This is a genomic window from Cupriavidus pinatubonensis (genome assembly GCF_019602855.1).
Lineage (GTDB): Bacteria > Pseudomonadota > Gammaproteobacteria > Burkholderiales > Burkholderiaceae > Cupriavidus > Cupriavidus pinatubonensis.
Map to the genome: position 1 here is coordinate 2,612,439 of NZ_CP080766.1, position 110,027 is coordinate 2,722,465.

Genomic DNA, 110,027 nt, shown 5'->3' on the forward strand with positions numbered 1-110,027 from the left:
ACACTACGCGTCCGTCGGCCGGATGCATGCGCGGCCCGTAGGTGTTGAAAATGCGTGCAATACGCACATCGACGCCGTGCTGGCGGTGGTAATCCATGAACAGCGTTTCGGCGCAGCGCTTGCCCTCGTCGTAGCAGGCGCGCCGCCCGACCGGGTTGACATGGCCCCAGTAGCTTTCGCGCTGCGGATGGTTGTCCGGGTCGCCGTAGACCTCGCTGGTGGATGCCTGCAGGATGCGCGCTTTCACCCGCTTGGCCAGTCCGAGCATGTTGATCGCGCCATGCACGCTGGTCTTGGTGGTCTGCACCGGATCGCTCTGGTAGTGGACGGGCGATGCCGGGCACGCGAGGTTGTAGATCTGGTCCACCTCGACATACAGCGGGAACGTCACGTCGTGGCGCAGCAGCTCGAAATTGTAGAGAGGCAGCAGGTGGGAAATGTTCTCCTTCGAGCCCGTGTAGAAATTATCAACACAAAGTACATCGTGGCCGAGTTCGACCAGGCGCTCGCACAGGTGCGAACCCAGAAACCCGGCACCTCCGGTTACCAGGACGCGCTTGCGATCGGCTTCCCGCATGGCTGGCTCCTTGTTGTTACGTTCAGGCCGCGACCCGGCGTGCCGGGCGCCCGGCACGCATGACGCGCGCGTAGACCTGTTCCATGGTTCGCGCGACGCTCATCCACGTGTAGTTCGCATGCGCGCGCTGCAGGCCGGCCGCACCCATGCGGCGGGCCAGTGCCCTGTCCCGGGCGAGCCGGGCAAGGCGGTCCGCCAGGGCTTCGGGCGCGTGCGGCGGTACCAGGTAGCCGGTTTCGCCATCCACCACGGTGGAGCGGATGCCACCTACATCCGCGCCGACGACCGGCACGCCGCAGGCCATTGCCTCGACCGGCGTGATCCCGAACGGCTCGTACCAGGGCGTGGTAACGAAGACATCCGATGCGCTATAGAAGTGGCAGAGCTGCGAGCGCCTGCGCCGGCCCACGAAGGTGACGCAGTCCGACACGCCGGCCTCGTCGGCAACGCCCTGCAGGCGCCCGATCTCGGGCGTGGCTTCCACGCTGGGCTGTTCGGCATTGCCGCCGACGACATACAAACGGGCCGGGATACGAAAGTCGCGCCGCAGGTGGCCGATCGCGCGGATGACGTTGTCGATACCCTTGCGCGGCACCAGCCTGCCCAGCTGAAGCACCGTGAAGACATCGGCATCCCAGTCCAGCGCGCGACGCGCCTCGGCGCGGTCGAGCGGCGCGAATTCTTCTTCATCGAACCCGCACGGGACGATGTCGATACGCTCCGGGTCGCCACCGTACAGCGTGGCCAGGTCGTCCAGGTCCTGCGGGCACTCAGCCACCACGCGGTCGGCATGGCGCACGAGTTCGTCTTCGATCTCGAAGCGGTTATCCGGAAAGCCGTCGGCGCTGCCCTGATGCAGCCGGCGCACCTTGCCGAGCGCATGGAACGTCATGACCAGCGGGATATCGAGCACCTCGCGCGCGCGCATGGCGGCCACGCCCGACATGAAGAAGTTGGCGTGCAGCACGTCATACCCGATCGCGTCGCGCCGCATGAAGTCGACCATGAAGTCGCCGAACGCCGGCATGAAGGGCAGCAACTGCTCCTTCGGCACGAATACCGCAGGCCCGGCCGGCACATGCACGACGCGCACATTGGGCGCGAACGCCACAACGTCCGGCAGCAGGGCCTTATCACGGCGCGTGAACACGTCCACCAGATAGCCGCTCTTGCCGAGTTGCCGCGCCAGGTGCGCGACGTAGACGTTCTGTCCACCGCTGTCGACGCTTCCGACGCTCGCCAGTGGCGAGGCATGTTCACTGATCATGGCAATGCGCTGCATGGCGGGCTCCCGTCGGGTATGGCTCGGTAGCCCGCTTCTGCAGCATGCATGCCAGAGGTGGCGCCATGTCGCAGCGGAGTTTTTTTTCAGCCGCCACGGAACCGATGGACAAGCGTTATAGCGATTCTCGCGTTCCCGGCCCTGCCGTCGGCATGCAGGGGCGCCCCCTTCACCCGGTTGAAGTTCGGGGCCGCGATTTCTACCACCGGCTTGTAGAAGCGTCTCTGCTCAGCGCGCGCTGGGCCAGCCCATGGGCACGGACGTTGCGTGAATGGGGCCCTGCCTTCCGGACAGGAGATCCCCATGAGTTCCCGTTTCGCCGACGCCGAGTCCGCTCGGCGCGCTGTTGCCCTGGCGTTGCCGATGCTGACCGCGAGCCTTGCCGACCGTGATGTGGGCGAGAGCCGCTGCATGCATATCGTCGTGATGGACCCGTGCCGGCCCTGCGGCGCCAGCACGTTCGAGGAAGCCATCCTCTACGAACATTCGCTGCCGTCGCGTGATCGCTGGGATGCCGACTACGCCTACTACGCGCGCGAAAAAGCGCGTGTTGCCTGGCGCACGGGTATCGACTCCGGCATCGTGGCCACGCAATCGCCGCACCGGTTCGTAGCCGGCGACATTCTTCTTCCTGGCGGGATCGTGCTCGACGGGATCGTCGTGGCCGTCAGCGGCGCCAATGGCTGGTATGACGAGGCCTTCGCGCACTGTGTTGCCGCGCTGTTGCGCGCGGCGGCCATCGGCCGCATGGAAGCGTCACGCAAGACATAGGCGCCAGGCCACGCGGCAGGACCATGCTGCACTGGCATGCATTTCGCTGTGCTGACGCTGACCGGCCGCCCGGGGCGGCCTTGTTTTGACCTTCGGATCGGAGAGACGACATGTCGGGTAACGACCCTCAACTGGAAGGCAAGCGGTTCCTTGTCAGCGGTGGCGGCGGCGGGCTTGGCGGCGAGATCTGCCGCATGCTCGGCGAAGCCGGCGCAAGCGTGATCGTTGCGGACCTTGACCTGTCTCGCGCCACAGAGTGCGCGGCGTCGCTCGAGCAGACCGGCGTCAAGGCGCACGCGGTCGGCGTGGATGTGTCCGACGCGCAGGCCGTGGACCGGTTGTTCAAAGAGATCGGGCGCGCAGGCGGACATCTGGCCGGGCGCATCGACGGCATCATCAACAACGCGGCCATCGACATCACCCTGCCCGTGGAAGAGGTCGATACGGAGCAATGGCGGCGCGTGCTGATGGTCAATCTCTATGGCCCGTACCTGCTGGTCCATGCCGCCGTGCCGCTGATGAAGGCGCAGGGCAGCGGGCACATCGTCAATATCGCGTCGACGGCGTCCAAGCGCGCATGGCCGAATGCGTCCGCCTATCACGCGACCAAGTGGGGCGTACTGGGCTTCTCGCATGCCTTGCATGCGGAACTGCGTCCGCATCGGATCAAAGTGTCGGCCATCGTGGCGGGCGGCATGCGTACGCCGTTCCTGCTCGACCGCTTTCCCGACATCGACACGTCCACGCTGCAGGACCCGGCCAATGTCGCGCGCGCCGTGCGCTTCGTGCTGACCCAGCCCGAAGAGACGGTCATCCCCGAGGTGATGGTGCTCCCGATGAAGGAGACCTCATGGCCCTGAACCGACCGGCGCGCGGCGCGGTGCTGCTCGACAAGGACGGCACGCTGCTCAGGAACGTGCCCTATAACGTGGATCCCGACCACATGCAACTGGCGGACACCGCCGGCGACGCGCTGCGCATACTGGGCGCGACGGGCCGGCCGCTGGTGGTGGTCAGCAACCAGCCTGGCGTCGCGCTCGGCGGCTTTCAGGAGAGCGCGCTGCAAGCAGTGCACCGCAGGCTGGCCGAGCTGTTCCGGCTGCACGGGGCCCGTTTGTCGGGCTTCTTCTACTGTCCGCACCATCCGGATGGCGCGGTCGCGCAGTACGCGGTGCCGTGCAGTTGCCGCAAGCCGTCGCCTGGCATGCTGCAGGCGGCGTCATCGGTGCTCGGCTTCGACCTGCGCACGTCATGGATGATCGGCGATATCCTCGACGACATCGAGGCGGGGCGGCGCGCGGGCTGCAACACCATTCTTGTCGACTGCGGTGGCGAAACCGAATGGGTTACCGGGGCATGGCGCACGCCGGACTTCATCGTGCCGACGCTCGGACAGGCCGCGCAGATCGTGGCGGGCGAGCCCGTGGCCGCCTGCGCACCCTTCGTGGCGGGGCAAGCATGACGACATGGGATCGCGCACGCCGGATCCTGTGTGTCCGGCTCGACAATATGGGCGATGTCCTGATGACCACGCCCGCGATGCAGGCCCTTGCCGAAGCAGTGCCGGGGCGGCGCCTGACCTTGCTGACCTCGGCCGCATCGGCCCGGCTCGCTCCGCACCTGCCGATGATCGACGACGTGATCGGCTGGAATGCGCCGTGGGTCCGCCATGCCGACACGCCCTCGGCAGCCGAAGCCGCGCGCCAGTTGCGCGCGTGTGCGGCGCAACTGGCCAGCGACCGCTACGACGGCGCTGTGATTTTTACTGTGTACAGCCAGAGCGCGCTGCCAGCCGCCATGCTATGCACGCTCGCCCGGATTCCGCTGCGGCTCGCGCATTGCCGCGAAAACCCTTACGCGCTGCTGAGCCACTGGGCCAAGGAGACCGATCCGGGCGGACAGCCGCGCCACGAAGCCCGGCGCCAGCTCGATCTTGTGGCGCAGATCGGCGCGCACACAGCGGATTTGCGTCTGCGTTTTGCCGTGCACGATGCGGACCGCGCCGCATTGGCGGTACGGCTCGCGGCGCTGCCGGCGCATGCGCCGGCAAGAGCGAGGATCGTGCTTCACCCGGGCGCAACGGCGCCATCGCGCCGCTGGCCCGCCGAACACTTTGCGGCAGTCGCGGGGCAACTGGCACGGGACACGGGCGCGCTGGTGTTCGTGACCGGATCGGACGCGGAACGCGATCTCGTGGACGGCGTATGCCGGGCGGCGGGACACCCCGATGTCGTGCCGCTCGCCGGCATGCTGCCGCTGGGCGAGTTTGGGGCACTGCTCGAGATCGCGGACCTGCTGGTATCGAACAACAGTGGCCCCGTGCATATCGCGGCGGCGCTTGGCACACCAGTCGTCGACCTGTACGCGCTGACCAATCCGCAGCATACGCCGTGGCAGGTGCCGCACCGCACGCTGTTCGAGGACGTGCCGTGCCGCTACTGCTACAAGAGCACCTGCCCGCAGGGCCATCACCGCTGCCTGCGCGGCGTCAGCCCGCCGGTTGTGGTGGCTGCGGCGCAGGCGCTGCTCGGCGGCGAGCCGGCAACCGAAAGCCGGATGCCATGGCTGCCGGAATCGGAAACGGAACGCGAACCAGCCGGCGAACCAGCCGGCGAACCGGAGAGCAAGCCGGTGTCGACCGTAGAGGAGAGCACGCATGTACACGCTTGGCATTAACGCCGCCTACCACGATTCCGCCGCCTGCCTCGTACGCGACGGCGAGGTGATTGCCGCCGCCGAAGACGAACGCTTTACGCACATCAAGCACGGCAAGCGGCCGGTCCCGTTCAGCACGTGGGAGCTGCCTTACCACGCGATCGACTACTGCCTGGCCGAGGCCGGCATTACGCTCGCCGACGTGGACCATATCGCGTACTCGTACGATCCGGCCTTGCTGCTGGGCGAGCAGCAAGGCGACGAAACGCTGGCGTTGCCACTGGAGCCTTCGCGTGCCGGGGCGGCCGGCGTGCCGGCAGCGCCATGGGAGCCGCTGTTCCTGTCGTATATCGTCAATGCGCCGCGGCAACTGGCTTCCGGCGCACCGCATCATCTGCAGGCGCGCTTCCAGGGCGTGCGGCACGATGGGCCGTTCCGCTGGCATTTCGTCGAACACCATATGGCCCACGAGGCCAGCGCCTTCCTCGCGGCGCCGTTCGAGCGCTGCGCGGTGCTGACCATGGACGGGCGCGGCGAGCGCGCGACGACCAGCTATGGCGTGTTCGACGGCAAGGCCTACCGGCGCATCCGGCAGATCGACCTGCCCGATTCGCTCGGGCTGCTGTATGAGCGCATCACGCGGCATCTGGGCTTTTTGCACTCGTCCGACGAGTACAAGGTCATGGCGCTTGCGTCGTACGGCAATCCTGCCTATCTCGACGTCTTCCGCAAGATGGTTACCACGGACGGCGCCGGGGGATACCAGGTGGCCGACACGGACCTCGACGCCGTGCTGGGGCCACCGCGCGTACGCGGCAGTGCCATGGCGGGCCGGCATTTCGATATTGCGCGGTCCTTGCAACAGGTGCTCGAGGAAACCGTGGTTGGCATGGCGACGTGGCTTGCGCAGGCGTCCGGGGAGCACTGCCTGGCCATGGCCGGTGGCGTCGCGCTGAACTGCGTGATGAACGCGCGCGTGCGCGACCAGAGCCCGTTCGATGCCGTATGGGTGCAGCCCGCCGCCGGAGACGCGGGCACGGCGCTCGGTGCGGCGCTGTGGGTGGATTTCGAACAGCGCGGGAAACCGCAGCGGCGCTGGCATATGGACCATGCCTATCTCGGCCCCGCGTATGAAGACGACGAGATCGCGGCATTCCTTGACTGGGCCAAGCTGCCGTACACGCGTCTGGACAATGTCGCGGAGTCGACCGCGGCACTGCTCGCGCAGAACAAGATCATCGGCTGGTTCCAGGGCCGCATGGAATTTGGCCCGCGTGCCCTGGGTGCGCGTTCGATCCTGGCGTCGCCGATCGATGCAGGCATGCAGCAGCGCCTGAACCAGATCAAGGACCGTGAGGACTTCCGGCCGGTGGCGCCCGTCGTCATGCAGGAACGCATGGGCGAGTGGTTCGATGCACACAAGCCCGGCGACGGCACGGCGCCTTTCATGCTCTTCATCTATGACGTGAAGCCAGAGAAGGCCGCGAGCATTCCGGCGGCCACGCACGTCGATGGCACCGCCCGCGTGCAGACCATCCGCCGGGACCAGAACGCTGCGTACTACGATGTGCTGGCCGCGTTCGAACGCCGCACCGGCGTGCCGATCCTGGTCAACACGTCGTTCAACACGCGCGGCGAGCCGATCGTCTGCACGCCGCGCGATGCGGTCGAGTGCTTCTGGACGTCGCCGCTCGATGCGCTGGTGATCGGCTCGTTCCTGCTCGAAAAGCCGGCGGTGCCCGCGGCGGCCAAGGCCGCGACGCAGGCCTCGGCGGGAGAGATGGCCGATGCGAGCGCCTGACCCGGCCGTTTCGGTCGTCATTCCGACCTACCGGCGTCCCGACCTGCTGGAGCGGTGCCTGCGCGCGCTGTGCGCGCAGGATATCGACGGCGGTGCGTACGAGGTCATTGTGTGCGATGACGGCTGCGAGCCGCGTATTGCAAAGCTTGTCGAAGCGCTGGCCGCAGAGCATCCGCACAGGGTGTTGCGCTATGTTGCGGTATCGCGTACGCAGGGTCCCGCCGGCGCACGCAATGCCGGCGCCTGGCGCTCCCGTGCCGGCATCGTGGCGTTTACGGACGACGACACGATACCCACCCCCGCCTGGGTGCGCGAGGGCTGCCGCGCACTGGCCGCCATGCCGGCCTGGAGCGCTGCCTCAGGACGCACACTGGTTCCGACCCCGGCACGGCCGACCGACCACGAACGCGACACCGCGGGGCTTTCCACCGCGGAATTCGTTACCGCCAACTGCTTCGTGCGCCGCAAGGCGCTGGTGAGCATCGGCGGCTTTGATGAACGCTTTACGCGCGCGTGGCGAGAGGACTCGGACCTGCAGTTCCGGCTGGAGCAGGAAGTCGGGCCTGTTGGCCGCGCACCGGATGCGGTGGTCGTCCATCCGGTCCGTCCGGCGCCGTGGGGCAGCAGCATTGCGGCGCAGGCCAAGGTCTATTTCGACGCGCTGCTGTACAAGAAGCACCCGGCGCTCTACCGCACGCGGATCCGCCGCTTCCCGCCGTGGCAGTACTACGTGATCGGGCTGGCCGTGGTCGTGGCGGTGGTGGCCGCGCTGGCGGGTGCCTGGCGGGTGGCGGGTGCGGCTGCGCTGCTGTGGTCCGTATTGACAGCCTGGTTCTGCGCACGCCGCCTGCGTGGTGCCGCGCTGACGCCGTCACACGTTGCCGAAATGGTCGTCACGTCGATCCTGATTCCGCCGTTATCACTGTACTGGCGCTTGCGCGGCGCGCTGGCCTTCCAGACGAGGTTCTTATGAATGCGCCGCTGCTGTTACGGAACGTGGGACGAGGCGAAAGCACGGAAGCCGGGGCAGTGCCGCCCGCAGTGCTGCCGCCGGTGCAGCCATCGCGGACAACGCTCCAGGCGCCGGACCACGCCGCGCGCCGCCGCATCGCGGTGTTCCGCGCGCTGCAGCTCGGCGACATGCTGTGTGCGGTTCCGGCACTGCGCGCGTTGCGCGAAGGCGAGCCGGACGCGCATATCACGCTGATCGGCCTGCCGTGGGTGCGCGACTTCGCCAGCCGCTTCGGCAGCCTGATCGATGACGTGATGGTCTTCCCCGGCGCACCAGGCTTCCCGGAGCGGCCCTACGACGCGGCAGCGCTGGCGGCTTTCCATGCGGAGGCCCGCGCGCGGCGGTTTGACCTTGCCATCCAGCTGCACGGCAGCGGCACGTTGAGCAATGACGTCGTGCGGCAACTTGGGGCCCGGACGATCGCGGGCTTCTGCCCCACCTCTGCGGAAGCCGCGCTGGCGAACGAGCACGAACGCCTGCTGCCATGGCCCGGCGGCAACGAGATCGAACGCCTTCTGGGCCTGATGCGGGCGCTGGGCTACCCGGTCGTTGACGCGCATCTCGCGTTTCCGTTGCGGCCGCAGGACCATGCCGGCTGGCAACGTCTTGCCGAACTGCACGGGCTGGTGGGCGGCGAGTACATCTGCGTGCATCCCGGCGCGCGGATGCTTTCGCGCCGCTGGCCCGTGGAGCGCTTTGCGGACGTTGCGCTGCGGCTGCGCAAGCGCTGGAGGATTGTGGTGACAGGAGCGCCGGACGAAATCATGCTCACGCACCGCCTTTGCGAGCTGATCGGTGGAGACGTAGTGAATCTGACGGGCGCCACGCCGCTGGGCGAACTGGCCGCGCTGATCGCGCATGCGCGGCTGCTGCTGTGCAACGATACCGGGCCATCGCATATCGCCGCGGCGCTGGATACGCCGAGCGTCGTGGTTTCATGCGGCGGCGACAGCGATCGCTGGGCGCCACTGGATGCCACGCTGCACCACGTGCTGGCTTCCTATCCGCCGTGCCGGCCCTGCAACTGGCAGAAGTGCCCGATCCGGCACGAGTGCGCGACCGCCATCACCGTCGACGCGGTGGAAGCCGAGGCGCTGAGCCTGGCTTCGCGGGGCCACGATCATGCCTAGGCGCCTGCGTATCCTCACGTGGCACGTTCACGGCAACTACATGTATTACCTGTCGCAGGTACCGCACGAGTTCTTCCTGGTGACGCGTCCGGGCTATCCGCCCGGCTATGCGGGCGTGGGCGGCTCGCTGCCATGGGGAACGAACGTGCATGAAGTGCCGTGGGAGCGGGTCGCGGCCACGGAGTTCGACTGCGTGCTTTACCAGCACCGCAGCCATTACGAGCTTGACCGGCAGACGCTGCTGACGCCGGTGCAGCGCAACCTGCCGGCGATCTACCTTGAGCACGACCCGCCGCAAGAGCATCCGACCAACACGCGGCACCCGGTGCAGGATCCGGACGTGTTGCTCGTGCATGTCACGCCATTCAATGCGCTGATGTGGGACAACGGCGTGACGCCCACGCGCGTGATCGACCACGGCGTGGTGGTGGACCCGCATGTGCGGTACACCGGCGCGCTCGCGCGCGGCATCAGCGTCGTCAACAATCTGGGCCGGCGTGGCCGCAGGCTGGGCGCCGATGTCTTTGCCGACGTGCGGCGCCTCGTTCCGCTAGATCTCGTCGGCATGGAAGCCGAGGCATCGGGCGGGCTCGGCGAGATTCCCAACGACGAACTCGCGGCGTTCATGGCGCGATACCGGTTTTTCTTCCACCCGATCCGCTACACCAGCCTCGGCCTTGCCCTGGTAGAGGCAATGATGATCGGCATGCCGGTCGTGGGGCTGGCGACGACAGAACTCTCCACGGTGATCCGCAATGGCACCAATGGCTATATCGATACGCGCACGGACAGCCTGGTCGAAGTCATGCGGGCGCTACTCGAAGAGCCGGTGCTGGCGGCCCGCTGGGGGCAGGCCGCGGCGCGCACCGCGCGCGAGCGCTTCGGCATTGGCCGCTTCGTATCGGACTGGCAAGCGGCGTTCCGGGCAGTGGCCGGCTGACGGGAAGCGCCGTGCAGATGTCTGCAACTTTTCCCGATACCGATGTAAATCGCACGGCAGGGCCGGCCAGACGTGGCGCTGCGAGCGCGCATAGCAAGGACGGTACGGAACTTGCTGCGACGGCGTAACACACGGGCCCGCGCATCGACGCCAGGCCCGGATTCCACCCATGCATAACCGGAGCCATCGATGAACCAAGGCGAATACGGGGACCGTCGCCGCTATGGCGCGACGCAAGAGGACTGGCCAGACAACCCGGACGATCGGGACGATTACGTGGCGCGCAGGCAACGCATGTTCGCCAGCAACCGGGACAATGGCGCACCGCATTGGCAGGCAGGAAGCCGGCAGCCGCCGGACAGCTGGTCTACGTCGCCCGAGACGCGGCATGGCTATCAGGGCGAGCGTGGGCCGCAGCAGCGGGGCGCACGCGGCGAAGGGCAACAGCCGGACCGCCACTGGTCCCAGGCTGCGTATGGCGAAGGCCGCTATGGCCAGTACGGGGAAGCGCGCTATCCCCGCAATCCGCAGAATCGCGGCGGCCGCGACGACGGTCCGGAGCGACGCGCCGCTGCGGCCCGGCACGATCCCGAACGCAATTTCCACGGAGACTGGCACCAGGGCGGCGAGCCACGCTACCGCAACGAACTGGCGCGGGAAACGCGCACGCTGCGCGACGAGTGGGGAACCGGACGCGGCCCCACCGGCGAATGGCAGGGCGAAAGCGGCTACATCCCGTTCGCCGGCCGCGGGCCACAGTGGGAACCGCTGGACTTCGGGCAGCCGGAGCATGTTACGACCCGCCATCATCGGCCGACCGGCCCCAAGGGCTATCAGCGGTCTGACGCACGTATTCAGGACGATGTGTGCGAACGGCTGGCCCACAGCCATTTCGACGTGCACGACATCGAGGTCTCGGTGGCCGGCGGCATCGTGACGCTGAGCGGGCAGGTCAGGGAGCGCGGTCAGAAGTACCGCCTCGAAGAGATTGCCGATGGGGTGTTTGGCGTGCGCGATGTCGACAACCAGGTCCGCGTGGGACGCACGCAGGCACAGCACCAATCGACGCAGGAAAAGACGGAAAAGGGCACGAAGGATTCGCCATGAACCGCGCATCGCGCTCGGTCGCACGCCTTCCTGTCGACGGGGGCTCGCGGCATCCAATGGACAACTACAGGGCTAGCGGGCGGATTCCCGCGGCCCCACATGACTGTGCCCGATAAAGACAAAGCCAAAACGAAGGCCGATACGGAAGCTGCAAACGACGTACGCAAGGGGCAAGTCACGGAATCCCTGTCCCGCGAGGCGTTTCGCGAGCGGTTTCGTGCCAGGTACTTCGATCCGGCCTTCCGCAAGGAAGACGCCGCAATCGACCGCCTCGAGGCCATCGCCTGGGACGCCTACTGCCAGGGCCGCAAGGCGCCTGTGACGGAGAAAGCCGGTGCAGGCGCCGCCGATCCTGACTACGACCTGTCAGTGGAGTGGCGGCAGGCGCGCGATGCCGTGCGGGACGCCCAGCGCCGGCATGACGATCCTGCCGGGCCACCGCGCGTGCTGCTCGTGATCTGCGCGTCGCGCAATGACTTCACGTGTCCGGGCGAGGTATCGAAGTCGTGGCGCCTGGCCGGATTGGCCCGCGCCCGCATGGAGGCGCTGGGTATGACGGTCGACACGCTCGACCTGAGCCTGCTCGCCTCCGACCCTGACCGCCACATCCATCCCTGCAAGGGTTGCGTATCGACGGCCATGCCGCTGTGCCACTGGCCCTGCAGCTGCTATCCGAACCATGCGCTGGGGCAGGTCAATGACTGGATGAACGACATCTATCCGAAGTGGGTAGCCGCGCATGGCGTGCTGATCGTGACGCCGACGTACTGGTATCAGGCCGCCAGCCCGCTCAAGCTGATGATGGACCGCCTGGTCTGCGCGGACGGCGGCAACCCGGACCCGAGCAGCACGCACGGCAAGACCGTGGCGCAGGCGAAGGCGCTTGAGTTGAAAGGCTGGGACTATCCCAAGCATCTCGCGGGGCGGGCCTACGGGCTCGTCGTACATGGCGACGTGGCCGGCGTGGAAAGCGTGCGACGGGCGCTGAGCGACTGGTTGGGGTGGATGGGACTCATCGACGCCGGCACCAAGTCGCAGCTCGACCGCTTTATCGGTTACTACGCGCCTTACGCGACCTCGCATCGCGCGCTGGATGCGGACACGGGCGTGCAGCACGAAGTGGAAAACGTTGGGGCTGCACTGGCCGAGGCGGTGAAGCTGCGCCGCCAGGGCGAACTGCCAGCAGTCGGCTGCGATCTGGACGCGCCACGGCCCAAGTAGGCTCAAGCAGGCCTGGCAGGATTACGGAAGGAGGAACAGCAACGCTAGATGCAATGTCATCACGCGATCGAAGCTACCCGCGGCGCGCTGCAACCGGCGAAGTCGATCTCGCTCTTGGTCTTCGCGTCATTGGCTGCGTGGATCGTCAGCAATGCCCCCTCCGCCATCGCCATGTGGACGCCGGCGGTAATCGCATCGCCCTGCGATGGATAGTCGACGTCGCCGGTCCCTGGCGTATCGGATCGTACTGACCATTGGCCGGCTTCGGTCTGGAACACGCGGACGTAGCAGTTGGGGCTGGACATTGCGGACACCTTATTGGGACAACCATGCCTGTGTTGTACACGGCCGCGACGTACGTAGCCGTCGGATGGCGTCTTACTTTGGCGTCGTCGAAGCGGCCATGCGCGCGCCTGCGTGGAGCGTGTGGCACCTTAGCGACCCGACCGGTGCGCGAAGGGTTGGCACGTTTCCTGCGGTGCTACAGGACTTGATACGTTCCATCCGGCCCGTTACTTGCGATGCCCGTGGTTTAGGAGGCAGCGCCGCCGCAATAGCCAGGGAGGCGCCGGGCGGCGCTGCCGCGCGCGAGCCGGATGGCCTGCGACAGCGCCAGCGCAAAGCCGCCGATCGTGCCCATGTCTTCTTCGATGCGCTCGCGCAGGAAGCCGGCCCAGCGAAAGTCGCCATACGCATCGGGTGGCTTCCGATACGCGCCGGACTGCCGGGCGAATGCGGCGAGGCTGCGGTAGGGGTCGTCGCGCATGCCCATGACGGTGGCCGGCAACGCATCGATGCCGAGCCGCTGGCCCAGTTCGTCATACGGATGCACGAAGCCAAGTGCCCGCATGCGCTTCCAGAACGCCGTGGGACTGAGCCCGCTCAGGTCGTGCAGGATGCGCACCGGCACGCGGCGAAACCCCAGTTCCAGCCACGCACGGGCCCAGTGGTGATGGTCGATGATGAACAGCGTGCCGCCAGGCCCGGACACGGTCTTGACGCGGTGGCAGCGCAGGAACCGGCGCAGCGCGGCGCGGTCTCCGCTGTCCTGGTGCTTGCGGGTGACGGCCATCTTGTGGCGCATGTGGAGAATGCCAAGCGTGAGCTGGGTAGGGCGCAGCCGCGCGAGCTCCGCAATCGCCTTGCCCCGGCGCCTAGTCCTCGCTGGAACGCTGATGATCGACATAATGTTCCAGTTCGCTTCCAGGATCTTCATTGCCGGTGCTTTCGCACTCTACTGCCTCGCGCGCCACAGGCGGTGCAACGCGGCCGGGCGTTCCCTGTGTGCCGTGCCTGGCGGCATCGAAGTCGGTCCACCGCCCGGTGTCCCATTGGCCCTGCGTGCGCTCAGGATCGCGCGCGCCGGCTTCGCGCAGAACGTCGGTGGCAACAGATGCGTTGCCCCGGTTCGCGCAGACAGCAAGCACCACGCGGGTCTCTGCGCCGGCTTCGCGTGCGTCCGCGGGCGGTTGCGCCACTGCGGAAAAGACCGAGACCTCCCACACGGAGAATCCGCGCGCGTGCAGCGTGCGCTCCGCTTCCTGGGCTTTCGCCATGGTGTCGAACCACCCGAATACGATCGGTGACATGATGCTGCTCCTGCAATCGATGCTTCGTGCCGCCGGGCCGTTGGCGGTTGTGCCGGCCGCTATCCGTTCACCACCTCGCCGCCATTGATATGCAGGATCTGCCCCGTGATATAGCTGGCCGCGTCGGACGCCAGGAACACATAGCCGGCTGCCACTTCAAACGGCTGGCCGGGCCGGCCCATGGGCGTCTTCTTGCCGAACTCGGCAACTTCCTCGGCCGTGAAGGTGGACGGAATCAGCGGTGTCCAGATCGGTCCCGGCGCAACGCCGTTGACGCGGATGCCGCGCTTGACGACCTGCAGAGCCAGCGAGCGCGTGAACGAGACAATGGCGCCTTTGGTGGCCGAGTAATCCAGCAGATGTGCACTACCACGGTAGGCGGTGACCGACGTTGTATTGAGGATCGCCGCGCCCTTCTGCAAGTGAGGCAGGAGCGCGCGCGTGAGGTGGAACATCGCAAAGACATTGGTGCGGAACGTGGCCTCGACCTGCTCTGCCTCCACGTCTTCAAGCGACGGCTGCGGATGCTGTTCCGCGGCGTTGTTGACCAGGATGTCGAGCCGGCCGAAGGCGTCGACCACGCGCGCCGCGACAGTTTCGGCATGGCTGACGTCGGCGAGATCACCGGCAAGCGAGACGCACTTGCGGCCGGCGTCTTCGACGAGCCGGACGGTTTCCCTGGCGTCGCTGTGTTCATCGAGGTATGCGATCGCGACGTCGGCACCCTCGCGCGCGAAGGCCACGGCGATGGCTCGGCCGATGCCGCTGTCGCCGCCGGTCACCAGCGCGACCTTGTTGTTCAGCCGCCCGCTTCCCACATAGTCGTCGGCGCCGCTGTCGGGCTTCGGGTGCATGGCGCTTTCCAGACCGGGTTGACGTTCCTGATGCTGCGGCGGCAGCTCTTTGGGCGTAGACATGGATGGCTCCTGAGGATGTCGTCCCGGTCGGATCGCGCAAGTTTCGTGCCGCGCGGGGGCGTGGGTACGTGTGCGGCCTCTGTCGCGAAACGGCCGTAAGCATTACATCGGCCCGGCAATCCTTACAGTGGCGCGGGCGAACGTGAAAGTTCTGCTCAACGCCTTGTGGTCGTCTGGCCGGTTCGCATGGCGGGGCACGGTTCTTGCGGCGTGCTGGTACTCGATGCGGCCGCGTGCGGTATCGACCGCGTGGCGCTGGCCACGGATCGGACTCCGCGCGGCCGGGATTGCAAGGAGGCAGACATGTGGAACTTCCGCAAGGGCCGCAGCAATGAAGGCGGCGATCTCTCGCAGTATGAGCAGCAGGGACGGGGCCGCTCTCCCTCCGAGGAAAGCCGTGGCAGCGGCTCCGAGGACTGGGGTCAGGAGTGGGGCGAAGACTGGCGTGGCGGGTCTTCGGGGTCTTCGCAAGGCGGTGCCTGGCATCAGCAGGACACGCCGGCGGGCCAGCCGCGTGGCGGCTGGGGCGAGCAGAGCTATGGCGCCGCCGACATGGGCGGGCAGGGCCATCCATACAGTGGCACCTATGGCGGCTACCGGCCCCAGGCACAGGATAGCGGTTACCGCGAGTATGAACAGCAGTCGCGCCAGCGCGGCGGCCGCATGGGACAGGGCGGTTACGACAGCGGCAATTATGAAGGCAGCTTCGATTCCTCCAGTGGCTCGTCTGCTTACGGGCAGGGCGGCGGAGGCGACGAGCGCCGCATGCAGGGCGGCCGCGGCGGTCGCGCCATGCACTGGGACGAAGGTGCGGCACGTGACCGTGGCCAGCGCGGCGGGCAGCCGTCCTACGGCAGCGGCTACTACGGCGATTCGCGCAGCGGTGGCCAGTCCTTCAGCGGCGGCCAGCGCGTTTACCAGGACGATGGCCGGGATAGCGGCGGACGCGGCCGCAGCAGCGGCATGTCTGGTGGTGCACGGCGTCCGGTCGGGCCCAAGGGCTATCGCCGTCCGGACGAGCGGGTGCACGAGGACGTGTGCGAACGGCTTGCGATGAACCCGTACGTCGATGTCTCCGATGTATCCGTCCAGGTTTCCAATGGCGTGGTGATGCTCGAAGGCACGGTGAAGGAACGGCGGGAAAAGTACGTGATCGAAGAAATCGCCGAAGCGGTGTTCGGCGTGACCGAGGTCGAAAACCGCCTGCGCGTGCAGCGCAACGAGGGCACGGAGCGCGCGGGTCCGGTCGCCGGCCATCTCGAAGGTGCGGATACGTCGCCGCAACGCACGCTAAACAAGAGTTGAGCACGGACGCGGCGGTAACCTCGCCGCCGCGTCTGCACCACATGCGCGCGCCCAGGACCCTTCGCGACGACAGCAAGCTGATGGTGCCGCTCGACGCGCTGCGCCCGACCCAGATCACCGTGGGCGCGTACCACGTCCAGCAGAAGGTGCACGTCACGCGGCGCGTGCCGCCGGCGCGGCGGCACGCCTTCCTGGACCAGCATCGCGTGCACGTGGTGATCGCGCCGGAGCAGGCGCTGTACGTCGTGGACCACCATCACTGGGTACGCGCCTGGCATGACCTCGGCCTTTCGCACGTGCCCGCCATCGTCCGCAAGGACCTGAGCAGCATGAAAGAGCAGGCGTTCTGGGAATGGATGCTGGACAACCACATGGTCCATCCATACGACGAGCACGGCCGCAGGCGGCCGCTGAGCGAACTGCCGGAATGCATCCACGCCATGCGCGATGATCCGTATCGGAGCCTGGAGGCGTTCGTGCAACTGGCCGGCGGCTACCGGAAGGTCAAGCAGGCGTATCCGGATTTCAAATGGGCTGACTTCTTCCGCCGGCATGTGGAAGGGCCACTGGACTCGCCCGAGATGTTCGCAGCCGCCCTGGTACGCGCCTTTCAACTCGCCCAGAGCCCGAAGGCGCGCGGATTGCCCGGGTTCATCGAAAAGCCTCCGACCTGCTGATGTCACCCGGGCGCGTCAGGCCGCGCCAGTTTTCTCCAGCAACCGCAGCAGGCGCGCTTCGTCGGCCCGCAGGCGGGTTCTCGCGCGAACCGGACCGTCGGCATTCGCTTCGCCGGAAAGGAACGCGTCAATGACCGCCGGGTGGACGTAGCACTTGCGGCAGACCGCGACCGTATTGCGCAGGCGTTGCGCCACGGTCTTGATGGCGTCGGCCACGGCCTTGCGGCGCTGGGCTTCCTGCTCCGTGGTCTCGGCAGCCACCTTGCGCAGCAGCGCCAGCGCATGGACGCTACCGGCCCAGGTGCGAAAGTCCTTGGCCGTGAATTCGCCGCCGGTCACTTCGCGCAGGTACGCATTGACGTCCGTCGAGCCGATGTCGCGCACTTGTCCGTCGCTGTCGACGTACTTGAACAGGCATTGGCCAGGCAGATCGGCGCAGTTGCGCACGACGCGCGCGACGCGCGGGTCGTTGACGGATACGTCGTGGGTAATGCCGCTCTTGCCCGTGAACTGGAACCGCAGCCGGCTGCCGCGCACCGTGACATGCCGGGGCCGCAGCGTGGTCAGGCCGTAGGTGCGGTTCTGCCGCGCATAGCGCGGTGTGCCGACGCGCACGAGCGTGGCGTCCAGCAGACGCACCACGGCCGCCGCCACTTTCTCGCGCGGCATGCCATTGCGCGCCAGGTCGCGCTCGACGCGCGCGCGCAGCCGCGGGAGGATCGTGCCGAATTGCGCAAGGCGGCCGTATTTGTCGGTGTCGCGCAGCGCGTCCCAGTCGGGGTGGTAGACATACTGCTTGCGGCCGCGAGCGTCGCGCCCTGTGGCCTGCAGGTGTCCGCTGGGGTCGGGGCAGATCCATACGGCCTCATAGGCCGGCGGAATGGCCAGCGTGGCAATACGTGCGAGCGTGGCGGCGTCGCGTACGCGATTGCCCTTTGGGTCGACATAGCTGAAGCCGCTGCCGCGCCGTATCCGCGTGATGCCGGGCGTGCTGTCGTCCACGTGGCGCAGCCCCGCCTCGCGCAGCGCGATTTCGGTGTCGTCCGCGACGCCACCGGCCACGGCGGCCTCGGCGCAGCAGGTATCCGATGCTCGCATCGCTCGGCTCCTCCCAGGCAAAAGGCGGCGCGCCATACAGTGCGCCGGACCCTTTCATTTTATGGAGCGCGCGCGCGATGTTCAGTGGAGGCTGTCCTACAAGACTCGCGTGGCGGAAGCCATCTCCGCCACGCTGATCAGGGAGGGCGAGGCCGGCACGTGACCGGGGCCGTTCAACGTGGCTGCACGCGCCAGCCGCGCAGCATCACGCGCAGGCGCACCACGATTCGGCGCAGGTTGCGTCCCGGGCGAGCCAGTTCGCGCATGGCGCGCAGGCGGTCGGCGTCGTGCGCGGCAACCTCGGTGTGGCGGAAGTCAGGCAGCAGGATCGAGAACTTCATGTCGGGTCTCCGGTGAATTCCCGATCCGGCGCCAGAGGTCATGGTTGCGGCGGCCGGAACCGGGAGGATTCGGGAACGGCGCGCGGGAGGACGCCGCTACGCGCCGGCTTCGGTAAGGGACTGCAAGGGTCGTCGGGCATGGAGAGGCTCCGGTCAGCGTGGATCGGCGTGCGCCACCGCGTGTGCCAGCAAGGCTGGCGAACGAGGAACGGCGAAGGGCGCACGGCTACCGCCACGGGCAGCGGCGCGCATACTGTATGGGGCGCGCGCCGGCGACATGGCGAAACGGCATGCGCGGCGGCTCGCGGCACGAGCGGGCCGACATGCGATACAAATTGTGAGGTGCGGGAAAAAAAGGGCCGCGGCGAATGCCGCGATCGATGCGCACCGTCAGGCAACGACTTGCCAGACAGTGGCCCTGTGATGCACTGCCGATGGAAACATCAGCAGCGAAAAAGGATGGGGGTCTGGCGAGGGTTACCGGCGATGTCCGTCAGGACAACTGGCTGAGTCCAATTTGGAACCCCAAGGCTTTAAACAGCGCGCAGTCTAGCCCCGCATCCGGCATGCGTCAACCTTCACGGACGCACGCAGTTGCCGCAAGTGCTGTAGGACGCCCACATGGCAAAAAGCGTCAGCCGTGCTGGCGCAATAGGCTATTGCCGTGTGCAAAGCGGTGAACCACACTGCTGCAGCCAGGCGCTTGCCTCGACGCAGCGCGCCGTAGAACACAGATGACAAGGTTGGAGACATCATGCGCGATTACACCGAGACCTTTGCCGGATTTTCGTACCAGGACACCGTCAGCCGTCAGTTGCACGGCAGCCTGGATGCCATGAACGCCTGCGTGGAATGCTGCGACCGGCACGCGCTGCCGGGCCGCATCGCGCTGTTCTGGGAGGGGCGCGACGGAACGTCCGAAACCTGGACGTTCGCCCAGCTCAAGGCCCTGTCCGCAAAAGTCGCGGGCTTCCTGAAGGCCCAAGGCGTGCAACCCGGTGATCGCGTGGCGGGTTTGCTGCCGCGCACGCCGGAACTGCTGGCCACCATCCTCGGCACCTGGCGCGCTGGCGCGGTCTACCAGCCGCTGTTTACGGCGTTCGGCCCGAAGGCCATCGAACACCGGCTCAATGCGTCGGGTGCGAAGTTCGTGGTGACCGACGGCGCCAATCGCAGCAAGCTGGACGACGTTGCCGACTGCCCGCCCATCGTCACCGTGGCCGGCGCCAAGGGCCGCGGCCTTGTGCGTGGGGACTTCAGCTTCTGGGCCGAAGTGGACCGCCAGCCCGCCGAATTCGAGCCCGTCATGCGCCGTGGCGACGACCCGTTCCTGATGATGTTCACGTCGGGCACCACGGGCCCGGCCAAGCCGTTGCAGGTGCCGCTGAAGGCCATCGTCGCGTTCGCGGGCTATATGCGCGATGCGGTGGACCTGCGCGACGCGGACGCGTTCTGGAACCTGGCCGATCCCGGCTGGGCCTATGGCCTGTACTACGCGGTCACGGGCCCGCTGGCGCTGGGCCATCCGACCACGTTCTACGACGGCCCGTTCAGCGTGGAAAGCACGTGCCGCGTGATCGAGAAATACGGCATCACCAACCTGGCGGGCTCGCCCACCGCATACCGGCTGCTGATCGCGGCCGGCAAGGCGGTATCGGGCCCGCTGCGCGGCAAGCTGCGCGCGGTCAGCAGCGCGGGCGAGCCGCTCAACCCCGAAGTCATCCGCTGGTTCGCCAATGAGCTGGGCGTGACCATTCACGACCACTACGGCCAGACCGAAACCGGCATGGTGCTGTGCAACCACCATGCGCTGTCGCATACGGTGCGCATGGGCGCCGCGGGCTTTGCCAGCCCGGGCCACCGCGTGGTCGTGCTTGACGACGAGAACCGCGAACTGCCGGCTGGCCAGCCGGGCACGCTGGCGCTGGATCTCACGCAGTCGCCGATGTGCTGGTTCCCCGGCTACCACGGCACGCCGACGCGCGCCTTCGTCGGCAACTACTACCTGACCGGCGATTCGGCCGAACTCAACGACGACGGCAGCATCAGCTTTATCGGCCGGGCGGACGACGTGATCACGACCTCGGGCTACCGGGTCGGGCCGTTCGACGTCGAAAGCGCGCTGATCGAGCATCCGGCCGTGGTCGAGACGGCCGTGATCGGCAAGCCCGATCCCGAGCGCACCGAGCTGATCAAGGCCTTCGTCGTGCTCGATCCGCAATACCGGCCTACGCCAGAACTGGCCGAGGAGTTGCGCCTGCACGTGCGCAAGCGCCTGGCGGCACACGCCTACCCGCGCGAAATCGAATTCGTGCCGGAACTGCCCAAGACCCCCAGCGGCAAGGTGCAGCGCTTTATCCTGCGCAACCAGGAGGTCGCCAAGGCACGCGAAGCGCAGGGTGCGCAGGCCGCCTGATCGCCACGCAAACGCCGGCACAGCGCTTCCTATAATGGGGAGGCGGTGCCGGCCGTCTCCTGGTCATTGGTAGCAGGCGGGCGCCGCGCCAGGCGTGCCTGCAGGCAGGGGCACGCTCCTTCCGGGCTCCAGACCATCAGGCGAGGCAGACATCATGCAGAGTAGCGAAGCGGTGCTGACGCAGGCGCGCGCAGCATTGGCACATGTGCCTTATCAGGGTCACCACCTCAATCCCACGATCCAGTTGCGGCTGTCCGACGGCGCGCTGATCCTGGAGGGCGAGGTGGCGGACATTGTCGACAAAACCCGCGCGGCCGCGATGGTGCGGCGAGTGGACGGCGTGACGAGCGTAATCGACCACCTGCGCGTGGCCGACGGTGGCACGCCCGTGGGTGACGGCGAGCTGCGCGATGCGGTGTGCGAGCGACTGCTTAACGCGATCGATTTCCGCAATTTCAAGATCTGTGCGAAGGTCAAGGGGCACCTTGAGGCCATGCGCGAAGCCGTGGGCGAACGCAGCGGCTGGATCGAAGTGGCCGCCAGCAACGGCGTGGTCACGCTGTCCGGGCAAGTGATCAGCCTGTCGCATATGCGCCTGGCCGGCGTGCTGGCGTGGTGGTCGCGCGGCTGCCGCTGCGTGGTCAATGAACTCGTGGTGGCACCCGACGAGGCCGACCGCGACGACGAGATCACCGAAGCGCTGATGCTCGTGCTCGAAACCGACCCGTTCATCGACGCGGGCCGCATCACGGTTCGCACCGATAACCACGTCGTGACGCTGGAAGGCTACGCGGCCACCGATTACGCGCGCAAGCAGATCGAGCGCGACGCGTGGTACGTGCACGGCGTGGAGAACGTCATCAACCATATCGTGCTGCGCAGCTGAGCGGCTGATTCCGGCTTTATCTCTATATTCGCGGGCGGTTCCGGTCAAAGACCGGCCGCCCGCGCAGACTTTGGCGTCCGCCATCTTCCCAGTTCGTCAGGCAACGGCTAGCATCGGCAGGTTTGTGATGACCTGCCGAGAGGAGACTTCATGCCGCTTGCCCTTCGTCCGTTCGCCGTTGCCGCTGCCGCGGCCATGACCCTTGGTGCCACCGGCTCCGCGCAGGCCGCCGGCAATGCCGGTAACGCCGATACCGCGCTGCTGGATGCCGCGCGCGCCGCGCAGCCCGCGGTCGTGCAATCGCTCAAGGAGATGGTGTCGATCGAATCCGGCAGTGCCAACGCCGAAGGCCTTGCGCAGATGGCCAGCTATACCGAGCGCCGTCTGCAGGCGCTGGGTGCGCAGGTGGAACGGCTGCCGGTTGCGAAGGGGCCGGGCACGATGATCCGTGGCACGCTCCAGGGCACGGGCAAGGCGCGCATCATGCTGATCGCCCACATGGATACGGTCTACCCGGCTGGCATCCTCGCCACGCAGCCCATACGCGAAGACGGCAACCGGCTCTACGGGCCGGGCATTGCCGACGACAAGGGCGGCATTGCGCTGATCGTCCATTCGCTGGAGATACTCAAGCAGCGCGGCTGGCGCGATTATGCGCAGATCACCGTGCTGTTCAACCCGGATGAGGAAATCGGTTCGGGCGGCTCGGGCCGGACGATTGCCACACTGGCCGACCAGCATGACGTGGTGCTCTCCTTCGAGCCCAACGCGGCGAAGGCGGTTGCCAGACAAGAATCGCTGCTGCTCGGTGCCAGTGGCACCGCCAGCGCCGTCATGCATGTGCACGGGCGCGCGTCGCATGCCGGCGCGGCACCGGACCTTGGCCACAATGCCTTGCTGGAACTCGCTTACCAGCTTCAGCAGACGCGTGACACGGCAAAGCTGGTTCCGGGCTCGCAACTCAACTGGACGCAGGCGAGCGCGGGCCAGGTGCGGAACCAGATTCCCGATAGCGCGGTTGCCTACGCCGATGTCCGTATCAGCGCCGACGGCGCCGACGAGAAGCTGCGCGCCGCGTTGCAGGAGAAGGTCAATGCCAGCCAACTGGTCCCGGACACGCGCACCACGGTGACCATGGAAGCAGGGCGGCCGCCTTACGTTGCCGACGCGCGCGGGCGCGCACTGGCACAGCGTGCCCAGGAAATCTATGCCGAGCTCGATGGCCGCCGGCTGGGGCTCGTCGAAGGTACCGGTGGCGGCACCGATGCGGGCTTTGCGTCGCGATCGGGCAAGGCCGTGGTGGTTGAAAGCTTCGGGCTGTCAGGCTTTGGCTATCACGCCCGCGACGAGTACATCGAGCTCGATTCCATCGTGCCGCGCCTGTACCTCGTGACGCGGATGCTGCAGGAGATCGGCCGGCGCTGAGGTTGCATAAATGCTGAAAAGCGGCGCCCGCCCCGCTATGGGCGCCGCGGCAGCCTCACGCCGAACGCCGTCTCTGTACTATCCGAACGCACGTAGATGGACCCGCGATGCGCCCTGGCGATTTCACTGGCGATATAAAGGCCCAGCCCTAGTCCCGCCTGGGCATCACTGACGGCGGTGTGGCAAGGACCGCGCTGAAGCGGATCAAACATGCGCTCCAGTGTCTCTTCGTCAATGGCGGGCCCGATGTTCCGGACCTCAAAGCACACCTCGTCATCGTCCGCGCTTGCCACCACGCGTACCGGCGCGTCCTGCGCACCGTAATTGATGGCATTGAGCACAAGGTTGCCCAGCAGTTGCTGCAGGCGCTGACCGTCCCAGTATCCCTGCAGGTTGCCAGTCAACTCGAGATCGATCTGGCGGCCGGGATGGGACGCACGCAACTGGTCCACGACATCAACAAAAACCTCGGCCAGATCGACATCGCGCGGGCTGATGTTGACGCCCAGGCCGAGCTTGGTCCGGTTGAAGTCGCACAGGTCGTCCAGAAGCGTCTGCATGCGCGCACCGCTGCGGATCAGCCGCGCCGCCGCATCTGAAACGGCTTCGCCCGCGTTCAGCGCGGCAAGATAGGAGGCCGTCATCCGGATGGTTTGCAGGGGACTGCGCATGTCATGCCCAAGCATGCCTAGCAGCAAGTTGTGCGCCTGCTCGACTTGCATGCTGAAAAAACTGACCGATTCTGCCAGAGCCTGGTCGATGGCCTCGTTGAACCGGATCATGTCGTCGAGATGCGGGGCAACCGACTCGCACTGGTCCATCCACAAGCGCAGGACGCTGGCGCGAAGTGCACGATATTCGGCAGCCAGCTGGTTGATATTAAAGCCGCTTCTCGCGCGCAGGACCGCATGGGTTTGCGCGGCAGTCTCGGGTGCGCCGCTCAGTTGCGGAGCACGGCCCAGAGATTTCTGGCGCTGCTGGTCGCGCGTCTGGGGCATTGTCAGGTCGTGCGCGATCGCCTGCAGGATCTGTTGCGCATGGTCGCGCAAGGCCATCGAATCCAGATCCTTCGCGGCCGGTAGCAGAGAGGCCGCAAACGTCTCCCACTCCTCCAGAATGGGCTCGATGTTGCGCAAGATGAAGTCAGCTAGCCGCATAGGTGTCCCTACGAGAAAATGTGACGCACTGCATCTTTCAGGCTTGTGAAAAACATATTAACCGCAAAACAGGGACGCACAAGGTCTGTGGTGCTCGCTGCACATTCGCGGCCTTGCGTCACATGCCGACGATGCATATCACGCCGACGGATTGCTCATGGCAGGGGTTCGTGCGGATTCGCACAATGGAAAGGCCTACTGGAGCCTTTCATGCCTAGCATCTTCACCCTTCAAGCGGAATGCCGGCGCCTGCAACTGCAAGCCGGCGTGGAACTGGCCTGCCGCGGCGGCAGCGTGTGGCTGACGTTCGAAACGCGGGACCGAACATCCGAGGACGTCGTGCTTGCGCCGGGCGAGCGCTATCGGCTGCGCCGCGACGCCGAGGTGTTTGTTGCCGCTCTGCACGGAGCGGGCCCCGCATTGTGCGAGATCGATGCGCCGTCACTGGGGCACCGCGTTGCCGTGCCGTGGCTCAGGTGGTTGCGGGATGCGTGGACATCCTGACGGTTTGCTCGGCCTGTTCGCAGATCCATTCGGCCACGCGCCTGACATCATTGCGCGGATCTGGCGTGGCGAAGATCAGCCAGTAAGCGTTCGGGCTTGGCGGTGCCGACCGAATGGTCGGCACGATCACCAACTGGCCGCCTTCAATCAACGGCCGCATGAGTTCAAGCCTGCCCAACGCAATGCCTTGCCCCGCCAGCGCGGCGTGGATCACCTGGTCGTACTGGTTGAAGCGAAGCATGCCGCGCTGGCTCGCCCGCCGGTAGCCGCGTGGCTGGAGCGTTCTTTGATTTCGACTGCCACCGCTTCCTCGCCGGGCGCCACGCCGTGGTGGCGGCAGCTTCGGGTGCTGGTGCTCGCCGGCGGCGTGCTGATGGGACTGGCGCTGGGCGTGCGCCATGTGCAGGGACTGTTCCTGCTCCCAATCATTGCCGAGCGCGGCTGGACGCGCGAATCGTTCGGCTTCGCGATGGCGGTGCAGAACCTGACCTGGGGACTGGTGCAGCCGTTCACCGGCATGCTGGCCGACCGTTTCGGCTCATGGAAGGTGATGGCTGGCGGCCTGGCGCTGTACGCAGCGTTGCACTGCCCGATCGATGACCGGCAGATCCAGCGGGGCGGCTTTGTGCCGGCGCGGTCATGACACCGCGCCGGGGTCCGATGCTGGGTGCATGGCTCTCTGCGCTGGGACTGGCGGCGCTGTGCACGGTGGCATTGGTGGAGTGGCTGGAGCCGGCACATGCGCTCGCGTGGGTCCAGTTGATGTCGCTGTGCCGGTAGCTTAGGCTTTTTGAACGGTATGCAGGGTCGCCCGCGTGCACGGACCAGGACTCTGCCCGCAGCAACGCTGACGAAGAACCCGCGTCCCAAAGAACAAGAACCCAGGCGCTCAAAGCGGGGCAGCCACTTTAGGGGCAGGCGCTACCACAGCAGCCGGCTTTTTCTCGACCGTCCCACTGTATCCAAAATACTTCGCCTTGGCGCCCTTGGCCCAATACGCCACCGTGAACTGCTTGCCATCGCGCGCATAAAGCAATTCAAGGCTGCCATTCGCCGCCGCCCATTCCGAATAGGCATTCTCGGCATTGGCCTCAGTCTTCCGCCTGGACTCATAACGCGCGTCCAGCTTGCCGGCGACTTCGTCAAGCGACGAGCGGTCGAACGTAAGAGTCACGAGCGCCACCGTATCCTGCCCATCGCAGTTGACGATGGCCCGACTCAGGCCCGGTAAATTGAAGCGATCCAGGTTCTTGATCTCGATGGCATCGCCACCGGCCCATTGCGCCTTCCCGGTCGTGACACGGTTCGGGCCGGGCGTGAGCCGCGCGCACCGCGTCGTGCCGAGTTCGAGACCAAGCGGAGCGGCCACGTTGCCTGGTGGCTCGGCATGGGCGAGGGACGCGGAAAGCGCGGCGGCGAGCAGGAAAGCCTTCTTCATCTGGGGAATTCTCCGGGCAAACTCTGGAGAGTTTTACGGCGATTCGATGCGGTCACTTGATAGCCGGACCGGGTCAGGCGCTGGCGACCACGTGGATGCGCAGCGCGTCCGCGCCTGCGGCGATGGCGAGCAGGCGGTCGACGTTCGGGTGCGCGCCAGGGCGGTTGCGCGCGTCGGCAGTGTGTTCCGCGAACAGCGCCAGGCCGTACTCTGCGGCCTTCGCGTCCAGCGTGCCGAATGCCTGCTGGAGGGTGTGATACACGGCCAGCGAGCCCTGCTTGCCCGGCTGGTTCTCGATGCTGGCTACCACCGCGCCGCTACCGTCGATCAGTTCGATGCGCGCGATACCGTCGATGCCGGGCATCTGGGCGAGGTTGTCCTTGAATACAGGCGTGGGCTGGATCACTGATTCACTCCGTTTGTTGGCAAAAACGGGGCGTATCTTATCCGATCGCGGGGAAGGCATTGGGATGTGGCGCATAGTCCAGTGTTCGCCGAGCCCAAGCCTGGACCAAAGAAAGGCTTTATTGCTTGCGTTCGGCAGACGGTGCCACGGGCTTGCGCGTTGCCGCCATGTGATGGAAATACGCGAGCAGGTCCTTGAGTTCCGCATCCGGCAGCGTGTGCTGGTCGATCGATGGCATGCGCGCTTCCGGCCACCAGCGCAACGACTGCGGATTGCGGATGAGCCCGGCGAGCTTGTCGTCGCCAAGGTATTCGACCGGGCTGTACGGCATGTTCAGGTCGGGGCCAAGGTGCGAATCCCCGGCGCCGTTCAGCGAGTGGCAGGACAGGCAGACCCGCTGGTAGGCGGCAAAGCCGCGCATCACCGGCCCGTCGGCGGGCTGCCCCGCGGCTGGCCGGATGGCCGGATAGCGCTCGCCGGGCGACCCCGCAATGTCGATGCGCTCGATGTTATAGGTCCAGTAGCTCTCGGTGACTGTCTCGGCACGGCCGGGCGGCGCTGTCCAGACCAGGCGAAAAGGCCCGATGCCCTGGCCCCGGAGCATTGGCCACGGGGCAGCGGGGTTTTCCACCGCCAGCCATGCGCGGGGCTGCGCCTTGCCGTCAGCCAGCAGCGCGCGCATCGGCAGGTGCGATACATAGCCATCGCTTGCGGCGGTCGTGGCGGTGCCGTCAGGCCTCGCTGGCAGGCCCGCAAGCAGCGCAGCGAACGGGATCGCCTTGAGCGTCATGCGCTGCTTCAGGTTCTCGTCGTCAATGGTGATATCCGTGACGCGCGGATCGTGCAGCAGCTGATCGGCGGTCCAGCTTCGCTGTTGCGTGCCGGCGGAGATGGTGAGCGTGCCGGGACCGGCCGCGATGGCCGGTGCGGCCGACGCTGCCACGCCCACGGTGATAGCGATGGCAAGGCCAACGTCGGCTGTCTTCTTTGCGATCCACGCTTTCATGCCCTGATCTCCGGCGGCGGGGGCATGCATTGCCGGCAAGCTCGCCTGGCGCCGTCATCCCGCTCATTAGTGCCCGGGGCCGGATGCCCTGGAGCGGATGAGACTGTAACTCGCCTCGTGCACCGACTCAATCGGCGAGTGCCGTGCCTGTGTGCACACGGAAATGAAGAGACCGTCCCCGGTGGGACGGTCTCTCTCGATGAGCCGGCCACGATGGCGCCGGCCCCGCTGCGGAACGGAGGGCGCGGACTAGCGCCCGTTTCTCCGTTCCTGGCGCGCGGCTCAGTGCTGCAAGGCCGCGACGACTCCCCCCACATTGTTGATCGTGTTGGTCATGGTCTTCAGGTCGACGTTGGTGCGGGTCGACGCATCGACCTGCGTGACCGGAGCGAAGATCGTATTGGGGCTGGCGAACGACACGCCGCTGCCGCCCACGATGGCGTTGGTGCCGGAATTCACGAAGACGCTGCCACCGCGTACGGCGCCCATCTTGGCGTGATCGAGGTCTTGTTCGAGCGGGAGGTTCTGGATGGTCAAGGACATGATGGTCTCCTGGGTAGGCTGAATGAGCTGGACGGGCTGGATTAGTGCTGCAGGGCTGCAACCATGCCGCCCAGGTTGTTGATCGTGTTGGTCACGGTCTTGATGTCGACGTTGGTACGGGTCGAGGCATCGGCTTGCGTGACCGGGGCGAAGATCGTGTTGGGGCTTGCGAACGACACGCCGGCGCCGCCCACAATGGCGTTGGTGCCGGAGTTCACGAAGATGCTGCCGCCGCGAACGGCGCCCATCTTGGCTTGGTCAAGGTCTTGTTCGAGGGGCAGGTTCTGGATGGTGAGGGACATGATGTAACTCCTTTGGGGGTACTGGTTTGGCTTGGGTTGGTGAGCATCGGATGTTGCGCTCGCAGTCATATACGCATGGGGTGTGCCAGCTCCGGTCCGGAAACGACGCGAGTCGATCAACCCATTGAAAATAAAAGAGAAAAGGGCAACTGTCTGGCACGCTGATGATCCTTGGCCACCCGCGCGCTGTCTGCGTAGGACCGACAGGGATTTGGTGGCATGTTTGCCGTGGGCAGACACTCGCCAGCCCCGTGGGTGGTGCGCCGCTCGGCGCGCGCATATTGAGCGGAACAATTGGGCGCCGTTCGCAACGAACCAGGACAGGGCCAACCAGTGTGTGGACATCTGCCCCAAGGGGGGAGTCCCGCACAGGCCATGGTGCGACCGAGATGAAGGAGGGTCGACATGAATGCAAAGGAAGAGCTGGTTCCCGCGACTGAACTGGCGCAGCGCAACCCCATCCGCTTCCCCAATGAAAGCGCGGAATACCGTCAGGCACGCAATGCGCTGCTGGCGGAGGAGATCGAGTTACGCCGCCATATCGAGCGCGTGGCGCAGCAGCGGCGCAGGCTGCCACCAGGCGGAGAGGTGACAAAGCGCTATACGTTCCAGAGTGAAAGCGGCCCGGTCACGCTTGCCGACCTGTTCGGCGACAAGGACACGCTGGTCATCTACAGCTACATGTTCGGGCCACAGCGGGAAAAGCCTTGCCCGATGTGCACATCGATCATGGCATCGTGGGACCACAAGGTGCCGGATATCGAGCAGCGCGTGGCGCTGGCGATGGTGGCCCGCTCGCCCATCGACCGGCTTGTGGCCGCCAGGCGTGCCCGTGGCTGGACGAAGCTGAAGGTCTATGCGGACGTTGATGGCGATTTCACGCGCGACTACGTGAATCCTGAAGATGCCGACATGCCGGCCTATACGGTCTTCACACGCCGGGACGGCCAGATCCGGCATTTCTGGAGCGGCGAGTTGTTCGGCATTCCGCCCGACCCTGGACAGGACCCTCGCGGTGCACCGGACCTGGATCCGCTGTGGAGCTTGCTGGACACCACGCCGGAGGGGCGGGGCAAGGATTGGTATCCCAAGCTGGAATACTAGTGCGCTAGTGAGCGAGCCTGCTGCGCGGCAATCAAGATCCATCACGGCAAATGCAAAGACCGCCCGTTGACGGGCGGTCTTTGTTGCGTCAGGCAGAGGGCGGGCAGAGCGGTGGTACACCGCCCGCCGGATACTGCCTTGCACCGCTCAGTGCTGCAGCGCCGCGACGATGCCACCAATGTTGTTGATGGTGTTCGTCGTGGTCTTGAGGTCGACGTTGGTGCGCGTCGACGCATCGACCTGCGTGACCGGGGCGAAGATCGTGTTGGGGCTGGCGAACGACACGCCGCTGCCGCCGACGATGGCGTTGGTGCCGGAGTTCACGAAGATGCTGCCGCCGCGCACGGCGCCCATCTTGGCGTGGTCGAGGTCTTGTTCGAGGGCGAGGTTCTGGATGGTCAAGGACATGATGGTCTCCTGGGTAGGCTGGATGAACGAGATGGACTGGCTGGGGAATTAGTGCTGCGCGGCCTGCACGATGCCGCCGACGTTGTTGAGCAGGTTGTTGATGCTCGTGAGGTCGACGTTAGTGCGGGTCGAGGCATCGACCTGGGTGACCGGGGCGACGATGATGTTGGGACTGGCGAAGGACACACCGGAGCCGCCCATGATCGCGTTGATGCCGCTGTTCAGGAACAGGCTGCCGCCGCGCACGGCGCTCATCTTGGCGTGGTCGAGGTCTTGTTCGACGGGCAGATTCTGGATGGTGAGGGACATGATGAAACTCCTTGAGGGTGCTGGTCTGGCTTGGGTTTAGAGGGCATCGGGTGTTGCGCTCGCAGTCATATATGCATGGGGTGTGCCAGCCTCGCGTTCACCGCCTCATTTGTCGACCAAGTATTTGAAAATAAAAAGAAAATTACGGTGAGGAGAGGCCAGTCTTGGCCAATGCGGGCTGGCTGAATGTCGGTGGTGGCCAGACACATCCGCTGCGACCTGTTTGCGGAATAACGACACCAGTGGCCCTACGCGTCCGTGGATACCCACATTGACGCGGAACTTCATATGCGTAAAATCGAATTCATAAATATGAATAAAAAGCGGTGCGGCCCGACCGAGCGCATCCGATCAACGCAGTAGTGGAGACACACCTATGAAGCCGAATTTCCGTCGCCGCCTGATGCTCTGTGCGGCCGTGCTGGGCGCCATGCCCGCGCTGGCCTGGAGCGACACCTATCCCAGCAAGCCGATCCGCATGGTCGTGCCGTTCTCCCCGGGCGGCGCCACCGACGTTGTGGCGCGCCTGATCTCGCAGAAGCTTGGCGAGGCGCTGAAGCAATCGGTGGTAGTGGAAAACCGGCCCGGCGCCAACGGCATCATCGGTACCGACGCCGTGGCGCGCGCCGCGCCCGACGGCTACACCTTGCTGCTCAACACGGCAGGGGCGCAGACACTGAGCCCGCTGATCTACAAGGCCAGCTACGACCCGCTCAAGAGCTTCGAGCCGATCTCGCTGATCAGCAATATTGGCTTCGTAATGGTGGTGCACCCGTCAGTGCCGGCCAAGACCGTGCAGGAATTCGTAGCGCTGGCCAAGTCCAAGACCCGGCCGCTGAGCCTGTCGGCGGGCAGCAGCATGATCGAGCTGATCGGCGCCAGCTTTAAAGCGACCGCGGGCACGCCTGACGTCGTCAGCGTGTCCTACAAAGGCACCGGCCCGCAGATGCAGGCCGTGGTGGCGGGCGAGGTCGACATGACGATCGACCCGTTCAACTCGATGGCGATGATCAAGGCCGGCAAGCTGCGCCCGCTGGCGGTGCTGTCGGACAAGCGCTCGCCGGCGCTGCCCGATGTGCCGACCATGCAGGAAGCCGGATATAGCGGCATGGCCTTCGGTTCGTGGGCAGGCCTGCTGGCCCCGACGGGCACGCCCAAGGAAATCATCACGCGCCTGAACAAGGAGGTGACCCGCATCGTCGCACTGCCCGAGATCCGGGAGAAGCTGGCCGCGATCGACTATGACGCCGTGGGCAGCACACCCGAACAGTTCGCGACCGTCATTGCCCAGGACACGGCACGGTGGAAGAAGATCGTGAAGGAGACGAACTACAAGGCCGGTTCGTGATGATGTGACCGTGCGCTTGGCAGCGGCATCGTGACAACGTTGGGTCAGTCCGCTGGCATTGCCGAGCCGCCGGCCTTGCCTTCCATCTCGATGGAAGGCACCTTGCGCCGCCCCCAGTTCACCGATCTGGAGCGTACGTCCGTCGTCGGCGTTCTCAGTCGCACCGGGTGAGTGCGGCACCACACGCATCTCGCAATCCCCGCTTGGGCGCGGGCACGCCATCGACTACGTTGAAAGTCCGGCATCGGCTTCAAGGGCTGACGATGGAAAGACTGAACGGGCGCACGGCCCTGCTGATCCCGGCAGGGCTGCTGGCCGTTTTTGCCGCAAGAGGCGCGTACGCGTCGGATATCGCCTGTACGGCCCCTTTGGGCGGTGCATTGGCGCGTTGCGCAGAGCCTTACGGCAGCGGCGTTGGGTGCGAGCCGCGTGCTGGGGCAGCGGGCGCCCGCAAGGAACACCTGATCTGCGAATACACCATGCTGTCGGAGCGTTACGAGCAGATCTATGCTGAACAGCAGCGGATGCTGCGCAAGGGCGCCATGCAGAACGCCGACCTTGCCGCATGGCGCGCGAAGCGGGACGCTTGTGATTCCGTGCGGTGCTTGGACAGCGTCTTCCATATGTTCTGGCGGCAGCGCGATGCCATGCTGAAGGCGCCGGTCAAGCAGATGTTTGCCCGGTCGGGTGCCTCGGACAACGCGGCCGCCACGACGCGCGAAGCAGCGTCGCGGCCGGCGGTGCCGGTGCCGAAGTTCGCCGGGCATGATGCACCCGCCGCCGCTGTTGCACCCGCGTCCATCGTTGCACCCGCGTCCATCGTTGCTCCGAGGCCCGCGGCTGGCGCGCCGATCGATCCGTCAGCGTTGGAAGCAATACCCGAGCGGCCCCGTCATGCCGCGCCGGTCCCGGCGGCAAAGATCCAGCCACGCGAGAAGCGGGGGGGCGGTCCGCTGATCCTGGAAAGCCTGGCGTCCGGGCTCGCCGTGCTGGGCGCGGGAGCGGGCTTTGTTTGGAATCGCCGGCGCTCCGTGCCGCAGGAGGGAGAGAAAGCGATCCAGCCTGGAAGAATCCCGGCCATGATGATGGTCGCGTATGGCTTGCTGCTTCTGAATGCGCTTCTGCTGCCGTTCACGCTGGGCCTGCGGTAACGCGCGTTGGCCGTAGCGCTGCCCATGTCGCCTATCGCGCAGGCCACGTCGTACCGTCGCGAATCGAACCGATCGACCCGGTGGCCAACGCCAGCGCCGCCGTGGCGGCCAGCGCGCCGCTGTAGGCATCGGCCGAGGCATTCTGCGCAAGCAGCAGCTGATTCTGCGCGAGGTTGGCCTCCGTCACCGACCCAACGCCCTTGCGGTAGGCGGCGAACGCGGCGTCATACGTGATCCGGGCCGCATCAGCCAGCGCCGTGGCCGCGTCATAGGCGGCGAGGCTCGATTCCAGCGCGCTCTGGCTGACCACCACTTGCCGTACGGACTCTTCTTTCGCGCGGCTCAGTTTCGTCGAGGCGCTGTCGGCGTCGTTGCGCGCCTGCGCGAGCACCGCGGAGCGCAGGCCGCCGTCGTAGATCGGCACCGTGACGCCAAGAAAGACGCTGGAACCATAGCGGTAGCCGTTCAGGTTGACAGTCGGCGGCTGCTGGCCGATGGGCGGAATTGCGGTAATGGCCGATCCGCCCGATGCATACGATGTGAACGCCGACAGGAAGACCTTCGGCATGAAGCCGGCCTCGGCTGATTTCACGCGTGCCTGGCTTGCGCGCTCCACTGCATAGGCGGCGAGTACATCGGGTCGCCGCGCGATCGCGGTTTCGACGATCTGTTCGACCGAGCTGCGCAGCGTGGGGGAGAGCGGCCGCAACGGCATCTCCGCGACCTGCGGCCGGGACAATGGCGAAATGCCGACCGCCGTCACGAGTGCCAGATAGGCATCGGTCTCCGCACCCTTCGCCTGGACCATGGCCAGGTTGGTCTGCGCGCGGTTCTGCGTGGCCTGGGCGACTTCCACGACGGTGCCGATGCCTCGCTGAAAGCGCGCCTTGGCCGCGGCCTGCACTGCATCGGCATTCTCCATCGCCTGCTGCGCGGTGCGCGCACGCGAGCGCGCCGCCTGGTAGCGATAGAACGCGACGCTGACGTCGTGGATGATCTTCTGGTGGACGGCATTGAACGCGATATTGGCCGCGACCGATAGCTGCTCCGTGGCATCGACAATGCCCGCACGTTCGCCGAAATCAAACAGCAGCCATTGCAGCGACAGGACCGAGATCGCACCGTGGTTCGATGAATTCGCGCCGACCGGGCCCAGCACCGTCGACGTGGAGCTGTGGCCGTTCTGGTAGCCGCCCATGGCGGCGGCCGAGATGTACGGCAAATAGCTCGCCTTGGCAATGCCGGCGGCCAGCGCTGCGTTGCGCGCATCGTTCCACGCAATGCGCGTGAGCGGGTTGGTGGATTCGGCCAGGTCGATCAGCTCGGGCAGCGTGTAGGCATGCGCGGGGTCGAGCGTGGCCGCTGGCGAAACCGCCGCCAGCGCCGGGTTTGCCGGCAGCGTGTAGTCGGACGGCGCTGGCACGGGTTGGTCGGCGGCACCCGGCACGATCTCGCCCGATGCCGTGGTGATGGGATGCCACGGGCGGTCCGGCTGCTCCGGCGCGAGGTCGAGCGACGACGTGGCGCAGCCCGCCAGGGTCAGCGCGCACAGCGTCAGCGCGGCCAGGGACTCAGGTTTGCGCATGAATCGATGAAGGGGAGCCCGTGTCCGACGCGTCGGCATGGGACGTTTCGAGTTGTTGGTCGACGATGGCGAGCAGTGCCTGGCGGGCCCGGACATCGTCGGGAGCGTCGGGTATCGCTTCAGCGTGCCGCGGGGCTGTCTGCAGCGGGATGTTGGTCCGCAGACGGTGCAGGCGCTGTGCAAGCGCCGGATCACCGGGAAAGCGCTCGGCGAGCAGGAACATGGGACCGGAGATCGCATCGAGGGTGGCCAGCCGCTCGCGGTGGATGTCCACCCATTCCTGTGCGGGCCCGACGGAAGCCGGTTCGTAGTGCGCCAGAATCAGGTCCTGCGTGATCGTGCCATGCAGGGCGAGCGCGGCTGCCGCATGCTGGCGCCGCGCGGTGGGCTGCGGCGTATCGACCAGCGCCTGCCATTGCGTGACCAGTGCCGCCAGCGCGGATTCGATGCGCCCGGCGATGCTGACTGGCCAGATACGCGTGAACACCAGGTAGACGACCAAGTTGCCAAGCAAGACGCCGATCACGCGGTCACGTGCGATAGTCAGGTCGAAGCCGGGCGCGGCGCCCTGCACCACGCACAGGTAGAACCCAAACGCAATCTGGAAGCCCGCATACGCAATGCGCGGCGAGCCCTGTGCCACCCATGCGGAAATCCACGTGCCGGCAAACACCAGCAGCATCAGGCCGCCGATGGACGACAGCGACGGGACCACGTAGACGATGGCGGCAGTCCCGATCACCGCGCCGACCAGGCAGCCGGCCAAACGCAGCCAGAGCTTTTCCACGGACTCGGCCGTGGTGCCGAGCGACACCAGATAGCAGGTGATGAAGCAGGTATGAATGCCGGGCCAGTTGAGCTGCTGGTACAGCACGTAGCAGAACATCGCCGCGCCGGTGGTCTTGAGCGCGTAGCGGACGTGGTCGGGATTGGTGAATGCGTCGGCGCTCAGAAAACCGCTTTTCGGCGTTGCCGCTGCGCGTGCCGGCGCATCGCTGGGATCTGTGCCGGCTTCGGCATAGCCATCGATGGCCGCGACCAGCTCGCGCAAGACGGCTTGTTGAACCGGCGAGAGGTTGTCGATGGGCGCTGCCTGCAATGCAATCTCGAGCGGATAGCCGCCAGCAGCGAGCATGCGGGCCATTTCGTCGAGCGTGTCTGCAAGGCTTGCTGCCGTGGCCGATGGAAGCTGTGCGCTGGATTGTCGTTGCGTCACGTCGGCGGCTAGCAGGATGGCCAGGGTCGATGCCGTTGCCTGCTGCAGCGCGTGCAGATCCTGGACGTTGAGGGCGCCTTCGACCCTGGCAAGCCTGAGCCAGCCCGCGACGGGTTGAAGGCCGCCATGCAGCGCCTCATGCAATGCGTCCCCGCCGCCGTTGTCCAGCGGGTCCCGCAGGCATCGCGCGGCTATACGCAGGCAATGCGCAAGGCGGTCCGTTGCCAGCCGGCGCGGCGACGGACCCATCGCGAGGTTGACGACAATGTTCACGCCGATCGGGATCGCCACCATCAGCCAGGCATAGAGCAGTGCGCGCGTCGCGACTTCGCCACCGGGCACGAGCCCGAGTTCGTCGAGTGCGAAGCCGATGATCATCGCGACGATCGCGCCCACCGGCCGCAGCTTGCTGGCCGAAGTCAGGAAGAGCAGGACAGCAGACAGCACCGCCATGCACGTTACGCGGCGCATGGGGTCATCGACGCTGAAGTCGGCGAGCCACACCACCAGCGCAATGATCAGGCTGACCAGCACCAGTGCTGCCGCGCTCATGATGATGCTGGTGGTCCGGTCGGCGCGGTTGATGAAGAAGATGACGTATGCCGAGATGGCCGCCTCTGGCGTGCCGTAGATACTTGTGACCAATACCGTCAGCGTGCAGCCAACGGTGATACGCGTCGCGCCCGCATAGCGGCCTGGCAACGGCGCGAGCAGTGCACCGATATCGGCAAGGCGCAGGCGCAGCTTGTCAGCGGCAGGCTGCGCCATGCCGGATCTCGACAGTTGCGCTCGCGCCCACGCGGGCCAGTGCCTCGGGCGGGTCTTCCAGGCGGATTCGCACCGGGAAGCGCTTGGCCACGCGCACCCAGTTCACCGACGGCTGCACATAAGGCAGCGAGCGCGGCAGGTTGATGCGGTCCGTGTCGGTCACGCCGATGCCGATGCCGTCAACTTTGCCGCGCAAGGCTTGGCTGCGGTCGATCATCGAGTACACCGTGGCGCAGTCGCCGATGCGGATGTTGGCCAGCGACGTCTCGCGGAAATTGCCGACCGCGAACCACTCGCCGGTATGCACGAGCAGGAACAGGGACTGATTCGGGATCACGACCTCGCCGGACAGCACGGTCAGGCCGCTCACGCGCCCGGCGTGGGGCGCGCGGACCTTGGTGTCGTCAAGTGCGCGCTGCGCAATGGCCAGCGCGGCCTCGCGCGCGTGTACGGTGGCAATGGCATCGTCTTCATTGCCAACAGCGCCTGCCGTAGCGGCGCGCTGCGTATTGGCCTGCCTGAGCGATACGCCGGCGTCGCGCTGGGCCACTTGCGCCTGGTCCAGCTGCTGCGCGGGTACGTAGCCGTCCGCGACGAGCGGGCGCAAGCGTTCGACGGTGCGGGCAGTCAGCGCGTAGTTCTGCTCGGCGCGATTGGTCTGCTCGGAAGCGATCGAGGCCGTGGCGCGCTCGGTGGCGATGGTGCGCTGCCTGGTGCCCAGCGCGGCCCGCGCCAGTTCGAGATCGGCGCGCGCCTGCGCAACAACCAGCTGGTAGGGCACGGGATCGATCTCGAACAACACGTCGCCCTTGGCGACCAGCTGGTTCTCGGCCACATGGATCTTCGAAATGCGTCCGCCGACGGGCGATGCCACATGGACGATATCGGCGTCGAGCGAGGCGTCGTCGGAAGACGGATAGCGGCTGGTGCGCTGGTAGGCGTAGACGGAAAGAAGGACAGCCAGCAGGACGATCACCGGCGCGATCAGTTTGCCGCGCTTCGGGCTGCTGCGTACGCCGGCCATTTTCATAGGAGGTGCCCCGAACCCAGTAACCAGACGATTTCCGCAATGATCAGGCCGATCGCGGTGTTGACCAGCAGTTGCGCGCGGACGATTTCCGCCCAGCCTGTCGCGAAGAAGATCCGGTAGGACACGACCGCGCCCGCGATGCCGGCCAGCGCGCTCAGCAGCCAGAGCGGGAAGTAGGCGCCGAACAATCCGAGAGACGGCGCACCGGCGCAACCATAAAGCGAAGTAGCTAGCGCGATGAGCGCAAGCGAGCGTGCCATGGGATCTGGGTCGAAATCGGTCGCCGTAATATAGCAGCGCGGCTTGCGCGTTGTCCAAGGCACACCGCCGGCACATACCCGGTGCTCACGCCGATGCGCGTCCTGCTACAGTGACACCCGCGGCCACGACCGCGGCAGCCGCACCGCAGCGGCTACGACAGACAATTTCCAGGGGACACCATCCATGAACCGCAAAGGCTTGCTCGACGCCGCCGATTCCCTCGACGAACTCGCAGCCGGCAGGCAACCGGCGCCGGCCAGGGTCGCCGCCGGGGCCGCCGCACTCGAACGCATTCACGCGGATTATCCGGGCTGGCGCGATGTCGGCGACGCGCTGTTCGGACTCAAGGCCCTGGCCGACGGCTGCGCCATGGACCTGGACGCCAACGGGCGCCAGCGTGCCGGCCGGTTGGCCGATGTCGTTCGCAGCCTGCTCGATCAGATCTGACACGACGGCGGCACACGGCTGCGGGCTTGGAACGCACTTCACGGGCGGTGCCGGTGCTGGGCTCTCGCCATGGTGGCGGGCCGAACGCATGCCTTGGCGCGGGTGCAGCATGCCGGAAGGATACCCGGCGTCCCAGCCTTGTTGTGCCGGAGCGACGTGGGCGCCTCGCGCTGCAGCATCGATTCGTAAAAAAATGTTATAAACATGACGTATAATGCACTTTAAGCGCAATTGTATGGTCATGTATTGGGTAACTACCTAGGGATCAACTTAGAGGTCTTCCTCTAATCTGTGCACCCTGGTTGAACGCGGCTCTGGCCGGCGCGTTTCCCACCAGGAATACCAACTTCCGGTCAGCGCACCATGGCGGCACATGGCGCGATGCTGGCCGGCGATCCCAAGGAGAACTCAAGCATGTCCGCCTTTACGTCCGATCAGTTTGCGGCACTCCACAAGACCAACCTGGCCAACCTGGCCATGATGTCGAAGTCCACGATCGACGGCTTCCAAAAGCTGACTGAACTGAACCTCAAGACCGCCAAGTCCGCGCTGACGGAAGGCCAGGAGAACCTGAAAGCCGTGCTCGGTGGAAAAGACCTTCGCGACGTCCTTGCCGTGCAAGGCAGCCTGGCCCAGCCCACGACCGAGAAGGCCATCTCCTATGCGCGCCAGGTTTGCGAGATCGCCGCGCAGGCGCAAGCCGAACTGGCCCGCGCCGTGGAAGAGCAATACGAGCAGCATCACCGCAATCTGCAGGCGTTCGTCGATACCTTCGTGAAGAATGCGCCGGCCGGTTCGGAAGCGGTGTCGGCCCTGCTGCAGTCCACCGTCGACGCTGCTGGCAACACCTACCGTTCGGCTCAGGCCATCTCGAAGCAGATGTCCGATGTCGCGCGCAGCAACCTGGCTGCCGCAGCGGCTTCGACCAAAGCCTGATCTCCCGCGCGGGCATCGCCCGCATCAGCAAGACGCCAGCGCAATGTATGCATGCGCTGGCACAAGCACGTCATCAGCCTGTCCGATTCGCTCGGTTCGTCCGCCGATGCCACGATCCCGCTGGTAGTGCCGCTGTTCCACGTCAACGCATGGGGACTGCCTTATGCGGCCGCGATGACTGGCGCCAAGCTGGTGCTGCCCGGGCCGCATCTTGACGGCAAGAGCATCTATGACCTGCTGCGCGATGAGCGCGTCACGCTGGCGGCCGGTGTTCCGACCATCTGGCAGATCCGCGCACAGGCGGCTCTTGGGCAGGCCGCCTGCATTTACGCCGACACCAGTTCGCAGAACCGCTCCAGGTCGATATTGCCGCCGCTGATGATGATGCCGATGCGCTTGCCCTTCAGCGCATCCTTCATATGCATGGCGGCGGCCAGGCCTAGGCAGCCCGTGGGCTCGACGATCATCTTCATGCGTGTGGCGTAGAACTTCATCGCTTCCACCAGTTGGGCATCGGACGCCGTCAGGATATCGTCGACGTCCCGCTTGATGATGCTGAACGTGTACTGCCCGAGATGCTGCGTCTGGGCGCCGTCCGCAATGGTCTTCGGGGTATCGATGTGCACGATGGCGCCGCTGCGGAACGACTGCTGCCCATCGTTGCCGGCTTCAGGTTCGACGCCAAAGAGCTTGCATTGAGGCGACAGCGCGCGTGTGGTCAGTGCGGTGCCGGATAGCAATCCACCGCCGCCGAGCGGCGTCAGCACGACGTCCAGTGCGCCGACCGCCTCGAACAGTTCCTTTGTTGCCGTGCCCTGGCCGGACAGGACGTCCGGATGGTCATAGGGCGGAATCAGCGTGAAGCCGTGTTCGTCGGCCAGGCGGCGCCCGATGGCTTCGCGGTCCTCGGTGTAGCGGTCGTAGATCACGACATTGGCGCCGTAGCCTTTGGTTGCCGCGACCTTGGCCGCCGGTGCGTCGTGCGGCATCACGATGGTGGCGGGAATGCCAAGCAGCTTTGCCGACAGCGCGATGCCCTGCGCATGGTTGCCCGACGAGAACGCCACCACACCCGCTCGGCGTTGCGCGGGGCTGAACTTCGCCAGCGCGTTGTACGCGCCGCGGAACTTGAACGCTCCCATGCGCTGGAAATTCTCGCATTTGAAGAAGACTTCGGCGCCGAGCATGTCATTGAGCGTGCGCGACGTATTGACCGGCGTGCGGTTGGCAACGCCATCAAGGCGCTTCGCGGCTTCCTGGACGTCTGCGTACGTTGGTAGCTTCAGTTCGGTCATCGGCTGTCCTGTTGCGTGGGATGAGACCGATATCCTACAGGCCTGTCGGAGATGCGCTGAATTGCAGCGCCATGGGCGCGCAAGCGGCGTTTGCGAGGCACTGCCATGCTAGGATGAACGCCAACGCAGCAGTCTCCCCCGCACCATGACACTCTATGCGACCCTTGGCGTCGAATCGGACGCCACCCTGGACGAGATCAAGCGCGCCTACCGCCGTGCCGCGATGAAGTGGCACCCCGACCGCAACCCCGGCCGCGAGGCCGAGGCACACCTGGCCTTCCAGGAAATCCGCGACGCATACGCCATCCTCTCCGATGAGACGCAACGCCGCGTGTACGACGACGTATTCGCGCAGGAAATGCGCCGCTGGCAAGCGGAACACGCCGCGCAGGAAGAACAGGAGCAAGCGGCGCAGCGCGAAGCGCAACGCCTTGCGCAGGAACACTACGAAAAGATGGTCGTCATCGCGATGCGTTTCGCCGACGACGGCCACAACCGTGACGTCCTCTTCGGCGTGCTGCTTGGCCACGATTGCGAGGCAGAACTGGCGGGGCGAATCGCCGACAGCGTGTGGGCCTTGCAGGAGTCGCGCAAGGCACAACAGGAGGCTGAAGAAGAGGCTGCACCGGAGATCGGGCCTGAGGAGGATGCGGCGAAGCCCACCAGCCGTCACCCCGGGGCTTTCGAGTCGTTCTGGCAGGGCCTGTTCGGAATCCGTACATAGCGCGTGCGCTGTCTGAGCGGGGCGTCGGCCCGCGACGCCTTTCGCATTCCATCCGCGCATTTCCCTTTCCAGGTCCTGCAACGGGGCAGGGCATTGCAATCGCCACGCCCGGATCCCGCCATGACAAGGGATGACCGATGAATATTGGAATTCTCCTCGCACACCCGTGGTTTGGTACTTGGGCGGCGGCCTTGGCCGCTGTGGTGATTGCGCTGATCGCGCATCGGCTCGGCGGACTGGTGCTGATGCGCCTGACGCGGCCAGCGCCGGTACTGCATGCGATGGTCAGGAAGGCGCGCGCTCCATCCAGCGTCGTGCTTCCGCTTCTGGCGCTGCAAACCGTATGGCAGGCCGCACCAGACGAACTGCGCTGGATCGACACCGTGCGCCATCTCAACGGCTTGCTGATGATTGCCGCGACCACCTGGCTCGTGGTGCGGATCATCGCCGGTTTTGCACAGGGCGTCATGGACCGGCACCCCGTCGACGTGGCCGACAACATGGGCGCGCGCCGCATTCACACGCAGACGCGCGTGCTGTCGCGCATCGCGATGACGCTGGCCACGGTGATGGGCGCAGCCATGCTGCTGATGACCTTTCCGGGGGCGCGACAGGTCGGCGCGAGCTTGCTCGCCTCGGCCGGCGTGGTGGGCCTGATTGCGGGCTTCGCTGCGAAGCCCGTGTTCAGCAACATGATCGCCGGACTGCAGCTCGCGCTGACGCAGCCGATCCGGCTCGACGATGTCCTGATCGTTGAAGGCGAATGGGGGCGCGTCGAGGAAATCACGGGCACGTATGTCGTCATGCGGTTGTGGGACGAGCGGCGGCTCATTGTGCCGCTGCAGTACTTCATTGAGAAGCCGTTCCAGAACTGGACGCGCAGCAGTGCGCAGATCATGGGCTCGGTGTTCTTTCACGTCGACTACGGCATGCCGCTCGCGCCGCTGCGCGCGGAGCTCGAGCGCGTCGTGCACGCCGCGCCCGAATGGGACCAGCGCTTCTTCAATCTCGTCGTCACCGAGGCGACCGAGCAGACCATGCAGCTGCGCGTGCTGTGTACGGCGGCGTCATCGGGGCTCGCGTGGGATCTGCGTTGCCGGATCCGCGAAGCGCTGATCGATTTCATGCAGCGCGAATTCCCGCAGCATTTGCCGCGGCTGCGTATCGAACGCGATGCCAAGGCCCAGCACGCTGCGGTGGCAACTGCGCCGAATGCGGGATAAGGCACGCGCCTGCCACACTCTGTGCATGACGGATAGTTCACTTGTGCGGGTCGCCTTATGACGCCTGCGCCACTTGTTTTGCGCGCCCCGGAAGATAGTCGTCGACTTACCCCTAAAGTAGGGGGTTAGGGGCGCACAAGGATGCCGATACACGGGCAGCAAACGCAGGCCTGTTCGGCACGACGTTCAGTGCGGAGTCTTGCGAAAACCTGGAAATCCCGCCGACCTCCATGACCCATTCCGAGCGCCGTCCGCACGGCTCGCGCACGCCGCAATCCGCATTTTCGCCGTTGGGACTCGCGTGTCCGGCCGGATGAGCCTGGTGCGTCGGCATCGCGCTGCCGACGGAGCGAACGGTACGCAAGGTGCCGCGCCGGGTCGGGCTTCCAGGGAGGCTGCCGTCATTGGCGCGGTCGGCGTGGCTTGCGCCACCGCGTATCTGTCGCTCGCCGTGCCATCAGCAACCAGCATCACGCTGACCGCGGCAATGCTCGGGCTGTCCGCGACGCTGACGCGGCTCGCCGTGTTGCGCGCACGGCACAGGCAGACCGAGTTCAGGAGCGTTCGGCTCAGCCACCTATACAGCGCACTGAGTCAATGCAATCAGGCCATCGCACGTTGCCGCAGTGAATCGGAATTGTTCGAGGACATCTGCCGGGCCGCCGTGACGATCGGCGGCATGCAGATGACTTGGATCGGCCTGCTCGATGACAGCAAGAGGCTGATGCCATTGGCTGTCCATGGACAGGGCATGGAGTACCTGCGGGATCTGAAGGTTTCCGCCGACGAAGCGGATCCGCATGGACGCGGACCCACCGGCCTTGCATTGCGCAGCGATTCGCCGTACTGGTGCCAAGACGTGCACGCAGACTCCGCCACGGTTCTCTGGCGAACGCAGAGCCAGAGATTTGGCTGGAAGTCATTCGCCGTGCTGCCTTTGCACCGTGGCGATCGCGTGATCGGCGCCTTGTCGCTCTACGGTTCCCTTGCCTATGTCTTCGATGCAGTCGTGCGCGACCTGCAGATGGACATGGTCAGGAACATCGACTATGCGCTGGCCAATCTCGACCGGGAAACGGAGCGGCAGCGCGCCAACGAAGCACTGCGTGAAAGCGAGCAGCGCTTGCGCACCGTGATCGAGACGCAGCCGGAGTGTGTCAAGACCATCGATCGCAGCGGCAATCTGCTGGAAATGAATGCCGCGGGTCTCGCGATGATCGGCGCGGACTCGCTGGCGCAGGCGCAGCGTCATTACACGGAAGTCATCCTTCCCGAGTATCGCGACGCGTTTGCCGCCTTGCATGCGCGCGTCATGTCCGGCGAAAGCGGGCTGCTTGAATTCGAGATTGTCGGCTTGCGCGGCCAGCGCCGCTGGCTGGAAACGCATGCCACGCCGATGCGAGGCGCCGATGGCTGCGTCACGCGGCTGCTTGCGGTCACGCGCGATACCACCGACCGCAAGCAGGCATCGGATCGCATCCAGCATCTCGCCCATTACGACGCATTGACGGGGCTGCCCAACCGCCGCCTTGTGGAGAATCGGGCCCGGCAGGCCTTCAGTCAAGCCTCGGACGGGCACACGCTTGCCATAATGTTCCTGGATCTCGACCTGTTCAAGGACATCAACGACACGCTGGGGCACAGCGCTGGTGATGCCTTGCTGATTGAGCTGGCCCGAAGGCTGCGTCCCTTGTTGAGCGAGGGCGATGTGTTGGCGAGATTCGGCGGCGACGAGTTCCTGATCCTGCTGCCCGATGCCTGCGAACGTACCGCTGCGCAGACCGCGCAGAAGGTGCTCGACACCATCGCGGAGCCTTATCACCTCGGCCCTTACGACTTGACGGTCAGCGGCTCCATCGGCATTGCCCTCTACCCGCGCGACGGCACCGACTTCGAAAGCCTTTCGAAGAACGCGGACACTGCCATGTACCACGTGAAGAAACAAGGCCGGCGCGGATACTGCTTCTTCACCCCGCAGATGCAGGCGGGCATGGTCCGCTATCTCAAGGTGGTAGGCGCCTTGCGCCAGGCGCTGCCTCGCAATCAGTTTCACCTGCACTATCAGCCCCAGATGTCCATGGACGACGGCAAGCTGATCGGCGTGGAGGCGTTGCTGCGCTGGAATCATCCCGAGCTCGGCGCCGTGTCACCGGCGGAATTCATTCCGGTGGCCGAGGAGAGCGGTGCAATTCTGCCTATCGGCGAATGGGTCTTGCGGCACGCGGCACGACAGGCGCGCATTTGGGTGCAGGCAGGCTATACGCCCGTGATCGCTGTGAATCTGTCCACGGTTCAGTTCCACCATGCCGACCTTCCCAACCTGGTTTCACGCATTCTGGAAGAGGAAGACCTGCCGGCGCAGCACCTGGAGCTCGAACTGACGGAAGGCGTCGCCATGCGCGATCCGCAGCGTGCGATCGCCATGATCCAGGAGCTTCATGAGCGCGGCGTATGCATGTCTATCGACGATTTCGGAACGGGATATTCCTCGCTCGCGCAGCTGAAGAAGTTCCAGGTTCGCAAGCTCAAGATCGATCAGTCGTTTGTGCGGGACATTGCCACCAACGCCGAAGACCGAGCGATCGTCGGTGCCATCGTGCAGATGGCACGCAATCTCGGGCTCCTGACCATCGCGGAAGGCGTGGAAACTGCCGAGCAGATATCGATCCTGCGCGCCGAGGGCTGCAATGAGATGCAGGGCTACTACTTCAGCAAGCCTTTGTCAGCGGTGCAATTCGAGCAATTTGCCAGGACACGGGAGTCATGTCCGGATCGACTTGACGCATAGGCTCGCGACGGCTGTGGCACCAATGCGGTCTATGGCTTGTGGTTGACGCGCCCGGCGAACGACTTCCATTCACGGAACGTGGTGTCGAGGCAGGCCGCCGAATCGCAGCGGTCCCGCTTGGCGCGGAACGCCGCGATGTCAGCCTCGGTCACGGATCCTGCCTTGAGCATGCGCTGCTGCTCGGCATAGATACGCTGGTAGCCCATTGAAAACAGCGCGGATTCGCAGATCAGGCGGTGTGCCGTGGTCTGCCTTGCCGGTGCCGCCGCAGGATCGCAGTCGATGTCAGTGGCGTGTGCACCGCCGGAAAGTGCGAACGTTGCGGTGGACAGGCAGAGCAGGGCGCGGTGCGGAAAACGGGACATGGCGGAGTCTCGGAAGCAGGCCGCCATGGTAAGGCAAGATGGTGGCCTGCTCTCGCAGTGAACTACACGTCCAGCACCAGCTCCGCACATTTCGCGCGCGAAACGCAGATCAGGATGGACTTGTTGGCCGCGCGTTCTTCATCGCTGAGCACATAGTCGTGGTGATCCGCCGTGCCGGCAACCAGCGGGACTTCGCAACTGCGGCACAGGCCTTTCCGGCATGACGATGGCAGGCAGACACCGTTATCTTCCAGCACTTCGAGGATGCTGGTCCCTGCCGGCACCGGGAATTGTCCGCCGTGCCTGAGCAGGCGTACTTGGAACGCACCGCTTTCCGCAGGTGCCTGTGTGCCGGCACTGAAGCGTTCGAGATGCACCGCATGGGTACCGATTCGCGATGCGCTGGCGTGATCGCATACCGCATCCATCATGACTCCCGGTCCGCAGGTGTAGACGTGCCAGCCTGCGGGCATTTGCCGCAATGCCGTATGGAGGTCGGGATGGCCGCCATGCTCGTCGTCGGCATGCAGCGTGACGCGGTTCGCGAACGGTGCGAGCTGCTCCAGATAGGCGGCATGGCGGCGCGAGCGAACGCAGTACAGCAGCCGCCACGGAAGATCGCGTTCGACGCAGCGCCGGATCATGCTCAGGATCGGCGTGATCCCGATGCCTCCGGCGACGAACAGATGGCCGGCGGCTGGCTCGTGCAGCCCGAACAGCGACCGCGGCGTGCCGACCGGCAGGGTGTCGCCCAGGCGCAGTTCGTGGTGCGCAAAGCGCGAGCCGCCCCGTGAGGCCGGTGCGAGCCCGATGCCAAGCCAGTAGCTTGTGGTGTCTGAGGCCGTGCTGGCGATCGAGTATTGCCGCGTCAAACCGTTGGGAAAGCTGACATCCACATGCGCGCCCGGTTCGAATGGCGGCAGGGCATCGCCTGAACGATGCCTGAGTTCCACGCCAAGCACGCCTTCCGCCTCCAGGCGCAGGCTTGTCACGACGAGATCCATCACGCCTCCTTCGCCTGACGCTGCTGCGCCTGTGCGGCTTCGTCTGCGACACGGCGCTCGACAACCCAGCGGAACTGCGACAGCGCGGCATCGATCGAGAACGGGACCATCTTGAAGTCCGGCGCCAACGCCAGGGACCGTTGTTGCGCGGTGATGATGTCCCGGTCCTCGTCGAACGCTGTCACGACGCTTTGGTGGATGGACCGCGTGACCTCGGGGTTGTCGATCGCGAAGTTATGCGGATGGGCGAAGAAGTAGTGCGTCGAGTTCTCCGTCTCCGGCGTCAGAGCCTGGCACCCACGGAATTCGGCCGCATCGATACGCTGCCCTTCGGGCGCACCGGTGCCCGTGGGTGCCATGCCGGAATCCATCAGCAGGATCGCCGGAATCGTGAAGTTGTAGATGTTCCAGCGGTCTACCTTGCCCGGCCAGTTCTTGACCTGCTTCGCAAAAGGCGGAGCTTCGGTGTTGAGCGTCCAGCGCGTAATGCGCACGCCGTCATCCAGACGCTCGACCTTGGGTTGGGCCGCTGCGTAGGCCTGGCTACCGCCCAGCGTGGTCGGGTGTACGAACGGCAGGTGCGAGAAGTCGAGCAGGTTGTCGGCAATGAGCAGGTAGTTGACGTCATAGTGGATGTATCCGTCGAGGCTGCGCCACGCCGGGTCGGCTAGCCAGTGCGTATCGGGGATCAGTGCGGGATCGGCCGCTTCGGGATCGCCCATCCAGATCCAGATCCAGCGGTTGCGTTCGACCACCGGAAAGACGCGCACGCGGGCCTGGGGCGGGATGCGTTGCTGCGCCGGCGCCTCGATACAACGGCCCGACGTGTCGAATTTCAGCCCGTGATACATGCAGCGTACGCAGTCGCCTTCGCGCCGGCCGATCGACAGCGGCGCGCCGCGATGGCAGCAGCGGTCTTCCAGCGCATGGAGGGCGCCGTCCTCTGCGCGGTACATGAGCACCGGGATGCCGATGATCGTGCGGCTGAAGAGATTGCTGGCGCCGACTTCGTTGTCCCAGCCGGCGACATACCAGGTATTCCTGACGAACATTGCTGTCTCCTGTGTGTGGAACGCCCTCTGCGAGGCGTGTTGACAGGAGGTTAGGCAGCGCGCCAATATGCGTCAATCACATGCTGATCATAGAAGGAATGTATGTCATGCATACTGACGCATTCGACTACAACCTGCTGACGGTGTTCGACGCGATGCTGCGCGAGCGCAGCGTGACGCGCGCCGCGGCGCAGCTGGGGCTTACGCAGAGCGCGATGAGCCACGCGCTGAACCGCCTGCGCGAGTTCTTCGACGATCCGTTGTTCGTCAAGACCGCCGCTGGCATGACACCCACCATCAAGGCGGAAGCGCTGTCCGAAACCGTACTCGACGTCATGACGGCCATGCGCACGCGCGTGCTGCCGCAGGCGAGCTTCGATCCCGCCACGATGCAGCGCACGTTCACGCTGTGCATGACCGACATGGGCGAGCTGGTGTTCCTGCCACCGCTGATGAAACGGCTGCGCGTGGTGGCGCCTCACTGCAAGCTGCGAACGCTGCAGGTGCCGGTGCCGCAGATCGAAGGGCTGCTGGCATCGGGCGATGCCGACCTGCTGCTAGGCTCGGTGCAGACGGCGCCGGAGTCGCTGTTCCGGCAGCAGTTGTTCATGCATGGCTTCGTTACCATCGTGAGCACGAAGAACAGGCAGGTGCGCGACGCGCTGACGATCGAGCAGTTCGAGTCGATGCCGCACGTCACAGTGAGTCTCGCGGGCCGTACGAGCCCGTCGTACGACGCGGCATTCGAAAGCCATGGGCTCAGGCGCAACATCTACCTGCATACGCCACACTTCCTCTCGATCCCGCTGCTGATGGAGCAGCAACCCGAACTCATCGCGACTGTGCCCCAGGAACTCGCGAACGTCTTCGGCCGCTACGGCATCGTGCGCGTGGTGAAGCCTCCCGTGGTGTTGCCGCCGTATGCGTTGAGCCAGTACTGGCATCCGCGCTTTCACCACGATCCGGCTATCGTCTGGCTGCGGCAGCTGGTGAAGCAGACGTTCGACCGATATCCGGATACCGATGTGTCGGGCGATGCCATGCCCGTGCCGGCCCGCAAGAAAGGCGCAACGGCTAAGCGGGGCGCCAGTTCGCGGTAGCGTTCCCCAAGCCACGGCGATGATCGAAGGGCGAGGCGCGCAGGTATCTGCCGGTCAGTGCCGGGGACTACCTGCGCCAGCGCGTGCATGCGGTCTTCGGGGGGGTACTGAACGGACGCGCCTTCACTACGACGCCGCAACGACCCCACACGCAATCCGGCCGCCCGCGTTGCCGGTCGGCTGTGTCTTGTAGTCGTCCGGATCCTTATGCACGATCACCGCGCGGCCGATAACGCTGTTCGGTCCGGCGCCCACACTGAGGTCAGGCATCAGGATACTGGCGCGCGCATTGCCATTGGCGTCGGCCGTGAGATTGTTCATGTCGCCGGCGTGGTGGTCAGGCATGCTCATCTGCCCATGCGGCTTGCTGGATGGGTTGAAATGACCGCCGGCGCTCATGGCGTCGGGCGCCGAGCAGTCACCCTTTTCGTGCACGTGGAAGCCGTGCGTGGTATTGGGCGGCAGGCCGGTGACCGATGCCACCATCATTACGCCGCCGGCCTGCTGCGTGAACGTGACCGTGCCGCCCGTATTAGTGCCGCTCTTCGGCGAGAGGGTCGCGGTGGCCTTGGCACCGCCGCCGCCCCCGTTTGTCCCCGAGCCGGCACAGCCCGCCAGGGTCATCGCTACCGCTGCCGTGGCCGCCAGGCCGAAAAGTGTGCGTTTCATCGGAACCCTCCCATTCACCTTATTGCGGAAGAAACAGTATAGGATGCGACGCTTACCCGGTGGCGCGGATTGAGCGGCGAATAACAGGCGCGCCTACGCGGCCAGCTGCGTTACCCCACCTTGCTGCGGTGCGGCACCGAAGTGCGGGTGCCGGCCAAAAATGTCCGCGACCCAGTTGACGAATACGCGAACCTTGGCGGACAGGTGGCGATTCTGCGGATACATGGCGGAAATCGGCAGCTCCTCGCTCTGCCAGTCAGACATGACTTCGACCAGCCGGCCGCTGGCCACGTACGGTTCGGCCATCACGCGCGACAGGCAGGCCAGCCCGTGGCCCGCGAGCGTGCATTCCAGGTAGACATCCCCATCGTTCGTGGAAATGGCGGATGGAAGCAGGATCTCGGTGCTCTCGTTCCCGCGCGTGAACTGCCATGGCCATTCGCGCCCGGTGCGGTTGGACAGGTGATTGACGGCCTTGTGCTGGGCAAGGTCCGCCAACTCATGCGGCGTGCCAAAACGATTCAGGTAGATCGGCGACGCGAAGAACGCCAGTTTGAGCTGGCCGATGCGCCGCGCCACCATGGATTCGTCCACCGCCCCTACACGCAACACTACGTCGACGCCTTCCTGCAGCAGGTCGATCGGCTTGCCGTTGATGGTCAGGTCCAGCTTCAGTTCCGGGTAGGCCGCGAAGAAGTCGTGCAGATGCGGGATCAGCGCGATGCGGGCCAGCCCGGCGGTGGTGTCCACCGACAGCGTGCCCTTGGGCGAGTTGTTGTGGCGCGTCAGCGATTGCTCGGCTTCCTCCACATCGGCCAGGATGCGCACGCACCGCTCGTAGTAGGCGGCACCGTCGCTGGTCACGCTGATGCGCCGGGTGGTCCGGTGCAGCAGCTTGACGCCCAGGTGCGTCTCCAGGTTCTGGATCAAACGGGTGAGGGTGGCCTTGGGCAGGTCGAGAGAGTCGGCGGCACGCGCGAAGCTGCCCATGTCGACCACTCGGGTAAAGGCCTGCATTGAGACGAGACGATCCATGATGAGCTTCCGACGAATGTTTCCTGACGGCTCGCCGAGCGGGGCGACCTGCGCGAATGTATGGAGTGGCTGCGGGGGTGGTGCTGGCTTCCCGGGTCCGGGGCTGCACGCCGGCGGCTGACATAGCCGCGCAGCCGGGAGAGCGGGAGTGAATCACATTTTCCAAGACCTTGTCATGCGTGGGGTCTCAGCGGGCCGATTATTCCAATCGCGGAACAGTGCGTTGGCAATCTCTCGCTTTATCCCATCGGCGTCAATCACCATAATCCGTTGCATCGCAACACATGATAGGCGTGGCAGCGCATTTCCGCACGCCCGCCAAGGTGCCCATGTCCCAGTCGCCCAGCCATCGCCCCCCCGCCGCGCCGCCGGCCACCGGCAACGAGCAGGCGCGCGTCGCGGAATTCAGCGTGGCAAGCGGCGAGCGCGAGATATCGGTATGCGTGTGCTATCCGCCCGGATATCCAGCACCGGCCACTGAAAGTGGTGCGCTGCTGCCGTGGTTGGTGTACCTGCACGCGGGTGGTTTCGTGGACGGCGGACTGGAACGGGCCAAGGAGGTCGTGCAGATGCTGGCGGCCTCGGTTCCGGCGGTGGTGGTGACGCCAGCTTATTCGCTGGCGCCGGACCATCCGTTTCCAGCCGCGCCGGAGGATGCGTACAACACCGTGGAATGGGTGCTGCGCTACGCGCGCCGCCTGAAGGTGGACAAGGCACGCTTTGCGCTGGTTGGCGAAGAGGCGGGCGGCAACCTGGCGATCGCGCTGTCGCAGATGCTGCGCGACCGTTGCGCCCCGCAACCGAGCGGGCAATGGCTGATCCGCCCGGTAACGGACCCGTGCCTGCAGCATGCGTCGTGCACCGGCGCGGGCCGTGGCGCGGTACCGCTGGAAACCCTGCAGCGGCTCGCCTGCAATTATCGCGACTATCTGCCGACGCCGGCCGCCAGCGTGCATCCGTATGCCGCGCCGGCGCTGGCCTCGCGGCTGGCAGGGCTGCCACCCACGCTGGTGCAGGTGGCGGAAGTCGATGCGCTGCGCGCCGAAGGCGAAGCCTTCGCGGGGCGCCTTGCCAAGGCCGGTGTGCCGGCCGAGGCCATGATCATGCCTGGCGCCTGTGGCGACGGCGTAGAAGACACCCACGACGACTGTCAGTCGTGGGTAGACGAAGGTGCGCGGTTCCTGCGGCGATGTCTGGCCGTGGCCGACGACACCTCATCCCGGCGCGAAAGCCGGTCCGGAATGAAGCCTGCCGGCTGAGGCATTCCGGGTAACACGCCAGCCGGTACTGATGCCGCCGAGACGGACTGCGCGGCATCCGGCAAACAGACTTGCTGATCTGTCCGACAAGCTCCGGACCGCATTCCGCGGCCCGGCCGGCGGCGTTCGTGCTTTCGCAGCCTTTTGCTTTTCCAGTTGAAGAAAACCCGCAACAGGAGTGAAGAGAAATGAGTACCCTGAATCGACGCACGTTGATCGCGATTGCCATCGTGGTCGTCCTCGGCGCCGGCGTTGCCACCTCCATGCTGCAGCCATGGCATGGCGGCGAGGCGCATGCCAACACGCCGCCGCCGGCTCCGACTATTGAAGTGGCAAACGTGGTCGGCAAGACCATTACCGAATGGGACGAGTTCTCGGGCCGTATCGAAGCCGTGGACCGCGTGGAAATCCGCCCGCGCGTTTCCGGCACGATTGAAACGGTGCATTTCCGCGAAGGCTCGATCGTGAAGAAGGGCGATCCGCTGTTCACGATCGATCCGCGTCCGTACGCGGCTGAAGTGGCGCGCGCCGAGGCAGCGCTGGCCGCGGCTCAGGTGCGCGCCTCGCACGCGCAGACCGAGAAGGCGCGCGCCCAGCGCCTGCTGGACGACAACGCCATCTCGAAGCGCGAATTTGACGAGCGCATCAACGCCGCCAGCGAACTGTCCGCCGACGTGCGCGGCGCGCAGGCGGCGCTAGAGGTGGCGAAGCTGAACCTGAGCTATACGCGCATCGTTGCGCCGGTATCGGGCAAGGTATCGCGTGCGGAAATCACGGTAGGCAACCTTGTCGCAGCGGGCGCCGCATCGCCGCCGCTGACGTCGGTGGTGTCGGTCTCACCGGTGTATGCAAGTTTCGATGTCGACGAGCAGAGCTACCTGCGCTATACCGCGCCCGGTGCCGGCGGCGGCAAGAACGGCCTGCCGGTGTTCCTGGGCCTGGCTAACGAGGACGGCAATCCGCACGAGGGCAAGATCCACTCGATCGACAACCGGCTCGATACGCGCAGCGGCACCATCCGCGTGCGCGCGGTGTTCGACAACGAGGATGGCCGCCTGTTGCCGGGCCTGTATGCGAAGGTCAAGCTTGGGGGCGGTTCGCCGCACGACGCCGTGCTGATCAACGACCGCGCGATCGGCACTGACCAGGGCAAGAAGTTCGTGCTCGTGGTCGATAAGGCCAACAAGCTGACCTATCGCGAAGTCGACCTCGGGCCGACCTTTGAAGGGCTGCGCGTGATCCGCAAGGGTTTGAAGCCCGGCGAGAGCATCGTCGTGAACGGCCTGCAGCGTGTGCGCCCCGGCGATACGGTGGCACCGAAGCCCGTCTCGATGGCGTTCCGCAGCGAACTGGAGCCACGCCCCAACGCGCCTGACCGCAAGCAGGCGGCCGCCGAGGCCGAAGGCAAGCCCGTCAGCTAAGCAGGCAGACAAGCCCCAACACAGACAGTCAGGCGCTTTGCTTCCCCGCATGTGCATGGCGCCCGCCACGGCGGGCCGCCAGGGGGGCTTGCATGCCGAAACAGGCCGAGAACCAAGATGAATCTCTCGAAATTCTTTATTGACCGCCCGATCTTCGCGGGCGTGTTGTCGGTGCTGATCTTCCTGATCGGTGCCATCTCGATGTTCAAGCTGCCGATTTCCGAATACCCGGAAGTCGTGCCGCCATCCGTCGTCGTGCGCGCGCAGTTCCCGGGCGCCAACCCGAAAGTGATCGCGGAAACCGTGGCCACGCCGCTGGAAGAGCAGATCAACGGCGTCGAGGACATGCTCTACATGAACTCGCAGGCCAACAGCGACGGCTCGCTCACGCTGACGGTAACCTTCAAATTGGGCACCGACCCCGACAAGGCCCAGCAGCTCGTGCAGAACCGCGTGTCGCAGGCCGAGCCGCGCTTGCCTGAGGACGTGCGGCGCCTGGGTATCACGACCGTCAAGAGCTCGCCCGACCTGACCATGGTGGTTCACCTGGTCTCGCCGAACGATCGCTATGACATGACATACCTGCGCAACTACGCGCTGATCAACGTGAAGGACCGCCTCGCGCGTATCCAGGGCGTGGGCCAGGTGCAGATGTTCGGCTCGGGCGACTACTCGATGCGTGTGTGGCTGAACCCGGAGAAGATCGCCGAGCGCAACCTGTCGGCATCGGACGTGGTCAAGGCCATCCGCGAGCAGAACGTGCAGGTGGCGGCCGGCGTGATCGGCCAGTCGCCGACGCTGCCTGGCACTGACCTGCAGTTGTCAGTGAACGCGCAGGGCCGCCTGCAGACCGTGGAAGAGTTTGGCGACATCATCGTCAAGACGTCTTCGGACGGCGCGGTCACGTACCTGAAGGACATCGCGCGCATTGAACTCGGTGCGTCGGAATACGCGCTGCGCTCACTCCTGGACAACAAGTCCGCGGTCGCGATCCCGATCTTCCAGGCGCCTGGTTCGAACGCGATCCAGATCTCGAACGATGTGCGCAAGACCATGGAGGAACTGAAGCAGAACATGCCGGAAGGCGTGGACTACAGCATCGTCTATGACCCGACGCAATTCGTGCGCCACAGCATCGAGGCGGTGGTCCACACGCTGTTCGAGGCCATCGCGCTCGTGGTGCTCGTGGTGATCCTGTTCCTGCAGACGTGGCGCGCGTCGATCATTCCGCTGCTCGCAGTGCCGGTGTCGATCGTCGGTACGTTTGGCCTGATGCACGCGTTCGGCTTCTCGATCAACGCGCTGAGCCTGTTCGGGCTGGTCCTGGCGATCGGTATCGTCGTGGACGATGCGATCGTGGTGGTCGAGAACGTCGAGCGGAACATCGAGGAAGGGCTGTCGCCGAAGGAAGCGACCTACAAGGCCATGCGCGAAGTCAGCGGCCCGATCATTGCGATCGCGCTGACGCTGATCGCCGTGTTCGTGCCGCTGGCATTCATGACCGGCCTGACCGGCCAGTTCTACAAGCAGTTTGCACTGACGATCTCGATCTCGACGATCATCTCGGCCTTCAACTCGCTGACGCTGTCACCTGCGCTGTCGGCGCTGCTGCTCCGTGGTCACGACGCGCCCAAGGACTGGCTCACGCGCGGCATGGACAAGGTATTGGGCGGCTTCTTCGCGCGCTTCAACCGCTTCTTCGGCCGGAGTTCGGACAAGTATGGTCGCGGCGTGAAGGGTGTGATTCGCCGCAAGGGCTCGGTGTTCGGCGTCTATGCCGTGATGCTGCTGGCTACGTGGGGCATTTTCCAGATGGTGCCGAAGGGCTTCGTCCCGGCGCAGGACAAGCAGTATCTGGTGAGCTTCGCCAAGCTGCCCGATGGTGCGACGCTCGATCGCACCGAAGACGTGATCCGCCGCATGTCCGAGATCGCGCTCAAGCATCCGGGCGTGGAATCGGCCGTGGCATTCCCGGGCCTGTCGATCAACGGCTTCACCAACAGCCCGAGCGCCGGCATCGTGTTCGTCACGCTCGATCCGTTCGAGAAGCGCAAGGGCAAGGAATTGTCCGGCGGTGCGATCGCAGCGGACCTGAACAAGCAGTATGGGTCGATCCAGGATGCATTCATCGCGGTATTCCCGCCGCCGCCAGTACAGGGCCTGGGCACGATCGGCGGGTTCAAGATGATGATCGAGGACCGCTCCGCACTCGGCTATGACGCGCTGTTCGACGCGACCAACGCGTTCATGGCGAAGGCACGCGCCACGCCAGAGCTGGCCGGGATCTTCAGCAACTACCAGGTCAATGTGCCGCAGCTCGACGTGCAGCTCGACCGTACCAAGGCCAAGCAGCTTGGCGTGCCCGTGACCGATGTGTTCGAGACGCTGCAGACGTATCTTGGCTCGGCCTACGTGAACGACTTCAACAAGTTCGGCCGCACATACCAGGTCAAGGTGCAGGCGGATGCGCAGTTCCGGCAGCATGCCGAGGACATCCTGCAACTCAAGGCACGCAGCGCCAGCGGCGAAATGGTGCCGTTGTCGTCGCTGGTGAAGGTCAAGCAGAGCTTTGGTCCGGACAGCGTGAGCCGCTACAACGGCTTCACCGCTGCCGATATGAACGGCGGTCCGGCGCCGGGCTTCTCGTCTGGCCAGGCACAGGCTGCAGCTGAGCGGATCGCCGCCGAGACGCTGCCGAAGGGCATCGGCTTCGAGTGGACCGAGCTGACCTACCAGGACATCCTGGCCGGCAATGCGGGCGTGTGGATCTTCCCGCTGTGCGTGCTGCTCGTGTTCCTGGTGCTGGCCGCGCAGTATGAAAGCCTGACGCTGCCGCTGGCCGTGATCCTGATCGTGCCGATGAGCCTGCTGGCCGCCATGACGGGCGTGTGGTTGACGCGTGGGGACAACAACATCTTCACGCAGATCGGCTTCATCGTGCTCGTCGGGTTGTCCGCGAAGAACGCGATCCTGATCGTGGAGTTCGCACGGGAACTGGAGCATCACGGCCGCACGGTGGTGCAGGCCGCGATCGAAGCAAGCCGCCTGCGTCTGCGCCCGATTTTGATGACCTCGTTCGCGTTCATCATGGGTGTGGTGCCGCTGGTGGTGTCGACTGGCGCCGGCTCGGAGATGCGCCATGCGATGGGCGTGGCGGTGTTTGCGGGGATGCTCGGGGTGACTTTCTTCGGCTTGTTCCTGACGCCGGTGTTCTATGTGGCGCTGCGTTTGCTGGCTACGCGCAAGCAGCGCCGGGAAGCGGCGGCGGCCGGTGCTTCGGCATCGCACGCCGTGCCGTCGGCAGAATGATGGTGAACGACATGAACAACAACATGATGAAGCAGTACCTGCCCAGGCTTGCGACATTGGCCGCCGCGCTGGTGCTCGCCGGTTGCTCGTTGGCGCCGACCTACAAGGTGCCGGAAACGCCCACCGCCGCGACCTTCAAGGAGGCCGACGCCGCGGCCGCCGAAGGCGCGCAGTGGAAGACCGCCGCGCCGGCCGAAGGCCAGCATCGCGGCGACTGGTGGAAGATCTTTGGCGACGCCGAGCTGGACCGGCTGATCGACGCGGCCAACAGCTACAACCAGGATCTCGCTGCCGCTGCGGCGCGCCTGAAGCAGGCGCGGGCATTCACCGGCGCGACGGAAGCGGACCTGTATCCGCAGCTGAGCGTCGGACTCGATCCGACGCGTTCGCAGCCGTCGGCCGCTTCGCAGGGTTTGCCGGATGGCACGCGCGTGGCGCCGCAGACGGTGCTCAAGGCGCGGGCCTTTGCCAGCTACGAGCTTGACCTGTTCGGCCGTGTGGCCAGCAGCGTGAACGCGGCCCGCGCCGACGAGCAGGGCGCCGAAGACCTGTACCGTTCGGTGCAGCTCGCGCTGCAAGCCGACACGGCGCAGGCGTACTTTGCGCTGCGCACGCTGGACAGCGAACGTAATCTGCTCAACGCGACGATCAAGCTGCGTGAAGATGCGCTGAACTTGCTGCGCAAGCGCTATGAAGCAGGCGAAACGACGGATCTGGACCCCGCCCGCGCCGAAGCCGAACTCGGCACCGCGCGAGCCGACCTGGCCGGTATCGAGCGTCGCCGCGCCAACCAGGAACATGCGCTGGCGGTGCTGACCGGCGTGTCGCCGTCGCAGTTCGGGCTCGCCGCGAAGCCGTTCGACACGGCACCTGTGGCGGTGCCGGCAGGCTTGTCGTCGGAACTGCTCGAACGCCGCCCTGACATCACGGCAGCGGAGCGGCAGATGGCAGCCGCCAATGCGCGGATCGGTGTGGCGAAGGCAGCGTTTTTCCCGCGCATTTCGCTCACGGCGCTGTTCGGCTTCGAGTCGGCGGACCTGTCAAACCTGTTCAAGTGGTCGTCGCGCACATGGATGCTTGGCCCGTTGCTGGGGTCGACGGTGGCGCAGACCGTATTCGACGGCGGCCGCAACAGCTCGAACCTTGCCGGCGCCCGCGCTGCGCATGAAGAGAGCGTGGCGCGCTACCGGCAGACCGTACTCGTGGCGTTCCGCGAGGTCGAGGACAGCCTTGCCGATGTACGTTGGCTCAGCCAGCAGGCCACGGCACTCGACAGCGCGCTGGCGGGTGCCCGGCGCGCCCAGCGTACCTCGCGCAGCCGCTATGACGCGGGCGCCGTCGATTACCTGACGGTGATCGATGCCGACCGGACCGTGCTGCAATCGCAGCGCGATGCCAATGCGGTGGCCGGGCTGCGCGCGGCGGCGACCGTGGCGCTGGTGCGCAGTCTCGGCGGCGGCTGGGGGCCGGTGCCGGAGTCGGTGGCGTCCGCGTCGGCACCCGCGCAGTAATATCGGGCGCCCGGCAAGTGCCGCAGGGGTGGCGCGATGCAATCGGATCACTACACTGAATGCATTGCGCCGCTCCCGAATGCGCGCGGCACCTGCCATGCACCGACACAAGACGCTGTTCTGGATATTCATCGCCGTGGCCGTGAGCGTTGCGGCATTGTTCGTGCCGTTACCGTGGACCGATACCACCCGCATCCACAATGAAGCGGTCATCGCGCGCCCGCCGGCTGTGGTGTTCGACTATGTATCCACGCCCGGCAACTGGCCTGCCTGGCATCCGTCATCGCTGGGGGTGAAGGGGGCTACGGATCACTCTTTGCTGCCCGGCGAGCGTGTGACCGAGACTTTCGTCGTAGCCGGGCGCAGCGGCGTGGTCATCTGGACCGTGACGAAGCGCGATCCCCCGCGCGCATGGACGATCGAAGGCGAGATCGAAGGCCGCAAGGCCGGCACCGTGGCGTACACGCTGACCCCGGCGCTGACGCCCTCGTTGACGCCCACCGAGGAAAGCACGCGCTTCGAGCGCGATTTCAGCTATCAGTCGCCCACGCTGTTGTTCCTGCTGCTGAACCGCGTGGTGCTCCGTCCCCGCATCGAGGCGGAGTCGGCCGAAGCGGTCAGGCGCCTCAAGGCCACGCTGGAAGCCCGGCGCTGACCGGGTGCTGCGCCAGCGCGTCGCTTGCGCGGCCGTTGCATCCCCACTAAGTTGGAAATATCACTACTGAACGAGCGTCCGCCCCACGGACACCTGTCATGAGTACTATGCTTCCTTTGACTCGCATGAAGTGCCCGCACGGTGGCATGGCGTCGGCGTTGCTGGCCGCACTGGCCCTGTGCGCATCCATTCCCTTGCACGCTCAGCCTCAAGAAACCGGGTCGATGACCGTTGGCGGCTCCGCGCATGTGCGAGGGCCGGTGGTCGTGCACGGCCCCCTCGTGGTCGCCGGACGCGTCCATGCGCGCGGGCCGTTGACGGCCGCGTACTTCACTGGGCCCGCCGCAGCCCGTGGCCTGCCTTACGCGGGCGGGTACTACAAGGTCTTCGATGGGCCAGTTACCGTACATGGCACGATGGTCGTCAACGGCGATCTGCTGGTAGATGGCCCACTCACCGTTGACGGGCCGCTGGAAGCGAGTGGCGGCATCGACGCGGACGGGCCCATGCGCGAGCGCTATTACGGGCGCTGACGTCATCGCTGACAAGAGGTGGAACCCGGGCAGCCTGTATTGCACAATATGGGCCTTGCATCACAACCCCGGAGCTTCGCCATGGCAAAACCGGCCTTAGTTGGCCTCAGGAGCATTGCGCTGTTCGAAGCCGCCAAAGGCGCGCTGGTCATCGTTGCGGGGCTCGGGCTCGTGGCCCTGCTGCACCGGGACGCGCAGGCGCTGGCCGAATCGATCATCATGCGGCTCCATATCAATCCGGCCAGCCGCTATCCCACCATCTTCCTGTCGCTGCTCTCGAACCCGAGCGATGCCCGCTTGTGGGCCATTGGCGGCTCCGCAGCCGTTTATGCGCTGATGCGGTTTGCGGAGGCCTGGGGGCTTTGGCATCGGCTGGCCTGGGGCAACTGGCTTGGCGTGTGGTCAGGCGGCATTTACCTGCCGATCGAACTCTATGAGGCGCTGGCGCACCCTAGCTGGATGCATGCGGGCCTGGCGGCGGCGAACCTGCTGGTAGTGCTGTACCTCGTCAAAAGTCTGGCGCGCCACGAAGTCAAAACCTGAGCTCGCTGCGCCATTCCCAAAAGCAAGCGGGCTTCCGACGAAGCCCGCTTGTACTTCGCGCCAGCGTCAGGCGGGAACCCGAGCGCCGGCTGCCGCGGTTTCCTTAGAGTGAAGGCTCCGGGCAGTTGCTACATGCGATGCCAGCACGGGGCGCAGGACCATCATCGCGAGGAATGCGGCGCTAAGATCCATGGCGGCGACTGTGTAGAGAACCGTCGACCACGTGCCGGTCGCCTCCATCAGCAGGTTACCAATCGGGACAAATAGCGCGCCGATACCCTTCGCCGTATAAAGCACGCCGTAGATCTTGCCGATGTGCTTCGTGCCGAAGGCATCGCCCGCCAGCGCCGAGAACAGCGAATACACCTCGCCCCAGGCCAGGAACACCACGCCGGACAGGATCAGGAACGCATACGGATTGCTGCCGAAGTAGCCGAGCGCGATGATGCCGAGGCCTTCGAGCGAGAACGCGATGACCATGGTTTTCTCGCGGCCGATGTTGTCCGAGATCCAGCCGAACAGTGGGCGCGAGATGCCGTTCATGATGCGGTCGAGCATCAGCGCGAGCGGCAGCGCGGCCATCACGAAGAAGTGCAGGTCGACCTGGAACTCCTTCACGCCAAGGTCCTTCGCAATGACGCCGAGCTGCGCAACGGCCATCATGCCGCCGGTCACGACCAGCACGAACATCACCAGCATCAGCCAGAACAGCTTCGTGCTCATCGCTTCCTTGAGCGTGTAGTCGCGCGTTGCCTGCACGAGCTTCTGGGAAGCCCGGACCTCATTGGCCTTCGGCGAGCGCAGGAACCACGCAGCGACGAACGCCAGGGAGCCCTGCAGGACGCCGAAGAACAGGAAGGTGTGCTGGAAGCCCGACGACTCGATCATAGCGGCGATCGGCAGGATGGTGGCTGCCGAGCCCGCGCCATAGCCGCCCGCAGTCAGGCCTACGGCCAGGCCGCGCCGGTCGGGGAACCACTTGAGCGCGTTGTTGATGCAGGTCGCGTAGATCGAACCCACGCCAAGACCGCCGACCGCCGCGCCGACGTAGAAGCCCATCAGCGTGGTGGCCTGCGAGTTGATGATCCACGCGGCGCCGATGAACACCGCGCCGAACGCGACCATCATGCGCGGCCCGAACTTGTCGATGAAATAGCCTTCGATCGGTGCGAGCCAGGTCTGGACCAGCACGAATACCGTAAAGGCGATCTGGATGCTGGCCCGGGACCAGCCATAGGTTTCCTGGATCTCGGGCACGAACAGCGTCCACGCGTACTGGATGTTCGCTGTGGCAATCATGCAGACAACGCCGACAATCAGCTGGATCCAGCGCGTGTTTTCCGGAGTTTGCTGCGAAGGGAGGGCTGCCGATGGATGAGTCATTGTGCGCTCCGTGAATTGGATCGGTGCAATCCGACGGCGTGAATGCCTGGTTCTCGTGAGGTCGCTCTCATTTTTCATGTCTCCTGTTCCATTGCTTATTAAGTCTGGGATTCCCTGATTTTTTCGAGGCGCAGGATTACCCGGCTCTCCGGTATATGCCGGTAGCAGAAATGGCAAAAAAATGGATTTGTCAGATCGACTCATCTGACGATGAAAGAAATATTTGGTAAATGCCCTGGCGATTCCTCCTCGGGAGATGTGCTGCCTGCCAATATTACAAAGCTGTCATGTTTATCCCGTGCGAAGCCGCTTTGTGGCACGCATTCGGATACACAGTATGTGATATATCAAGTAAGTCAAGGAAAAGAAACAATCATAGGCATAGTTGAATGTATTTATGAAAATATCAAATGGAAGAAGGCATTAACGCGGACAGCGAATGATTATTGCCGCGCAAAAAAAAAGCCCGCAGGCAAGGCTTGCGGGCTTGAGGCGTGATGCGCGACTCCACCACAGTGCGGCAACACGTATTGCACTGGCTTGAATTAGTCTGGTGATGGACGTCGTGAATTATTGGATTATCGAATTGCGCAATTGTATTAGGGTTTTCTCCGAGGTATTTGTCACGGGCTGTCATTCGATTGGGCTACCACCGGCGCGGCATCCCGGATCGTGGGGCTTCGGCGACAGCAAGGTGAACGGACCGGTACAGGCGCGACAAGTCACGCAAGCAACACCTCTGGCCGTTGCAGATCATCGAGTAAAAAAAATCCAGATTGATGTAATGCCGGGCGAGGCCAGCCGACCAACAGGGACATTCACCCCGCCTGGAGACTGCCATGCCCACGACCATCGCCAAGACCCTGCTGACCGCCGCTGTAGCTGCCGCGACGCTTTCGATCGGTTCCGTTCAGGCTGCCGGCAACACTGCAGTGCGCACGCCTGATCCCTATAGCGACGGCGCTCGCACCCGGCAGATCGACCTGTTCACCGATGGCGCGCTGATCCTCGCCGGGATGGACACTTCAGGCGTGTCGGCGTCACCGGCCCGCAGTTTTGATCCGTACAGCGACGGCACGCGCACGCGGCAAGTGGACCTGTTCACCGATGGTGGACGTACCCTCGCCGGAATGGACACTTCAGGCGTATCGGCGTCGCCGGCCCGCAGTGTTGATCCGTACAGCGACGGCGGCCGCACGCGGCAAGTGGATCCGTTCACCGATGGCGGACGTACCCTCGCGGGAATGGACACTTCAGGTGTGTCAGCGTCGCCGGCCCGCAGCGTCGATCCGTACACGGATGGCGGGCGCGTGCGCCAGGCCGATCCATTCACCGACGGTGGGCGGACCATCGCGGGCATGGACACGCGCGGTGTGTCCGGTACGCCCAGCCGCAGCTTCGATCCTTACCGGAACGACTGGCGCGTCTGACGCGCGGGGGCGGCCAGCGTTGCGCATGCGGCCAGCATGATCCCCAGCAGCGCGGCGAGTCCGACGCTGCCGCCGCCACCATCCGGCTCGGCCGCGCCGATGCCGTTCCTGGGGCTGGCATCAAGGCGGCCAGCGTCCGGAGCCGCCTCTCGCCACGACAAATCCACGAGCACGGGGTCGTGGTCGGAGGCGCGCCACGCATCCGGCGCGTAGTAGCGTTCCTGCTGGGCAGCGTTGCGATACGCCTGCGCGTAGGCAAAAGCGACCGGCTCGTCGGCATTGACATGCCAGATGCTGACGGCGCGAATGCGCGGGACGAGCGCAGCATCGGCGAGCGCATAGTCGAGGTAACCGGCCCGGCCGTCGAAGACGTAGGTGTAGGCATCGCGCCCGGCGAACCGTGCCACAATGTCTTCGTAGCCTTCGCGCGCGAGCACCGTAAGCGGATCTTCGCTGGCATAGCTGTTCAGGTCGCCGATCACGAGCTTGCCGGCATTCGCGACGCCGGTCGGCGACGTGCCAAGCCAGTCGGCCAGCGCCCGCGCTGCACGCGACCGGGTCGCGTTCCAGCATCCTTGTCCGTCGCCCTGGTCGCGGTCAGTTCCGTCAGCGTCCGCGCAACCCTTGGATTTCAGGTGGTTGACCACGACGGTGAACGTTTGCGACAGGTTGCCGATCAGCTGGAACGTCTGTGCGAGCGGCTGCCGGTTGCGCATATCGAGCACTGTGGTGGCGGGCATGCCTACCGGCTTCACGGCACGCTGGTTATAGAGCAGTGCGACGGCAATGGCGTCAGTCCCAAGCCTGGGCGTGCCGGGATCGACCGCGCGCCAGCCGGGCCCCATCAGTGCCGCGAGTCGCTGCACGGCACTGTGCGGACCATAGCCGTTGTTCTCCACTTCCATCAGGCCGATCACGTCGGCATCGAGCGCGTGCAGCGCCGCGAGCAACTTGGCTTCCTGCCGATCGAACTCGGCGGTGTTGCGGGCGCCACGGTTGTCGGGCGCATTGAAGCCGCCGCCCTGGCCGTTGCCGTTGAAGTAGTTGAGCACGTTGAACGCCGCCACGCGTACGTCGGTACCGCCGGTCCTGGCAGGCGCCGCATGGCGCGGATTCGTTGCAGTAAAGCGCGGTGGCGCATCGCCGGGCACAGGCTGCAGCCGCCATGTGCCGTAGCGCTTTTCCAGCACGCCGCGCACGCCACTGACGGTGTCACCGGCGCGCACCGGGTTTGCCGTGCTCAGCGCGGGCGCGGGGTAGGGCACGACCTCAGGAGTTTGCTGGCTCGACCCGTCGTCGAGCACCAGCCGGTTCAGCGCGTTGGCGGCGGCAAGCTGCGCGGCATCCCGGCCCGGTGCGGCGACTGCCGTGGGAATACGCAGCCTGCCATGTCCGAGCAGAAGGCTGCCGTAGCGGCCGAGTTCATGGGTGTCGTTGACGGTGAGGGTTTGGGGCAGGCTGACGAGCATGCCTTCGCGCGCGGCCAGTGCGGCTTCGTCGGCAAATGGCATCGTCATGCTGGCTGGCGTGACGGTTCGGCCCGTTGCACAGAGGACCGGCATGCCAGACAAGGCGAGCTGGGTCTGGCCGTAGCGTTCTTCCACGGTGCCGGGCAAGCGCATCAGATCGCCGGCGCGCGCGGTGTGGCGCGGCGCGTAGACAAACAAGCCTTCGGAAACGCCCGGCCGGTGCTGCCGGCGCGCATCTTCCTGCTGGGCGAAGAAACCCATGAAGCCGTCGGGCCCGCTGAAGTCGGCGGTGACAACGGCTTCGATCTCGACTGTCCTGCCGGCCAGCGGCGAAGTGGTCGATGCGCCTTGTACATCGGCGATCAGCGTGGACGGTGATCCGCACGGCGCGGTGGCCGCAACGGCGAGGGTCGTGCTTGCGGCGAGCAACAGTCCGGACAGCAGGGGGTTCGGCAGCATGAATGACATGGCGGTTCATCTGAGGATCATGGAAAGCCGCGATGCTAAGGGGCCGCAGTGACGAAAGGGTTGCGGCCACACGACCCTTGCGCATTAACGTGCTAAGGTAATGTCATTCGGCCGGCACGCGCCGGCAGCCACCCCAACCAGATACAGGGACATCATGATCAAGGAAATCGCGCAAATCACCGTCAAGCCCGGCAGCGAAAGCCAGTTCGAACAGGGCGTGAGCAAGGCCAAGCCGCTGTTCCTGCGTTCGCGCGGCTGCCATGGCGTGCAGCTGTTCCGCTCCGTCGAGCAGCCGCAGCAATACACGCTGGTGGTCGAGTGGGAAACGGTCGAAGACCATATGGTGCATTTCCGCGAATCTCCGGAATTCCAGCAATGGCGCGAACTGGTCAGCGACAGCTTTGCGGCCCCGCCGCAGGTCGGCCACGTGTCCAAGGTTCTCTGAGCGCAACGCTTATGTCGGCGCCTCAGGAGCGGCCCCGCCATTTCTCCATGCTGCGCGAGCTGCAGCTCGCCGATGTGTTCACGCTCGGCAATGCGGCGTGCGGCATGGGGTCGGTGTTCTTCGCCATGTTCTACGTGGGCACGCCGACACCGGCGCATTTCTTCACGGCGGCAGCGCTCGCGCCGCTGGCGTTCATCTTTGACGTGCTGGATGGGCGTATCGCGCGCTGGCGCCACCAGCATTCGGCGATGGGGCGCGAACTCGATTCGCTGGCTGACATCATTTCATTCGGAGTCGGGCCTGCCGCGCTGGCCTTTGCCGCGGGCATGCGCGGGGGCTGGGACCTGGCCGTGTTGATCTTTTTCGTCTGCTGCGGCGTCAGCCGGCTTGCGCGCTTCAATGTCACGGCGGAAACGCTGTCGGCCGGCAGCGACAAGGTCAAGTATTTCGAAGGCACGCCGATTCCGACGAGTGTGCTGTTGACCGGTGTGCTGGCCTGGTGTGCCGCGCAAGAGCGCACTGGCGCGGCGCTGCCCGGCGGCGTCTGGACGATTGGCCCCGCCGACCTTCATCCGCTGGTGCTGCTGTTCGCGCTATCGGGCTCGCTGATGGTCAGCAAGACACTGCGTATTCCCAAGTTCTGATCGAAGCCGGTCCCGCATGCGGGCCGGCGCCTTCATCTGCCTACTCCGGTTGCTCCGGCTGGTCCATTTCCAACTTTGCATTGAGCGACAGCGAGCGTGCCGCCTCGATCAGCAATTCGCGCGCTTCGTCCAGCGACGGCCCTGCATGGCGGTCAATGCGGCGGATATACGGCGAGGTCAGCACCGCGAGCGCATGTCCCTGCGGATCGAGGATCGGGCAACTGATATCGACCACGCCGAACGACTGCAGGCTTTCGCGCTGCTTGTAGCCAAGCTCGTGGATGTTTCGAGGGGCGCGACAACGACGGCCACCTCGTCGTGGACGCGCGATCCGGGCTATGGCCCGGAGATGGCGACTGACGGCGATCCGGCAACGCGGTGGGCATCGGAAGCGCCCACCGCCACGCTGACGCAAGTGTTCGCGGCGCCTGCGACGATCCGCCTGGTGCAGCTCGCCGAGTACCTCGACCCGACAGAGTCGGACTCCCGTACCGGCAGCTATATGCTGGAGGCACAGGTGAACGGCCAGTGGCAGGCGGTGGCCAGCGGTTCGGACATTGGCGCGAGCCGCTATGTCTCGCTGGCCGGTCCGGTCACGGCGTCGGCGTTGCGAATCCGCGTAGTGTCGCGCGACCAGCGGCCGCCGAGCCTCTACACGTTCCTGGCGGTTTCGACGGGCAACCGATGATGTCGCTGGCTCAGGCCTTTGCGGCCTGCGCCGGTGTTGCGTGGCCGGGCAGGGCATTGCGCCTGACCGCCAGCGCCAGCAGCGCTGCCACCAGGCAAGCCGCGCCGGCGGCATACAGCGCCGGCGTATAGGTCAGCAGCAGCGTGCGGCTCAGGCCCGCGCCGAAGGCCGCCGTGGCGGCGCCAACCTGGTGAGCGGCAAAGATCCAGCCGAATACCATCGGCGCGCGGTCGCGGCCGAACGCGGTGCCCGCGAGCTTGACGGTGGGCGGCACCGTGGCAATCCAGTCGAGGCCGTAGAACATGGCGAAGATCGACAGGCCATACAGCGTGAAGGTCGAGTGCGGCAGCCAGAACAGCGACAAGCCGCGCAGTCCGTAGTACCAGAACAGCAGCTTGCGGCTGTCATAACGGTCCGACAGCCAGCCTGACAGGATGGTGCCGACGAAGTCGAATGCGCCCATCATCGCGAGTGCCGAGGCGGCTGGCACGGGCCCCATGCCGAAGTCTCCGCATAGCGAGATGAAGTGGGTCTGGATCAGGCCGTTCGTGGACAGGCCACAGATAAAGAACGTGCCGGCCAGCACCCAGAACGTCTGGTTGCGCATGGCATCGCGCAGCACGACGAACGGGCCGCGCAGCGTGAGCGGGGCGGGCGGTGCGGATGGGGTAAGCGGAACCGCAGCGGGGACTTCGCCGAACGCCGCCAGGCCGACGTCGCTGGGGCGGTTGCGCATGAACCCTAACACCAGTACGGCCAGCACCGCACACGCGGCCAGCACCGGAAGCACCGCGACGCGCCAGCCCATGTGTTCGATCAGCCAGGCCGCCGCCGGCAGGAAAGCAAGCTGGCCGGTGGCCGAACTCGCGGTAAGCAGGCCGATGACCAGCCCGCGGCGCGCGCTGAACCAGCGGTTGGCGACCACAGCGGCGAGCACCAGCGCCGTCATGCCGGAACCGATGCCGAGCATCAGGCCCCAGGCCAGGAACAGTTGCCACAGTTCCGTGGCGACCGTGGCCAGCGCCATGCCGCCCGCAATCAGGGCCAGCGCTGCGCACACGACGTTACGCACGCCGAAGCGCTCCATCAGGATGGCCGAGAACGGGGCCATCAGTCCGAACAGCGCGAAACGGAACGCCAGGATCGATGAGATCTGGTCCGTGTTCCATCCCATTTCCAGGGTCAGCGGCTTGAGGAAGGCGCCAGGCAGGCCGAGCGCGGCCGAGGTCGTCAGCATGACGAGGAACGTGATGGCCGCGACGATCCACGCGTAGTGGATGCCGCGCCGGTCGAGCCGGCTGGAAATCGCTTGGGAGAACATGGGTCTCTTTCTCAGGGGGCGCTTTGCAAGCGTGAAAGGTGAGTCGGGCCATCCGCGTGCCGGTATGGGTGCGGAGGACAGAGTGCGTGATGGAGCTGCCGGAGCGGCAGATCGATTAATGGGTCAGCCGGATGACGTCCCGAGCAGCCGCTCACGGACTGCGTCCAGGATGGTGTCGGAGATTGTGTCGCCTTCGACGGCCCGGGCGAGCGTGATCGCGCCCACGAGCATGGCCATGCGAATCAACGCTTCCTTGTGGCGCGTCTCCGCGCTGTCACTCGCAACGGTCGCTTCCATATCCCCGACCAGTGCCTTGAAGCCTTCCAGGTAAGCGAGCCGCACTGGCTTGTCGGCCGGCTCGCGTGCCACGTCGCTGGCCAGCGAGGCGGCCGCGCATCCTTGTCCCGGATTCGCGCAATGCTCAGGCGTCAGATAGGGCGCGACGAGGTTCGCAAGCATCGCTTGCGGATCCCCCGAAGCGCGGTCGAGCCGGCGTTCCCAACGGACCGTCGATTCCTCGAACGCGCGTCTGCATGCCTGCGCCGCCAGCGCGTCCTTGGACGCGAAATGCCCGTAGAAGCCCCCGTGGGTGAGCCCGGCGCCTGCCATCAGTTCGGCCACGCTGACGCCATTGAGCCCGCGTTCGCGGAACAGGCGCGACGACGCCTGTTCGATCGCTTCCCGGTTCTTGTCGGCTTGTTCCCGTGATGCGCGTGCCATGTGAAGACTCCTTCGAAAATTGGTGCTTGACGAATTTTAGATGATGGTCATAATTTGTTCAATAGATGTTGATCGTAATTTAAGAGGTCATCCCCATTCATTTGACCTCGCACTTCACCCCAACCGACAGGAGTCCCTGTAATGCAGAACCTTTTTGATCTTTCCGGCCGCGTGGCCGTCGTGACCGGCTCGACCATGGGCATGGGCTTTGAAATGGCGCGTGCGCTGGGCAGCGCCGGGGCCAGCGTCATCGTTTCCGGACGCAATGGCGACGTCGCCCGTACGGTCGCCGCGCAACTGGAGAGCGACGGTATTCGCGCCGTGGGTATCGCCTGCGATATCGCCGACCTGGCCAGCGTGCACGCATTTGCGGAACAGGGGCTGGCGGCCTTTGGCAGGGTGGACGCCCTGGTGTTGAACGCTGCGGCCGATGGCGCCGCGGGTTCTTTGCTCTCGCAGGGCCCTGAAGTGTTCGATGCGGCGATGGCCGGCAATGTGCGCGGCAACCTGCAGCTGGTCAATGCGCTGGCACCGCAGATGGTGTCGCGCGGCGACGGTTCGATCACATTCATGTCGAGCATCGCTGCCAAGCGTGGCTCGGCATTCCTCGGCATGTACAGCATCACCAAGGGTGCGGTCGACCAGGCCGTGCGCAGCCTTGCCCTGGAGCTCGGCGCGAACGGCGTGAACGTGAATGCCATCAATCCGGGTCCGGTCCGAACGGAATTCTCGCGTGAAGCCCTGTGGGGCGATCCCGCACGCGAGGCGCAACTGGCTTCGCGCATCCCGATGCGGCGCATCGGCGAGGCAAATGACGTGGCCGGGCTTGCAGTGTTGCTGGCCTCGCCTGCCGGACGTTTCATCAACGGGCAGAGCATCAGCGTGGACGGCGGGCTGTCCGTAGCCTGACGCGTCACGTTGTTCGGATGGCTTCAAATGTGCATACATATGAAGCCGTCTTCAGCGCGTTGAAGAGATTTGCCGTATTGTCTCGGTTGAACCGTGCCGGGCGATGAACCGGCCGCAAAGAGTCTCGCGCCGTGTCCAGTCCCGCCCCGATCCAAGCCGCTTCCCAGCCAGCGTCCGCCGCTGTCGCCCACGCCATGACTGCGCGCGAGCGCCGCGGCATGGCCGCCATCATGATCGCCGTGGCCTTGGCCACGCTGGACACGGCGATCGCCAACACCGCTCTGCCTTCGATCGCTGTGGATCTGCGCGCCACGCCGGCGGCGTCGGTGTGGGTGATCAATGCCTACCAGCTCGCGATGGTGGCGACCTTGCTGCCGTTCGCGGCGCTGGGCGGCATTCTTGGTCACCGGCGCATCTATATCGGCGGGGTAACGCTGTTCATCGCGGCTTCCGTAGTCTGCGCGCTGGCGTGGTCGCTGCCGTCGCTGGCGGCGGCGCGGGTGCTGCAGGGCATCGGCGCGAGCGCCATCATGAGCGTCAATACGGCGCTGATCAGCGCGATCTTCCCGATCCAACGGCTCGGCCGCGGGGTAGGGCTCAATGCATTGGTGGTAGGGGTCTCGTTCGCACTGGGACCGACCGTGGCGTCGGTGATCCTGTCCTTCGGCTCGTGGCCGTGGCTATTTGCCGTGAACTTGCCGATTGGCCTGCTCGCGCTCGGCATCGCGCGCGGCGCGCTGCCGCAGACGCCGCGCAGCCAGCATGGCTTTGATCGCGTGGCGGCGCTGCTGAACGTGGTGGCTTTCGCCGCGCTGATCTTCGCACTCGGCGAGGGGGCACAGCGCGCGCCGCTGGAAGAGTCGCTGGCGGCCGCGGCCGTCTTCGTCGTCGCCTTCGGCCTGCTGCTGTGGCGCGAGCGCGGCCACCCGGCGCCGATGCTGCCCTTGGACCTGTTCCGCCGTCCGATGTTCGCGCTGTCGACGCTGACCGCGATCTGCTCGTTTGCCGCGCAAGGCCTCGCCTTCGTTTCACTGCCGTTCTATTTCCAGCATGTGCTCGGGCGAGGCCAGGTGGAAACCGGCTTCCTGCTGACGCCATGGTCGGTTGTGGTCGCACTGATGGCGCCGATCGCGGGGCGCCTGTCCGATCGCTATCCGCCGGGCCTGCTCGGTGGCGTCGGGCTGGCTGTGATGAGCGTCGGCATGGCGTCGCTGGCGCTGATGCCGGCCAACCCGAGTACGCTGGAGATCGGCATCCGCATGTGCATCTGTGGTGCGGGCTTCGGCTTTTTCCAGTCACCCAACCTGAAGGCGCTGATGGCCAGTGCGCCACGCGAGCGTAGCGGCGGTGCGAGCGGCGTGATTGCCACCGCGCGGCTGCTGGGCCAGGCCACGGGCGCGGCGCTTGTCGCGCTGAGCTTTGGCCTCGCTGGCGACCATGGCCCCGGTCTGGCCCTTGCGCTGGGCGCCGGTTTTGCCGGCGTTGCGGCCATTGCCAGCGGCCTGCGGCTGGTGATGCCAGAAGTGAAGCACTGACCGCACGGTCGGCCGAAAGCTGAGTCGCTTGCGTTTTGTATCGATCGATATATAATGTTTCATATCGATTGATACAAAACGGCATCCGTCATGGCCAGACCCCGTAAATTCGACGAACAGACTGCGCTGACCGCTGCCCAGGACGCCTTCTGGGCACGCGGTTACGAGGCCACGTCCACGCGCGACCTCACCAGCGCCATGGGCATGACCCAGCCCAGCCTCTACAACGCGTTCGGCGACAAGCGCTCACTGTTCCTGCAGGCGCTGGATTTCTACCTGGACCACAACCTCCGCGAAAGGATTGCGCGCCTGAGCAAGCTGCCTTCGCCGGCAGCGGCCATCAGTGCATTCTTTGCGGAAAGCATCGCACGCTCGCTCGCGGACCCTGAGCACCGCGGCTGCCTGCTGGTGAACACGGCGCTGGAAGTCACGCCGCAGGAGCCGGCGTTGCGGCAGAAGGTGTCGGAGGAGTTCGAGCGCATGCGCAACTTCTTCCACGACAGACTCGTTGCCGCACAAGCTTCCGGCGAAATCCCTGCTGCGGGGCCTGTTGAAGACAACTCGTCTCAACTGCTGGCCCTGGTTCTCGGTGTGCGCGTACTGGCGCGCACGGCACCGGACCCGCAACTGCTCGAAAGCGTCGTACGGCCTGCGCTCGCATCACTGGGCCTGCCGCCGTTACCGCTTGCCCCTGCCACAGCTGGCACCGGCTGATCCCCGCAGCACCGGCTGCATCGTCCCGATCCGTTCGCTGCTTCTGTTTCCGCACGCCCCCGGCCTGCGGAGGGGGCGCCTTTACGCCCCCGTTTTGCCGACACCCACGTGTGTCGTTTCCCGGAGTCCACCATGTCACAACCGCTCACCGCCAGACCCGGCACGGTCCCTCAGGTACCGCTCGACGGCGCCGCCATCTATGCCGCGCTGGCGGGTCTTTGCGCCAGCCTCGTTGCCATCGGGCTGGCACGCTTTGCCTACACGCCGCTGATTCCAACGCTGATCCAGGCGCACTGGTTCACCGCAGCACAAGCCGTGACACTCGGCGCGGCCAATTTTGCGGGCTACCTCGCCGGAGCGATGCTCGGGCGGCCGTACGCCTCGGCGGTGTCGAACCGTACCGCGTTGCGCACACTGATGCTGGCCGCGAGCGTTGCATTCATCGCGTGTGCATGGCCGTTGTCGGTGATCTGGTACTTCGCGTGGCGCTTTACCGCGGGCCTCGCCGGAGGCGCCATCATGGTGCTCGTGGCCACGTCGATCCTGCCGCATATCCCGGCGCCGCGGCGCGGGCTCGTCAGCGGCATGATCTTTCTCGGGCTTGGGCTTGGCATTGCGGCTTCAGGCACGCTGGTGCCGTGGTTGCTGCAACTCGGCTTGCGCGAAACCTGGATCGGCCTGGGGCTGGTGTCGCTGGCGCTCACGCTGCTGAGCTGGTTCGGCTGGCCTGCGGCCGATACGCCAGCGCATCAGCCTGCGAATGCCTCGCGACCGACCGCAATCCCTGCAGGCATGCGTCGGCTCTACGCGCAGTACGCCCTCAACGCCCTGGGTCTGGTGCCTGTGATGCTGCTGCTGGTCGACTACATCGCGCGCGGACTCGGCCGGGGCAGCAGTGTCGGTGCCGGCTACTGGGTGCTCTACGGCGTCGCTGCCATCGCCGGGCCGCCGCTGTGCGGGCTGGTTGCGGATCGCATCGGTTTTGGCCTGGCGTATCGCGGCGCCATGCTGCTGCAAGGCCTGGCGGTAGCGCTGCTTGCGGTGTCTGGACATGCGCTTGTCGTCGGCGTCGCGACGGTCATGCTCGGCGTGTTCACGCCAGGCATCGCGCCGCTGGCACTTGGCCGTATCCAGGAATTGATTCCGCATGACCCTGCTGCGCAACGGGCTTCCTGGAGCCATGCGACCAGCGCATTCGCGCTGCTGCAGGCCTTGTCCGGCTACGGCTACTCCTGGCTGTTTGCGCATTCTGGCCAGCGCTACGCGCTGATCTTCGCTTGCGGCGCGGCGGCCATGGTGGTCGCCCTGGCGCTCGACTTCGGCGGCGCGCGGCGGCAAGCGGCAAATTCCGCATCGGCCTAGAATCGAGCGGTTCACCCGTCGCATAGGGCGCCCTCTGTGCGCCGATTCTGATCTCCTGATCTGCAAGACAAGGTATTCGCATGAGCCACCTGTTTGATCCTCTCGACATCGGCAATCTCACGCTGCCCAACCGCATCATCATTGCGCCCATGTGCCAGTACTCGGCGCAGGACGGCAATGCGGTCGACTGGCACATGATCCACCTCGGCTCGCTGGCGCTGTCCGGCGCGGGCATGCTGATCCTGGAAGCGACGGCGGTTTCCCCGGAAGGCCGGATCACGGCAGGGGACCTCGGCCTCTATTCGGACGAGAACGAAGCCGCGCTCGGGCACGTGCTCAAGGCGATCCGCGCGCACGCGCCGATCGCCGTGGCCATTCAACTCGGGCATGCGGGGCGTAAGGCATCGAGCCAGGTGCCATGGGAAGGCGGCCAGCAGGTCGCGCCCGATGCGCCGGGCGGCTGGCAGGCGGTTGCACCCTCGGCGGTGCCCCATGCCGAAGGCGAGGCGCGCCCGACGGCGCTCGACCGCGCCGGCATGGACAAGGTGCGCGACGACTTCGTCGCGGCGGCGGTGCGTGCGGTGAGGCTCGGCATCCAGGGCTTCGAGATCCATGCGGCACACGGCTATCTGTTGCACCAGTTCCTGTCGCCGCTGGCCAATCATCGCGACGATGAATACGGTGGCAGCCTCGAAAACCGCATGCGCTTCCCGATCGAGGTCTTCGACGCGGTGCGCGCCGCAGTGCCGGCAGACCGGCCGGTGTGGATGCGCATCTCGGCCACAGACTGGGTGCCGGGCGGCTGGGATATCGAGGGAACGGTGGCGCTGTCGCAGGCGGTGAAGGCGCGTGGGTGCGCGGCGATCCATGTCACTACTGGCGGGGTCTCGCCGGCGCAGGCAATCAAGCTCGGCCCGGGCTACCAGGTTCCGTATGCGCAGCGCGTGAAGGCCAAGGTGGGCCTGCCGACCATCGCCGTGGGGCTGATCACCGAGCCGGAGCAAGCCGAGGCCATCATCACGGGCAACGAGGCCGACGCCGTCTCGCTGGCGCGCGCGATGCTCTACGATCCGCGCTGGCCGTGGCATGCCGCAGCGAAGCTCGGGGCTAGCGTGGCGGCGCCGAAACAGTACTGGCGTTCCCAGCCGCGTGAGTTGAAGGACCTGTTTTCGGGCGCCAGCTTCGGCCAGCGCTGAATTTGCGCTGCACCGCTTTCACTCCACAAGAAGAGGAGGGCCCATGAAACCACGTGTCACGCTGATCACGCTGGGCGTCGACGACCTGGAACGATCGCTGCGCTTTTATCGTGACGGCCTGGGCCTGCCGACGCAGGGCATTGTCGGCGAGCAATTCGAGCATGGCGCGGTGGCATTCTTCGACCTGCAGTCCGGCCTCAAGCTCGCCATCTGGCCGCGCGCGAGCCTCGCGCATGACACCGGACTGCCGGTGTCCGTTCGCGCCGCGGCGGGGGCGTCTCTGGCCCACAACGTCGGCAGCCAGGCGGAGGCCGATGCGGTCATGCAGCAGGCCGCAGCGGCGGGCGCCACCATCGTCAAGCCCGCGCAGCCGACGTTCTGGGGCGGCTATGCCGGGTATTTCGCCGATCCGGACGGCCATCTCTGGGAAGTCGCCTGGAATCCGCAGATGCTGCCCGCAGATTGATCAACATAGCCTGAAGTGCGCGTGGGGTCGCAACGCTGCCGCGCGCACTATAGTAGAAGTTGACCTGTGTGGCGCATGACCGGAGGGAAGGCACGATGAAGGCATGCAAGACAACGCTCGGGCGGCATCGTCGCGCGGCTGCCGTGGTACTGACATCGGCCGTGCTGATGGGCATGGCCCCGTTTTCGTGGGCTCAGTTGGGCGACGTCCTGAAAAACCCACTGGGTGGCGGGGCGGAAAGCGCAACCAGCGCGCTCGGAGGACTAGGCAGCGGTCTTTCGCTGCAGTCGCTGTCATCGGGCAGCATGGGCAATGTCACGGGCCTGCTCGACTTCTGCATCAAGAACAATTACCTCGGCGCTGGCGGCGCGGGTTCCGTCAAGGACAAGCTGATGGACAAGCTTGGCGGCCCATCCAAGGCATCTACGGACAATGGCTACACCAGCGGCGCCCAAGGCATCCTGCAGGATGGCCATGGCAAGACATTGGATCTGAGTGGCAGCGGCCTCAAGGCCAAAGCGACCGAGCAGGTGTGCGAAAAGATACTTTCGCAAGGCAAGGCACTGCTGTGATTTTGCGCAGCGCATCAAATTTTGAGGCCATTTTTCGCCGTTTTCGCAGGGATTTCCATGATTGCCACCCAACCGCGAAGTGGCGACCATGATCCGCAACAGACAGCAAACGCATTGCGCCAGGGCGTCCCCCCAACAAAGCGGCCTGGCGGCAGCACGATGTAGACCTATAAAAACATCCGGGGCATGACCCCACGGGAGACATCCATGCAAGTCTATGACGGCCTCGTGTACCTGACAGCGATGGTGCTGGTGTGCTTGTATGTCTATCTTGGCGTGCTCACGCGCAGCACGGCGATCAGGCTTGGTTCTCCGGCCATCGTCGCGGTGCTCGTGCTGGTGTACTCCATGTCGCCGATGCACGCCGTGGGCTGAGTATTGGCACGGCGGCCTGGTCGTCGCCACCACGCGGCAGAGCAAGAACGGGTCCTCGCAGCACTGCGGAGTGCTGTGCTTGGCATGCGCTGCTGTACGCCGATTATGTGCGCGCAGCGCAGCCGAAGGCGTCCCACCCCGGGCGCTATTGGAACGCTGTACCTATACGTGGTCGGGGCTCGTTCAAAAGTCGGCTGACGTCAGGCACCGCGCTGAAAACCTACGCAGAGCAGGGTCGAACGGCCGACCACCATGACGGCGTCCAAAGCCGCATGAACCACTGCTGCCGCGGAATTGATGGCCAGCGGCAACGACGCGTTTTTTGGGTACTTTTTGTCGCTCGGACAAAAAGTGCCTCGCCGGCTACGCCGGCGAAACAGCGGCGCTAGTCAAGAGCGACACCCCATCCCCAACCACAAAACTCCCGCCGGCCCCGCGATCGCCCCAGCAGCACCCACCAAACCACACCAACCCCGCCGCCCTAAAAATCCACAACAATTCGCGCAGCAAAACCCAAACCACCAGTCCCCCGCTCGCGAATTCGCTCGGCGAGCCGTAAGGCATTCCCCGACATGCCTGGCAAATCGTCGGATACGACGAGTAACCCTCACCCGACCCTGTCCAGAATTTTTCCGTGACGGCCGGCCAAGCGGTGACGCCCCGCGTGTCGCCCACAATCAGTTTGCGCAAGCCCCAGGCCGGCTCTACAAACAAGAAAACGGAGACAAGGACGAATGAGTGCAACGTATCAGCGGGGCCGTGCATGGGTGGTAACCGTGCTGCTATTCCTGTTCGTGGTCGTGAACTTCCTCGACAAGATCAGCGTGGGGCTGCTTGCTGGCCCGATGATGGATGAACTTGGTCTCACGCCGGCGCAATTCGGGCTGGTCGGCAGCAGCTTCTTCTGGCTGTTCGCGGTGGCCGGCGTAGCCGGTGGCTTTATAGCCAACCGCGTGTCGTGCACGTTGCTGCTCTTGCTGATGGCCGTGGCGTGGTCCCTGTTCCAGATTCCGCTGGCATGGTCATCGAGCCTGGCCGTGCTGATCGCAGCGCGTGTGCTGCTCGGCATTGCTGAGGGGCCGTCGACCGCCATTGCCATCCATGCGGCCTACAAGTGGTTCCCCGATGATCGCCGCACGCTGCCTGTGGCGTTCTTTACGCAGGGCGGTGCCACGGGCCTGATCCTCGCGGGTATCACGATTCCATACATCACTGCGCACTGGGGCTGGCGCGCTAACTTCTACGTACTGGCCGCGCTCGGTGCCGCGTGGGCCGTGCTGTGGCTGCTGTTCGGTGGCGAGGGCAAGGTCGAACAGCCTTCGGCCCAGGCCACCACGCAACAGCGCGTTCCGTATCGGGCGCTGCTCGGCGATGCCACGGTACTGGGCTGCTTCCTGCTGCGCTTTGTGGCGTACTGGAGCCTCGCGCTGTCGCTGACGTGGTTCGCGGCCTACCTGCAGCGCGGACTTGGTTTCGACCATGCCACGTCGGGTCGGCTGTTTGCGGCCATCATCGCGGTCAACATGCCGGTCACGATGGCCGTGGCGTGGTGGTCGCAGCGCATGCTGCGTCGGGGCACGCCGTCGCGCATTGCCAGGGGCCGCCTGGCCGCGCTGATGCTCGTGGGCGCTGGGGTTTGCCTCGCGGCGCTGGTGGCGCCGGGCCTGGGCAACTGGCAGCGCGTGGCGCTACTCGCGGCAAGCTGCGCGCTCGCGCCCTCGATCTACTCGCTCGGGCCGGCCATGCTGGCTGAAGTGTGCCCGCCGGCGCAGCGTGGTGCGCTGCTGTCGATCGACGCCTCGATTTCATCGATCGCCGGCATCCTAGCGCCGCTGGTGACCGGTTATCTGGTGCAGAACGCCACCGGGGCGCATGGTTACGAGACTGGCTTCGCGGTGTGCGGCGCGTTGATGATCGTTGGCGGGTTCGGTGGCGCCGCGCTGATCAATCCGGAGCGCTCGAAGCAGCGACTCGCCGGTCTGCAGCAGCAGGGAACCACCGTGCCAGACTCGCGCGCGGCGCACGCCTGACGTCAGAGATCGCGCGCTCGCCGATATACTGCAGGCTTTGCCGGGCCATGCGCCCGGGCGCTCCGGAGCGTTCACGATGATGCCTGCAGCTTCCAGCTGGTTCGCCTGGGCCGTGCTTTCCGCGATTTTCGCGGCCCTGACGGCGATCTTTGCCAAGGTCGGCCTTGCCGGCATCGATTCCGACATGGCCACGCTGGTTCGCGTGGTGATCATCTTCGTCGTGCTCGCCGCCTTCGTGGTGAGCACCGGCAAGTGGATGGACCCATCGGCCTTCTCGGCCAGAAACTGGATCTTCCTTACGTTGTCAGGGCTGGCCACTGGCGCCTCATGGGTGTGCTATTTCCGCGCGCTCAAGATCGGCGATGCATCCAAAGTGGCCCCTGTCGACAAGTTCAGCCTGGTGTTGGTGGCACTGTTCGCCGTGCTGTTCCTTGGCGAACGGCCTGCGCCGCGTGAATGGCTCGGCATCGGGCTGGTCGCGGCGGGAGTGATCGTGCTGAGCCTGCGGCGATAGCGCTGGGCACTGGCGCTTCATGCCACCGCGAGCCCGGTGGGCGGCTGCGGCGGCGCGGGCGTTCCTCGCATGCTGGCGCTCGGCCCTGCGAGTTCCCCGAGCCAAATTTGCCGACTTGGCAACGTCTCAGCTTTCTTCCTCCGTTTCAACGGTGCCGGCATATAGTGGAACCAGTCGGCCTGGCGCGGGCCGCGATGAAGGCAGCCCACGGAATCGCGCGTCGCCAAGGCGGCGTGCGCTGACCTGGAGAGACATCATGCTGATCGCCAGATGGCAGATTGACGCCCGCTTCGGGCACAAGCAGGAGGTGATCAGCCGCCTGCAACAGTGGGCGCAGGACATCGCGCCACAGGTTGGCCTGCAGTGCGGCCGGCTGCTGACCGGATCGATCGGCGCACTGGAGGCCACGGTCGTCCACGACTGGGAAGTGGCCGACCTGGCCGAACTGGACCGTGCGTGGCAGAAACTCGGCCAGCTTCCCGCGCATGCGCAATGGGGGCGTGAACTGGAACCGTTCGTGGTGTCCGGCACCGCGCGCTGGGAAATCTATCGCGTTATCTAGGCCGTAGCAGGCACCGGCCACGCGGCCCAGGCCGGCGCGTGCGGGCGCCGACTATCGTGCATGCCCGGCTGCAGTTGAGCCGGCTCTATGCCGAACAGATTGGCGCAGGCATTCGCGAATGCCGCGGCCGAGCGCAGGCCTGACTGCGTCGCCAGCAATTCCAGTCGGCTCGCTGGCAGCACCGGTGCGGCATCGGATAGCGCGAGCATGTAGAACGCCCGTGCAGCGCGCTGCTCGCGTACCAGCGGGTGCAAAGCCTCGCCTTCGGCGAACAGGCGCGCACGCACCAGGCGCTGCGCGACCTGCCACTGTTCGGCAAGCAGTGCGGCGTTCCAGTCCGCCGTCGGATGCTCAAAGACCAGCCGCGCCAGCGTGCGGGACCAGTGCTTGTCGTGATGGATTGCGTTCATGCGCGGGCAGACCGCGTCCGGCACGGCCTTGAACGTGATGGTGCACGTTTGTCCCGGTGCCGCCTGCAACTCGCAATCGAAATGCGCAAAGGCCGGGACCACGAACGGGTCGCCGGGCCGCACGTCGCGCCGCGCATTGACGTCGCGCAGCCGGGCCGCGCCCTGCACGGCTTCCACGCGCACGGCGAACGGAAAGCGCAGGCGGGTGATGCGGACGGGATTGCGGCTGACAAGGGGCATGCGGGCAATGGCGGGGGCGCAGGCGCGCGGCCGGTAACTGTCGCAGCATTCGGCGGCCGGCGCAACCTTCAAGGCCGCCGACACCATGACATTTCGGCCGGGGGCTACAGCTCGGACAGCCCGAAGTGACGCAGCCGTGGCAGATCGGTCACGCGTATCGTCTGGTAGGCCAGGTGGACTAGTCCGTCGTCGGCGAGGCGCCGCAAGGCCTGGTTGACGCGCTGTCGCGACAGGCCGGTAAGCAGGCCGATTTCCTCCTGCGACAGCTCCAGCACGGGGCTGGTGCGCGGATACAGCGACGGGTGGAACAGTTGCGCAATGGCCTGTGCGACGCGTGCATCGGCGCTGAGCAGGCGGTCATTCTGCACGGTGGCGATGAACTGTCCCATGCGTTCGTTGAGCTGCGTGACGACAAAGCTGGAAAACGGCAGGCTTTGTGCGAGCAGGGTGTTGAACACGGGTTCCGGCACCAGCAGCACGCGCGAATCGCGGATCGCGATCACGTCGTAGCGGCGCAGCTCGCGCTTGATCACGCTGCCTTCGCCGCACCAGCCGCCGGCGGGCACGCCCGAGAACGTGCAGCCGCGCCCGTCAGGGGTATAGACGGCAAGCTTGATCAGCCCGCTGTCGACGCCGATCCAGTCGCGCGACGGTTCTCCACGCCGCGCGATGAAGGCGCCCGCTGCGAATTCCTTCAGCACAGTCTCGCGCGCCGCAAGTGCCTGATGCTCGGGCGCAAGCGCATGGAACCAGGCATGGCCGGCGAGCGGCGAATCGGTCGGGGAAAAGGCGGGCGCGGTCATGGTAGGCGAGCTTGCGAAACGGCGGGCAATTGGGGGCTGCGCGGGCGTGGCGCTGGCTCTGTAAGACTCCTGTAAGCCTTGCCTGGCGCGGCTTTCCGGGAGGTTTGTCGTCCGGATGACAGTGCGCAAGCGTGTGCGATGATAGCCTTGTGGAAGAAAAAGTTACAGCGCCCCCGTGCCAGACAGCTAAGCGGAGACACCAATCATGCCCACCGATTTCGACAGCGGCCTCGGCCGCAACGCGGCCAATTTCGTGCCGATCACCCCGATTGATTTCCTGGTCCGCGCCGCCGAGGTATACGGCGACCGGCCAGCTATCGTGCACGGCCCGGTGCGCCAGAACTGGCGCGACACCTATGTGCGGGCGCGCCGCCTGGCCAGTGCGCTCGCGCGAGCGGGCGTGGGCAAGGGCGATACCGTCGCAGCGCTGCTGCCCAATACGCCAGCCATGGTGGAGGCGCACTTCGGTGTGCCGATGGCCGGCGCGGTGCTCAATGCGCTCAATATTCGACTGGACGCTGCGAACCTGGTGTTCATGCTGCGCCATGGCGAGGCGCGCGTGCTGCTGGCCGATACCGAGTTCGCCGACCTCGCACGCCAGATGGCGCTGGAAATCCCGGGCCTGAAGGTCATCGCCGTGGAAGATGCGCTGGGCCCGCAGGCGGAGCGTTTCGGCGATACCGACTACGAGTCGTTCCTCGCTTCGGGCGATCCTGAGTACGCGTGGAAGATGCCTGACGACGAATGGGATGCGATTGCGCTGAACTACACATCGGGCACGACGGGTGACCCGAAGGGCGTGGTGTACCATCACCGCGGCGCGGCCATGAATGCGATCTCGAACATCCTCGAGTGGGACCTGCCCAAGCATCCGGTCTACCTGTGGACGCTGCCGTTATTCCACTGCAATGGCTGGTGCTTTCCGTGGACCATTGCGGCACGTGCGGGCGTCAACGTGTGCCTGCGCAAGTTCGAGCCGCGGCTCGTGTTCGATCTTATGCGCGACGAAGGCGTGACCCACTACTGCGCGGCGCCGATCGTGCATACCGCGCTCGTCAATGCACCACCGTCGTGGCGCGAAGGCCTGCGCGGCCCCGTGCGCGGCATGGTGGCCGGCGCGCCGCCGCCCGCCGCGGTGCTCGCTCAGATGGAGGCGATGGGGTTCGAGCTGACGCACGTGTACGGCCTCACGGAGGTGTACGGGCCGGCTGCCGTATGCGCCGAGCAGGACGGCTGGGACAGTCTGTCGCAGGAAGAGCGTGCGGTGAAGAAGGCACGGCAGGGCGTGCGCTATCACCTGCAGTCGGGCGTGGCCGTGCTCGATCCCGATTCGATGCAGCCGGTGCCGGCCGATGGCGAGACCATCGGCGAAATCATGTTCCGCGGCAACATCTGCATGAAGGGTTACCTCAAGAATGAGAAGGCGACGCGCGAGGCCTTTGCGGGCGGCTGGTTCCACACCGGCGATCTCGGCGTATGCATGCCGGACGGCTACATCAAGATCAAGGACCGCAGCAAGGACATCATCATTTCGGGCGGCGAGAACATTTCGAGCGTCGAGGTGGAGGATGCGCTCTACCGCCATCCGGCCGTGCTTGCGGCAGCAGTCGTGGCGCAGCCGGATGCCAAATGGGGCGAAACGCCGTGCGCGTTCGTCGAGCTGAAAGATGGGGCGAGTGCGACGGCAGAGGAACTGATGGCCCATTGCCGCACGCTGCTGGCGGGCTTCAAGGTGCCGAAGGCTGTGTATTTCGGACCGCTGCCGAAGACCTCGACCGGCAAAATCCAGAAGTTCGAGCTGCGCCGCAAGGTCAAGTCGGATTCGGCGATCGACGTCTGAGGCGACGTCAGGAGAACGAAGCCTCTTCCTCGGCTTGCCGGTTCGCGAACAGGCGGTCGATGGTTTCGCGACCCCACGCCAGCCCTGCACGGCTGGCGTCGGCAGCACAGGCAAAGCGCACGCCGCTGTTCGGGTACTGATCGGGCAGGGCGTGGCCTTGCTGCCAGATGTGCGCGCGCAGCGTCCACCAGCCGTCATGCTGGCCCCCGTAACGCAGTGCCGCGATGTGAATGCGGTAGCCGCGATAGGGGGCGCTGTGCTCGTGTGAGCCGCTAGGCATGGCAGATGTGGATCAACGCAGGCCCGCGTGCTGCGGCGGCCCGGGCCTGTGCCATTCCTGCGCGATTTCCGGGAACACCTCGAATTCACCGCGCACGATGTTTTCGATGGTGGTGCATACGCCCGCCGTGCCACGCGGCCCGACGCAGATCAGGCTGCGCGGATGGTCGGTGTGCTGCGGAATTGCGTACACGTGCATGCCCTCCTGGAACAGAGGGTGTTTCACCAGGCGCTCGTTCATTAACTCGACGAAACGCTGGGGACTGACGACCGGCTTTTCCTTTTCCATAGCGGGCTCCTGCGGCGCTGCCGTCGGGCGCACGATGCGTGCACGAGGCCGGCATACGCGGTAGTAAAGGCCAGGAAGATTGCGGGCAAGTGGCATGAGCCCCGAGAGGTTGCGGGGTGGCCGGAGGAAGCGCGAGCAAAAAAAGCCGCCCGCGTTGCCACTGCCAACGATTTCAGGTTAGGCGATACGTCCGGCGGAGAAAAGCCGCCGGACGTATCAGGTCAGGAAGGCCGCACTTCTCCTGCGGCACGTGGCCCGTCGAGCATGTAGTTGCCTGCCGCCCAGCAGGCGGCTTCGGCTTCGGCCTCGGACGGATAGGAGGAGCTGGCTTCGATGGTGCAGTCGGCATCGGCCGCGCCGCAGTGCTCTTCCATCACGATGCGCCAGGTATAAAGGCCCGGCGGATCTTCGAGGACATGGAGCACGAGCGTGCGGTGGCTGTCGGCGAGGGTGAGGGGCTGAATCGACATGACAGTCTCCCGAAACAGCGACGACGTGGAGCTTAGATGCTAGCAATTGTGCGGCCCCAATTCCAGCTACGCATCCTGTCCCGACAATGGTGGTGACTGGCTGTGCATCTTCCGTCGCGGCGCGGTTTCCAGTATCTTCTGCGCGGAGGCGCCGGGTGGCGCCGCTTTTCCTGACTCGCATGCCCATCTCGCCTCAACTCGCCGAACTGGTTGCGTCGCTGCGCGCACACTATGACACCGCTGTCCTGCCGCACTGGACTGCCAACGGCTGGAATGCCGACCTGCTGCTCCCGTACGAGGCACTCGACGGCGCCACCGGCGACGCCTTGCCGCCAGTGCGCTATCGTGCCATGGCGTGCGCGCGCCAGCTGTACGTGTTTTCGGTGGCGGGGAAACTCGACCACGCCAATACGCTGTTCGGTTCGCTGCAGGCCTACTTCAGCAATGGTGAAGGCGGCTGGATTTACAGCGTGGATCCGATGGGCATGCCGCTGGACTCAACGCGCGACCTGTACACACACGCGTTCGTGATCTTTGCGTGCGCGCACTACTACGCCCGCAGTGGCAACGAGGACGCGCTCGCCGTCCTCGAGGAAACGCGCGACGTTGTCGAGCAGCGCTTCTCCGACGGCACGGGGCTGTACCACGCGGCGCTTTCCGAGTTTTTCAAGGACAAGGGTGCGGGCTTGCAGCAAAACCCGATCATGCATCTGACCGAGGCTTACCTTGCAGCACTCGACGCCACCGATGACGATTGGTATGCGGAGCGCCTTCGCGAGATCGCCGCGGCTGTGCATGGCCGATTCGTCGATCCGGCCAACGGCTGTATCGCAGAGTTGCCGAAGGAAGCCAACGGCAATCGCATCGAACCCGGTCATCAGTTCGAGTGGTTTTCGCTGGTCGCGGGCAATCACGATCTGTTCGAGGGCTCGCCGCTGACCGAGTCCCTGGAGCGGGCCTTCGTGTTTGCACAGACCCACGGCGTGGTGCCCGGGACGTTCGGCGTCAGCGCGGCGCTCGATGAGCACGGCGCGTTGCTCGATGGCACCCAGCGGATCTGGGCCCAGACGGAATATGCGCGTGCGCTGGCCGTGCATGGGACGCCCGAATCGCTGGTGACGCTCGAAGCGCAGTTGCGCGAGTACCGCAGCCGTTTCCTGCACAACGGTGGCTGGCACGAATGCCTGGCTCCCTCGGGCGAGGTGGTGCGCGCCGAAATGCCATCGACGTCGCCATACCATCTCGCCACAGCCTACGCCGAGCTGCCGGACCTCGAGAGCTAGGCGCTTGTCCAGCTGCTGGCGGCGCGCAGATCGCTCTTCTGCAGCAGCCGCAGCAGTGTCTCGGCCGGCTGGCTCAGCCGGCGCGCGGACAAGGAAATGAATTCCACCTCGGGCAGCGCCGGCAGCTTTTCCCAGTTGAGCGGAGGGGCGACGCCTTCGCCATACAGGTAGCGCGAGCGCACCGTCAGTCCGAGCCCGCCGCGCGCGGCGGCAAGGCAGCCGGAATGGCTACTGCTGCTGCAGACGACTTGCCACTGGCAGCCGGCCTTGGCCAGCGTATCGAGTACGACCGACCGCGTCACGCTGGGCTCGTGCACCAGGATCAGCGGCAGCGGTTGCGACAGGTCCACCACCGTCCCGGGACGCGCCAGCCACTCCAGCGAGCCGCGAAACAGCGGTACGCCACGGCGATCCCCCTGGCGGCGCTTGCCAAGCATCAGGTCGAGCGAGCCCGCATCCATCAGTTCGTACAGCTTGCTGGTCATGGCGATGGTGATTTCCATCTCCACGTCAGGGTGTGTATTGCGGAACGCGGACAACACCCCTGACAGCGGCCCCTGCGCCAGGTCTTCGGAGGTGCCGAGCCGCACGCGGCCTCGCAGCCGCGGCGCGGTGAACTGCGATTCCGCACGCGCCAGCGCCTCCAGGATGAGCCGTGCATGCACGAGCAGTGCTTCGCCGTCGGGCGTCATCGACAGCGAATGCGTATCGCGCACGAACAGGCGGCGACCCACGCTTTGCTCCAGGCGACGGATATGGTCGCTGACGCTCGATTGGGACAAACCAAGCTGCCGCCCCGCTTCGGTGAAGCTGCGTGCGGCGGCCACGGTGGCGAAGGTTTGGATCCAGACCGGGTTTAGCATGGCCGTGATTGTCATCGGCAAATCCGATCGCAGTCAACATCTCCAGTGGGGTTCCCGATCGGGTGGGTGGTGACTATGATCGGTTCCATGGCCTGGCTGCCAGGGCTTTGCCGACATCGTCCGCCTTGGTTGCATGCTGTGCCACGCACAATCCCACACCCATGAGCCAAGCTTTCGCCCCCTCTCTCAAGGCCATGTTGTGGATCGTCGCTGCGGGTTTCTTCATGCAGACGCTCGATACCACCATCGTCAACACCGCACTGCCTTCGATGGCACACAGCCTCGGGCGCAAGCCACTGGAGTTGCAACCCGTGGTTGTCGCGTACACGCTGACCATGGCGATGCTGACCCCTGCGTCGGGCTGGCTCGCCGACCGCTTCGGCACGCGGCGGGTTTACTTCTGCGCCATCCTCATCTTCGTGTTGGGATCCCTGTTCTGCGCGGGCGCGCAAACATTGCCGGAACTGGTAGTGGCGCGAGTGCTGCAAGGCGTCGGCGGCTCCATGCTGCTGCCGATCGGCCGGCTCGCCGTGCTGCGCAATGTATCGGGCGAGCAGTACATTGCCGCGCTCGCCTTTGTCTCCGTGGCGGGGCAGGTAGGTCCGATCTTCGGGCCGGTGCTCGGCGGCTGGCTGGTGCAGCACGTTTCATGGCACTGGATTTTCCTGATCAACGTGCCTGTCGGCGTTGTCGGTTTGCTCGCCGTGCGGCGCTATCTGCCTGCCGGCGACACAGCGGGCGCGCCGGCGTTCGACTGGGTCGGTTGCGGCTTGCTGTCGCTGTGCATGGTGGCGTTTTCGCTGGCACTCGATGCGCCGCTGCAGGAAAACCATGCAAGCTGGAGCGCCGGCCTCGCCGCGATCAGCGTGGTTGCCGCTATGTTGTATATCCCGCATGCGCGCCGCAGCCGCGTGCCGCTGTTCCGGCTGGCACTGTTTCGCGAGCCGAATTTCAGCGTGGGGCTGGTCGGGAATCTAGTCTGCCGCATCGGCTCCGGCGCGGTGCCGTTCCTGCTGCCGCTGCTGATGCAACTGCAGCTCGGCTACTCGCCGTTCCACGCGGGGCTGATGCTGCTGCCGGCCGCACTGGCGGGGGCGGTGTCCAAACGCTGGATCGTGCCGCTGGTGAAACGCTTCGGCTATGACAACTTCCTGCTCGTCAACACCGCACTGGTCGGCGCATCGATCGCGTCGTTCGGGGCGATGTCGCCGGGCTGGCCACTGGCGCTCTCCATTGCGCAACTGGCGTTGTTCGGCGCGACCAATTCGATGCAATTCGCTGCCATGAACAGCGTGACGCTCAAGGACCTCAGCGTCGAGGATGCGGGTAGCGGCAACAGCCTGTTCTCGATGGTGCAGATGTTGGCCATCGGACTAGGCGTGACCGTGGGCGGCGGGCTCGTGACCTTGTTTTCCGATCGGATCGGGGATGCGGGTCCCGCTTATCGGCTGGCCTTTGTGGTTGTCGGGACGATCACGCTTCTGTCGGCGCTGGTGTTTCGTCGGCTGGATATTGGGGAGCTTGGAAAAGGGCGGCGCGCAGCTGCGGCGCGCACGCCTTGAGTTGCAAACACGGGCTCAGGCCGCGTGAGTCTTTCGTCCCACGCTGCGGATCAGTTCCGTGACGCGAGCCTGGTACTGGTCGAAGTACTTGTTCGCCTGCTGCTGGGTTTCGACCGGTTGTACAACGGTACGCCCTTCGGCCTCGAGCTTGCCGCGCACATCGGCCTTGCTGAGCGCTTCACCGATAGCCTTGCGCAACACGGCCACGCGATCCGCCGGCGTGCCTTGCCTGACGAAGTAGCCGCCGCTGATCGCGTACTCGAAGTCCGGCACGATGCGGCTCTGCGAAATCAGCGGGATGTGCTTGACCGAAGCGGGCAGCGTTTTCGAGAAGCTGGTCAGCAGCTTCAACCGGCCTTGCTGCTGCATGGCGTCGAAGCTCGACTGGTAAGGCAGGATGGCAAAGTCCACTTCGCCACCGGCCAGGCCCTGCAATGCGGGTGCCGCACCTTTGTACGGCACGTGCAGGAAGGTCAGTCCGAGGCGCGTGCCGAGCGCATCGCCCATCAGGTGGTAGATCGAATCGATGCCGACCGTGGCGTAGGTCAACGGCTTGGCCTTGTTCTGCTTCGCATAGTCGATGAACCTGTCGAGCGTATCGGCGGGGATGCCGTTGCGCACCATCAGCACGATGTTCGCGTCGCTGATCGGTGCGGCCAGCATGAAGTCCTGCGGCTTGTAGCGCGCGGCCGGGTTCAGCAACGGCGCAAGGAAGACTTCGTTGATCGAGCCATGGAAGAAGGTATAGCCGTCAGCCGGGGCAGCGAGCACCTTGTTTGCGCCGATCAGTCCGGTGCCGCCGCCGTAGTTCTCGACCACCACCTGTTGCTTGACGCTCTTGCTGATCGATTCGCCAAAGATGCGCGCCGACGTGTCGCTGGCGCCGCCGGCCGGATAGGGCACGACGAGCGACAGGGGCTTGGACGGAAAGGCTTCTGCCGCGAACGCCGGCAGGCCGGCGAGTGCGGTGCTGCCTGCGGTGAAGCCGGCATATTGAAGGAAGCGGCGGCGGTTCATCGAATGCATGGTGTCCCCGTTTTTGGATTATTCAGGCCGTTTCAGGTCGATTCAGGTCGCTTATTCAAACCAGGTAGCTTTGCGCGAGGTGCGCCCAGAATGCGGCGCCGACAGGCAAGGCTTTGTCGTTGAAGTCGTACAGGGGGTTATGGACCATGCAACCCCCGTCTTCGCCCAGCCCATTGCCAAGGCGCACGTATGCGCCGGGCCGCTGTTCGAGCATGTAGGCGAAGTCTTCGCTGCCCATCACGGGCGGGCGTTCCACGACGTTGTCCTCGCCGAGCAGGCGAATTGCCGCTTCCCGTGCGCGTTCGGTCTGCGCTGCATGGTTGACGAGCACCGGGTACTTGCGTTCGTACACGACTTCCGATTGCAGGCCATAGCTCTCGGCCTGCGCGGCGACGAATGCCTGGATGCGCGTCTCGACCAGCGTGCGTACCTTCGGGTCAAGCGTGCGCACGCCGATCTTGATCAGCGCGCTTTCGGGGACGACGTTATAGGTTGCGCCGGCCTGGATCGAACCGACCGTGATCACTGCGGACTTGAGCGCGTCGATTTCGCGGCTGACGATCGATTGCAGGCCCAGCACGATGCTGGCGGCGCACTGCATCGGATCAATGCCGTGGTGTGGCATGGCGCCGTGCGCACCGCGGCCGCGCAGCGTGACGGTGGCGCGGTCGAACGAGGCCATGGCCGGTCCGGTGATCACGCCGATCTGGCCCACAGGTAGCCCCGGCGAGTTGTGCAGCGCATAGACTTCGTCGCACGGGAAACGCTCGAACAGGCCGTCTTCCAGCATGCGCAGCGCGCCGCCTTCGTTTTCTTCGGCGGGCTGGAAGATCAAGTTCAGCGTGCCGTTGAAATTGACGGATTGGGCGAGATGGCGCGCGGCGCAGAGCAGGATGGCGGTGTGGCCGTCGTGGCCGCACGCGTGCATCTTGCCGGGAATGGTGCTCGCGTAGTCGAGGCCCGTCTTTTCCTGGATCGGCAGCGCGTCCATGTCGGCGCGGATGCCCAGCGACCTGGTCCCGTGTCCCTTCCTCAGCGTGCCGACGACGCCGGTCATGCCCAGGCCACGATGGATCTTGTAGCCCCATGCCGCGAGGCGTTCCGCGACCAGGTCGCTGGTCTGGCGCTCTTCGAAGGCGAGTTCGGGATGGGCGTGAATCTTCCGGCGGATTTCGACGGATTCGGGCGAGAGCGCCTGGATGGATTGCCGCAGTTCTGCAACGGTGGACGGGTTCATGGCGTGGCGGGGCTGGATCGTGGAGCTATTCTCCACGCGCACGCGTCCGGCATCCATGACAATGATTGCGGTAAAACGTTGTATAAAATGCAACGATTGAAGTTCGCCACGTTACGCGGATCGGGGGAGGAATGATGGACGATGTACTGGACCGGAAGCGGGCGATGTGCCTGCTGCAGATCATCGAGACCGGCTCGGTACGCGGCGCGGCCGATGTGCTGGAACTGGACCCGTCAGTGGTCAGTCGGGCTGTGGCCAAGCTGGAGCAAGACACCGGCCTCGCGCTGCTGGAGCGGCGCGGGCGCGGCGTGGTGGCGACGGATGCCGGCCGCCTGCTCGCGTTGTTTGCGCGTCGACAGCAAGACCTCAGTGATACCTTCCTGGCCGAGGTCAACAATTTGAAGAATTCGCAGCGCGGTCACGTGGAACTGGCCTTTGGCGAGGGCTTTATCGACCTGGTGCTCGAACCGGTGCTGCAGGGCTTCCTGCACAAGCATCCCGACGTCACGTACAACATCCGCGTGGCGGGCACGGAGGAAACGGTCCACTGCATCCTTGAGGACCTCGCGCATATCGCCTTTGTGTTCCAGCCGCCGAACGACGTGCGGCTGCGCTCGCATTATTCACGGCTTGCGCCGATTCGCGTGCATGTGCGCAGGGACCATCCGCTGGCGCGCAGGCGAAAGCCGCTCACGCTGGCGGACCTGGCGCCGCATCAGGGCGCTTCACTGACGGAGTCGTTCGGCGTGCGCAAGCATATCGAGGCCGCGGAAATCGAAGAGCACATCACCCTGAACCATATGCTCACGACGAACTCGTTCAAGGTGTTGTGGGAATTCGCGGCGATGGGGCTGGGCTACATCATGACGCCGCGCTCGGTGGCGCTGAAGGGACCGCAATTCGCTGACCTGGTGTCGTTGCCGCTGGCCAATCCGATCCTGAACAACAGCCGCATCCACATCATTACCCGTGCAGGCCGGCCACTTTCGCCAGTGGCGGACCGCATGCTGCGGCATGTAATGAAGGCCTTCCCGCAGGTATGAGCTATTCGTTGACGCCGTTCTCGCGCAGCAGGCGCTCGCATTCGTCAAGCATGTCATGCGCGAAAGCCGACTGGTAATTCGGGTCGAGCGCTTCCATCATTTCGTGCGAGGCATACAGGCCGGCTTCGCGCGACAGCGTGTCGGCGAGCTGACGTGCGAACTGGTCGCTCAATTCCGATAGCAGGCGTCGTTCGGACAGTGCGAGTTGCAGTTTGGAGCGCGACAACCATTCGCCGGCCAGCGTCGCGCCTTGCGCGTCGGTCAGCCATTTGCCGTGTTCGTAATAGGCAGAAAGACGTTCGGCGGTCAGCGCGAACATCAGGGCCTTGCGGGTATTGAAATCGATCTTCAGAAGCGGGGCGGCTTTCATATACGTGGTGATGACAGTGGAGCGTGCCGTGTTTTAGCGTTGCGCCGTCTGCTCCGTGATCCGCGCAAAGGTGGCATTGAGCCACGCGCCGATCGCCGCGATTTCGTCCATGCAGACCGAATGCGGCATGGCATAGGTGTGCCATGCGACTGGAATGCTGCGTGCCTGCAGGAAATCGCGGGCCTGCTCGCCGAGGCGCAGCGATACGACGTCGTCCTGCGTGCCATGCGCGGCGAAGACCGGGATGGCGGCGTTCGCAGTCGTGGCTTCCGCGGTCAAAAGATCCGGCGCGGGGATGTAGGTGGACAGCGCGATGATGCCCGCAAGCGCATCGGGATGGGTGAGGGCAGTGGTATAGGCGATTGCGCCACCTTGCGAGAAGCCCGCAAGGACAATGTGGCTGGTCGCGATGCCGCGCGCATTTTCGCGCGCAATCAGCGCGCGGATGCGTTCGCGCGAAAGACGGATGCCCTGTTCGTCCGCGTGCCGGCTGGTTTCTCCGAGCGAGTAGATGTCATACCACGCTGGCATGACGTAGCCGCCGTTGCACGTAACGGGAATGGCGGGCGCATGCGGGAAGATAAAGCGCACCCCAGGCGCGGCGTCGAGCCCGAGTTCCGGCACTACCGGGACGAAGTCGTTGCCGTCGGCACCGAGCCCGTGCATCCAGATGACGCTGAAAGCGGGATTCGGCGCGGTCTCGATTTCGATCGCGGGCAGCAGTTCGTTCATGGGGGCACTCCAGGCTGATCAGGCAGACGCCGTCTTGCGCGGCGGGCAGCGCGAGTATCGCACAGGTCGGCGCAGGTCTATGCGCGCAGGCCGGCAACACGCGAGCTTCAGAGGCGTGCCTGGGGCGGGCGAAGCACGCATCCGCCATCGCGTCCAAGCGTGTTCGTGCCTCCGCGGGGCCGGCAGTGCGCGACAACAGGGCAGGCGTGGGCGCGTGGCACCACACCTGGCCACCGGAGTGCGGGGCACACAGCCAGTGGCCAAGCCGCGGCAGACGGCTGTGCTGCCGGCTAGGCGGCAGACGGCACGATGGGCACGGTGGTCAGTCCGGGCGCCACGCGCGGAGCTTGCGCATAGCTTTCGATGGCGGGGGGCGCAGCGGCGCGCCGCTTGTCCACCACGTCCTCGACGCCTTTGGCCGCGACGTCTTCGAGAAACGCGACCATGTCGCGGTAATAGGCAACCTGCATCTGCGCCTCGAGCAGGCGCCGTTCGGCCTGGAACAACGTCAGCCTCATGTCTTGCAGTTCCCTTTCGGCAATCTTTTCCGGGGTCGGCGGACTGAACAAGTTTGCGAGCCAACGCATGGCATACCTCCTGTGCTGATCAACAGCTGAGAACCAATGTTTTTGCCATGGGAACCAATATAGACAAGAAATCGGCAAAAGAATCTCAACCTGCCCATTCGTCGCGCCTCGCCCACAAGGATGATTGCCGCGCTCGGGAGACTCGGTTAGATTGTCCTGTGGCAATCACAGTGTCACGATTCATGCGATGCGCGCATGGCGGTATTCCGGCAACGCTTTGCCGGCGACGCCGCCACCGGCCGAATGCCTGTGCTATGTCGACCCGTCGATGCGCGGCGCTTGCGGTGCCAGCATGAAAGCAATGATCGGCGCCCAGAACGCTTCGATGTAATCGGGAAGGATCGCCGCGTCATGCGGCATGCCATCAAACAACACCAGTTCTTGCAGGCGCGATGCCGCCTGTGCCAGTCGCTCCGAATGCGCAAACGGCAGGACTTCATCATCGCGGCTGTGCAAGACCAGCAGAGGAACGTTCAGCCGGCGCGTACGGGCCAGATTGTTCCAGGGGTCCGGCAACAGCCAGGCCAGTCTCGCCGGAACCTTGCCGGTCTGGACTGCCGCCGCGCGAGCCGAACTGAAGCCGGAGGCAATGATCATCCCGTCGGGGACCGGCCTGAGTTCGCGCGCAACATCGAGCAATACGCCAGACCCCAGCGAATGTCCGAGGACATAGCGCCGCGATGCAGCAGGCGTGGCCTCCAGGAACATCCGGTAGGCCGCGCGCGCGTCCTCGCGCAGATGCCGGACTGTCGGGCGACCGCTGCTTGCCCCATAGCCGCTGTAATCGAATACGAAGGTGCTGATGCCCGCTCTCGACAGCATGGTCTGTACCGGCGCCCAGTCCGACAGGCATTCGTCGTCGCCATGGCACACCATTAATGCCGGCGCCTGAGCCGTGGCCGCGGGTGCGAAGGCAGCATGGAGCACGCGGCCGCCACTCGCGAATGTGCTGGCGTGCAGCGTCGTTTCGGACTGACCGCCTTGGGGCGGGATGGGCGGCGTGACGAAGGCCTCGCGTTCGAGCGCACGGAACAGCAGATGGCGGGCCAAGCCCGCCAGGACGGCAACGCCGGCAGTCCCGGCCAGCCAGCGAGGAATCGGGCTATCGGAATGAGGCAGCATAGGCCTAAGAGAAGCAGGTGCCCTCTAAGGCTAGCAGGTGTCGCGAGATTGGCACAGGCAGATCGGGAAGCGGAAGAACCGTTGTGATGTGCCGACATTCGTCACGCGCGGAATGCCCAAGATGCGCTTTTGAAATCAACAGGTTATGCGGTCCAGGGAAAAACCTATCGGCGTCATAGAAAAGATTTTCCTTGACTGTCTACCTAGTAGTAGATAGTATCCAATCCATGGAAGCGCTGCACCACCGGCAAAAATAAGCGAAGCCGGTCCTGCAACAGAACCCATCGCAATACCGCAACGGCGGTCTTTTTTTAGATTCCCTTATCTATCTACCAGTAGATGCGGGATCGAAGAGAGACACCGGAAATGACTGAATACCGCGACGCCTCAGGGAGGTCGCAAGCCCCAGGAGCTCATCATGAATGCCAAGTTCGCCAAGACCGTGATCACTGCCGCCGCCCTTGCTGCCGCGCTCGCCAGCGGCGTGGCCCAGGCGGCCGGCCCGCACGACACCAGCGCCGGTGACAAGTACGGCTACAGCTTCCGTGTCGGCAAGGTCGACGCCTTTACCGATGGCGCAAGGACCGGCAAGTTTGACCCGTTCACCGAAGGCGCACGCGTTGGCAAGACCGACCCGTACACCGACGGCGCGCGAGTGGGCAAGCCTGACCCGTACACCGATGGTGCCCGCACCGTAGCAGGTCTCGACACGCGTGGTGTGTCGCAGACGCCGGCTCGCGCCGTGGATCCGTACACCGATGGCGCGAAGATCGGCAAGTACGACCCGTACACCGATGGTGCCCACACCGTCGCAGGCCTGGATACGCGTGGCGTGTCGCAATCGCCGGCGCGCACCGTCGATCCGTACACGGACGGCGCCAAGGTGGGCAAGTTCGACCCGTACACCGACGGCCAAGTCGCATGATCGCCAGCTGGCCTTCCTAGGCCGGCCGCTTTCCCTACCACGGCAGCCCGGCGGTTCTGATGAACGCCGGGCTAGCCGCAATGGAGTCCATCATGAATTTGCGTGACAGCATCCTGTTGCTTGGCGGATGGCTGCTGGTTTGCGTGACGAGTGGCTCGATGATTACCTTCGCCGCGCAGGTCCTGCCGGGTTAGTCTGTTGTTTTCATGCCCGCCCCGGGTTGTCTGCCGGGGCTGTGGCTCCAAAGGCGCACCCCTCCAGGTGGTCTAATTTCCACCGTAAGGCTAATCCTAGGGATTACCCGCGCCTTCAGGCGTTCTCGCTTGAGCGTCTATCTTCATGTAGATAAACTGACCTCATGAAAACGCAATCTGTTCGTGAGCAATTGCTCGAGCACACGCTTGTGCTGATCCGGCGGCGAGGCTTCAACGGCTTCAGCTACCGGGATCTGGCCGAGCTCGTCGGCGTCAAGACGTCGAGCATCCACTATTACTTCCCGACCAAGGACGACCTTGTCCTGGAGGCGGTGAAGACGTACAGCGCGGCGATGTCCGAGCGGCTCCGTTCGATCGATACGACGCTGCCCGTGACGGAGCAGGCCGCTATCTACCTGGCCCCGTTTCGTGCGAGCTGTGGTTCGGACCAGATCTGCCTGTGCGGCATGCTTTCGGCCGAGACCTTGTGCCTGCCGGAATCCGTCCACAGTCTGCTGCAGACGTTCTTCCTGATGAATGAGCAATGGCTGACGGGCTTGCTGGAGCGCGCACAGCCGCAGCGCAGCACACCGTTCCCGGTGCCACCACCGCGCCTGGCGCAGGTGGTGTTCGGGTCGCTGCAAAGCGGGCTGATTTCGGCTCGCCTGTTTGGTACATCGGATCGTGTGGAAGCTGCGGCGGATACGCTCATGGCTGCCGTGAGCGGCTAAGACGCCGTCGGCCAGGCGCTGCCTGTAACCGCCATGTGGCGAATGCTGCATGGCGGTTTTGTTTTTCCGTCGACCCAGGAAGCAGAGTTGGTAGACTGAACTCCATTGCTACCAGCAAAAAATATCCGTTAAATCAGTGGCATAGCTTCGGTTGACTCACGGCTATCGGACCGATAGAAAGATTTTTGCTTGACTATCTACCTAGTAGTAGATAGTATTTGACTCATGGAAGCGCTGCTTCACCGGCAAGGAAAAAGAAGCCGGTTCAGCAACGGGACCATCGCCATAACCGTTACGACGGTCTTTTTTTGAATCTGGTTATCTATCTACTAGTAGATGTGGAATCAAAAAGAGACCTGAGACTGAACCGAAACGAACCCCGCGCGACGCTCTAGGGAGGTCGCCAAGCCAAGGAGCTCATCATGAATGCCAAGTTCGCCAAGACCGTGATCACCGCCGCCACCCTGGCCGCCGCACTTGCCAGCGGTATCGCGCAGGCCGCTGGCCCCGCCGACAGCAGCTTTGCCGGTGACAAGTACGGTTACAGCTTCCGCGTCGGCAAGACCGATGCCTTTACCGACGGAGCAAGGACCGGCAAGTTTGACCCGTTCACCGAAGGACAACGCGTCGGCAAGACGGATCCGTACACGGATGGCGCGAAGATCGGCAAGGTCGACCCGTACACCGACGGCGCCCGCATCGTAGCCGGGCTGGACACGCGCGGCGTGTCGCAGACGCCCGCCCGCGCCATTGACCCGTACACCGATGGCGCGAAGATCGGCAAGTATGACCCGTACACCGACGGTGCCCGCACCGTAGCAGGCCTGGATACGCGTGGCGTGTCGCAGACGCCGGCCCGTGCCGTTGACCCGTACACCGATGGCGCGAAGATCGGCAAGTACGACCCGTACACCGACGGCGCCCACACGGTAGCGGGCCTGGATACGCGTGGCGTGTCGCAATCGCCGGCGCGCACGGTGGATCCGTACACCGACGGCGCGAAGCTCGGCAAGGTTGACCCGTACACCGACGGCGCGCTTGCCTGAGCCTGACACGGACGGCCCGCTGATGGCCGGCCATCGGACTTCATCACCGGGCACGGGGTGCCCGGTTGCAGGGGAACATCATGAATTTGCGTGACAGCGCACTGGTACTGGTCGGATGGGTGGGGCTCTGCCTCGTCAGCGGTTCACTCATCACGCTCGTCGCGCAAACGCTGCCGGCTTGACTGGCAGCAGACATTGCAGAGGGGCTGAAACGATGAAAACGCAATCCGTACGCGAACAATTGCTCGAGCACACGCTGGTGCTGATTCGCCGCCGGGGGTTCAACGGTTTCAGCTACCGCGACCTGGCCGAGCTGGTCGGGGTCAAGACATCAAGCATTCATTACTACTTTCCGTCCAAGGATGACCTGGTCCTTGAAGCGGTACGCGAATACAGCGCGCGTACGCAGGAACGCATCCGCGCGATCGATACCAGCCTGCCTCCGCTCGAACAGGCGCGGCAATACCTGGCGCCCCTGCATGCGGGCTCCGGCACGGACCAGGCCTGTCTGGTGGGGATGCTGTCCGCCGATGTGCTGTCCCTGTCGGAACCTGTGCGCGCCACCATGCGAGAGTACGTGCGCATGCAAGAGCAATGGCTGACAGGCTTGTTCGAGCGCGCCCAGCCGCTGCGCGACAAGCCCTATCCGGTGCCGCCCGCGCAACTGGCCCAGGTCGTCTATGGCTCGCTGCAGAACGGGCTGATGGCCGCCCGGCTGTTTGGCACCGCCGAGAGGCTGGAGTCAGCCGCTGCGGTGCTGATCGGCGTCATGCCGCAGCAGTGAGCTGGCGCGCCACCACCGCGCACAGCCAATCCGGGTCATCGTGCGGCAGGTCGTGGCCTGCCCACGGATGGCGGAGCAGCGGCACGCTCCAGGCCTGCGCAAGCTGCGCCGAGCAGACCGGGTTGACCAGCCTGTCGGCCTCGGATGCAATCAGAAGTGTTGTCGGACAGGGGGCCATACTTTCGGTGCGGTAACGCGCCGCCGCCAGCAATTGCCGCAGGGCGGCGCGCCGGCTGACCGGCGCACTCGTCGCGATCTGCTTCCATGCCTCAAGGTCGGCGTCTTGCGTGTCCACCCTCGCACACGTCATCCGGTGGATGGTGGCCTCGCAATAAACGCGGTTCTCCCATACGCCTGCCATGCGCAGCAAACCTGGCCAGTTCGCGGGCTGCAGGCGCTCAGTGATGGTGCTGAAGGGCCGCATGCTCGTGTTGATCAGCACGAGCGCCGCCACCTCCTCTGGCTGCCGTCGCGCCCATTCCGCAGCGACCATGGCGCCCAGTGACATCGCGAGCACGCGCACGGGGCGCTGCTGTCCGGCCTGTCGCAAACTTTGCCGGACTGAAGCCACGAAGCCCGGTACGGTCGCCGGCGATTCCTCATGCCAAAGGGTGCCATTCCCCGGCAGATCGACCAACAGCGGCGCCCCAAGCCCTGCTGCCTGCCAGCGCGTGGTCAGCGCGCCCCAGTGCCGGCTTTCACGCGTCAACCCTCGCAGGAAAACCCAGTCCGTCATGGTGCTGGCCGGCGGTTCCAGTGCGCGCGCGCCTGTTCCTGCAGCATCGCGCGTCGCTCGCCGGTCGGCAGCCAGCGCTGCGGCGCAAAGGCGATGCGCCCCAGGAAATCGAACAGGCTCACATGCCGGCGCAGTACGCGTGCGGTGCGGTGTGCCTTGATCGGGTTGAAGATGCCGTCGCGCGAAAACAACTGCCGCGGGTTCTTCTTGATCCACAGCCAGGAACCGAGTTCCAGCGTCATCGGCAGGAACAGGTTCTGCGGCGGCGTCAGGTCATATGCGTAGTCCCACAGGTCGCCGTGCAGCAGGTACTGGTGGCTTTGCGGCTCGAACGCGTAGCCGTGGTGCGGGTGGGCCTGTTCGAACATGGTCTTGAGCAGGTACATCTCGGGCAGGTGCGGCATGGGACGGTGCGTGCGCGCGTACGGAAACCAGATGCTGTCGCGCCAGCCATAGCCGGAATGGCAGTCCACGGCGAAGCTCAGCGGGCGCGTCAGCAGTTCGTTTCGCACCACGTCCAGCAGCGCCTGGCTTTCGATTTCCATCGGGTGGCCGGCGCGGCCACGGAACCACGGCAGCCACGCCCCGATGCGCTGGCCGCCTGCCAGGAACGGCACGCGCGCATCGGCGTCTTGCGGTGCGTTGCGCATCAAATCGACGCCGTTCGGGTTGGCGCGCGTGGCGGCCCACATGCCACCCGGGTTGACGATGGGCATAAAGACCAGGCGCACCGACTGCAGTTCTTCATGCAGCAGTTCGTCCCATTCCAGCCGGCAAAGCAGCGAGCGCAGATAGTCGAGCACAAGCTGCGTGCCGATCCGCTCGAGACCGTGGATGCCCCCGAAAATGCCGATGGCCGGCGCATCCGCAGCTGTCGCCCCGACGGTAGCGGCGTAGACCGAAAAGCGATGGCCCTGTACCGAGGCTTCGCATACTGCGCGCGCATCCAGCACACGGCTGCCCGCGTCCAGCAGGCTCAGCAACTGATCGTATTCGGCAAAAGCGGTGCGCTCGCTCATGGCACCAATATAGGCGCTGAGCGGCGCCGCGGCCACGCGCGGGCGGGGCAGGGCGTGCCCTGCATCACTCAGGCAGCCTGAGCCGGCTGGTCGGGCGCCAGCGATTCCACGCATTCGAGAAGGGCGCCGACCAGCCGCGTATGCCGCCGGCTTTCCAGGCAGTACAGGTACTCGTGGATGACGGGCGGGCGCTGCGCGAACGCCACAATGCGCAGCGCGGGATCGCGCGGGACTTCGCCAGCGGGTACGACACTCGCGCCTATGTTCTGGCGGATCGCCTCATAGATGGCCTCGCGGCTGCCGATGACCATATGGCGCGGCAGTTCCTGCCCGCATGCTGCGAGCGCAGCCTCGGTGGCCTGCCGTGTCATCGACCCGTGCTCGCGCACGAGCAGGTGGCATTCGGCAAGGCGGGTGATATCGATGTGGGGCATCCGCGCGAACGGGTGTTCCGGATGGACGACCAGCACCATCGGATCGCTCGCCAGCCGGATACGCGCGAGCCGGCTGTCGTCCACCGCGTGCGAGGACACCGCGGCGTCGATGCGGTATTCCAGCAGCGCCTCGATCATCTGCTGCGAATTGCCGATCTCGATGCTGACTTCGACGGCCGGGTAGCGCTGCCGGAACGCGGCAACGCTGCGCAGGATGTAATACGGACCGGTTGCGCCGATGCGCAAATTACCGAAGCGCAGGTTCCCCGCATTGCGCAGGAGATAGTCGGCATTGCTTTCCTGTTGCATCAACTGCTCCACCACGGGCATCAGCGCGACACCGACATCGCTCAGGTCGACCCGGCTCGCACGGCGATAGAACAGCTCCACGCCATAGACATCCTCCAGCTGGCGGATGCGTGCCGTAACGGTGGGCTGGCTGACGCCGAGCTGCCGCGCGGCCGTGGTAATGCTGCCCTGGCGAGCCACTTCGAAAAAGGTCGTGAGAAGATCGCCGAGCATGGGTTGAGGGCAGGGAAAGGTAGCGGACGCGGCAGGCACCGGATTAGCGCGCAGTCTATCGGTGCAATGTGACAGTACCGCTACGCTTTCCCCGACTTTCGGCGGATCAGGTACCCATCGCCGGATCGGACACGCTGTCGGCGCCGGTTTCCAGGCGGCCTGCAAAGCGCCGCTTGAAACCGCCCTGCGCCGTGCTCACCGTGAAGTCGTACCAGTTGCCCTGCAGGCCCACGGGCCAGTGCTGCTCGAGCTGTTTACCAGCGGGAATGTCGTACGTCCACGGGCCGTCCGTGCGGTACGCGTTGGGCTGGACCGTGAAGGTGCATGCGGCGCTGCCGGTGTTGATCATGGTCAGGTAGACGGCGGCATTGGCGATGTCGTAGCAGACTCGGATCTCCGGTGCGCTGGCGTACGCTGCCGTGACGGCGCTCACGTCGCCGCTGAAGGCGCGGTGAAAGCCGTTCGGACCGAGCACCCACAGGTCGTACTTGCCGCTGTCGCTGGCGAACGCATCCCAGCTGCCATTGAGTTCCTTGCCGGGCTCGACGAGGTAGCGGCGTGGTACGCGGTCGAGATGCAGGCGGTCATACACATGGAACACCGCGGCCTGCTTGCCTGTGTTGCTGAAGAGCAGCCACACCTGGCGTCCGGCGGCGTCTTCGCGTGCGCTCACGTGAAGCTCGTAGGGCAGGGCGCGCGAGGGACGCGTGCCCTTGTCCTGCTGCGGCAATTGCTGCGCAGCGGTGGAGGGCAACGGCACCTGCGGCAGCACGCCCTGCGCGGTGCGGATGGCATCGGCGCCGGTCTTGTCGCGGCTTGGCAAGGTTGGCAATGCGCCGGAATTCGGGTTGACGAAGTTGAACGCCGAAGTCAGATCGCCAGCGACGGCCCGCCGGTATGCCGTAACGTTGGTCTCCGCCACACCGAAGCGCGCCTCAATGAAACGCAGCACGGAGGTATGGTCGAACACCTGCGAGTTGACCCAGCCGCCGCGGCTCCACGGCGAAATCACATACATCGGTACACGCGGGCCCGGGCCATAGGGCTTCTGGTCCGTGTGGTATTCACCGTCGGTAGCGACCGTCGAGGCACCGGCGAGCACGCCGTTCTCGTAACCCGGTGCGCACGGCGGCGGTACGTGGTCGAAGAAGCCGTCGTTCTCGTCGAAGTTGACGAGCAGCACGGTCTTGCTCCACACGGCCGGGTTTGCCGTCAACGCGTTCAGGACCTCCTGCGTGTACCAGGCGCCTTGCACCGGGCTGGAAGGCCCGGGATGCTCGGAGTAGTTGGCGGGCGCCACGATCCATGTCACCTGCGGCAGCTTGCCCGCGGCGATGTCATCGCGTAGCGCCTGCAGGAAACCCGCATCCGGCATGGTGTTGGAAATGCCCTTGATCAGCGGGTTGATGGCATCGTCGCTGCTGGCATACGCGGGATACGGGCTGCCGTTGGCCGCGTTGCCGCGCGCAAGGTTCGCATCGCGATATTGCTTGAAGCCGGCGAGCGGGTTGTCGGTGTAGTTGTCCGGCATGTTCTGGTAGACCTTCCAGCTCACGCCGGCGGCTTCCAGACGTTCGGGATACGTGGTCCACGTATAGGGCGTGTTCGAGCCCGTGAACGAATCCCCGCTGTTGTCGATCACCGGGCCACCGTGCGTGCCGGACGGATCGTTGGTACCGGTCCAGTGGAACAGCCGGTTCGGGTTGGTGCCGCCGTGGAAGCCGCAATGGTAGGCATCGCAGATCGTGAATGCGTTGGCCAGCGCGAACTGAAAGTCCAGCTCCGCCTCGGTGTAGTAGCCCATCGACTGCGTGTTCTTGTAGGTAGGCCATTTGTTCATGCGGCCCAGGTCCCAGGCGTTCTGCGCATCGGGGTAGGTGTGCGGCGTGCCGCTGACACGCTGTGCATTGCCGGCCGTGCTGTCGAGGTGGTACGGCAGCACCGTGCGCGCCGTGCCGCTGGCATAGGTTTGCTGCCAGACGTTGAGACCCCCCGCCAGCGGGATCGGGAAGCGGTCACCGAAACCGCGCACGCCGCGCAGAGTCCCGAAGTAGTGGTCGAACGAGCGGTTCTCCTGCATCAGGATCACGACGTGCTCGACATCGCGGATGGAGCCCGTCGCATTGTTGGCCGGGATGGCCAGCGCGCGCCGGATGGCCGGCGGGAAGGCGGCCAGCGCGGCGGCGGCCGCGGCGCTGCTGCCGGCGAGCTTGAGGAAACTGCGTCTGCTGTTGGCGTTCATGTCGTTCTGTGGCCGGATAGGTTCAGGATAGTCGGCGTGCTTGCTGCGGCTCAGGGCGCGCACCGGATAGCGGGCTTGACGGCGGGCGGCTGGTTGATCGCCCCCTCGCCGGTGGCCGGCGCGGGGCTGCCGGCCGGCGATTGCGAACCGCCGGATGCGTTGTCGTCGCTGCCGCCGCAGGCGGACAGCGTCGCGCACATCAGCAGAGTGGCCATCCAGTGCGAACGCGAGGCTGCGCGCAGGAGTCGGGTCATGGTTTGAATCTCCGGAATGCGTGGGCCGTGGAAGGACCAGGGCATGGGTTCAAGGATTGAGGCTGGACAGCGGCTGGCGCGACGCGGTGATGGACTTGAGTTCGTCCAGCGTCAGCACCCGTGTCCACATCGCCAGGTCGTTGAAGGCCATCACGCCCTTGAGCGATCCGGCGTTGTTGGCCACATAGTTGTGCGTGGCATCGTCATTGAGGCCCCAGACCTTGGTGGCGAGCCCGTTGAGCTTGGTCACGTCGGTCGATGCAATCGCCTTGTTCTCGACCTTCTGCAGGCCCAGCACCGGATCGATGACGTAGGCGCTGAACTTCTTCGCCACGGTATCGACGGACAGGGCGAGGTAGGCCCACTGGTTGGCCGAAACCTTCATGCCGTTGATGTCATCGCGCTTGCCGCCGCCGCTGCCGATGTTGAAACGCACCTCGCAGCTTCCGAACAGGCCGAGCGCGATGCCCGGGTTGGCGCCCGATGTGTAGTTCTTGTTGGAGATAATGGGCTCGCCCGTGCCGTTGCCCTGCGTGCAGTCCGTGCGGAACCACAGGCCGATGGTGAACTGCGGGCTCTGCGCGATGTCCGCACCGTTCTGCACGAGCTCGTATGCGTCAACGTTGGAATCGACGCGCAGGCCCTTGGTGCCGAAGTTGTCGTCTACGAGCGTACCGCCGTCCGTGGCCGGCAGCCACGGGCCTAGCGTGGCGCTGCCCTTGGCGTCTACCGGCGGCTTGGTGTCGAGGCTGAAGTACGTGGCGAGGTAATCGCGCAGCGTGGTCGCCAGCGGTACCGGCTTCACGTAATTGATCTGCGCCTGGTAGGACACTGGCACGCCGTTGCGCACGAGCGTGTAGTTGAAGCGGTACAGGCCGGTCGGCATGTCGAACGCATTGTCGACATACTGCGTGGCGCTGGCCGGCAACTTCGCAATCTGCACGCCATCGCGCAGCACGAGCGTTTCACCCGCGGATGCGGAAGCATTCTGCCACGTCAGTTCGATCGAATCGTTGTAGCGGCCTACCGCCATGCGGATACCGCTCACGCCGGCGCTGGCACCGTTCAGCGGCATGCCGTCGAACCGGTAGGCGGTGGCGTCGATGGCGATGCCGGCGTGCGTCAGCAGCGTCGGCGCGATGTCAGCCTCGGTCGGCAGCGCTGACAGGTCAGCCGGCGTGACCGGCGCCGCGGTGCCGGTGCTGGCCAGTGCCGCATTGAGCGGCTTGTTCATGGCGATGAAGGCCGTGCGGTTCTCCACCGTCGGCAGGGACGTGGTGGCGCCAGTGGCATCGAGCCCGTGGCTGGTCGTCACCATGACCAGCCAGTCCTCGTTCGGCTGCGCCTTGCGGCGTTCCGCAACGGCCGCCAGAAGCTGGCCCAGCGCCTGGTCAAAGCCTGCAAGCGCAGTGGCATAGGTGCCGGCGCCGAAGCCGTCAGCCTCGGCAGCCAGCGCCGGGGCGCTGTACTGTGCGAAGACCAGCCCGTAGCCGGCTTGCACCAGTTTCACGCTGTTCTGCGTTACGCAGCTGTCGGCGCTTGCACAATCGACGAGCGTGTCGAGGTTGCCGGCGTCGCGCTCTGCCGTGAGCAGCGGCGGCACGACAGCCGAACTGATGGCGCTGCCAAGCTGCGTGCCGGCCTTCGCGCCATCGCGGAAGTAGCGGAACAGGCTCGGCGCTTGCGGTGCCACTGAACGCGTGTCGTCGGTCACGCCGTGCCGGTTGGACCAGGTGCCGGTCAGCACCGTGGCCCAGCTCGGTGCATCCAGCGGTGGCTGTGCGGTGACGGTGCCTGGCATGCCGCCCGTCGCGGCGGGTACGAGGTTCAGCTGCGCGAGGTTGGGCAGTTCGCGTCGCAGGATGGCGCTCTGCACCTGCTCATAGGTGGCGCCGTCCACACCGACCAGCAGCACCTTGCTGGCCGCCGGTGCGAGGTTGGTCTTGTTGCCGGAATCGGAGGGGTTGGCTGCCGTTGGCTGCGCATCGTCTCCGCCACAAGCCGTCAGCGCGGCGGCTGCCACGCCGGCCATGGCCAGGCTGAGGGCGTATCTGCCAGGCGCCGGCCGAGCAAGAATCCATGCCATCTTTCATTCCCCTGTCTGTTTGCCTTGTTGTGCGCAGGGCGGGCCCCGCGAAGTGATGGCAGAGTAAGAGCAGGGGTTGTCACAGTAGTGACAGGCAGGCAAAGAATCCTGATGGCGGCATTCGGATTCTTGAATGCATTGCAGACAAGGCCGGCGCAAAACAGCCGGCCCTGCCGCAGCAGCGGGTCAGCGGTGGAAGCCGGCTCCGGCCATCAGCAGGCGCAGCAGCCAGGCGGCGACGCCAAGGCCTGCCACGCTGGCGGCCCAGATCAGCACTAGCCAGCCGACGCGCTGGAGCCAGAGCGGCAGCCTCACGGAACGGGGTGCCATCAGTGGTACCCCTCGCCGTGGCGGACCTTGCCGCGGAAGACGTAGTAGGCCCACACCGTGTACATCAGGATGAATGGAATGATGAACAGCGCGCCCACCAACGCGAAGCCCTGGCTCTGCGGCGGTGCTGCCGCATCCCAGATGGAAATTCCCGGCGGGATGATATTGGGCCAGACGCTGATCGCAAGCCCCGTATAGCCGAGGAACACCAGCCCGAGTGCATACAGGAACGGCGCCATGTTCGGCGTCCGCCGCAGCGCGCGCATCAGCCCGAGCACGCACAGCACGACCAGCAGCGGCACAGGCGAGAACAAGACCAGATTCGGCAGGCTGAACCAGCGTTCGGCAATCTCCGGGTGCGTGAGCGGTGTCCAGAGACTGATCGCTGCGATAACGACAAGCAGCAGCCAGCCCAGCGTGCCGGCCAGCCGCACCATGCGCTGGTGCAGTTCGCCCTCGGTCTTCATGATCAGCCACGTGCTGCCCAGCACCGTATAGGCGACTACCAGACCGACGCCGCAGAACAGCGGGAACGGCGCAAGCCAGTCCAGCGGGCCGCCGGCGAAACGGTGGCCTTCCATGCGGATGCCGTCGATATACGCGCCCAGCGCGACGCCCTGGAAGAACGATGCCACGAGCGAGCCGCCAATGAAGGAGGCATCCCACACCGGCCGTTCGCGGTCATTGGCCTTGAAGCGGAACTCGAACGCCACGCCGCGGAAAATCAGGCCCAGCAGCATCAGCATGAGCGGCAGGTAGAGCGCACTCAGCACCACCGAATAGGCGAGTGGAAACGCAGCGAGCAGGCCGGCACCGCCGAGTACCAGCCATGTTTCGTTGCCGTCCCAGACCGGGGCCACGGTGTTCATCATCACGTCGCGGTCATGGCGGTCGGGCACGAACGGAAACAGCATGCCGATGCCAAGATCAAAGCCATCCATGACGACGTACATCATCACGCCGAAGAAGATGATGAGGATCCAGAGGAGGGAAAGGTCGATGCCCATGGCGTCAGCTCCTGCTGCGAGCGGGTTGATGGGGCGCCATCACGTCATCGTCCTCGACGGCGGAAATCGGGCGTGCAGGCGTGTGGCCGCGGCCGGGACCACCTTGGCGTTCGTGCTTGCCTTCGTCGATCACCGGGCCCTTGCGCACCAGCCGCAGCATGTAGGCAATGCCAACGCCGAACACGAAGAAGTAGGCGACGACGAACAGGCCGAGCGTGAGCGCGAGTTCGGGCACGTTGTGCGGCGTGACCGCATCGGCGGTGCGTTGCAGCCCATAGACCACCCATGGCTGCCGCCCGATCTCGGTCGTGAACCAGCCGGCGAGGATCGCGATCAGGCCGGTGGGCCCCATCCACATCGCCAGGTGCAGGAAGGCCCGCGACTTGAATAGCCGTTCGCCGCGCCTTAGCAGCAGGCTCCACAGGCCCAGCAGGATCATCAGCACACCGAGGCCGACCATTACGCGGAACGACCAGAACAGGATGGTGGAATTGGGCCGGTCTTCCGGTGCGAATTCCTTCAGGCCCTTGATCTGGCCATCGAGACTGTGCGTGAGGATCAGGCTGCCCAGGCGCGGGATGCCTACGGCAAAGCGTGTTTCTTCGCGCTCCATGTCAGGCAGGCCGAACAGCAGCAGCGGGAAGCCCTGCTCGCCATGCTCGGTCTCCCAGTGGCCTTCCATCGCGGCGATCTTGGCCGGCTGGTGCTGCAGCGTGTTCAGGCCATGCATGTCGCCGATCACGGCCTGGATCGGCGCGACGATCAGCAGCATCCACATCGCCATCGACAGCATCTTGCGGATGGCCGGGTTGTCTCGGCCGCGCAGCAGGTGCCATGCGCCCGACGCGCCCACGAACAGTGCCGTGGCCAGGAAGGCTGCTACGCTCATATGCATCAGGCGGTACGGGAAAGACGGGTTGAAGATGACCTTGAACCAGTCCGTCGGCACCACGCGGCCACTGATGATTTCGTAGCCCTGCGGTGTCTGCATCCAGCTATTGGAGGCAAGGATCCAGGTCGCCGAAATCAGCGTGCCCAGCGCCACCATGACGGTCGCGAAGAAATGCAGCCCCGGTCCGACTCGGTTCCAGCCGAACAGCATGACGCCGAGGAAGCCTGCCTCCAGGAAGAAGGCTGTGAGCACCTCGTAGGTCAGTAGCGGCCCTGTGATGCTGCCTGCGAACTCGGAGAAGAAACTCCAGTTGGTGCCGAACTGGTACGCCATGACCAGCCCCGAGACCACGCCCATGCCAAAGTTGACCGCGAAGATCTTGGACCAGAAGTGGTACAGGTCCCGGTAGACCGGGCGCTGTGTACGTAGCCAGCATCCTTCCAGTACCGCCAGGTACGCCGCCAGTCCGATGGTGATGGCGGGAAAGATGATGTGAAAGGAAATGGTGAAGCCGAATTGAATACGGGCGAGTTCTAGCGCGGTGAAGCCAAACATGTCTTGTTCTCCGTGGCGCTGGCCCATCGCACGCCGTCGACTGCGTCGCCATGCCGGTCAGGCGTGGCAGGCTTGCCGACAGGCGCGCCAAGGGGCGCGGGCCGTTGGCGCGTGCGGTATGCGTAGTGTACGCCGCATGCGTCGCCATGTGCCGGCAAAGGCCGAGGTTGCCGCGGCGGCATATCGTCGCAGCGGGCGGACCCTGTTGGCCTTTTGCCGCACGTTCCGATGCTAGAGGTCCGCTGGAAAGGAGAACAGAAGCAAAAGGCGGGAAAAACACCGTATCAGATCGGGCAAGTGACAAGTCGGTGGTGGAAGCGCATAGTGGGCGACTTTTCCACTTCGCCGTATTCGCTTCATACCGATGGATTCCACGCTGATCATCGTCATTCTCGGCGCAGCCGTCGCCGGCTTCGTGCAGGGGCTCTCTGGCTTCGCCTTCGGCATGGTCGCGATGTCGTTCTGGGTGTGGACCATCGACCCGCGCATGGCGTCGGCAATGACGGTGTTTGGTGCGCTGACCGGGCAGTTGCTTGCCGCGTTTTCGGTGCGGCGTGGATTGCCGCTGCGGCGGTTGTGGCCCTTCGTGGCGGGCGGATTGGTTGGAATTCCAATTGGCGTGGCAATCCTCCCGGCACTCAACGCCCAACTGTTCAAAGCCGTGTTTGGCGCGTTCCTGACGCTGTGGTGTCCGGTGATGCTGATGGCGCGGCGACTGCCTGCGATCACGCATGGCGGGCGCGTGGCCGATGGCGTGGCAGGGGCTGCAGGCGGGGTGATGGGCGGAATCGGCGGCTTTACCGGCGTGATTCCCACGTTGTGGTGCACGCTGCGCGGCTTCGACAAGGACGAGCAGCGCGCGGTGATCCAGAACTTCAATCTGGCCACGCTGGCGGTGACGATGGCCACTTATGTCGGCAAGGGCATCGTTACGCGGGACATGCTGCCGATGTTCCTGGTGGTGGCGCCGGCGATGCTGGTGCCTTCGCTGCTTGGTGCGCGGGTGTATCTGGGCATCAGCGAGGCCACGTTTCGCAAGATCGTGCTGACGCTGCTCACTGCGTCCGGCGTCGTGCTGTCGGTGTCCTCGCTGCCGGGGTTGCTGGCGCGTTCATGACCCGGTCAGCCCGGGTCATGAACGGGCAGGGGGCCAGCCTCAGACGATGTGGTGCACCCAGCCGAAGGTATCTGCTTCCTTGCCGCGCTGGATACCGGTCAGCAGTGCACGCAGGCGCTTCGTGACTTCGCCTTCGCCACCATTGCCGATGTTGAATTCACCGCCGGCATGGCGCACCGTGCCGATGGCAGTCACCACGGCGGCGGTACCGCAGGCGAACGTTTCCTTCACGCGGCCGCTCGCGGCATCGGCTTGCCACGCCTCGAACGCGTACGGGGTTTCCGACACCTTAATGCCTTCACGGCGGGCCAGTTCGATCACCGATGCGCGCGTGATGCCGGGCAGGATCGTGCCGGACAGCGGCGGCGTCAGCAGCGAGCCGTCATCCATCACGAAGAACACATTCATGCCGCCGAGTTCCTCGATCCAGCGGTGTTCCGCGGCGTCAAGGAAGACCACCTGGTCGCAGCCCTTCTGTGCAGCTTCCGTCTGCGCGATCAGGCTGGCCGCATAGTTGCCGCCGCACTTGGCCGCGCCGGTGCCGCCGGGCGCGGCGCGCGTGTACTGGTCGGACACCCAAACCGTAACCGCCGACTTGCCACCCTTGAAGTACGGGCCGACCGGGCAGGCGATCACGCAAAACACGTATTCGTTCGCGGCGCGCACGCCGAGGAAGTTCTCGGCAGCAAACATGAACGGGCGCAGGTACAGGCTGCCGTCGCCGCCGGGGATCCAGTCGCGGTCGATGTCGACGAGCGCTTCGACAGCGCGCAGGAACTCGGCTTCAGGCAAGTCGGCCATCGACATGCGCGCGGCCGACGCACGGAAGCGCTTGGCGTTTTCCTGCGGGCGGAACAGCGAAATCTTGCCGTCGGCGCCGCGATAGGCCTTCATGCCCTCAAAGATTTCCTGCGCATAGTGCAAGACGGCACAGGCGGGATCGATCTGGAATGGACGGCGCGCTTCGACCTTGGCGTCATGCCAACCGCGCCCTTCGGTCCAGCGGATTGTGACCATGTGGTCGGTGAACACGCGTCCGAAGGCAGGGTCGACCAGCGCAGCCGCGATCTTGTCGGCCGGCGTGGGGTTGGGGTGACGTTCCACGGTGAACTGCAATTGGTTGTCAGCGCTCATGTTTCTGTGTCTCTTCGTCTTCGGACAGGGATTTCAGTTTTTCCGGTGCAAATCATGCAAGGGAGTCCCGGGCGGGTGCGGAAAGGGGCGATATTCGCGCATCTTCCCGCCCGGCCGGTGCCAAACATCAAGTGTAACTCGATGGTGCGGTGCAGCAGAAGTCCGATCGCTGGCCGTGGACGGGTGGGTGTTGGTGTCTGAAGGCGTCCGGGCCGTCGAGTGGCCGGAAGCACCGGAACATTTGGCTCAGGCTTTCTGCCTGCGCGCAGCGACCGCCTCGGCAAGCATGTCGAGCACCGCGAGGGAGTCGTCCCAGCCGATGCAGGCGTCGGTAATGCTCTGCCCGTACGTCAGTTCCGACGGGTTGTGCTGCCCCGGCGTGAATTTTTGCGCACCACCGATCAGATGGCTTTCGACCATCACGCCAAACACTGACCGGCTGCCGCCGCTGACCTGCCGCGCTACGTCGCGTGCGACGTCGATCTGCCGCAAGTGCTGCTTGCTGCTGTTGGCGTGGCTGCAATCGACCATCAGCCGGCGGTCCAGTCCGGCCGCGTCGAGATCCTTGCAGGCTGCTGCCACGGAATCGGCATCATAGTTCGGCACCTTGCCGCCGCGCAGAATGACGTGGCAGTCGGGGTTGCCCCGGGTGTGAACGGTCGCGACCTGCCCGTTCTTATGGACGCCCAGGAAGTGATGCGGACGGGAGGCGGCCTGGATTGCATCGATGGCGATCTTGATATTGCCGTCGGTGCCGTTCTTGAATCCGATCGGTGCCGAGGTGCCCGACGCCAGTTCCCGGTGCACCTGGCTTTCCGTCGTGCGGGCGCCGATTGCGCCCCAGCTGATCAGGTCGCCGATGTACTGCGGCGAGATGACATCCAGGAACTCGCCGGCCGCCGGTAGCCCGAGGCGGTTGATGTCCAGCAACAGATGGCGCGCCATCCGAAGCCCCTCGTCGATCCGGTAGCTTTCGTCGAGATACGGGTCGTTGATCAGACCCTTCCAGCCCACGGTGGTGCGGGGCTTCTCGAAGTACACACGCATCACGATTTCGAGCGTATCCGCGTAGCGCACGCGCTGTGCCATCAAGCGCTGCGCGTAGTCGAGCGCGGCGCGCGGATCGTGGATCGAGCACGGTCCCATGATCACGAGCAGGCGGTCTTCCTGGCCGTGCAGGATCCGGGAAATGCTCTGCCGCGTTGCCGTGACCAGCGATTCGATCGGCGTCCCGGCAATGGGGAAGAACCGGATCAGATGCTCGGGCGGGGGCAGCGGAATGATGTCGTCGACGCGGGCATCGTCGGTGCCGCTGGTGCGGTCGGAGGGATGTGGCCAGCCCTCGCCGATGCTGGTTGTGGATGCCTGTGGGGTATTCATGGATGTCTCTTGGTGAACCGGGACGCCCCGGTATGGTAGCCGCTTTCTGCCGGGCCGCAGGCGCTCCGGGTGTCAGATCACTTTCAACCCGGCGGCAGCACGTCGGAGGTAATCCAGCATCTGCA

114 protein-coding genes and 3 pseudogenes (2 of these 117 cut by a window edge) are annotated in these 110,027 nt (G+C 65.3%); 61 read left to right on the forward strand and 56 right to left on the reverse strand.

Translation table 11 applies throughout. The annotated features are described in order from the left end of the window. Both K2O51_RS11845 and K2O51_RS11850 read right to left on the reverse strand, forming a co-directional pair. Positions 1-577, reverse strand: the 5' portion of a protein-coding gene (locus K2O51_RS11845) for a UDP-glucuronic acid decarboxylase family protein (protein WP_220630270.1). Its footprint begins 476 nt before the window's first position; the window shows 577 of its 1,053 coding nt (coding positions 1-577); its start codon is at positions 575-577; its stop codon lies beyond the left edge, outside the window. 22 nt (positions 578-599) lie between these two features. Continuing rightward, a complete protein-coding gene (locus K2O51_RS11850) occupies positions 600-1,859 on the reverse strand; it encodes a glycosyltransferase family 4 protein (RefSeq protein ID WP_220630271.1) in 1,260 nt (419 codons plus the stop codon). A gap of 303 nt (positions 1,860-2,162) precedes the next feature. Between K2O51_RS11850 and K2O51_RS11855 the strand changes: the two genes are divergently transcribed. The 10 genes from K2O51_RS11855 (at position 2,163) to K2O51_RS11900 (ending at position 12,496) form a co-directional block, all read left to right on the forward strand. Beyond that, a complete protein-coding gene (locus K2O51_RS11855) occupies positions 2,163-2,630 on the forward strand; it encodes a heme-binding protein (protein ID WP_220630272.1) in 468 nt (155 codons plus the stop codon). Between the two features lie 110 nt (positions 2,631-2,740). Beyond that, complete coding sequence (locus K2O51_RS11860) at positions 2,741-3,490, forward strand: SDR family oxidoreductase (RefSeq protein ID WP_220630273.1); 750 nt, start codon at positions 2,741-2,743, stop codon at positions 3,488-3,490. After that, positions 3,481-4,092: a D-glycero-alpha-D-manno-heptose-1,7-bisphosphate 7-phosphatase gene (locus K2O51_RS11865; protein ID WP_220630274.1), complete on the forward strand. Its 612-nt coding sequence runs from the start codon at positions 3,481-3,483 to the stop codon at positions 4,090-4,092. Before K2O51_RS11860 ends, K2O51_RS11865 begins: the two co-directional genes overlap by 10 nt. Next, complete coding sequence (waaF, locus tag K2O51_RS11870; protein WP_220630275.1) at positions 4,089-5,306, forward strand: lipopolysaccharide heptosyltransferase II; 1,218 nt, start codon at positions 4,089-4,091, stop codon at positions 5,304-5,306. Before K2O51_RS11865 ends, waaF begins: the two co-directional genes overlap by 4 nt. After that, positions 5,287-7,086 carry a carbamoyltransferase family protein gene (locus K2O51_RS11875; protein WP_220630276.1) on the forward strand — a complete coding sequence of 600 codons (1,800 nt, stop codon included), beginning with the start codon at positions 5,287-5,289 and terminating at the stop codon, positions 7,084-7,086. Before waaF ends, K2O51_RS11875 begins: the two co-directional genes overlap by 20 nt. Further along, a complete protein-coding gene (locus K2O51_RS11880; protein WP_220630277.1) occupies positions 7,073-8,059 on the forward strand; it encodes a glycosyltransferase family 2 protein in 987 nt (328 codons plus the stop codon). Before K2O51_RS11875 ends, K2O51_RS11880 begins: the two co-directional genes overlap by 14 nt. Continuing rightward, positions 8,056-9,228: a glycosyltransferase family 9 protein gene (locus K2O51_RS11885; protein ID WP_425332970.1), complete on the forward strand. Its 1,173-nt coding sequence runs from the start codon at positions 8,056-8,058 to the stop codon at positions 9,226-9,228. The genes K2O51_RS11880 and K2O51_RS11885 overlap by 4 nt, the downstream gene beginning before the upstream one ends. After that, complete coding sequence (locus K2O51_RS11890) at positions 9,218-10,168, forward strand: glycosyltransferase family 4 protein (protein WP_166487146.1); 951 nt, start codon at positions 9,218-9,220, stop codon at positions 10,166-10,168. The genes K2O51_RS11885 and K2O51_RS11890 overlap by 11 nt, the downstream gene beginning before the upstream one ends. A gap of 189 nt (positions 10,169-10,357) precedes the next feature. After that, positions 10,358-11,275, forward strand: coding sequence for a BON domain-containing protein (locus K2O51_RS11895; protein WP_220630278.1), 918 nt, complete (start codon positions 10,358-10,360; stop codon positions 11,273-11,275). A 99-nt stretch (positions 11,276-11,374) separates the two neighbouring features. Next, entirely contained in the window at positions 11,375-12,496 is a 1,122-nt protein-coding gene (locus K2O51_RS11900) for a flavodoxin family protein (RefSeq protein ID WP_220630279.1), read from the forward strand. 59 nt (positions 12,497-12,555) lie between these two features. Here K2O51_RS11900 and K2O51_RS11905 read toward each other — a convergent pair whose 3' ends face one another. The 4 genes from K2O51_RS11905 to K2O51_RS11920 all read right to left on the reverse strand — a co-directional run bounded on the left by K2O51_RS11905 (position 12,556) and on the right by K2O51_RS11920 (position 15,002). Further along, positions 12,556-12,801 carry a DUF2188 domain-containing protein gene (locus tag K2O51_RS11905; protein WP_220630280.1) on the reverse strand — a complete coding sequence of 82 codons (246 nt, stop codon included), beginning with the start codon at positions 12,799-12,801 and terminating at the stop codon, positions 12,556-12,558. Positions 12,802-13,028: 227 nt separating this feature from the next. Beyond that, positions 13,029-13,682: a ParB-like protein gene (locus tag K2O51_RS11910; RefSeq protein ID WP_220630698.1), complete on the reverse strand. Its 654-nt coding sequence runs from the start codon at positions 13,680-13,682 to the stop codon at positions 13,029-13,031. Next, complete coding sequence (locus tag K2O51_RS11915) at positions 13,651-14,085, reverse strand: hypothetical protein (protein WP_220630281.1); 435 nt, start codon at positions 14,083-14,085, stop codon at positions 13,651-13,653. Before K2O51_RS11915 ends, K2O51_RS11910 begins: the two co-directional genes overlap by 32 nt. Before the next feature lie 59 nt (positions 14,086-14,144). After that, positions 14,145-15,002 (reverse strand): SDR family oxidoreductase, encoded by an 858-nt coding sequence (locus K2O51_RS11920; protein WP_011300494.1) that lies wholly within the window; start codon positions 15,000-15,002, stop codon positions 14,145-14,147. A 303-nt stretch (positions 15,003-15,305) separates the two neighbouring features. Here K2O51_RS11920 and K2O51_RS11925 point away from each other — a divergent pair, with 303 nt between their 5' ends. Both K2O51_RS11925 and K2O51_RS11930 read left to right on the forward strand, forming a co-directional pair. Next, positions 15,306-16,307, forward strand: a complete 1,002-nt coding sequence (locus tag K2O51_RS11925; RefSeq protein ID WP_245001810.1) for a BON domain-containing protein — start codon at positions 15,306-15,308, stop codon at positions 16,305-16,307. A 41-nt stretch (positions 16,308-16,348) separates the two neighbouring features. Next, positions 16,349-16,984 (forward strand): ParB-like protein, encoded by a 636-nt coding sequence (locus K2O51_RS11930; RefSeq protein ID WP_140953119.1) that lies wholly within the window; start codon positions 16,349-16,351, stop codon positions 16,982-16,984. 15 nt (positions 16,985-16,999) lie between these two features. Here the strand turns inward: K2O51_RS11930 and K2O51_RS11935 are convergent, their stop codons facing one another. Continuing rightward, entirely contained in the window at positions 17,000-18,118 is a 1,119-nt protein-coding gene (locus K2O51_RS11935) for a DNA topoisomerase IB (protein ID WP_011300491.1), read from the reverse strand. Between the two features lie 137 nt (positions 18,119-18,255). Further along, a complete protein-coding gene (locus K2O51_RS11940) occupies positions 18,256-18,423 on the reverse strand; it encodes a hypothetical protein (RefSeq protein ID WP_011300490.1) in 168 nt (55 codons plus the stop codon). A 754-nt stretch (positions 18,424-19,177) separates the two neighbouring features. On the opposite strand from K2O51_RS11940, the gene K2O51_RS11945 reads away from it, so the two are divergent. The 3 genes from K2O51_RS11945 to K2O51_RS11955 all read left to right on the forward strand — a co-directional run bounded on the left by K2O51_RS11945 (position 19,178) and on the right by K2O51_RS11955 (position 23,150). After that, positions 19,178-20,839 carry an AMP-binding protein gene (locus K2O51_RS11945; RefSeq protein ID WP_011300489.1) on the forward strand — a complete coding sequence of 554 codons (1,662 nt, stop codon included), beginning with the start codon at positions 19,178-19,180 and terminating at the stop codon, positions 20,837-20,839. Between the two features lie 154 nt (positions 20,840-20,993). Continuing rightward, on the forward strand, positions 20,994-21,725 hold the full coding sequence (locus tag K2O51_RS11950; protein ID WP_011300488.1) for a BON domain-containing protein: 732 nt from the start codon (positions 20,994-20,996) through the stop codon (positions 21,723-21,725). A 150-nt stretch (positions 21,726-21,875) separates the two neighbouring features. Next, positions 21,876-23,150 carry a M20/M25/M40 family metallo-hydrolase gene (locus K2O51_RS11955; RefSeq protein WP_220630283.1) on the forward strand — a complete coding sequence of 425 codons (1,275 nt, stop codon included), beginning with the start codon at positions 21,876-21,878 and terminating at the stop codon, positions 23,148-23,150. 35 nt (positions 23,151-23,185) lie between these two features. Here K2O51_RS11955 and K2O51_RS11960 read toward each other — a convergent pair whose 3' ends face one another. Beyond that, positions 23,186-24,307 carry a sensor histidine kinase gene (locus K2O51_RS11960; protein ID WP_140953114.1) on the reverse strand — a complete coding sequence of 374 codons (1,122 nt, stop codon included), beginning with the start codon at positions 24,305-24,307 and terminating at the stop codon, positions 23,186-23,188. A gap of 210 nt (positions 24,308-24,517) precedes the next feature. On the opposite strand from K2O51_RS11960, the gene K2O51_RS11965 reads away from it, so the two are divergent. Then, the gene (locus tag K2O51_RS11965; protein WP_011300485.1) at positions 24,518-24,811 is read left to right on the forward strand and encodes a DUF2917 domain-containing protein; all 294 of its coding nucleotides are present in this window, start codon (positions 24,518-24,520) and stop codon (positions 24,809-24,811) included. Here the strand turns inward: K2O51_RS11965 and K2O51_RS11970 are convergent. Continuing rightward, the gene (locus K2O51_RS11970) at positions 24,780-25,052 is read right to left on the reverse strand and encodes a LysR family transcriptional regulator (RefSeq protein WP_425332971.1); all 273 of its coding nucleotides are present in this window, start codon (positions 25,050-25,052) and stop codon (positions 24,780-24,782) included. The genes K2O51_RS11965 and K2O51_RS11970 overlap by 32 nt on opposite strands. Before the next feature lie 132 nt (positions 25,053-25,184). Between K2O51_RS11970 and K2O51_RS11975 the strand changes: the two are divergent. Further along, positions 25,185-25,388, forward strand: a pseudogene (locus K2O51_RS11975) (MFS transporter); the annotation flags it as partial. 62 nt (positions 25,389-25,450) lie between these two features. Further along, positions 25,451-25,591 (forward strand): hypothetical protein, encoded by a 141-nt coding sequence (locus K2O51_RS11980; protein WP_166487082.1) that lies wholly within the window; start codon positions 25,451-25,453, stop codon positions 25,589-25,591. 109 nt (positions 25,592-25,700) lie between these two features. Here K2O51_RS11980 and K2O51_RS11985 read toward each other — a convergent pair whose 3' ends face one another. The 5 genes from K2O51_RS11985 to K2O51_RS12005 form a co-directional block, all read right to left on the reverse strand. Further along, positions 25,701-26,249 (reverse strand): hypothetical protein, encoded by a 549-nt coding sequence (locus K2O51_RS11985; protein ID WP_220630284.1) that lies wholly within the window; start codon positions 26,247-26,249, stop codon positions 25,701-25,703. A 73-nt stretch (positions 26,250-26,322) separates the two neighbouring features. Beyond that, positions 26,323-26,655, reverse strand: coding sequence for a DUF2322 family protein (locus tag K2O51_RS11990; protein WP_220630285.1), 333 nt, complete (start codon positions 26,653-26,655; stop codon positions 26,323-26,325). A 118-nt stretch (positions 26,656-26,773) separates the two neighbouring features. Further along, complete coding sequence (locus K2O51_RS11995; protein WP_011300480.1) at positions 26,774-27,661, reverse strand: c-type cytochrome; 888 nt, start codon at positions 27,659-27,661, stop codon at positions 26,774-26,776. Between the two features lie 282 nt (positions 27,662-27,943). Then, a complete protein-coding gene (locus K2O51_RS12000; RefSeq protein WP_011300479.1) occupies positions 27,944-28,204 on the reverse strand; it encodes a hypothetical protein in 261 nt (86 codons plus the stop codon). 41 nt (positions 28,205-28,245) lie between these two features. Continuing rightward, entirely contained in the window at positions 28,246-28,506 is a 261-nt protein-coding gene (locus K2O51_RS12005; protein WP_011300478.1) for a hypothetical protein, read from the reverse strand. Between the two features lie 405 nt (positions 28,507-28,911). Here K2O51_RS12005 and K2O51_RS12010 point away from each other — a divergent pair, with 405 nt between their 5' ends. After that, positions 28,912-29,610, forward strand: coding sequence for a DUF899 family protein (locus K2O51_RS12010; protein ID WP_011300477.1), 699 nt, complete (start codon positions 28,912-28,914; stop codon positions 29,608-29,610). Between the two features lie 147 nt (positions 29,611-29,757). Here the strand turns inward: K2O51_RS12010 and K2O51_RS12015 are convergent, their stop codons facing one another. Together K2O51_RS12015 and K2O51_RS12020 are read right to left on the reverse strand one after the other, a co-directional pair. After that, entirely contained in the window at positions 29,758-30,018 is a 261-nt protein-coding gene (locus K2O51_RS12015; protein ID WP_011300476.1) for a hypothetical protein, read from the reverse strand. A 48-nt stretch (positions 30,019-30,066) separates the two neighbouring features. Then, positions 30,067-30,327: a hypothetical protein gene (locus K2O51_RS12020; protein ID WP_011300475.1), complete on the reverse strand. Its 261-nt coding sequence runs from the start codon at positions 30,325-30,327 to the stop codon at positions 30,067-30,069. A gap of 376 nt (positions 30,328-30,703) precedes the next feature. Here K2O51_RS12020 and K2O51_RS12025 point away from each other — a divergent pair, with 376 nt between their 5' ends. The 3 genes from K2O51_RS12025 to K2O51_RS12035 all read left to right on the forward strand — a co-directional run bounded on the left by K2O51_RS12025 (position 30,704) and on the right by K2O51_RS12035 (position 32,826). Beyond that, the gene (locus K2O51_RS12025) at positions 30,704-31,675 is read left to right on the forward strand and encodes a Bug family tripartite tricarboxylate transporter substrate binding protein (RefSeq protein WP_140953090.1); all 972 of its coding nucleotides are present in this window, start codon (positions 30,704-30,706) and stop codon (positions 31,673-31,675) included. A gap of 30 nt (positions 31,676-31,705) precedes the next feature. Beyond that, positions 31,706-31,846 (forward strand): hypothetical protein, encoded by a 141-nt coding sequence (locus K2O51_RS12030; RefSeq protein WP_220630286.1) that lies wholly within the window; start codon positions 31,706-31,708, stop codon positions 31,844-31,846. 92 nt (positions 31,847-31,938) lie between these two features. Then, positions 31,939-32,826, forward strand: coding sequence for a GntR family transcriptional regulator (locus tag K2O51_RS12035; RefSeq protein WP_220630287.1), 888 nt, complete (start codon positions 31,939-31,941; stop codon positions 32,824-32,826). A gap of 31 nt (positions 32,827-32,857) precedes the next feature. Here the strand turns inward: K2O51_RS12035 and K2O51_RS12040 are convergent, their stop codons facing one another. Genes K2O51_RS12040 through K2O51_RS12055 form a run of 4 tightly spaced genes read right to left on the reverse strand, consistent with a single transcriptional unit; the run spans position 32,858 to position 37,685 of the window. After that, entirely contained in the window at positions 32,858-34,411 is a 1,554-nt protein-coding gene (locus K2O51_RS12040) for a TolC family protein (protein ID WP_140953278.1), read from the reverse strand. Next, a complete protein-coding gene (locus K2O51_RS12045; RefSeq protein WP_220630288.1) occupies positions 34,398-36,395 on the reverse strand; it encodes an FUSC family protein in 1,998 nt (665 codons plus the stop codon). The genes K2O51_RS12040 and K2O51_RS12045 overlap by 14 nt, the downstream gene beginning before the upstream one ends. Beyond that, a complete protein-coding gene (gene mdtN, locus K2O51_RS12050; protein WP_220630289.1) occupies positions 36,376-37,425 on the reverse strand; it encodes a multidrug transporter subunit MdtN in 1,050 nt (349 codons plus the stop codon). Before mdtN ends, K2O51_RS12045 begins: the two co-directional genes overlap by 20 nt. After that, entirely contained in the window at positions 37,422-37,685 is a 264-nt protein-coding gene (locus tag K2O51_RS12055; RefSeq protein WP_140953275.1) for a hypothetical protein, read from the reverse strand. Before K2O51_RS12055 ends, mdtN begins: the two co-directional genes overlap by 4 nt. Before the next feature lie 184 nt (positions 37,686-37,869). Here K2O51_RS12055 and K2O51_RS12060 point away from each other — a divergent pair, with 184 nt between their 5' ends. The 3 genes and pseudogenes from K2O51_RS12060 to K2O51_RS12070 all read left to right on the forward strand — a co-directional run. Next, a complete protein-coding gene (locus tag K2O51_RS12060; RefSeq protein ID WP_011300468.1) occupies positions 37,870-38,133 on the forward strand; it encodes a hypothetical protein in 264 nt (87 codons plus the stop codon). A 414-nt stretch (positions 38,134-38,547) separates the two neighbouring features. Next, positions 38,548-39,069 (forward strand): phasin family protein, encoded by a 522-nt coding sequence (locus K2O51_RS12065; protein ID WP_011300467.1) that lies wholly within the window; start codon positions 38,548-38,550, stop codon positions 39,067-39,069. 117 nt (positions 39,070-39,186) lie between these two features. Next, positions 39,187-39,354 (forward strand): annotated as a pseudogene (locus tag K2O51_RS12070) (AMP-binding protein); the annotation flags it as partial. A gap of 41 nt (positions 39,355-39,395) precedes the next feature. On the opposite strand, the gene K2O51_RS12075 reads toward K2O51_RS12070, so the two are convergent. Beyond that, positions 39,396-40,364 (reverse strand): threo-3-hydroxy-L-aspartate ammonia-lyase, encoded by a 969-nt coding sequence (locus tag K2O51_RS12075; protein ID WP_140953274.1) that lies wholly within the window; start codon positions 40,362-40,364, stop codon positions 39,396-39,398. 145 nt (positions 40,365-40,509) lie between these two features. Between K2O51_RS12075 and K2O51_RS12080 the strand changes: the two genes are divergently transcribed. From K2O51_RS12080 to K2O51_RS12090, 3 genes are all read left to right on the forward strand, one after another. Continuing rightward, complete coding sequence (locus tag K2O51_RS12080) at positions 40,510-41,088, forward strand: J domain-containing protein (RefSeq protein ID WP_140953273.1); 579 nt, start codon at positions 40,510-40,512, stop codon at positions 41,086-41,088. 137 nt (positions 41,089-41,225) lie between these two features. Beyond that, on the forward strand, positions 41,226-42,311 hold the full coding sequence (locus K2O51_RS12085; RefSeq protein WP_140953272.1) for a mechanosensitive ion channel family protein: 1,086 nt from the start codon (positions 41,226-41,228) through the stop codon (positions 42,309-42,311). A 322-nt stretch (positions 42,312-42,633) separates the two neighbouring features. Beyond that, positions 42,634-45,099: a putative bifunctional diguanylate cyclase/phosphodiesterase gene (locus K2O51_RS12090; RefSeq protein WP_220630290.1), complete on the forward strand. Its 2,466-nt coding sequence runs from the start codon at positions 42,634-42,636 to the stop codon at positions 45,097-45,099. Between the two features lie 29 nt (positions 45,100-45,128). On the opposite strand, the gene K2O51_RS12095 is transcribed toward K2O51_RS12090, so the two are convergent. The 3 genes from K2O51_RS12095 to K2O51_RS12105 all read right to left on the reverse strand — a co-directional run bounded on the left by K2O51_RS12095 (position 45,129) and on the right by K2O51_RS12105 (position 47,520). Then, positions 45,129-45,464, reverse strand: coding sequence for a hypothetical protein (locus tag K2O51_RS12095; RefSeq protein ID WP_041680207.1), 336 nt, complete (start codon positions 45,462-45,464; stop codon positions 45,129-45,131). A 62-nt stretch (positions 45,465-45,526) separates the two neighbouring features. Beyond that, the gene (locus K2O51_RS12100) at positions 45,527-46,468 is read right to left on the reverse strand and encodes a PDR/VanB family oxidoreductase (RefSeq protein ID WP_220630291.1); all 942 of its coding nucleotides are present in this window, start codon (positions 46,466-46,468) and stop codon (positions 45,527-45,529) included. Continuing rightward, positions 46,468-47,520: an aromatic ring-hydroxylating dioxygenase subunit alpha gene (locus tag K2O51_RS12105; RefSeq protein WP_220630292.1), complete on the reverse strand. Its 1,053-nt coding sequence runs from the start codon at positions 47,518-47,520 to the stop codon at positions 46,468-46,470. The genes K2O51_RS12100 and K2O51_RS12105 overlap by 1 nt, the downstream gene beginning before the upstream one ends. A 107-nt stretch (positions 47,521-47,627) precedes the next feature. On the opposite strand from K2O51_RS12105, the gene K2O51_RS12110 reads away from it, so the two are divergent. Continuing rightward, positions 47,628-48,620 (forward strand): LysR family transcriptional regulator, encoded by a 993-nt coding sequence (locus K2O51_RS12110; RefSeq protein WP_140949480.1) that lies wholly within the window; start codon positions 47,628-47,630, stop codon positions 48,618-48,620. A gap of 126 nt (positions 48,621-48,746) precedes the next feature. On the opposite strand, the gene K2O51_RS12115 is transcribed toward K2O51_RS12110, so the two are convergent. Together K2O51_RS12115 and K2O51_RS12120 are read right to left on the reverse strand one after the other, a co-directional pair. After that, complete coding sequence (locus K2O51_RS12115; RefSeq protein WP_140949481.1) at positions 48,747-49,289, reverse strand: superoxide dismutase family protein; 543 nt, start codon at positions 49,287-49,289, stop codon at positions 48,747-48,749. A 93-nt stretch (positions 49,290-49,382) separates the two neighbouring features. Then, positions 49,383-50,324 carry a LysR family transcriptional regulator gene (locus K2O51_RS12120; RefSeq protein ID WP_011300456.1) on the reverse strand — a complete coding sequence of 314 codons (942 nt, stop codon included), beginning with the start codon at positions 50,322-50,324 and terminating at the stop codon, positions 49,383-49,385. A 329-nt stretch (positions 50,325-50,653) separates the two neighbouring features. On the opposite strand from K2O51_RS12120, the gene K2O51_RS12125 reads away from it, so the two are divergent. The 7 genes from K2O51_RS12125 (at position 50,654) to K2O51_RS12155 (ending at position 59,555) form a co-directional block, all read left to right on the forward strand. Further along, positions 50,654-51,583, forward strand: coding sequence for an alpha/beta hydrolase (locus K2O51_RS12125; RefSeq protein WP_140949482.1), 930 nt, complete (start codon positions 50,654-50,656; stop codon positions 51,581-51,583). 188 nt (positions 51,584-51,771) lie between these two features. Beyond that, positions 51,772-53,004, forward strand: a complete 1,233-nt coding sequence (locus tag K2O51_RS12130; RefSeq protein ID WP_011300454.1) for an efflux RND transporter periplasmic adaptor subunit — start codon at positions 51,772-51,774, stop codon at positions 53,002-53,004. A gap of 117 nt (positions 53,005-53,121) precedes the next feature. Further along, positions 53,122-56,313 carry an efflux RND transporter permease subunit gene (locus tag K2O51_RS12135; RefSeq protein ID WP_011300453.1) on the forward strand — a complete coding sequence of 1,064 codons (3,192 nt, stop codon included), beginning with the start codon at positions 53,122-53,124 and terminating at the stop codon, positions 56,311-56,313. An 11-nt stretch (positions 56,314-56,324) separates the two neighbouring features. Next, the gene (locus K2O51_RS12140; RefSeq protein WP_245001811.1) at positions 56,325-57,824 is read left to right on the forward strand and encodes an efflux transporter outer membrane subunit; all 1,500 of its coding nucleotides are present in this window, start codon (positions 56,325-56,327) and stop codon (positions 57,822-57,824) included. 97 nt (positions 57,825-57,921) lie between these two features. Continuing rightward, entirely contained in the window at positions 57,922-58,479 is a 558-nt protein-coding gene (locus K2O51_RS12145) for an SRPBCC family protein (RefSeq protein WP_041680486.1), read from the forward strand. 98 nt (positions 58,480-58,577) lie between these two features. Next, positions 58,578-59,012 (forward strand): hypothetical protein, encoded by a 435-nt coding sequence (locus tag K2O51_RS12150; RefSeq protein WP_011300450.1) that lies wholly within the window; start codon positions 58,578-58,580, stop codon positions 59,010-59,012. 81 nt (positions 59,013-59,093) lie between these two features. After that, entirely contained in the window at positions 59,094-59,555 is a 462-nt protein-coding gene (locus K2O51_RS12155; RefSeq protein ID WP_011300449.1) for a DUF2127 domain-containing protein, read from the forward strand. A gap of 66 nt (positions 59,556-59,621) precedes the next feature. Here the strand turns inward: K2O51_RS12155 and oxlT are convergent, their stop codons facing one another. Beyond that, on the reverse strand, positions 59,622-60,938 hold the full coding sequence (oxlT, locus tag K2O51_RS12160; RefSeq protein WP_220630293.1) for an oxalate/formate MFS antiporter: 1,317 nt from the start codon (positions 60,936-60,938) through the stop codon (positions 59,622-59,624). Positions 60,939-61,148: 210 nt separating this feature from the next. Here oxlT and K2O51_RS12165 point away from each other — a divergent pair, with 210 nt between their 5' ends. Continuing rightward, positions 61,149-61,436, forward strand: a complete 288-nt coding sequence (locus tag K2O51_RS12165) for a hypothetical protein (RefSeq protein WP_166487080.1) — start codon at positions 61,149-61,151, stop codon at positions 61,434-61,436. A gap of 341 nt (positions 61,437-61,777) precedes the next feature. Next, positions 61,778-62,368, forward strand: coding sequence for a hypothetical protein (locus tag K2O51_RS12170; protein ID WP_011300447.1), 591 nt, complete (start codon positions 61,778-61,780; stop codon positions 62,366-62,368). Here K2O51_RS12170 and K2O51_RS12175 read toward each other — a convergent pair. Further along, positions 62,344-64,305, reverse strand: a complete 1,962-nt coding sequence (locus K2O51_RS12175) for an ExeM/NucH family extracellular endonuclease (protein WP_220630294.1) — start codon at positions 64,303-64,305, stop codon at positions 62,344-62,346. The two genes, K2O51_RS12170 and K2O51_RS12175, sit on opposite strands and share 25 nt — an antisense overlap. 154 nt (positions 64,306-64,459) lie before the next feature. Between K2O51_RS12175 and K2O51_RS12180 the strand changes: the two genes are divergently transcribed. Further along, positions 64,460-64,750: an antibiotic biosynthesis monooxygenase family protein gene (locus K2O51_RS12180; RefSeq protein WP_041680205.1), complete on the forward strand. Its 291-nt coding sequence runs from the start codon at positions 64,460-64,462 to the stop codon at positions 64,748-64,750. 11 nt (positions 64,751-64,761) lie between these two features. Beyond that, on the forward strand, positions 64,762-65,394 hold the full coding sequence (locus tag K2O51_RS12185; RefSeq protein WP_011300444.1) for a CDP-alcohol phosphatidyltransferase family protein: 633 nt from the start codon (positions 64,762-64,764) through the stop codon (positions 65,392-65,394). A gap of 40 nt (positions 65,395-65,434) precedes the next feature. Here K2O51_RS12185 and K2O51_RS12190 read toward each other — a convergent pair. Next, positions 65,435-65,677: pseudogene (locus tag K2O51_RS12190) on the reverse strand (IclR family transcriptional regulator); the annotation flags it as partial. A gap of 66 nt (positions 65,678-65,743) precedes the next feature. Here K2O51_RS12190 and K2O51_RS12195 point away from each other — a divergent pair. Next, on the forward strand, positions 65,744-66,082 hold the full coding sequence (locus K2O51_RS12195) for a discoidin domain-containing protein (protein ID WP_425332972.1): 339 nt from the start codon (positions 65,744-65,746) through the stop codon (positions 66,080-66,082). A gap of 10 nt (positions 66,083-66,092) precedes the next feature. On the opposite strand, the gene K2O51_RS12200 is transcribed toward K2O51_RS12195, so the two are convergent. Both K2O51_RS12200 and K2O51_RS12205 read right to left on the reverse strand, forming a co-directional pair. Further along, positions 66,093-67,403 (reverse strand): MFS transporter, encoded by a 1,311-nt coding sequence (locus K2O51_RS12200; RefSeq protein WP_011300442.1) that lies wholly within the window; start codon positions 67,401-67,403, stop codon positions 66,093-66,095. 123 nt (positions 67,404-67,526) lie between these two features. Further along, entirely contained in the window at positions 67,527-68,123 is a 597-nt protein-coding gene (locus K2O51_RS12205; protein ID WP_220630296.1) for a TetR/AcrR family transcriptional regulator, read from the reverse strand. Positions 68,124-68,264: 141 nt separating this feature from the next. Between K2O51_RS12205 and K2O51_RS12210 the strand changes: the two genes are divergently transcribed. From K2O51_RS12210 to K2O51_RS12260, 11 genes are all read left to right on the forward strand, one after another. Next, on the forward strand, positions 68,265-69,032 hold the full coding sequence (locus K2O51_RS12210) for an SDR family NAD(P)-dependent oxidoreductase (RefSeq protein ID WP_011300440.1): 768 nt from the start codon (positions 68,265-68,267) through the stop codon (positions 69,030-69,032). 194 nt (positions 69,033-69,226) lie between these two features. Continuing rightward, positions 69,227-70,567, forward strand: coding sequence for an MFS transporter (locus tag K2O51_RS12215; RefSeq protein ID WP_011300439.1), 1,341 nt, complete (start codon positions 69,227-69,229; stop codon positions 70,565-70,567). Positions 70,568-70,657: 90 nt separating this feature from the next. Further along, entirely contained in the window at positions 70,658-71,281 is a 624-nt protein-coding gene (locus K2O51_RS12220) for a TetR/AcrR family transcriptional regulator (protein WP_011300438.1), read from the forward strand. Positions 71,282-71,413: 132 nt separating this feature from the next. After that, a complete protein-coding gene (locus K2O51_RS12225; RefSeq protein ID WP_140949487.1) occupies positions 71,414-72,643 on the forward strand; it encodes a YbfB/YjiJ family MFS transporter in 1,230 nt (409 codons plus the stop codon). Positions 72,644-72,723: 80 nt separating this feature from the next. Continuing rightward, positions 72,724-73,839, forward strand: a complete 1,116-nt coding sequence (locus tag K2O51_RS12230; protein WP_220630297.1) for an NADH:flavin oxidoreductase/NADH oxidase — start codon at positions 72,724-72,726, stop codon at positions 73,837-73,839. A gap of 43 nt (positions 73,840-73,882) precedes the next feature. After that, on the forward strand, positions 73,883-74,305 hold the full coding sequence (locus K2O51_RS12235) for a VOC family protein (protein WP_011300435.1): 423 nt from the start codon (positions 73,883-73,885) through the stop codon (positions 74,303-74,305). Positions 74,306-74,400: 95 nt separating this feature from the next. After that, on the forward strand, positions 74,401-74,877 hold the full coding sequence (locus tag K2O51_RS12240; RefSeq protein WP_220630298.1) for a YjjA family protein: 477 nt from the start codon (positions 74,401-74,403) through the stop codon (positions 74,875-74,877). Positions 74,878-75,084: 207 nt separating this feature from the next. Then, complete coding sequence (locus K2O51_RS12245; RefSeq protein WP_011300433.1) at positions 75,085-75,252, forward strand: hypothetical protein; 168 nt, start codon at positions 75,085-75,087, stop codon at positions 75,250-75,252. Between the two features lie 734 nt (positions 75,253-75,986). Then, positions 75,987-77,282, forward strand: a complete 1,296-nt coding sequence (locus K2O51_RS12250; protein ID WP_140949488.1) for an MFS transporter — start codon at positions 75,987-75,989, stop codon at positions 77,280-77,282. Between the two features lie 76 nt (positions 77,283-77,358). Beyond that, the gene (locus K2O51_RS12255; RefSeq protein ID WP_011300431.1) at positions 77,359-77,796 is read left to right on the forward strand and encodes an EamA family transporter; all 438 of its coding nucleotides are present in this window, start codon (positions 77,359-77,361) and stop codon (positions 77,794-77,796) included. A 256-nt stretch (positions 77,797-78,052) separates the two neighbouring features. Further along, on the forward strand, positions 78,053-78,358 hold the full coding sequence (locus K2O51_RS12260) for a hypothetical protein (RefSeq protein ID WP_011300430.1): 306 nt from the start codon (positions 78,053-78,055) through the stop codon (positions 78,356-78,358). Here K2O51_RS12260 and K2O51_RS12265 read toward each other — a convergent pair. Further along, positions 78,355-79,008, reverse strand: coding sequence for a hypothetical protein (locus K2O51_RS12265; protein WP_041680482.1), 654 nt, complete (start codon positions 79,006-79,008; stop codon positions 78,355-78,357). The two genes, K2O51_RS12260 and K2O51_RS12265, sit on opposite strands and share 4 nt — an antisense overlap. A 104-nt stretch (positions 79,009-79,112) precedes the next feature. Next, positions 79,113-79,811 carry a Crp/Fnr family transcriptional regulator gene (locus K2O51_RS12270; protein ID WP_011300428.1) on the reverse strand — a complete coding sequence of 233 codons (699 nt, stop codon included), beginning with the start codon at positions 79,809-79,811 and terminating at the stop codon, positions 79,113-79,115. A 205-nt stretch (positions 79,812-80,016) separates the two neighbouring features. Between K2O51_RS12270 and K2O51_RS12275 the strand changes: the two genes are divergently transcribed. After that, positions 80,017-81,651, forward strand: coding sequence for an acyl-CoA synthetase (locus tag K2O51_RS12275; protein ID WP_140949490.1), 1,635 nt, complete (start codon positions 80,017-80,019; stop codon positions 81,649-81,651). A 7-nt stretch (positions 81,652-81,658) separates the two neighbouring features. Here the strand turns inward: K2O51_RS12275 and K2O51_RS12280 are convergent, their stop codons facing one another. The 3 genes from K2O51_RS12280 to K2O51_RS12290 form a co-directional block, all read right to left on the reverse strand. Further along, positions 81,659-81,931, reverse strand: coding sequence for a hypothetical protein (locus K2O51_RS12280; protein ID WP_140949491.1), 273 nt, complete (start codon positions 81,929-81,931; stop codon positions 81,659-81,661). Between the two features lie 12 nt (positions 81,932-81,943). Next, positions 81,944-82,219 (reverse strand): hypothetical protein, encoded by a 276-nt coding sequence (locus K2O51_RS12285; RefSeq protein WP_011300425.1) that lies wholly within the window; start codon positions 82,217-82,219, stop codon positions 81,944-81,946. Positions 82,220-82,440: 221 nt separating this feature from the next. Continuing rightward, positions 82,441-82,689, reverse strand: a complete 249-nt coding sequence (locus K2O51_RS12290; RefSeq protein ID WP_011300424.1) for a hypothetical protein — start codon at positions 82,687-82,689, stop codon at positions 82,441-82,443. 179 nt (positions 82,690-82,868) lie between these two features. Here K2O51_RS12290 and K2O51_RS12295 point away from each other — a divergent pair, with 179 nt between their 5' ends. Continuing rightward, positions 82,869-83,972, forward strand: a complete 1,104-nt coding sequence (locus K2O51_RS12295) for an AGE family epimerase/isomerase (RefSeq protein WP_140949492.1) — start codon at positions 82,869-82,871, stop codon at positions 83,970-83,972. On the opposite strand, the gene K2O51_RS12300 is transcribed toward K2O51_RS12295, so the two are convergent. Continuing rightward, positions 83,969-84,835: a LysR family transcriptional regulator gene (locus K2O51_RS12300; RefSeq protein WP_041680480.1), complete on the reverse strand. Its 867-nt coding sequence runs from the start codon at positions 84,833-84,835 to the stop codon at positions 83,969-83,971. The two genes, K2O51_RS12295 and K2O51_RS12300, sit on opposite strands and share 4 nt — an antisense overlap. A gap of 161 nt (positions 84,836-84,996) precedes the next feature. Here K2O51_RS12300 and mdtD point away from each other — a divergent pair, with 161 nt between their 5' ends. Continuing rightward, on the forward strand, positions 84,997-86,397 hold the full coding sequence (gene mdtD / locus K2O51_RS12305; protein ID WP_011300421.1) for a multidrug transporter subunit MdtD: 1,401 nt from the start codon (positions 84,997-84,999) through the stop codon (positions 86,395-86,397). A gap of 15 nt (positions 86,398-86,412) precedes the next feature. On the opposite strand, the gene K2O51_RS12310 is transcribed toward mdtD, so the two are convergent. Both K2O51_RS12310 and K2O51_RS12315 read right to left on the reverse strand, forming a co-directional pair. Further along, a complete protein-coding gene (locus K2O51_RS12310) occupies positions 86,413-87,423 on the reverse strand; it encodes a Bug family tripartite tricarboxylate transporter substrate binding protein (RefSeq protein ID WP_011300420.1) in 1,011 nt (336 codons plus the stop codon). A 55-nt stretch (positions 87,424-87,478) separates the two neighbouring features. After that, complete coding sequence (locus tag K2O51_RS12315; protein WP_220630699.1) at positions 87,479-88,660, reverse strand: M20 aminoacylase family protein; 1,182 nt, start codon at positions 88,658-88,660, stop codon at positions 87,479-87,481. Between the two features lie 134 nt (positions 88,661-88,794). Between K2O51_RS12315 and K2O51_RS12320 the strand changes: the two genes are divergently transcribed. Further along, entirely contained in the window at positions 88,795-89,703 is a 909-nt protein-coding gene (locus K2O51_RS12320) for a LysR family transcriptional regulator (protein ID WP_140949510.1), read from the forward strand. A gap of 1 nt (position 89,704) precedes the next feature. Here the strand turns inward: K2O51_RS12320 and K2O51_RS12325 are convergent, their stop codons facing one another. The 4 genes from K2O51_RS12325 to K2O51_RS12340 form a co-directional block, all read right to left on the reverse strand. Further along, positions 89,705-90,073 carry a hypothetical protein gene (locus tag K2O51_RS12325; protein WP_011300417.1) on the reverse strand — a complete coding sequence of 123 codons (369 nt, stop codon included), beginning with the start codon at positions 90,071-90,073 and terminating at the stop codon, positions 89,705-89,707. A gap of 33 nt (positions 90,074-90,106) precedes the next feature. Further along, positions 90,107-90,805, reverse strand: a complete 699-nt coding sequence (locus tag K2O51_RS12330; RefSeq protein WP_140949495.1) for an alpha/beta hydrolase — start codon at positions 90,803-90,805, stop codon at positions 90,107-90,109. A 290-nt stretch (positions 90,806-91,095) separates the two neighbouring features. Continuing rightward, positions 91,096-91,392 (reverse strand): hypothetical protein, encoded by a 297-nt coding sequence (locus K2O51_RS12335; RefSeq protein WP_011300415.1) that lies wholly within the window; start codon positions 91,390-91,392, stop codon positions 91,096-91,098. A 252-nt stretch (positions 91,393-91,644) separates the two neighbouring features. Then, positions 91,645-92,514, reverse strand: coding sequence for an alpha/beta hydrolase (locus K2O51_RS12340; protein ID WP_011300414.1), 870 nt, complete (start codon positions 92,512-92,514; stop codon positions 91,645-91,647). 418 nt (positions 92,515-92,932) lie between these two features. Here K2O51_RS12340 and K2O51_RS12345 point away from each other — a divergent pair, with 418 nt between their 5' ends. The 4 genes from K2O51_RS12345 (at position 92,933) to K2O51_RS12360 (ending at position 96,194) form a co-directional block, all read left to right on the forward strand. After that, positions 92,933-93,439, forward strand: coding sequence for a hypothetical protein (locus tag K2O51_RS12345; protein WP_011300413.1), 507 nt, complete (start codon positions 92,933-92,935; stop codon positions 93,437-93,439). 358 nt (positions 93,440-93,797) lie between these two features. Continuing rightward, a complete protein-coding gene (locus tag K2O51_RS12350; RefSeq protein ID WP_011300412.1) occupies positions 93,798-94,364 on the forward strand; it encodes a TetR/AcrR family transcriptional regulator in 567 nt (188 codons plus the stop codon). A gap of 422 nt (positions 94,365-94,786) precedes the next feature. Continuing rightward, positions 94,787-95,410 carry a hypothetical protein gene (locus K2O51_RS12355; RefSeq protein WP_011300411.1) on the forward strand — a complete coding sequence of 208 codons (624 nt, stop codon included), beginning with the start codon at positions 94,787-94,789 and terminating at the stop codon, positions 95,408-95,410. 214 nt (positions 95,411-95,624) lie between these two features. Then, the gene (locus K2O51_RS12360; RefSeq protein ID WP_011300410.1) at positions 95,625-96,194 is read left to right on the forward strand and encodes a TetR/AcrR family transcriptional regulator; all 570 of its coding nucleotides are present in this window, start codon (positions 95,625-95,627) and stop codon (positions 96,192-96,194) included. Here the strand turns inward: K2O51_RS12360 and K2O51_RS12365 are convergent. The 9 genes from K2O51_RS12365 to K2O51_RS12405 form a co-directional block, all read right to left on the reverse strand. Further along, on the reverse strand, positions 96,178-96,930 hold the full coding sequence (locus K2O51_RS12365) for an alpha/beta fold hydrolase (RefSeq protein WP_220630300.1): 753 nt from the start codon (positions 96,928-96,930) through the stop codon (positions 96,178-96,180). The two genes, K2O51_RS12360 and K2O51_RS12365, sit on opposite strands and share 17 nt — an antisense overlap. Next, complete coding sequence (locus K2O51_RS12370; protein ID WP_220630301.1) at positions 96,927-97,949, reverse strand: M14 family zinc carboxypeptidase; 1,023 nt, start codon at positions 97,947-97,949, stop codon at positions 96,927-96,929. The genes K2O51_RS12365 and K2O51_RS12370 overlap by 4 nt, the downstream gene beginning before the upstream one ends. 68 nt (positions 97,950-98,017) lie before the next feature. Beyond that, positions 98,018-98,905 carry a LysR substrate-binding domain-containing protein gene (locus K2O51_RS12375; protein ID WP_220630302.1) on the reverse strand — a complete coding sequence of 296 codons (888 nt, stop codon included), beginning with the start codon at positions 98,903-98,905 and terminating at the stop codon, positions 98,018-98,020. A 106-nt stretch (positions 98,906-99,011) separates the two neighbouring features. Beyond that, entirely contained in the window at positions 99,012-101,147 is a 2,136-nt protein-coding gene (locus tag K2O51_RS12380; RefSeq protein ID WP_220630303.1) for a phosphocholine-specific phospholipase C, read from the reverse strand. Between the two features lie 50 nt (positions 101,148-101,197). After that, positions 101,198-101,401 carry a hypothetical protein gene (locus K2O51_RS12385; protein ID WP_041680201.1) on the reverse strand — a complete coding sequence of 68 codons (204 nt, stop codon included), beginning with the start codon at positions 101,399-101,401 and terminating at the stop codon, positions 101,198-101,200. Between the two features lie 49 nt (positions 101,402-101,450). Then, on the reverse strand, positions 101,451-103,487 hold the full coding sequence (locus K2O51_RS12390; protein ID WP_220630304.1) for a LamG-like jellyroll fold domain-containing protein: 2,037 nt from the start codon (positions 103,485-103,487) through the stop codon (positions 101,451-101,453). Between the two features lie 186 nt (positions 103,488-103,673). Beyond that, the gene (locus K2O51_RS12395) at positions 103,674-103,817 is read right to left on the reverse strand and encodes a DUF2474 domain-containing protein (RefSeq protein ID WP_084791945.1); all 144 of its coding nucleotides are present in this window, start codon (positions 103,815-103,817) and stop codon (positions 103,674-103,676) included. After that, positions 103,817-104,824 (reverse strand): cytochrome d ubiquinol oxidase subunit II, encoded by a 1,008-nt coding sequence (gene cydB / locus K2O51_RS12400; RefSeq protein ID WP_140949501.1) that lies wholly within the window; start codon positions 104,822-104,824, stop codon positions 103,817-103,819. Before cydB ends, K2O51_RS12395 begins: the two co-directional genes overlap by 1 nt. A gap of 4 nt (positions 104,825-104,828) precedes the next feature. Beyond that, entirely contained in the window at positions 104,829-106,271 is a 1,443-nt protein-coding gene (locus tag K2O51_RS12405; RefSeq protein ID WP_220630305.1) for a cytochrome ubiquinol oxidase subunit I, read from the reverse strand. 364 nt (positions 106,272-106,635) lie between these two features. On the opposite strand from K2O51_RS12405, the gene K2O51_RS12410 reads away from it, so the two are divergent. Next, complete coding sequence (locus tag K2O51_RS12410; RefSeq protein WP_220630306.1) at positions 106,636-107,388, forward strand: sulfite exporter TauE/SafE family protein; 753 nt, start codon at positions 106,636-106,638, stop codon at positions 107,386-107,388. A 39-nt stretch (positions 107,389-107,427) separates the two neighbouring features. On the opposite strand, the gene K2O51_RS12415 is transcribed toward K2O51_RS12410, so the two are convergent. The 3 genes from K2O51_RS12415 to K2O51_RS12425 all read right to left on the reverse strand — a co-directional run. Then, positions 107,428-108,522, reverse strand: coding sequence for a branched-chain amino acid aminotransferase (locus K2O51_RS12415; protein ID WP_220630307.1), 1,095 nt, complete (start codon positions 108,520-108,522; stop codon positions 107,428-107,430). A gap of 246 nt (positions 108,523-108,768) precedes the next feature. Next, the gene (locus K2O51_RS12420; RefSeq protein ID WP_140949505.1) at positions 108,769-109,902 is read right to left on the reverse strand and encodes a 3-deoxy-7-phosphoheptulonate synthase; all 1,134 of its coding nucleotides are present in this window, start codon (positions 109,900-109,902) and stop codon (positions 108,769-108,771) included. A gap of 72 nt (positions 109,903-109,974) precedes the next feature. Continuing rightward, positions 109,975-110,027, reverse strand: the 3' end of a protein-coding gene (locus K2O51_RS12425; RefSeq protein ID WP_011300399.1) for a LysR substrate-binding domain-containing protein. 889 nt of this gene lie beyond the right edge of the window; 53 of the gene's 942 nt are visible here — the last part of the coding sequence; its start codon lies off the right edge, out of view; its stop codon occupies positions 109,975-109,977.

Coding starts and splice junctions, on each gene's coding strand:
- K2O51_RS11850 (WP_220630271.1), bottom strand. CDS start 1,859: ATGCAGCGCATTGCCATGATCAGTGAACATGCCTCGCCACTGGCGAGC.
- K2O51_RS11855 (WP_220630272.1), top strand. CDS start 2,163: ATGAGTTCCCGTTTCGCCGACGCCGAGTCCGCTCGGCGCGCTGTTGCC.
- K2O51_RS11860 (WP_220630273.1), top strand. CDS start 2,741: ATGTCGGGTAACGACCCTCAACTGGAAGGCAAGCGGTTCCTTGTCAGC.
- K2O51_RS11865 (WP_220630274.1), top strand. CDS start 3,481: ATGGCCCTGAACCGACCGGCGCGCGGCGCGGTGCTGCTCGACAAGGAC.
- waaF (WP_220630275.1), top strand. CDS start 4,089: ATGACGACATGGGATCGCGCACGCCGGATCCTGTGTGTCCGGCTCGAC.
- K2O51_RS11875 (WP_220630276.1), top strand. CDS start 5,287: ATGTACACGCTTGGCATTAACGCCGCCTACCACGATTCCGCCGCCTGC.
- K2O51_RS11880 (WP_220630277.1), top strand. CDS start 7,073: ATGCGAGCGCCTGACCCGGCCGTTTCGGTCGTCATTCCGACCTACCGG.
- K2O51_RS11885 (WP_425332970.1), top strand. CDS start 8,056: ATGAATGCGCCGCTGCTGTTACGGAACGTGGGACGAGGCGAAAGCACG.
- K2O51_RS11895 (WP_220630278.1), top strand. CDS start 10,358: ATGAACCAAGGCGAATACGGGGACCGTCGCCGCTATGGCGCGACGCAA.
- K2O51_RS11900 (WP_220630279.1), top strand. CDS start 11,375: ATGACTGTGCCCGATAAAGACAAAGCCAAAACGAAGGCCGATACGGAA.
- K2O51_RS11905 (WP_220630280.1), bottom strand. CDS start 12,801: ATGTCCAGCCCCAACTGCTACGTCCGCGTGTTCCAGACCGAAGCCGGC.
- K2O51_RS11910 (WP_220630698.1), bottom strand. CDS start 13,682: ATGTCGATCATCAGCGTTCCAGCGAGGACTAGGCGCCGGGGCAAGGCG.
- K2O51_RS11915 (WP_220630281.1), bottom strand. CDS start 14,085: ATGTCACCGATCGTATTCGGGTGGTTCGACACCATGGCGAAAGCCCAG.
- K2O51_RS11920 (WP_011300494.1), bottom strand. CDS start 15,002: ATGTCTACGCCCAAAGAGCTGCCGCCGCAGCATCAGGAACGTCAACCC.
- K2O51_RS11925 (WP_245001810.1), top strand. CDS start 15,306: ATGTGGAACTTCCGCAAGGGCCGCAGCAATGAAGGCGGCGATCTCTCG.
- K2O51_RS11930 (WP_140953119.1), top strand. CDS start 16,349: ATGCGCGCGCCCAGGACCCTTCGCGACGACAGCAAGCTGATGGTGCCG.
- K2O51_RS11935 (WP_011300491.1), bottom strand. CDS start 18,118: ATGGCGCGCCGCCTTTTGCCTGGGAGGAGCCGAGCGATGCGAGCATCG.
- K2O51_RS11940 (WP_011300490.1), bottom strand. CDS start 18,423: ATGAAGTTCTCGATCCTGCTGCCTGACTTCCGCCACACCGAGGTTGCC.
- K2O51_RS11945 (WP_011300489.1), top strand. CDS start 19,178: ATGCGCGATTACACCGAGACCTTTGCCGGATTTTCGTACCAGGACACC.
- K2O51_RS11950 (WP_011300488.1), top strand. CDS start 20,994: ATGCAGAGTAGCGAAGCGGTGCTGACGCAGGCGCGCGCAGCATTGGCA.
- K2O51_RS11955 (WP_220630283.1), top strand. CDS start 21,876: ATGCCGCTTGCCCTTCGTCCGTTCGCCGTTGCCGCTGCCGCGGCCATG.
- K2O51_RS11960 (WP_140953114.1), bottom strand. CDS start 24,307: ATGCGGCTAGCTGACTTCATCTTGCGCAACATCGAGCCCATTCTGGAG.
- K2O51_RS11965 (WP_011300485.1), top strand. CDS start 24,518: ATGCCTAGCATCTTCACCCTTCAAGCGGAATGCCGGCGCCTGCAACTG.
- K2O51_RS11970 (WP_425332971.1), bottom strand. CDS start 25,052: ATGCTTCGCTTCAACCAGTACGACCAGGTGATCCACGCCGCGCTGGCG.
- K2O51_RS11980 (WP_166487082.1), top strand. CDS start 25,451: ATGACACCGCGCCGGGGTCCGATGCTGGGTGCATGGCTCTCTGCGCTG.
- K2O51_RS11985 (WP_220630284.1), bottom strand. CDS start 26,249: ATGAAGAAGGCTTTCCTGCTCGCCGCCGCGCTTTCCGCGTCCCTCGCC.
- K2O51_RS11995 (WP_011300480.1), bottom strand. CDS start 27,661: ATGAAAGCGTGGATCGCAAAGAAGACAGCCGACGTTGGCCTTGCCATC.
- K2O51_RS12000 (WP_011300479.1), bottom strand. CDS start 28,204: ATGTCCTTGACCATCCAGAACCTCCCGCTCGAACAAGACCTCGATCAC.
- K2O51_RS12005 (WP_011300478.1), bottom strand. CDS start 28,506: ATGTCCCTCACCATCCAGAACCTGCCCCTCGAACAAGACCTTGACCAA.
- K2O51_RS12010 (WP_011300477.1), top strand. CDS start 28,912: ATGAATGCAAAGGAAGAGCTGGTTCCCGCGACTGAACTGGCGCAGCGC.
- K2O51_RS12015 (WP_011300476.1), bottom strand. CDS start 30,018: ATGTCCTTGACCATCCAGAACCTCGCCCTCGAACAAGACCTCGACCAC.
- K2O51_RS12020 (WP_011300475.1), bottom strand. CDS start 30,327: ATGTCCCTCACCATCCAGAATCTGCCCGTCGAACAAGACCTCGACCAC.
- K2O51_RS12025 (WP_140953090.1), top strand. CDS start 30,704: ATGAAGCCGAATTTCCGTCGCCGCCTGATGCTCTGTGCGGCCGTGCTG.
- K2O51_RS12035 (WP_220630287.1), top strand. CDS start 31,939: ATGGAAAGACTGAACGGGCGCACGGCCCTGCTGATCCCGGCAGGGCTG.
- K2O51_RS12040 (WP_140953278.1), bottom strand. CDS start 34,411: ATGCGCAAACCTGAGTCCCTGGCCGCGCTGACGCTGTGCGCGCTGACC.
- K2O51_RS12045 (WP_220630288.1), bottom strand. CDS start 36,395: ATGGCGCAGCCTGCCGCTGACAAGCTGCGCCTGCGCCTTGCCGATATC.
- mdtN (WP_220630289.1), bottom strand. CDS start 37,425: ATGAAAATGGCCGGCGTACGCAGCAGCCCGAAGCGCGGCAAACTGATC.
- K2O51_RS12055 (WP_140953275.1), bottom strand. CDS start 37,685: ATGGCACGCTCGCTTGCGCTCATCGCGCTAGCTACTTCGCTTTATGGT.
- K2O51_RS12060 (WP_011300468.1), top strand. CDS start 37,870: ATGAACCGCAAAGGCTTGCTCGACGCCGCCGATTCCCTCGACGAACTC.
- K2O51_RS12065 (WP_011300467.1), top strand. CDS start 38,548: ATGTCCGCCTTTACGTCCGATCAGTTTGCGGCACTCCACAAGACCAAC.
- K2O51_RS12075 (WP_140953274.1), bottom strand. CDS start 40,364: ATGACCGAACTGAAGCTACCAACGTACGCAGACGTCCAGGAAGCCGCG.
- K2O51_RS12080 (WP_140953273.1), top strand. CDS start 40,510: ATGACACTCTATGCGACCCTTGGCGTCGAATCGGACGCCACCCTGGAC.
- K2O51_RS12085 (WP_140953272.1), top strand. CDS start 41,226: ATGAATATTGGAATTCTCCTCGCACACCCGTGGTTTGGTACTTGGGCG.
- K2O51_RS12095 (WP_041680207.1), bottom strand. CDS start 45,464: ATGTCCCGTTTTCCGCACCGCGCCCTGCTCTGCCTGTCCACCGCAACG.
- K2O51_RS12100 (WP_220630291.1), bottom strand. CDS start 46,468: ATGGATCTCGTCGTGACAAGCCTGCGCCTGGAGGCGGAAGGCGTGCTT.
- K2O51_RS12105 (WP_220630292.1), bottom strand. CDS start 47,520: ATGTTCGTCAGGAATACCTGGTATGTCGCCGGCTGGGACAACGAAGTC.
- K2O51_RS12110 (WP_140949480.1), top strand. CDS start 47,628: ATGCATACTGACGCATTCGACTACAACCTGCTGACGGTGTTCGACGCG.
- K2O51_RS12115 (WP_140949481.1), bottom strand. CDS start 49,289: ATGAAACGCACACTTTTCGGCCTGGCGGCCACGGCAGCGGTAGCGATG.
- K2O51_RS12120 (WP_011300456.1), bottom strand. CDS start 50,324: ATGGATCGTCTCGTCTCAATGCAGGCCTTTACCCGAGTGGTCGACATG.
- K2O51_RS12125 (WP_140949482.1), top strand. CDS start 50,654: ATGTCCCAGTCGCCCAGCCATCGCCCCCCCGCCGCGCCGCCGGCCACC.
- K2O51_RS12130 (WP_011300454.1), top strand. CDS start 51,772: ATGAGTACCCTGAATCGACGCACGTTGATCGCGATTGCCATCGTGGTC.
- K2O51_RS12135 (WP_011300453.1), top strand. CDS start 53,122: ATGAATCTCTCGAAATTCTTTATTGACCGCCCGATCTTCGCGGGCGTG.
- K2O51_RS12140 (WP_245001811.1), top strand. CDS start 56,325: ATGAACAACAACATGATGAAGCAGTACCTGCCCAGGCTTGCGACATTG.
- K2O51_RS12145 (WP_041680486.1), top strand. CDS start 57,922: ATGCACCGACACAAGACGCTGTTCTGGATATTCATCGCCGTGGCCGTG.
- K2O51_RS12150 (WP_011300450.1), top strand. CDS start 58,578: ATGAGTACTATGCTTCCTTTGACTCGCATGAAGTGCCCGCACGGTGGC.
- K2O51_RS12155 (WP_011300449.1), top strand. CDS start 59,094: ATGGCAAAACCGGCCTTAGTTGGCCTCAGGAGCATTGCGCTGTTCGAA.
- oxlT (WP_220630293.1), bottom strand. CDS start 60,938: ATGACTCATCCATCGGCAGCCCTCCCTTCGCAGCAAACTCCGGAAAAC.
- K2O51_RS12165 (WP_166487080.1), top strand. CDS start 61,149: ATGAAAGAAATATTTGGTAAATGCCCTGGCGATTCCTCCTCGGGAGAT.
- K2O51_RS12170 (WP_011300447.1), top strand. CDS start 61,778: ATGCCCACGACCATCGCCAAGACCCTGCTGACCGCCGCTGTAGCTGCC.
- K2O51_RS12175 (WP_220630294.1), bottom strand. CDS start 64,305: ATGTCATTCATGCTGCCGAACCCCCTGCTGTCCGGACTGTTGCTCGCC.
- K2O51_RS12180 (WP_041680205.1), top strand. CDS start 64,460: ATGATCAAGGAAATCGCGCAAATCACCGTCAAGCCCGGCAGCGAAAGC.
- K2O51_RS12185 (WP_011300444.1), top strand. CDS start 64,762: ATGTCGGCGCCTCAGGAGCGGCCCCGCCATTTCTCCATGCTGCGCGAG.
- K2O51_RS12195 (WP_425332972.1), top strand. CDS start 65,744: ATGGCGACTGACGGCGATCCGGCAACGCGGTGGGCATCGGAAGCGCCC.
- K2O51_RS12200 (WP_011300442.1), bottom strand. CDS start 67,403: ATGTTCTCCCAAGCGATTTCCAGCCGGCTCGACCGGCGCGGCATCCAC.
- K2O51_RS12205 (WP_220630296.1), bottom strand. CDS start 68,123: ATGGCACGCGCATCACGGGAACAAGCCGACAAGAACCGGGAAGCGATC.
- K2O51_RS12210 (WP_011300440.1), top strand. CDS start 68,265: ATGCAGAACCTTTTTGATCTTTCCGGCCGCGTGGCCGTCGTGACCGGC.
- K2O51_RS12215 (WP_011300439.1), top strand. CDS start 69,227: ATGACTGCGCGCGAGCGCCGCGGCATGGCCGCCATCATGATCGCCGTG.
- K2O51_RS12220 (WP_011300438.1), top strand. CDS start 70,658: ATGGCCAGACCCCGTAAATTCGACGAACAGACTGCGCTGACCGCTGCC.
- K2O51_RS12225 (WP_140949487.1), top strand. CDS start 71,414: ATGTCACAACCGCTCACCGCCAGACCCGGCACGGTCCCTCAGGTACCG.
- K2O51_RS12230 (WP_220630297.1), top strand. CDS start 72,724: ATGAGCCACCTGTTTGATCCTCTCGACATCGGCAATCTCACGCTGCCC.
- K2O51_RS12235 (WP_011300435.1), top strand. CDS start 73,883: ATGAAACCACGTGTCACGCTGATCACGCTGGGCGTCGACGACCTGGAA.
- K2O51_RS12240 (WP_220630298.1), top strand. CDS start 74,401: ATGAAGGCATGCAAGACAACGCTCGGGCGGCATCGTCGCGCGGCTGCC.
- K2O51_RS12245 (WP_011300433.1), top strand. CDS start 75,085: ATGCAAGTCTATGACGGCCTCGTGTACCTGACAGCGATGGTGCTGGTG.
- K2O51_RS12250 (WP_140949488.1), top strand. CDS start 75,987: ATGAGTGCAACGTATCAGCGGGGCCGTGCATGGGTGGTAACCGTGCTG.
- K2O51_RS12255 (WP_011300431.1), top strand. CDS start 77,359: ATGATGCCTGCAGCTTCCAGCTGGTTCGCCTGGGCCGTGCTTTCCGCG.
- K2O51_RS12260 (WP_011300430.1), top strand. CDS start 78,053: ATGCTGATCGCCAGATGGCAGATTGACGCCCGCTTCGGGCACAAGCAG.
- K2O51_RS12265 (WP_041680482.1), bottom strand. CDS start 79,008: ATGCCCCTTGTCAGCCGCAATCCCGTCCGCATCACCCGCCTGCGCTTT.
- K2O51_RS12270 (WP_011300428.1), bottom strand. CDS start 79,811: ATGACCGCGCCCGCCTTTTCCCCGACCGATTCGCCGCTCGCCGGCCAT.
- K2O51_RS12275 (WP_140949490.1), top strand. CDS start 80,017: ATGCCCACCGATTTCGACAGCGGCCTCGGCCGCAACGCGGCCAATTTC.
- K2O51_RS12280 (WP_140949491.1), bottom strand. CDS start 81,931: ATGCCTAGCGGCTCACACGAGCACAGCGCCCCCTATCGCGGCTACCGC.
- K2O51_RS12285 (WP_011300425.1), bottom strand. CDS start 82,219: ATGGAAAAGGAAAAGCCGGTCGTCAGTCCCCAGCGTTTCGTCGAGTTA.
- K2O51_RS12290 (WP_011300424.1), bottom strand. CDS start 82,689: ATGTCGATTCAGCCCCTCACCCTCGCCGACAGCCACCGCACGCTCGTG.
- K2O51_RS12295 (WP_140949492.1), top strand. CDS start 82,869: ATGCCCATCTCGCCTCAACTCGCCGAACTGGTTGCGTCGCTGCGCGCA.
- K2O51_RS12300 (WP_041680480.1), bottom strand. CDS start 84,835: ATGCTAAACCCGGTCTGGATCCAAACCTTCGCCACCGTGGCCGCCGCA.
- mdtD (WP_011300421.1), top strand. CDS start 84,997: ATGAGCCAAGCTTTCGCCCCCTCTCTCAAGGCCATGTTGTGGATCGTC.
- K2O51_RS12310 (WP_011300420.1), bottom strand. CDS start 87,423: ATGCATTCGATGAACCGCCGCCGCTTCCTTCAATATGCCGGCTTCACC.
- K2O51_RS12315 (WP_220630699.1), bottom strand. CDS start 88,660: ATGAACCCGTCCACCGTTGCAGAACTGCGGCAATCCATCCAGGCGCTC.
- K2O51_RS12320 (WP_140949510.1), top strand. CDS start 88,795: ATGGACGATGTACTGGACCGGAAGCGGGCGATGTGCCTGCTGCAGATC.
- K2O51_RS12325 (WP_011300417.1), bottom strand. CDS start 90,073: ATGAAAGCCGCCCCGCTTCTGAAGATCGATTTCAATACCCGCAAGGCC.
- K2O51_RS12330 (WP_140949495.1), bottom strand. CDS start 90,805: ATGAACGAACTGCTGCCCGCGATCGAAATCGAGACCGCGCCGAATCCC.
- K2O51_RS12335 (WP_011300415.1), bottom strand. CDS start 91,392: ATGCGTTGGCTCGCAAACTTGTTCAGTCCGCCGACCCCGGAAAAGATT.
- K2O51_RS12340 (WP_011300414.1), bottom strand. CDS start 92,514: ATGCTGCCTCATTCCGATAGCCCGATTCCTCGCTGGCTGGCCGGGACT.
- K2O51_RS12345 (WP_011300413.1), top strand. CDS start 92,933: ATGAATGCCAAGTTCGCCAAGACCGTGATCACTGCCGCCGCCCTTGCT.
- K2O51_RS12350 (WP_011300412.1), top strand. CDS start 93,798: ATGAAAACGCAATCTGTTCGTGAGCAATTGCTCGAGCACACGCTTGTG.
- K2O51_RS12355 (WP_011300411.1), top strand. CDS start 94,787: ATGAATGCCAAGTTCGCCAAGACCGTGATCACCGCCGCCACCCTGGCC.
- K2O51_RS12360 (WP_011300410.1), top strand. CDS start 95,625: ATGAAAACGCAATCCGTACGCGAACAATTGCTCGAGCACACGCTGGTG.
- K2O51_RS12365 (WP_220630300.1), bottom strand. CDS start 96,930: ATGACGGACTGGGTTTTCCTGCGAGGGTTGACGCGTGAAAGCCGGCAC.
- K2O51_RS12370 (WP_220630301.1), bottom strand. CDS start 97,949: ATGAGCGAGCGCACCGCTTTTGCCGAATACGATCAGTTGCTGAGCCTG.
- K2O51_RS12375 (WP_220630302.1), bottom strand. CDS start 98,905: ATGCTCGGCGATCTTCTCACGACCTTTTTCGAAGTGGCTCGCCAGGGC.
- K2O51_RS12380 (WP_220630303.1), bottom strand. CDS start 101,147: ATGAACGCCAACAGCAGACGCAGTTTCCTCAAGCTCGCCGGCAGCAGC.
- K2O51_RS12385 (WP_041680201.1), bottom strand. CDS start 101,401: ATGACCCGACTCCTGCGCGCAGCCTCGCGTTCGCACTGGATGGCCACT.
- K2O51_RS12390 (WP_220630304.1), bottom strand. CDS start 103,487: ATGGCATGGATTCTTGCTCGGCCGGCGCCTGGCAGATACGCCCTCAGC.
- K2O51_RS12395 (WP_084791945.1), bottom strand. CDS start 103,817: ATGGCACCCCGTTCCGTGAGGCTGCCGCTCTGGCTCCAGCGCGTCGGC.
- cydB (WP_140949501.1), bottom strand. CDS start 104,824: ATGGGCATCGACCTTTCCCTCCTCTGGATCCTCATCATCTTCTTCGGC.
- K2O51_RS12405 (WP_220630305.1), bottom strand. CDS start 106,271: ATGTTTGGCTTCACCGCGCTAGAACTCGCCCGTATTCAATTCGGCTTC.
- K2O51_RS12410 (WP_220630306.1), top strand. CDS start 106,636: ATGGATTCCACGCTGATCATCGTCATTCTCGGCGCAGCCGTCGCCGGC.
- K2O51_RS12415 (WP_220630307.1), bottom strand. CDS start 108,522: ATGAGCGCTGACAACCAATTGCAGTTCACCGTGGAACGTCACCCCAAC.
- K2O51_RS12420 (WP_140949505.1), bottom strand. CDS start 109,902: ATGAATACCCCACAGGCATCCACAACCAGCATCGGCGAGGGCTGGCCA.